This is a genomic window from Paraburkholderia xenovorans LB400 (assembly GCF_000013645.1).
In the GTDB taxonomy this organism is placed as follows: Bacteria; Pseudomonadota; Gammaproteobacteria; order Burkholderiales; family Burkholderiaceae; genus Paraburkholderia; species Paraburkholderia xenovorans.
In genome coordinates, this window is record NC_007951.1 from 3897569 (window position 1) to 4012911 (window position 115343).

A 115343-nucleotide genomic window follows, 5' to 3' on the forward strand; every position below is an offset into this window, starting at 1 on the left:
CGACCCGAATCCCCGGGTCGGCTGCGTACTCGTCAAGAATGGCGCGGTGATCGGCGAAGGCTTCACTCAGCCGGCCGGTCAGGATCACGCCGAGATCCGCGCCTTGAAAGATGCGCGCTCGCGCGGCCATGATCTGCGCGGCGCCACCGCCTACGTGACGCTGGAGCCATGCAGCCACTTCGGCCGCACGCCGCCGTGCGTCAACGCGCTCATCGAAGCCCAGGTCGCGCTCGTGGTCGCGGCGATGGAAGATCCCAATCCGCTCGTGTCCGGACGCGGTCTCGCCATACTGCGTGACGCGGGCATCGAGGTGCGCTGCGGACTGCTCGCCAACGAAGCGCACGAACTCAATATCGGCTTCGTCTCGCGCATGACCCGCGGCCGCCCGTGGGTACGCATGAAAGTCGCGGCCTCGCTGGATGGCCGCACCGGCTTGCCTTCAGGCGTCAGCCAATGGATTACCGGTGAAGCGGCGCGCGCCGACGGCCACGCCTGGCGCGCGCGCGCGTCGGCGATCCTGACCGGTATCGGCACCGTCAGGGAAGACGATCCGCGCATGACGGTGCGCGCCGTCGACACGCCGCGCCAGCCGCAACGCGTGCTGATCGACAGCCAGCTCGACGTGCCCCCGGAGGCGCAGATTCTGGCCGGCGCGCCCACGTTGATCTTCTGCGGCAATCTCGATCAGCGCCATACCGATCGCGCCAATGCGTTGCGCGATCGCGGCGCCGAGATCGTCCAACTGGCGAACCCGGCCGGCAAGGTCGATCTGCCCGCGGTACTGAAAGTGCTCGGCGAGCGCAACGTGAACGAACTGCATGTCGAGGCAGGCTACAAGCTGAATGGCTCGCTGCTGCGCGAAGGCTGTGTCGACGAACTGCTCGTGTATCTCGCGCCAAGCCTGCTCGGCATGGATTCGATGAGCATGTTCAGTCTGACCACCCCTGAGACGCTCGATGATCGCGTGAAACTGCACTTCCACGCAGTGGACCGGATCGGCGACGATCTGCGGATTCTCGCGCGCTTTATGGCGCCGCCCGCGCCTCAGGCCATCCCCGAACCCGGCGGCGAGCCCGCGCCCCAACCCGTTTCGAATTGATCAAGGATTAGCACCATGTTCACAGGAATCGTCGCGGCCGTGGGCCGCATTGAATCAGTCAAGCCGCTCGGCACGAACGGCGACGCGGGCGTGCGCCTGAACGTCGAAGCCGGTGGCCTCGATCTCGGCGACGTGCAGCTCGGCGACAGCATCACGATCCAGGGCGCCTGCATGACCGTGGTCGCCAGGACCGACCATTCGTTCGAAGTCGACGTGTCGCGCGAGAGCCTGAACTGCACGGCAGGCCTCGGCGAGATTGGCGAAGTCAACCTGGAGAAAGCGCTGCGCGCGCACGACCGGCTCGGCGGCCATATCGTTTCCGGTCACGTGGACGGCCTCGGCACGGTCACGCATTTCGCGCCGGTTGGTGAATCGCACGAACTGCGCGTGCTGGCGCCGCGCGAGATCGGCCGCTATCTGGCGTACAAAGGCTCTATCACTGTCAACGGCGTGAGCCTGACCGTCAACTCGGTTAAAGATCGCGACGATGGCTGCGAATTCTCGATCAACCTGATTCCGCACACGGTCGAAGTGACCTCGCTCAAACATCTGCGTGAAGGCACGCGGGTGAATCTGGAGATTGATCTGATTGCGCGGTATGTGGAGCGGATGCTGAACGCACCGAAATAACAGACCGCAACCCGGCCACGCATGCGCTGGCGGCGGCGCTCCGCCGCTTTCAGCCGGTTCATGCGTCCATCGTTTTCAACGAGCATAGCAACGGCGGACGGCTCATCGCCAGTCGGCCAAACGGCCTATGCCGTTCAGCGGAGGCGACTTGGGGACGCGCGTGGCGTAAAATACGCGCTTTCTTCGAAACTCTCGCCAACTCATGACGCTCGCCTCCACTCCAGAGATCATCGCCGAACTGAAAGCCGGCCGGATGGTGATCCTCGTCGACGAAGAAGACCGCGAAAACGAGGGCGACCTCGTGATCGCCGCCGAATTCGTCACGCCGGAAGCGATCAATTTCATGGCCCGCTACGGCCGTGGCCTGATCTGCCTGACGCTCACGCAGGAACGCTGCAAGCTGCTGAACCTGCCGCTCATGACCTATCGCAACGGCACCCAGTACGGCACGGCGTTCACCGTCAGTATCGAAGCGGCTGAAGGCGTCACCACCGGCATTTCGGCAGCCGACCGCGCCCGCACGATCGCCACCGCAGTCGCGCCGGACGCCAAGGCCGAGCACATCGTGCAGCCGGGCCACGTGTTCCCGATCATGGCCCAGCCCGGCGGCGTGCTGGTGCGCGCCGGCCACACCGAGGCGGGCTGCGACTTCACCGCGCTGGCAGGCCTCACGCCGGCCGCGGTGATCTGCGAAGTCATCAACGACGACGGCACGATGGCGCGCCTGCCGGACCTGATGGAATTCGCGAAGGAGCACGGCCTGAAAATCGGCACCATCGCGGATCTGATCCACTATCGCAGCCGCACGGAATCGATCGTCGAGCGCATTTGCGAGCGCACCATGCAGACGGCGCACGGTGCGTTTCGCGCGGTCATGTATCTCGACCAGCCGAGCGGCCAGCCGCACATCGCACTGGTGCGCGGCACGCCGTGCACGGATCAGGACACGCTGGTGCGCGTGCATGAGCCGCTATCGGTGCTGGATCTGCTCGAAGTGGGCGAATCCACCCACTCGTGGACGCTGGACGCGGCCATGAAAGAGATTGCGAGGCGCGACTGCGGCGTGATCGTGCTGCTGAACTGCGGCGACTCGAAAGACCATCTGATCGACGTCTTCAAGGCGTTCGACTCGAAGGAAAGAGCCGAGGCGCTCAAACGCCGGCCGGTCGACTTCAAGACGTACGGCATCGGCGCGCAGATCCTGCGTGAGCTCGGTGTCGGCAAGATGCAGGTGCTGTCGAACCCGCGCAAGCTGGGCAGCATGTCGGGCTACGGTCTCGAAGTCACGGGCTTCGTGCCGATGCCGGGCAGCACCGCGCAGGCTCCGCAACAAGGCTGATCCGACCATTCACGCGCTTGGCGCTCACTCAAAACACTACGGAATTCACATGGAAATCGGACAATATCAACCGAATCTCGACGGCGACGGACTGCGTATCGGCATCGTCCAGGCGCGCTTTAACGAACCCGTTTGCAATGGTCTCGCAGACTCCTGCATCGAAGAACTCGAACGCCTCGGCGTGACGGGTGAAGACGTGCTGCTCGTCACCGTGCCGGGCGCGCTGGAAATCCCGCTGGCGTTGCAAAAGCTCGCCGAAAGCGCGCAATTCGACGCACTGATCGCGCTCGGCGCGGTGATCCGCGGCGAAACGTACCACTTCGAACTGGTGTCGAACGAAAGCGGCGCGGGCATCACGCGTATCGGCCTCGACTTCGGCATTCCGGTCGCGAACGCGGTGCTGACTACCGAAAACGACGAGCAGGCCGTTGCACGCATGACCGAAAAGGGTCGCGACGCGGCGCGCGTGGCCGTCGAAATGGCGAATCTCGCGGTCGCACTGGAACAACTCGGCGGCGATGACGACGAGGAAGAAGACGAAGAGGAAGAGGCATGAAGAGCGCACGCCGACGCTCCCGCGAACTGGCCACGCAGGGGCTTTACCAGTGGCTGCTGTCGGGCTCGCCCGGTGGCGAAATCGACGCGCAACTGCGCGGCGCGCAAGGCTTCGACAAGGCAGACCACGAACATCTGGACGCCGTCCTGCACGGCGTGATCCGCGACTCGGAAGCACTGTCCGCGGCCATCGCTCCGTGTCTCGACCGGCCGATCGAGCAGCTCTCGCCGGTCGAACGCGCCGTGCTGCTGGTCGCCGCGTTCGAACTGAAGAATCACCTCGATATCCCTTATCGCGTGGTCATCAACGAAGCGGTTGAACTCGCCAAGACGTTCGGCGGCGCGGACGGCTACAAGTACGTGAACGGCGTGCTGGACAAGCTGTCGGCCCAGCTGCGGGAGGATGAAACGCAGGCGGCCCGCAAGCGTTGAGCGCGAGGCGCATGACCACGATGTGATTTCCGTCATGCGCCTTGCTGAATGCAGCGCAACGAAACCGCTTGCAAGGACAGCGCGCCGCGCACGCACGCGCAACGCGCCGTCCCGCTTTTGCTTCTGAACTGGATTTGACCGTATGAACTCCGTGACCGAACCCCTGGTGCGGCTTGCTGCCCGCGTGGATGCCATCCAGCCTTTCTACGTGATGGAGCTGGCCAAGGAAGCCGCGCTTCTCGAGCGCGACGGACGCGACATCATTCACATGGGAATCGGCGAACCCGATTTCACCGCACCCGAGCCGGTCATCGAGGCAGCCGCGAGCGCGCTGCGCCGCGGCGTCACGCAATATACCAACGCGCTTGGCCTGCATGCGCTGCGCGAAGCGATTTCGGCGCATTACGCCGACTTCTATGGTGTCAGCGTGGATCCGGCGCGAATCGTCGTCACCGCCGGTGCATCGGCGGCATTGCTGCTGGCGTGCGCGGCGCTGGTGGATCGCGACGACGAAGTGCTGATGCCCGACCCGTGCTATCCGTGCAACCGTCATTTCGTGATCGCCGCCGAAGGCAAGCCGGTCATGGTGCCGAGCGGCCCGGCTGAACGTTTCCAGCTGACCGCCGCCGACGTCGAGCGGCTCTGGAACGAGCGCACCCGCGGCGTGCTGCTCGCGTCGCCGTCGAATCCCACCGGCACGTCGATCGAACCGGCTGAGCTGGAGCGCATCGTCAAGGCCGTGCGGGCACGTGGTGGCTTCACCATCGTCGACGAAATCTACCAGGGTCTGAGCTACGACGCGAAGCCCATCTCGGCGCTCTCATTCGGCGACGACGTCATCACCGTCAACAGCTTCTCGAAGTACTTCAACATGACGGGCTGGCGTCTGGGCTGGCTGGTGGTCCCGCCCGGCATGGTCAGCGCGTTCGAAAAGCTCGCGCAGAATCTGTTCATCTGCGCCTCCGCGCTGGCCCAGCACGCGGCGCTCGCCTGCTTCGAACCGGACACGATCGCGATCTACGAAGCGCGGCGTCTGGAATTCAAGCGTCGCCGCGACTTCATCGCGCCAGCGCTGCAATCGCTCGGCTTCTCGGTGCCGCTCATGCCGGACGGCGCGTTCTATGTGTACGCGGATTGCCGTACGGTCGCACATCCGGCTGCGGGAGACAGCGCGGCGCTCACCAGGGCCATGCTGCACGACGCGGGCGTGGTACTGGTGCCGGGCATGGATTTCGGCACGCACGCGCCGAAGGACTACATCCGGCTGTCGTACGCCACTGCCTATCCGAAGCTGGAAGAAGCGGTCGGCCGCCTGGCGAAGCTCTTCGGGAAGGACTGAGCAAAGCAACGGCGCCCTCAACCCGCCTCAGCCGCATCCAACCACCAGACGAAAAAAAGGACGCTCATCAGAGTGTCCTTTTTTGTTGTTGCTCCCGCGGCGAGCGGCCAGCTCTACTACGCCGCGAACCTCAAGCGCCCAACTCCGAAGCCGATGCCACGTGCTTCGTGGCGTTCGAACTCGCGTCGTCCTGCTCGGAAACTGGCGTCTTCACCGAAGTCGACGCGCTCAACGGATGACCGCCGTCAAGCGTCATCTGCACGCGCTTGCCGTTGGCGGCAGGCGCAGCCGCGCTGCTGGTATTGGCCGACGCGGTCAGAACCGGCGCCTGCGGCGCGTTGATCGGCACCTTGCGGCCACGCGCCACGTCGCGCAAACGGCTGCGCTCAGCTATCACCTTGGCGCCGTAACCGCCGTCGTCCTGCGTTGACGAACCGACGTACAGGCGCAAGCCGCCCGGCAGCGAGCCGCCGCGTGCGATGCAATCCTTCAGCACCAGTGCGCCCACCTTGATGTTCGCGACCGGTTCGAGCGCCGCGCTCTGGCCGCCGAAATACTGGAACTTGTCCGAGTGCACTTTGGACATGACCTGCATCAGGCCTTGCGCGCCGACGCCGCTCTCAGCGTACGGGTTAAAACCGGATTCGATCGCCATCACGGACAGCAGCAGCAGCGGATCGAGACCGACTTCACGGCCGGTGTCGAACGCGGCCTTCACGAGCTCGCTGACCGGCTCCTGAGCGACGCGATAGCGCCGTGCCAGGTAGGACGCGACCAGATCCTGCTCGCGGGTCGAAACCAGCACGCGGTCGTCGCGCGCGTCGGCAGACACACGTTGCGACGGAATCAGCCGCGCCAGCGCGGTCACGCTTTGCATGGTGCGCGGGTCGAGGCCGTTGAGCGCCGCGACGCCCATGCCGGTCGAGCCGTTGGCGTCGAATGCGCCGTCAAAGCTGGTGTTGCTCGCGGTAACGCCGGCGTTGCCGTTGCTACCGTTGTTCGTGCCGCTCGCGGCATCGGATCCGTTAGAGCTGGCAGACAGCGAGTCGTCGGAAGACGCGCCGCCGGGTGGCCCGAAAGCCGGCAGCGGGTTGCCCTGCAACAGACGGGCAGGACCGGCTTGCACGGCAGCCGAGATGACCGGCATCAATCTGGCGGCGAGTGTGCCGCGCAGGGCCGGCATCAGCCACAGTGCGACTGTCAGCACGACCGCGATACCACCGACGATGCTGAACAGGTGATGACTCATTCGCGTCCCGCGACGCAGCACACCACGCACAACCTGCGCAATACGCTCATCGGGACGCCACGATAACCAGGCGTTCATTCAGATCTCCCATGTTGCATGATCCGCGAACTCCGCCGGATGAAGAGGCGGTAACGCACGTTCGCAGAGTCAAGACATCGCGTGCTCTGTCTGGTTAGGGCAGCAGCGACGTCGGGAAAACGGCAAATACCGTTTGTGGGGAGCCGTCCTGATAGAGGTCCGCGGCATGTCAAAAAAGCATGCGGGCGGTGGCTCCCACGCGAAAAACCAGCGTCAGTTGGCGCTGGCGAGGACTTCAATAAGGCCGTCAGATACCGTGCAGGGGTTCGGTAAATGGTGACGCGTTGCGTCTGATGGGACCGGGGGCGGTGGTAAAAAGGTTCACGCCCTGCAACCAATGTGGACGGATTCTATGCAGGGTTTTATAGATCGTCAACACTATAGATAGGCAAATGTATAACTAATTGTAATAAAGAACGGTGTTCAGTCGGTCAAGAACCGCGCGGCATGCGCCTTTTGAGCGATCTCGATTCCGCGGTCTCGCCTCGCCCGTTTGGCCAATCTACGTGCGCCTGCCAACACAGGTAAAATCGACAATCGTTCTGGCGCCGCGAAGCCCCGCGCGCCTCTCCTTCCCGCCGCTTGCGCGGCACTGAACCGCACCAGATGAAATACAAAGACCTGCGCGATTTCGTCGGCCGCCTCGAGACGATCGGTGAACTGCGCCGCATCTCACAAACCGTTTCACCTGTCCTGGAAATGACCGAGTTGTGCGACCGCGTGCTGCGCGCCGGCGGTCCCGCTCTGCTGTTTGAGAGCAAGGCGCAGCATGCGTTCCCCGTGCTCGGCAACCTGTTCGGCACGCCCCGGCGGGTCGCGCTGGGTATGGGGGTCGACGCGCAGGCAGGTGAAGGTGATGGCGCCGCGCTCGAATCGCTGCGTGACGTGGGCCGCCTGCTCTCCGCATTGAAGGAACCGGAGCCGCCGAAAGGGCTCAAGGACGCCGGCAAACTGCTCTCGCTCGCAAAGGCGGTTTGGGACATGGCGCCCAAAACCGTGAGCGCGCCGCCCTGCCAGGAAATCGTCTGGGAAGGCAACGATGTCGACCTCGCCAGGCTGCCCATTCAGACCTGCTGGCCGGGCGACGCCGGCCCTCTGATTACATGGGGCCTGACCGTGACAAAAGGTCCCAATAAGCCCCGACAAAACTTAGGCATATATCGCCAGCAACTGATCGGACGCAACAAATTGATCATGCGATGGCTCGCCCATCGCGGCGGCGCGCTCGATTTCCGCGAGTTCGCGCTGCAGAATCCAGGCAAGCCGTACCCGGTGGCCGTCGTGCTGGGCGCAGATCCGGCGACGATCCTCGGCGCGGTCACGCCGGTGCCCGACACGCTCTCCGAATACCAGTTCGCCGGCCTGCTGCGCGGCGGCCGCACGGAGCTCGCGAAGTGCCTCACGCCGGGCGTCGACGGCTTGCAGGTGCCCGCCCGCGCTGAAATCGTGCTTGAAGGCTTCATCTATCCGCAGGAGGGCGCGCCCTCGCCCGCTCCCGCAGGCGCGCCGCCGCGGCCGGTCAAAGGCGCTTCGGCGGCCTACGAACATGCGCTGGAAGGCCCGTACGGCGACCACACCGGCTACTACAACGAGCAGGAGTGGTTCCCCGTCTTCACGGTCGAGCGCATCACCATGCGGCGCGACGCGATCTATCACTCCACCTACACCGGCAAACCGCCCGACGAGCCCGCCGTACTCGGCGTCGCGCTCAACGAAGTGTTCGTGCCGCTGTTGCAGAAGCAGTTCACCGAGATCACGGACTTCTATCTGCCGCCCGAAGGCTGCAGCTACCGCATGGCCATCGTGCAGATGAAGAAGAGCTACCCGGGTCACGCCAAACGCGTGATGTTCGGCGTGTGGAGCTTCCTGCGGCAATTCATGTACACGAAGTTCATTGTCGTGGTCGACGAGGACGTGAACATCCGCGACTGGAAGGAGGTGATCTGGGCGATCACCACACGCATCGATCCGGCACGCGACACGGTGCTGGTGGACCGCACGCCGATCGACTACCTGGATTTCGCGTCGCCCGTGGCCGGACTCGGATCGAAAATGGGTCTCGACGCCACCAACAAATGGCCGGGCGAAACCGATCGCGAATGGGGCCGCCCAATCGTCATGGACGCCGCGGTCAAACAGCGCATCGATTCCTTGTGGAACGAGTTGGGCCTCTAAGGCAGGCCGTACAACCAGCATGAAATAACAGAACGAACGGAGCAGTTGCGCGGATGCATGCCTTTTCAATGATGTCGGATGGATTTTTTCTGTCGTTGTCGCTGTGTCTGGATATCGGTCTCGTGAACGTCGCGATGATTTCCCTGACGCTTTCGCATGGCTTCAAACCGGGCTTCTGGCTCGGCCTCGGCTCGTGTATCGGCGATCTGATCTACGCGGCGCTCGCGCTCGCGGGCATGGCTGCGTTACTGCAGTTCGAATCGGTGCGCTGGGTAGTGTGGATTGGTGGCGCGGCAATCCTGCTTTTCCTGACCTGGAAGATGGCGCGCGAAGCAATGTACCCGGCCACGGCGCCCGCGGTGGCCGGCGAGGCGGACGGTGAAGCGGACGGCAAGGCGCCGCATCTGTCCGCGTGGCGCGGGTTTTTGCGCGGCGTCTTGCTGGCGGTGTCGTCGCCTTCGGCGATTCTCTGGTTCGCGGCCGTAGGCGGCGCGCTGATCGCGAAAGCGGGTGCCACGAGCGTGACGACCGCACCGGTGTTTCTCGGTGGATTCTTTCTCGGCGGTCTGTGCTGGACGATCTTTATCTGCGGACTCGGCAGCCACGGACGCAAACGCGCGGGCACCGGTTTGCTGCGCGCCTGTCACGTGCTGTCGGCGCTGCTGTTCGCTTACTTCTCGTATAGCGTGATCGTCAACGGGTATCGCGATCTGATCGTGCAAACCGCGCACGCGGCAAGCTGATATAACAACGGCTCGCGCCGTTCGAGCCGTGTTCGATCAAGCGTCACATATCAGGTCATAGGGTCCCGCGAGCGCAACAACAGCCGCCCCGACGTATCAGGCGAGATACTGCGCGAGCTTTTCCAGATCGACGTTGCCGCCGCTGACCACCACGCCGACACGCTTGCCCTTCACCGGCACGATGCCGTTGAGCACCGCCGCCGCGGCGAGACAACCCGTCGGCTCGACCACGATCTTCATGCGCTGCGCGAAAAAGCGCATCGTGTCGATCAGTTGCCCGTCGCTGACCGTTTCGATCCGCGCAACCAGCTTGCGGATGATCGCAAACGTGTAGTCGCCCAGATGCGTGGAGGCGGCGCCGTCGGCGATCGTGCGCGGCGTGTCGATATGCACGATCTCGCCGCGCGCCAGCGACTGCTGGCCGTCGTTACCCGCCTCCGGCTCGACGCCGATCACCGTGCACGCCGGGCTCAACGCCGCGGCGGACAACGCGCTGCCGCTGATCAGCCCGCCGCCGCCGAGGCACACGAACAGCATGTCGAGCGGGCCGGTTTCCTCGATCAGTTCTTTCACCGCCGTGCCCTGCCCGGCGATCACATGTGGATGATCGTATGGTGGAATCAGCGTCATGCCACGCTCTCCGGCGAGACGCCGGCCGATCTCTTCGCGGTTCTCGGTGTAGCGGTCGTAGGTGATCACTTCGCCGCCGTAGCCTTTGGTTGCCGCGACTTTGGCGGCCGGTGCGTCGTGCGGCATGATGATCGTCGCGCGAATGCCGGCAAGCCGCGCCGACAATGCAATTGCCTGCGCGTGGTTACCCGACGAATACGTCAGCACGCCGGCTTTGCGTTGCTCCGCGTCGAAATGCGAGATCGCGTTATAGGCACCGCGAAACTTGAAGGCGCCCATGCGCTGAAAATTCTCGCACTTGAAGAACACCGACGCGCCCGTTCGTTCGTCAAACGTGCTCGAGGTCAGCACGGGAGTGCGGTGGGCGACGCCTTCAAGACGCGCAGCGGCGTCGAGTACGTCGTCGAAAGTGGGAGCGGGAAGCGCTTGCATCGGCGAAACTCTCCAGAGCGGTGGCGAAACAGCCATTCTCCCAGCTTCGACGAAGGTTTGGAACGTTGAACGCGCAGCAAAAATACAAACGGCGTAACCCGGCGATCAAGCCGGCGTTACGCCGTCAGCACAACCTTATGCCTGCAAAGAGCGATCAGCGGCGATAGTAGCCGTGGCCGTAGTAACCGCGGTAGTAGCCGTGATGATAATAAGGACGGCCATAGCCACCGTAGTATCCGCCCACCACCACCGCAGGCGGCGGAGCGTAGACGACCGGCGGCGCGTAGACCGGCGGAGGCGGCGCGTAATAGACCGGAGGCGGCGCGGCATACACCGGATAAGCCGGCGCGATCGGAACCCCGATGCCGATACCCACAGAAACGTGCGCCTCAGCGGCACTGGCAAGTCCCAAGCCGAGTGCTGCGGCAACGACAAACGGAACGATCTTTTTCACTTTTATTCTCCTAGCGCGGCCCACCAAGGTCGCCGACTTTGCATGCCCTGCATGCCATGAAATTAATGTATCGAAAAAGACCGGGCGTATCTGTTCGCATTTGTTGCAAATTGCAATTGCCCACAAAAGCTTGTAATTAGCGCTGAGGCAATGCGCCGCACACGCGCCTCGCAAAGCACTGAAAACTCAGGGATTGCGCCTGGAGGAACGGAGCCGGGCGGGGCGCGATACGCCCGGGCGGGCGCAACGCATTCGCGTCCAGTAATCTTTGATTACAAATTAGCTTCAATCCTGACGCCATTGATCGACGCGCCAAATGAAAAATGCCCGGCCAATGGACCGGGCATTTCTTATCCGCGAAAGACGCCGTTTCAGCCAACCTTCACATAGGCAAATTCGCGGGACACGCTCGGCGGGACGTAGGCGCCGCTGATCCGCACCCGTGGCGTCAGGCGCTTTTTCTGGTCCCACCAGCGACGGCGCTGTGCATGCGTCAGGAACCGCAAGTGCTTTCGGTAAGAAAAAATATTCATCGTGATACCTCCCGAATCTGACTGCGAGACGAAATACCCAGAACAGCAACTGCCAAACCGGCTAACAAAGCCAATGCGGCCATTGTGAGCAGTTTTCAAGCCCACGGGGCGCATGGCGCCACATGACCGGCTAAACGCGCCATATCGCGCGCGCACTGATCGGACCAAAGTCGCCGTCAGGCCGCGCCGCAGGCGTGACGGATGCGCGATACTTCTGCTTTCCCGGTCAAATATTCCGTCTGGAGCAGGCAACCATGTCCCAGTCCCCTCTGCCGCGCCTCGGTTTCATCGGCGCGGGCCGGCTCGCGCGTTGTCTGGCGCTGAGCTTTTCACGAGCCGGTTATCCGGTCACGGCAGTGGCGAGCCGCTCGGCGGTCTCGGCCGGCCGGCTCGCCGGTCAAATCGGGCATTGCGCGGTATTCGACGATCCTCAACAGGTGGTCGACGCCGCTGATATCGTCTTTTTAGCGGTTCCTGACGACAGCATCGGTACGTCAGCACACACACTCCGGTTCATTCCGGACCGCGCGGCTGGCCCGCGCGGCAAGGCGCTCGTGCATTGCAGCGGCGCCTCGCCGGTCGAATTGCTCGCCCCGGCGCGTGACCAGGGTGCCGCGATCGGCGGTTTTCATCCACTGTACCTGTTTAGCGGCGACCTCGCCGACCTCGAGCGCATCGCCGGCTGCTCGGTGACGATCGAAGCCGACGGCGTGCTCAAGGACGAATTGACGGCGCTGGCCGTCGCGCTGCGCTGCCATCCGCTGTCGATTCCACCGGGCGGCCGCATGCTTTATCACGCTGCCGCGCACTACGCCGCCAGCTTCGCGCTGTGCAGCCTCGCGGAATGCGTCGCGCTGTGGCGCACGCTCGGTTTTGCCGAAGACGACGCGCTGCGCGCCTTGCTGCCGATGCTCTCCGGCACCATCGAAACCGCTCGCGACAAAGGTCTGCCGAACGCACTCGCCGGCCCCGTGTCGCGAGGCGACACGGGCGTGGTGCGCAAGCAGCTGGCGTTGCTGGAAGGGCTCGGGGGCGACCATGCCGCACTCTACGGATTGCTGACGCGCCGCGCGGTGGAACTGGCTGAACGGCGCGCCACGCCGCCCGCCGCGATCGAAGCCATCGCCCAGACCGTGGAAGAATCGCTCAGCCGGTCGCTGAATCAGGCCGCAGCAGGTGCAAGCGTCAAGTAAGGCGTGATAATGTGACGTCCGGCGCCGCGCGCAATCCGCCAGCGCCGCGCATCGGGACCAACAGACGAGAACGCACAATGATCAAGGTCAGCATCCTTTATCCGTATCGGGAAAACGGCCACTTCGACGTGGACTATTACTGCGTCACGCATATGCCGCTCGCGGCGAAGCTGTTCGGGCCGTCCCTGAAAGGCTGGTCGGTCGACGTCGGCATCAACGCCGGGCCACCCGGAACGCCGCCGCCGTATGTCGCCGCGGGTCATTTCCTGTTCGACAGCACGGACGATTTCTATAAGGTCTCCAAGTCGGCTTCCGAACAACTGATGGCTGACATTCCGAACTACACCGACGCCGGCAACGGCACAACCCTGATCAGCGAGATCAGGATTTCCGTGTGATGCCCGGCGGACGCGGCACGAATGCGAGCCTGTAATACGTAATACCGATAGCCGTCGTCGAACGTGAACTGCAAGCCGTGGCATCGCGGCACCGCATGGCCGCTCGAGACGACGCATAACGCGCCCTGCCGCAGTGAGGGCGCGGGCAATCCAAATGAAACCGCCGGCGCGCCGATCGGAAAGCGCCGGCACCCTGCGGCCGGTCGGCGGCCGTCATCCGAAGGATAAGGACACGAGATGTTTGGCGATATCGCCCGTTTTCTGCTCAATACCGTCTTCACGCTGTTCGGCGCGGCGCTGTTGCTGCGCGCCTGGCTGCAGGTCGTGCGCATGCCGCCCTACAACCCTGTTACGAACGCCGTGCTCCAGGCTACCAACTGGATCGTTCTGCCGTTGCGGCATATCCTGCCGAGCACGCGCAAGATCGACTGGGCGAGCCTTGTCGCCGCCCTGATCGCGGCGATCGTCTATGTGGTGCTGATGGTGGTCCTGACCGGCGCCGATCCGCTCACGCTGCTGCCGACACTGCTGATCGTCGCGGTGCTCACGCTGATCAAATGGGCGCTGAATCTGATCATCTGGATGACGATCCTGATGGCGCTGCTGTCATGGCTCAATCCACGCTCGCCCGCCATGCCGATTCTGTACCAGCTGACAGCGCCGTTTCTGAATCCGCTGCGCCGCGTAGTGCCGCAACTCGGTGGCATCGACCTCTCGCCAATTCTGCTGTTCGTGATCGTGCAGGTGTTGCTGATGGTGGTCACCCGCGCGGCCGTGCAACTGACTTACTTCGTGATCTGACGCCTCCCGCTGCCAGCCGCATTCAGCCGCCGCCCTCACAGGCGGCGGCTTCGCTTCATGTTTCGCTTATTGCTTCGTCAACTGACCGTAGGCGACCGTCGTGTTGGTCGCTGTCTTGATCATGAAGAAAATCGTGCGGACGTACAGGTTGCTGCCCGTGATCGGCAGGAACGTAATCGCGGCATTGCCGGAGTAAGTCGCGCCGGATTTCAGCGTGCAGGACGCGGTCGTGCCGGTCACGCTCAACGTGTAAAGGTTCTTCGCCGACGACGGCGTGGCGAGCAACAGCGTTCCGGAGACCGGGCAATTGCTGAGGGTCCCGCTTAGCGTGCCGTCGCTTGCAATCGTCAGCGACGACCCGGTTTCCGCCCACGTGCCGGCCACGCTCGACTGCGTCACGGCGAGCGCATTCGCGGCGTCGTAGTTCCACGAGAGGTTCACCGTGTTGCCGTTCTCGACGTAGGTGCCGGTGAAGGTCTGCTTGTTGACGAAAGAACCTGAACCGGAGGTCGTCGGATAGTAGAAGTTCGAGATGAACGCGGTGCCCGAGGTGAGCGTCCAGTTCGGCGAAGTGGCCGCGATCAGGCCGAAGAACTGCGAGATGCCGAAACCGGCCACCGTATCCAGGTAAGAGACGTTGCCCTGCGGATCGATGAGCGCCGTGGTCTTGTCGACGCCGGACTGGGCGACCCAGATACCTTCCACACCGTTGCCCGTGGCGGCGGCCGAACCGCTCTGCGGGCTGGACAGACTCGGCAACGGCTCACCGTTGAGCGCCGCCGACGAAGCCGGCGCGCTTGCCGGAGCGGGAGCGCTCGCCACCGACGGCGACGAAGCGCTGCCGGCCGAAGGCGTCGGCGTCGGCGTCGGCGTCGCATTGCCCCCGTCGCCACCACCACCGCCGCAAGCTGCCAGAGCGAGCGAAGCGAGCAGAGATGACGTCAATTTAGCCTTGTTTTTCATATCCATTTTTGTTTTCTGGGGCGATTGCACAGGCGATCAGATTCGCTGTGTCGCGCCCGTTCGTAGTTAGTTAGTAATTTGATCTCGATGTTTGCTGTCAGCGCCAGTTCGATAAATCATTCCAGCAATCCGCTTGACAGAATCAAATCGCATTAATTGCTGTAACAACTGGAAAGGGCGCTAGGGGAGTAAACGGCGGGATTTCAACAAGCTTTAATATTTATTCGAATTTTTTGAAATCAGCCCTTTGATGCCAACGAATATGATGCAGAACGAATTAACATCGGATTTGGGCGGGTTGTTCTAATGAATTAGTTTCGTATTAATATGCGCTTCGACCTGCGTTCAATTTCCGCTAACTGATTGGCAATCGGCACATTTGTGTTGCGACTCGGTTTGCACGGCCATCGCGCCCGCGATGATGCGAGACGAAGGCCGGTTGCGATTGCCCGCATGGCAAGTCTGCGGCGCGTGGGAGATTTCGCAGAGACGACCGAGATCGCAGGAGACATTCACCACGCAGTGACGCGGAATACGCCGTTCCTCGCACAAGAATTTTCGCAACAGACAAGCTTTCCGATTGGGGCCAACCTCCGGACAACCGCCACGTTTGCCAAATCATGCGAAACGCGCGTAGAATGACGAGCTCTGCGGGCGTCGTATAATGGTAATACCCTAGCTTCCCAAGCTAGAGCCGTGGGTTCGATTCCCATCGCCCGCTCCAGGTGATTCTCCACACCCCCACGGGTGAATTTGGGAAGCCCCTAAGATCCTGATATTTAAGTGAATTTTTGGTCTTTGCTTCGCTGGCAATCAGTGAAATCTGCCCGCAGCTTACCCAAGCAAGTACATTTTTCGGTCGCAACAATGCGGTATCCGACGCACCGCATTGTTGCGACCTGAAGGTCGGCGCTGAAGCAGCCGCGACTCCTGTCCCATCTAATCTGGGAGTTTGGAGTATGACACTCACTGATCTGCATGCCCGCAACGCGAAAGCAACGGGCAAGAACTACACCTTGGGCGACTACGATGGCCTGTCGTTCTTCGTCCCGCGAAAGGGCAGCAAGGCGTGGCACTTCCGCTACCACTGGCTGGGAAAGCAGTCGCGGATGTCGCTGGGCATGTACCCCGAACTGGGCTTGCGCGATGCTCGGGCCATGCGGGATGAAGCGCGAACGCTGATTGACAAGGGCATCAACCCTAGAATCGCGCGTAAGCAGAAGCAGTAGGCTGCTCGACTGGCGGATGAGCACACCTTCATCGCGGTGTACGAAAAGTGGCTGGCCTACCGAGCGCTGGCCCTCGAGGAAGGACGACAGAGCACGCTGGCGCAGATCCGGCGGGCGTTCAAGAAGGACGTCATCCCGCCACTGCGTCAAATGACCATCCACGAGATCACGCGGCATCACCTATTGGAAGCGGTCGGGCGGATCGAAAGCGCGGGTCGTTGTCGGTGGCCGAGAAGGTTCGCACCTAGTTCCGGCAGTTGTTCGGATATGCCAATGTGATCGTACCGGGCATGGAGAACAACCCGGTACGGAATCTGCGTGTGGTCACGGTCCCCTTGCCGTCGGTTCAGCACAACCCGTTCTTGCGAATGGAGGAAATACCTTCGTTCTTGCGAGTCTTGCATACCTACCAGGGAAGCCAGGTGACGCAGTTGGCCGTCCGCCTGCTGCTGCTCACCGGCGTACGCACAGGCGAACTGCGGCTGGCCACACCGGCCCAGTTCGATCTGGAGCGAGGGCTATGGATCATCCCTGCAGCGTCGCTCAAACAGCGCATGACGCTGACCCGTAAACAGCGCAAGCGTGTGGATGACACCCCCTACATCGTGCCCTTGTCGAGCCACGCGCAAGAGATCGTCAAGCAACTGCTGAATGACTTCAAGCCTGCTCAAAAAGTATCTGTTCCCAAGCGCGCTGCGGCTGACGGACCGCATGAGCGAGAACACCGTCAACTTCGCCCTGAAACGAATGGGCTTCGACGGTCGGCTGACCGGGCATGGGTTGCGTGCAACGATGTCGACAGCCTTGAGCGAGATCGGCTATCCCAAGGCATGGGTAGATGCTCAACTGTCACATGCAGATCCGAATCGCATCAGAGCCACCTACAACCACGCGCAATATGTGGGACAGGTCAGACCACGACAAATACCACCAACGCGTGCTGCACGAGCGCAGTATCCTCACGAGCATCGCCCGCCGTGGTCACCCGCACGGCAGTGGCCTCGGGAAAGTCCGCTGGGTTGTCGAGCGTACACATGCCTGTTGCATCATTTCCGTCGTCTGCGTATTCGCTTTGAGCGTCGCGCTGACATTCACGAAGCGTTCCTCAAACTCGGCTGTTGCTTGATCTGCCGGAACATTCTTCAGCGCGTGCAGCAGTCTTTATGAAACCGCCTCTTAATGGAATCATTCAAAGCCCTGCGCCTAAATTGCCGCAGCTAAGTCGCTTCCAACCTTTGATTCCATGTCAATTTGACTCAGTGGGGCCTTCACTCCTCAGTTCAGCAAACTTGGCAGCCATGGTCGGGTTCCCGCGTGTCAGTTTCTTGACGGTGAGGTCTTCGGCCTTGTCGTTAGCCAGGCGCAGATTGTTGGCCGATTCGTAGAGCGCATCTTTGGTTTTTTCCAGATCCTTGATGGCTTCGTCGATGCGTTTGACAGCTTCCTCGAAACCGTCGGAGGCAAGACGCCAGTTGCGGCCAAACGAGGTCTTGAAGTCTTCCAGCTGATTCTCAAAGCGAGTGATATCCACGTTCTGCGCTTTCACCAAGGCCAGTTCGGACTTGTAGTGCAGCGAGTTCATGGCCGCATTGCGCAGCAGCGTGATCATAGGAATGAAGAACTGCGGCCGCACCACGTACATCTTTGGGTAGAGCGGTGCGAGACATCGACGATGCCGCTGTTGTAGAGCTCGTTATCAGGCTCCAACAGCGAAACCAGCACCGCGTATTCACAGCCTTTTTCGGGCCTGTCATTAATTTCGTGTTCAAGGCATATGATGCTCTCCAGGAAAAGATATGCCTCGCAAACCGAAAACCCCGCCAGCAGAGCTGCCGGTAATTCCCGCTGAACGGCTGGAGCAGTTCGGCAACGGCCCAATGACGGCCGAAGCCATCAACGCCGCCACGCTGGCTGGCCCTGAAGAAGGCCTTGATTGAGCGGGCGCTGGGCGGAGAAATGAATCACCACCTCGGCTATCCGTCCGGCGCGGCCTGGCCGGTGGCCGTGACCAACCAGCGCAATGGCAAGAGCGCCAAGATGGTTCTGACCGAGGATGGGCCGATCCGCATCGAGGTGCCGCGCGACCGCGACGGCAGCTTCGAACCGCTGCTGATTCCCAAACATGAACGACGCTTCACGGGCTTCGACGACAAGATCGTCGCCATGTATGCCTGGAGCACGACCGTGCGCGAGATTCAGGGCTTTGTGTTGGAACAGTACGGCACGGAGGTCTCGCCTGAGTTCATCAGTTCGGTTACCGACGAGGTGATGAGCGAAGTCACTGCATGGCAGGCCCGGCCCCTCGAACCGATGTACCCGGTTGTGTTCTTCGACGCGCTGCGCGTGAAGATCCGCGAGGATGCCGTTGTGCGCAACAAGGCCGTCTATCTGGCGCTGGGCATTCTGCCCAACGGTACAACGGTACGCGCGACATCCTGGGCCTGTGGATCGAGAAGGACGAGCTGACTTCTGCACAGCCAGCGCTGCCGGCACGCCTCGCCTGCCGCGTCGATGTGCTATTTTGCTCCGAGGCAAAGGGGGAGGAAATGGCAGATTCAGGGAGGATGCGGCAAGTCGACGCTTTCGGAACGGTAGCTAGTTCGCATGGTGAGCTTGTGATCAGACAAAAATCAAATTGACCATGAGCACACAGGACACATTCGCCTTGTATGAAGACTTGCGTGCTCGCAAGGAGGAGCCGGCTTGGCGTCTTCTGGCGACGCAACAGTCGCCGGCAATCTGCACATGCCTGCACGTGCTCTTCCTGTCCGAGCGTACCTTGCCGTCGTCGGCATTCCACGAGCGACTGCACCGGCAACTTGAAATCGTTCGGCGCGCCGGCGCCGACCTGCCCAAGCTGGCAGCCGACTACTCCAGCGACTGGATTGCGGAAGGTTGGTTGCGGCGGGATTTTCCTCATGGCGCGACTGAAGAGATGTTTGAGCTGACGGCGCCTGCCGTTGATGCCACCCGCTATCTCATGCGGCTGAGCCGCCCGCGTGCCACGGCCACCGAGAGCCGACTCGCCTCCGTCGTCCAACTGCTGCAGACGCTGGCTGAGGAGACGGATAACAACCCCGAGACCCGCCTAGCTGGCTTGCTGGCGGACCGCGACGCCTTGAACGCACAAATCCAGGCCGTGCGTTCTGGCAAAGTCACCCAGTTGCCACCCGAACGGGCAATTGAGCGCGCCCGTGAGGTGCTGACGCAGTCCAACGAGCTGCTAGAGGACTTCGTCCGAGTGCAGGAGTCGCTCGCTGCCATTAATCTGCAGTTGCGGCGTGAGCTAGTGGAAAACGACGGCGCGCGGGCCGATACGCTCGAGCGCATTTTCGACGGCATCGATGTCATCAAGCAGACCGAGGCTGGGCGCGCGTTCGACGCCTTTTGGCGGATGTTGGTCGACCCAGTAGCATCCACCAGATTCGAGGCGGCGCTGACCCAGGTCATCACCCGCTCGTTCCTGGGCTCCATGGATGCTACTGAGCGTCGCTCACTGACGAAGCTCAAAAGTCGGATGGTGGAGCGGGCGGCGGACGTGCACACAGTGCAGGCAACCTTCGCCTCAGGCCTGCAGTCGTTCGTCCGCAGCCGAGAATTTCGTGAGCAACGCCGCCTGGTCGCTCTTCTCCGCTCCGCAACGGTCGCAGCCATGGCCGCCGCAGAGGACATTCGGCCCACTCAGAAGGTCGATGCGTTCCTTTTCCGGACAAGCGCCGCCATACGGTCTGTGTCGCAGTGGATGCTCCACGACCCGACTGCGCATGTCGTGGATGCCACAATGACCGAAATCGAGAGCAGCGACGCCCGCCTTGAGGACATCGAGGAGCTGGTGCAGCGTTCGGAAATCGACATGCGCTCCTTGAAACGCAACCTCGTTGCGGCGCTCGGCTTGGCCGATGGCCCCATCAGCATTGCCCATGTCCTCGAGCGTTTCCCTGCTGAGCAAGGCCTGGGTTCGGTCGTCGGCTACATACACTTGGCAACTCGCCATGCCGAACCCACGGAGAGACGCGAACGCGTTCGCTGGGAAGGTGGCGACGGCATTTGGCGAAGCGCAGATGCACCGCTTTTCTACTTCTACAAGGAATGCATCGATGAGCTTCGAGAGTGAACAATCGGCGGCAAGTCGGCCACCATTTTTTCCTGGCTCATCCCGGAGCCCGGGATCGTCCGAAGAGATGCCTGCGAACCTGCCGTCGAATGTTGCCCACTGGCTGGATACGGCAGACAACGACGAGCCTGCGAAGCCCGCCGCCCCACCATCGACGCTGCTGTTCAACGGGGACACCGGCAATCTACGGCTGGACACGCGCCGGTGCCTGGTCAGTCTGCTGAACGGCCCCAGCGTAGATGGCCGACGGCAAGCCGGGTTGTGGTCAGTGCTGCTGCGAGACCGCGAGGTCATCCAGACCTACCTCCACAACATCTTCTTGGACCTAGTCGTCGACATCGCCCAGCAGGTCGCTTTTGTACGCCAGGTACCGGACGAGAGCGAGACGGACATCCCCATCTTGCTTCGCCGCCACCAACTGACGCTGGTTGAGTCGGCCCTGGTGCTGTTCCTACGCCAGCGCCTGACCGAGGCGGACTCAGCCAACGAACGCGCGGTGGTGTCCACCGAGGAGATGGTCGAGCACCTCTCGCTCTTCGACCAGGCTCGCAATACCGACCTCGCGCGCTTCGACCGACAGTGCGACGGCGCCATCAAAAAGTGCAAGGCGCTCAACCTCATCCGCCCCATTCGCTCAAGCGCCACGCGTTTCGAGGTCTCACCGACGCTAAAGCTGCTGTTCAATGCCGAGGACATCCAGGCCCTGACCGCCGCGTACGAGGCGCTCAAGAGCGCACCTGGTGGCACCAGTGAGTTGACCATGGACCAGGCCATCGCCGAAGGCGAGCGTGAGGCCGACGAAGACGAAGATGAGTGACCATGACGACAACTTCCAAAACGACACTGCTCCCTGACTTCGACCTGCCGCCTACGCCGCCAGACGGCCCGGACAATGTGCGCCTAAAGCGAGAGCGTGAGGAGCAGTTCCGGCTGGTTCGAATCCAGAGCTACAACTGGGGCACGTTCCACGGCCTGCTGAAGCTGGACGTCTCCGAGAAGGGGATGCTGTTCATCGGCCCGTCCGGCTCGGGCAAGTCGACCATCTTCGACTCACACGCAGCGCTGCTCACGCCTCCCCGCTGGGTGCACTTCAATGTCGCCGCGCGGGAAAGCGAATCGAAGCAAGACCGCTCTGACCTGACGTACCTGCGCGGTGTGTGGGGAGAGCAGACGGCCAACACTGGCGAGATAGCACAGCAGCAGTTGCGTCCCGGCCCAACCTGGTCGGCAATTTCCGAGGTCTACCGAAACGGACTGGGCCAGGTCATCACGCTCGTCCACGTGTACTGGATCAAGGGCACGTCCAACCAGCGAAAGGACGTGCACAAGCGCTTCATAGTCGCGGAGCGTCTGCTCGACCTCACAGAGCTCTTGTTCTTTCCCGACTCTGGCTTTAACGCACGGCGCTTCAAGTCTGACCTACCCGATGTCTGGGACACAGATTCCTTCCCGGAGTATCAGGAGCGCATGCGCTCCCGTCTGGGCATCGAGACCGAGAACGCACTGAAGCTCTTGCATAAGACGCAGTCTGCAAAGAACCTCGGCAGCCTGACCGACTTCCTGCGGGACTTCATGCTGGATGAGCCCAAGACTCAGGACATGGCTGACCAGTTGGTCACCCAGTTCGAGCGCCTGGAAAATGCACACAACGAGGTGGTGTCAGCAGCGCGGCAAATCGCCACGCTGTTGCCAGCTCGCGAGTTCAATCTGGAACGGCAGAAAAAGCTCTCAGACAAAGGTCGCTTGGATGAGGCCCGCATGGGCATCGACCACGTCGCCAAGGAGATGCTCCAATCGCTGCGTGTTGAGCGCAGGGACACCCTCGAAGCCAAGCTGGCAGGCGAACAGGCTCAGGAGCTGGCACTCGAACAAGCGCTCGCGGCCGTCAGGACGACAGTCCAGGGGTTGAAGCAGAGGCGTGATGGCTTGGGTGGCCAGCAGTTGGCGGCCCTCGAGGCATCCAAGGTCAGTGCCGAACGTGACGAAGGCGAGCGGAGCCAACGATATGGCAAGGTCGCTGAGGCCTGCAAGGCGCTGGGCTTTACCGTACCCGCCAAGGCAGAGGGATATGCCGAGCTGGTCACCCAAGGACGGCGAGAACTGCCCTCTGCCGCCTCTGGCGCGGGCGACACCGCGCAGAAGCAAGACGCGCTTGCTGTGCAGAAGCATGAGCTTGACAAGGAGCGCTCGACCATCCTCAGCGAACTGGCCGTCCTCGCACGGATGCCCGGCTCGAAGATGGGCGCAGACCTCATAACCATGCGAAAGCTCATCACGGACGGCCTCGGCTACGACGAGGGGGCGCTGCCGTTCGCCGGCGAGCTCATCGAGGTCGAGCCATCTGAGAAGGGTTGGACTGGCCCGGTCGAGCGAGTGCTCAGGAATTTCTCCCGGACGATGCTTGTACCCGACAACTTGCATGCCGCGGTTGCCAAGTTCATCAACAGCACGAACCTCCGAGGCCGACTGGTCTATCTGCGGGTGATGCGGCAGCCGCCAAGGACGCCTGCTCCCAAGCCGAACGGCGTCTATCGGAAGATCAAGGTCTCCGACGGCCCGTTCCAGGACTGGGTTGAGACGGAGTTGCTCCAAAGCTATGACGCCGAATGCGTCGAGACCGAACGCGACCTCGAAGATGTGGTCTTCGGCATCACGCGCGCTGGATTGCTCAAGACGGGTGGTCGCAGGCACGAGAAAGACGACCGCTCGGATATCAACAACACCCGCAACTGGGTGCTCGGCGGCGATACCCGTTCGAAGGCCTTGGGGCTGCAAGACCGTGAACGCGAGCTGACCGACGCCATCGACGGTGTTGAGGCTCAGCTCGAGCAGCTCCGCAAGAAGGAGCTGGCACGCCTGAACCGCGCGCTGCACTGGCAGACCCTGGTCAATTTCAGCTGGAATGAGATCGACCATCGTGGAGCGGCGCTTCTTGTGGCCCAGTTCGACACACAGATTCAAGAGCTGCGCGCGACGACGCCCGATCTGGACATCCTCGAGGTCAAGATTGTGGTCGCGGCAGAGAGCGAGGCAACGGCCGAGAAGAAGTACAAGGCCCAGTCGCAGGCGTCCATGGCGGTCCAAATCAAGTTGAACGAGCTGCGAGAGGAACTGGAGAACGTTTCCAAGCTAGCTCTTACGTCTCCCACCCCCTTGCAACGCGAGACGTTTCTCCAGAAGCTCGATGGAGCCGGACGCAAGCCGACCATCGAGTCGATGCCTGATGACGTCCGGTTCGTGGACCGCGAAATTGGCAAGGACATCGGCACCCTGGAGAGCGAGGCCGCCAGGCTGCTGACCCGCATTGAAGCCAAGTTCGCGGACTACGCACGCACTTGGGAAGCGGAGTCGGACGGGCTGGACTCGACGATGGCCAGCTACGACGAGTTTGACGCCAAGCTCACGCGGCTTCAGGTCGACGACTTGCCACGATTTGAGAAGAAGTTCAAGGACTTACTCAATGAGCAGAGCAATCAGCACATCGCATTGCTCTCAGACCGGTTGGAGCAGGAGCGCCGGGACATTTCGGACCGGATGGACACTGTCAACGAGAGCCTCAGGCAGGCCGAGTACAACGAGGGCACGCATCTGGTCATCGAGGTCGAAGAGACCACCCCGCCCGAGGCGCAAGAACTGAAATCGGAGCTCCGTGCCGCCTTGAGTCACTCCTTGAGCATGGACGACAAGGTGGCCGAGGCACGCTTCCAGAGCATGAAACGCCTCATCAAGCGACTGGCCAGCCAAGAGCCGCAGCATGTAAACTGGAAGAAGCTAGCGCTCGATGTTCGACTCCATGTCGAGTTCGTAGCTCGAGAGCTCGATGAGGAAGGCCGCGAAGTACAAACTCACCGCAGCGGTGCAGGCAAGTCAGGTGGCCAACGGCAGAAGCTGACGGCGACCTGCTTGGCCGCGGCACTGCGATATCAGCTCGGCGGCCCAGGCCGGGTGCTCCCCACCTTCAGCACAGTGTTCCTCGACGAGGCCTTTGACAAGGCAGACGCGGACTTCACTGATGCGGCAATGAAGATTTTCAAGTCGTTCGGCTTCCAACTCATCATCGCTACGCCCATCAAGTCGGTCATGACCATCGAACCCTACGTGGGGGGAGCCGTCTACATCCATATCAAGGACCGCATGCATTCGCGTGCGCTCGTGCTGCCCTACGACGACGAGACGCAGAGCATCGACTACAGGCAGATTGACGGCTCGAGCGCCAACGATGAAAAGTCCTGAGGAGGTCACCAAGTGGGTCAGGCAGCGCTACCAGCGCCAACGTTGGGCCTGGCTTGACGGGGGCGGCGCCTGGCCGCTCCAAGTGAGTCTTGACCTTCCGACCCAGAAGGTCGCGCTTGCCGACCCTAGCGCTGTCCGCACATGGTCGTCTTCCTGGGCGGACTGGCTCGCTGTCCACCCTGCCGATGCGTCTCGACCACTGCCAGAGCTTTTGACGGCCACGGTCGCCTGGCGCAACATGGGCGAACAGACTCTGCCCGGCGCCTTGGCCTTCTCTTCTCCGGAGTGTGTGGCCGACTACTGCGGAGACGGCAAGGTCTGGCGCCGCATCGTCTCCCGACGGGCCACGATGCTGGCCCGGTGGCCCGCACTGCATGCTTCAGGGTTTGGGTCCAACTACACCGCTCTGGGCGAATTCAAGGACGAGGACTTCGAGCGACTGCTTGCCGTGCTGGAGTGGCTGGTCGCTAACCCGAAGTCAGGCATCTACTTGCGCCAACTGCCGGTCCCCAACATCGACACCAAGTGGATTGACCTCCAACGACGAGGTGTGGTCGCCGACCTGTTCAGCCGCATCATCAAGCCGCAAGCCGCCCTCCAGGCTGTCCAGTCGTTCGTGGAGGGTGAAGGCGCAGAAATCGACGCCACCGGCCAGGCATACTCCATTGAAAAGGAAAGTTCGAACTTCTACGACACCTGCGGGTTGCTACGTCCTCCCGTAAAACTTCGCATCCTGATCTTGTGCCCAAAGTTGAGAACGCAAGTCGGGGGCCTGCGAGACATCGAGGCGACCATCGAGGACTGGGCACAATTGCAGCTCAAACCGCGCCAGCTTCTGGTCGTCGAGAACAAGGACACATGCCTGGCTATGCCAGACGTCGACGGTGTCGTCGCGGTCATCAAGCTTGGGAACGCCGTCGCATTGGTGACCAGAATCGCCTGGCTCGTGCGTGTGCCGGTACTGTATTGGGGCGACATCGACACCTACGGATATTCAATACTGGTTCAGGCTCGCAAGAAGTTGCATGACGTGCGCTCTGTGCTCATGGACCGCAGCACCGTCGAAACCCACCTTGACCGCCTCGTCGAAGAAGGACAGCAAACGAAGTCCATCGACCGGTCGCTCCTGACTGCGGCCGAACTCGATGTCTACGACGCGCTTCTCGCGCACGACTGGGGTACATCAAGGCGCCTCGAGCAGGAACGCCTAGAGTGGCCGAGTGCGCTTCGCACTGTCTTGTCCGCTCTCCACCAACGCGAATCGAAAAGTGCATGAACCGTGCATCTAAATCAACATCGGTCCGTGAAGGTCACGTTCATGCGGTCGCGTCTGAAACCGCCTGCGGCAGGCACAGGCAATCCCAATTCCTCACAAAGCGAAGGGAGCATCGCGTGCGTGCCAGCGTCTTTCAGTGCCGTGACGAGCGGCTCCAGCAAGCCGCGAAGTTGCGCGTAGTCCACGGGTGACTCACCCCCGCAGCGCCATAGCGCGTAGCAGCGCGTCGATCTGTCCAAACGCGTCCTGCTGCCACTGATCGGGCGTGCGATCGCCCAGTGCCTGCGTGTCTTCGACGAAGCGTCTCACGCACGTGGGACCGTACCCATCGAAGGCGTCGAACTTGTCGGCAATGTGCAGAAAGCCGCGCTCGCCGCTGGCATGTCCCAGCAGTGGGCGACATTCCTGCGCCAGCGCCTCGATGCCAGCGGGATAGTTCCGCACGCAATAATAGATGTCGTAGGCGTCCTTCTGCTTGTAGCGGCCTGCCAGCGCATGGCCCTTCATTGCCAGTAGAGCGGGGATGGAGCACACCGCGATCTCTACGCGGTTCGTCCCTCCGTCCGGCATCGATCCGGCCACGGCCACCAGTTGATAGAACCGCATCGCCAGATCGGCACCATCCGCCCGTTGCACGGCAAAGTCGCTAATCAGGGGAGGATTGTTCCTGACGATCTCTGCGTCACGCGGCATCAAGAAATCGACCACAACGTCGATCGCTTCTCCGCCATCTCGCGCGGGAACCTGGCGAACCAGCTGGAAGCGCCGTAACCCTTCACGCTGGGCGTATCCATGCCCCTGCAGCGCGCCGACCAAGGTTGCGTACTCACCGTCGCCGAGCGCTTCCGCATCCAGCCCGACGTCCACATCGAGTGTACCCACGTGGGGCATGTCCTCATTGGCCAGCAGCAGCCAGGGAACCGCGCCGCCGATAATGGCAAACTTTCCCTTGAAGCTACCAAGGATCTGACCGATCTCGATCAGCACGGATTTCACAGCCGCGGTCGTCCGGTCGTCGTATTCGGCGGCGGACTGCGGTTCCTGGGATGGCGTCATCTGGGCCATGAGAGCCTTTCCTGGCGTAAGTGGTCGGCGGCCTCGGCACCGCGTTCGCCCGCAATGGAGAGGTCAAGATAAGTCTGAACCGGGCTGGTGCAGATCGCCCCCGGCGCAGGCTCAACTGTGTCGGCGAGCAGTCCCAGGTCCTTCGGCACGGTGACGATCACATTCTCGCCTTTCAAGGCGGGCGCGAGCTTCAGCGCTGCCTGGAGCTTACGCAGACCGTCCTCGTCAGCAAAGAAGTAGTGCGTGCCGGTGCGCCCATAGGGAGCAAGCCACTGTGCCGCCGAAAACGATGCAAAGGCTGCGCGCCCGCGCGTGTCTTCAACGCGCAGAACACTGCGGGCCGCATCTTCGAGTGCACTGCCGTGCAACGGCGTGTAGAAGCTCGACCGTTCGCCCGCCGGCGCAGCATAGCTGTCCCGCCATGCGTCCAACAGTGCGTCAGGCTCAGAAAGGATAAGGCCATCGTCCGAGGCACGAGCCCATTCCCGATCAATCAGGCCGGTGCGAACGTTGCTGACGTGTCCGAGGCTGACCCCGGAGATTTCCGACAACTCGGTGACACGCCATGCACGGCCAGGGTCGCGCAGCATTGCGCGTAGCACCTGGGCGGATTTTGGCCTGAACAGCGACCTGAGTTCGCGTTGTTCGACCACAGGCTTGTCCGTCACCATGCGCTCGATAAACACGCCACCGAATGCGATCCGGGCGTTTCCCTCCAGGTCGAGATAACCGACGCCCTTCTCTTCGCACATCTTCCTCACTACCGGCGAAATATAGGGCGCAATGAAGACGGGCGTGGCCTCGGGAGCCCGCTGTGCAACATAGTTCCGCAGTTCCAACAGTGCGGATCGGGCAAACCGCGGTTGCCCGCTCGACTTGTATTCGCAGATAAGCAGATGCCGTTTACCGTCCACGACCAGCCGGGCAATCAAGTCTGGCACCCAGTCACCGGACACGGCTTCAGCGTCGATGCCTTCGACATGAAGGATCGGGATATTCTCGAGCAACCTGCGGAGGGCCTCTGCGGCACGAGCTTCTGTCTCTTTCATCAAATAGCATCCTTTCAACCTATGTTGAAAGTATCATATTTTTTGAAAAAAGACAGAATTTCATTCGGATAACCCGTTTCAGCACATTCTGAAATGAGGTCCTACGCTGAAATAGCTTGGAAGATCGCAGCTCACGGCCATAGAAAGGTTTTTATCCCACCGATGCGTCAGCGCCATTCCGTTGACCTGCACAATCAGTCCCCTGCCCGCAGCCTCCACCTCACCCTGCTCCAGCAGGTCCACGCGATCCGCCCAGTCCTGCATCATCACCCTTCTCTGGTCCACATACTGCGCATGGTTATACGTCGCACTGATCCGGTTCGGATCCGTATGCGATAGCTGCGCGTCCACCTATATCCGCGGATAGCCGATCTCGTTCAATGCCGTCGACATCGTGGCACACAGTCCATGCCCGGTCAGCAACCCGTCGTATCCCATACGCTTCAGCGCGAAGTTGACCGTGTCCTCGCTCATGCGGTCCGTCAGCCGCGTAGCCGAAGCGAACAGATATTTCTGCGCCGGCTTGAATTCCTTGAGCATGGAGCGAACGATTGTCTGTGCCTGGGTGGAGAGCGGCACGATGTACGGAGGAATGTCCTCAATGCGCTTGCGCCGTCCTCGAATTAACATTGCTCGCTGCTTGAGACATGACAGGGATGATCCAAAGCCCGCCCTCAAGATCGAACTGATCCGGTGTCGCCAGCCGCAGTTCCCCTGTATGCACTCCGGTCAACAGTAGCAGGCGGACAGCCTGCTGCGTCGTCAGGCGTCCCTGGTAGGTACGCAACGTTCGCAGAAGTGAAGGCAGTTCCGCCATTCGCAAGAACGGGTTGTGCTGCACCGGTGGCAAGGGTGCCGCGACAACATGCAGGTCCGTCGCAGGATTTCGTTCCATTTCAGGAACGGCCACGAGGGCATACTCGAACAACTGCCGGATCTAGGTCCGCACCTTTTCCGCCACCGACAGCGAGCCCCGCTTTTCGATCCGCCCGATCACCTCCAGCAGATGGTGCCGCGTGATCTCGTGAACGGTCATTCTCCGGAGTGCCGGAAGAACATCCTTCCTGAACGCCCGCCGGATCTGCTCCAGCGTGCTCTGCCGCCCTTCTTCCAGCACCAGTTCCCGACGCGCAAGCCACTGCTCGTACACCACCGTGAACGTGTACTCGCCCGCCAGCCTCACCGCCAGCCGCTTCTGCTGACGATGCATCTTCGGATTAACACCCCTGGCGACCAGCCCCCGCGCTTCTTCCCGCAAGACCCGCGCATCACGCAAACCTACTTCGGGGTACGAGCCCAAGGATATCCGCAGTTGCTTGCCTAGCCAGGAGTACCGAAAGTGCCATGCCTTGCTGCCCGTGGCTGATACGAACAACGACAACCCGTCGTAATCACTCAGCGTATAGATCTTTCCTGTTGCCTTTGCGGTCCGGACGCGCAAGTCGGTGAGGGCCATGCTCCAACTCCAAATCTCCAATTAGACGAGACGGAGCCGCTACATCCAGCGTGCTGAAGGTCGCATTGGCAACCTTCCGGTGCGGATCGGCCGCCGCAGCTCAGACAGATCCTGGCACGGCATTCAGTCGCCGATGTCAGCGGCTCTGATAACGACTTGAATCTCGAAGGACAGGCCGCTGATGCGCTATTCAAGCGTATCGCAGGCTAAACGGGCGTTGCCCCGGCAGGACATCCGGCCACCCTGCCAGTTTCGCGAGCGTGCCCCCCGGCAGCCGGCCGCTTAGCAGTGGTACAATATGGTGGGCATTTTCGGCGGGCGAACGGAAAAATGTTTCGTTTAAACAATGAGTTAGATGCAGCTTTGTGTTCCCATCGCCCGCTCCAGATACTTTCCGAACGTCCATCAGCAAGTGGGCAACGTCGCAAAAGGATCTGACGCTACCGCGCTTCCCATCCGTCCCAGTCAACAAGCCTTTTCTTCATCATCAATTTCAGCAATTGATTCGCCTGCCAAACCGGCCGGGCAGACGCGGCGTTGCTATAGCGGTCGGGAAATAGCAAACGATACCTTGGCATGTCCCCACCACATTTCCGAATGTACGCCGATTTGAACCGGCGCCGCCTTTTCCATCAGCATCGTATAACGACGTGCCGTCACAGCTTAGCCACGCGAACACAAGCTGATGATTGGTATTGACCGGGATAATCATCTCCGATCAAATACCTTACAAATTCATTAACCCAACCAAACACACATCTGGTTATTTAAACGCAATAGCACCGCCGCCTCCCCCCTGCTCGCCACCGCCCGCACTCCGTCTGGACGCACCCTTTTCGGGTGTGCTACCTTACGCGCACTTGCAACGCCCGCTCCACCTTCCTGCTGATGCCTTCAGCAGAATCCAGCACGAGCCGCCTCCATGAAGGCGGCTTTTTTGTCCTGGCGGCAGCCCGGCGCCGCAGTCCGTAAGCGAGGCGCCTGCCCGCACCTCGCGTGCGGCTCGCGGCCCTGCATACGGCGCCGGCGCGAGCACGGACATGCGCCGCGCGGCACGCCGCGAAGCCCTTACCCTTGTAGCAGCATCGACGATGATCCACGATCCAAACGACGCCGGCCTGCCGGACCAACTCCCGACGCCCTCCTCCGAAGCCGAAAACTCGCCCGCCGGCGACACCACGCCGCCGGAAGAAGCGCTGCATCGGCGCCGTATCCGCAGCTTTGTCACGCGCGCGGGCCGCGTCTCGACCGGCCAGCGCCGCGCAATGGACGAACTCGGCCCACGCTTCGTGGTGCCCTTCGCGCCGCAACAGCCCGACTGGAACAGCGTGTTCGGCCGTGAAGCGCCGCGCGTGCTGGAAATCGGCTTCGGCATGGGTGCGACCACGGCGGAGATCGCCTCGCATCGTCCGGACGAAGATTTCCTCGGCGTCGAAGTGCACGAGCCGGGCGTGGGCGCGCTGCTGAAACTGATGGGCGAGCAGAACCTGTCGAACATCCGCATCATTCAGCATGACGCGGTCGAAGTGCTCGAACAGATGATCGCGCCCGACAGCCTCGACGGCGTGCATATCTTCTTTCCGGACCCGTGGCACAAGGCGCGCCACCACAAGCGCCGGCTGATCCAGCCGAAGTTTGTCGCGCTGCTCGTATCGCGTCTGAAGCCGGGCGCCTACCTGCATTGCGCGACCGACTGGCAGAACTACGCTGAGCAGATGCTCGAAGTCCTGGGCGCCGAGCCGTCGCTGAAGAACACCGCCGACGGCTATGCGCCACGTCCGGAGTACCGTCCGGTGACGAAGTTCGAGCGCCGTGGATTACGGCTCGGGCACGGCGTGTGGGATCTGGTCTTCCGCAAACGTGGCGCTGGGTAAGACCGCGCGCAGAAACTCATACGGCAATGAGACAAAGGTCCGCGAATGCGGACCTTTTGTCATGCCGTCATGACTCGAAAAAAACGAACGTACTCACTCCGTCCAGTTCAACGCCCCGCTATAGCCGACCAGCAGGATCAGCAATCCGAAACCGATCCGATACCACGCGAACGCGGTGAAGTCGTGCGCGGCGATATAGCGCAACAACCAGCGCACGCAGGCAAACGCACTGACGAAGGCCGCCACGAAGCCGAGCGCGAAAGTACCGAGCGCATCGACGGAAAGGAGATGCCAGTCTTTATGCAGTTCGTAAGCGGTCGCGCCGAAAATGATCGGAATCGCGAGGAAAAAGGAAAACTCCGTGGCGACGCGCCTATCGAGGCCGAACAGCATCCCGCCGATGATCGTCGAGCCCGAGCGCGACATACCCGGAATCAGCGCGAAACATTGCGCGAGCCCCACTTTTAGCGCGTCCAGCGCGCCCAGGTCGTCCACGTTCTGCACGCGCGCCACCGTTTCGCCGCGGGTGCGCTGACGCGACTCCGCCCATAGAATCACCACGCCGCCCGCCACCAGCGCGAACGCAACCGGCACCGGCGAGAATAGCGCTGCCTTGATGGTCTTTTCGAATAGCAGGCCGAGTACGATCGCGGGAATCGTGGCAATGATCACGTTCAGCGTGAAGCGGCGCGCGTCCGGCCGGCTGGGCAAACCGGACACCACACTGCCGATGCGGCGGCGGTATTCCCAGCACACGGCGAGAATCGCACCGAGCTGGATCACGACATCGAAGGTTTTCGCGTGCTCGTCGGTAAAGTTCAGCAGACTGCCCGCGACGATCAGATGCCCGGTACTCGACACGGGCAAAAACTCCGTCAACCCTTCGACGACGCCCAGAATCAGCGCCTTGCAAGCCAATAGCCAGTCCATCCGTGCCCCTCATCGCTATAGATAGTCGGAACGAACAGGGCCGGCGTGGAATCGCGCGGCCCTGCCGGCCGCGCGGCACGTCATTTTTCGACGATTTGCACGCGTATGCCGTTTGTAAGGATGGTGATTGTACCGGGTTCGTAATTCACACCGGCAAATTGCAGTTGTTCGGGCTTGAAGGTGTAGATCGGATAGTTGGTCAGCAACTGCGTGGCGAGCAGCCCCGCCGCGGCGTTGATCTGCTGCGTGTAGGCCTGCGCCTGCCCGCTCACGCTGACATTGTCGACATTCGGTGATCTGAGCACGACGGATTTGCTGGCGGCGTCGTAGGCCAGTTCGCTCGACAGCATGAACACGCCGTCCACCGGCTGCGGCATGAAGGGACTCGCGAAGCGGGCGTCGAGCTTCACCGAGACGCGGTTCGTATCCGGCAGGAAGCCGACCACGGGGTTGGTCAGCGCGATATCGAACACCTGCGAGACCGTGCGCTGATACGGGAACTTGCGCTGCACCGCGTCCTGCACCTGCTGCTGCGAGAACGTGTAGTGCGAAGGGATGAACGGAAACGTCGGTGTTGCGCAGGCCGCGAGCGAAACGGTGATGCCGAGCGCGCCAGAACCGGTCAGCGCGGCGAGCAGAAAGCGGCGCCGGGCCGGCGCAGCGGGTCGAGTCATGCGAAATCTCCTGTGGAAACCTGTTCGGGCCTGCAGTTGCGTCGTTCGTTTGCGGCTTGCGGCGTTTTGGCCATACGTGCGCTCGTGCGCTCATGCGCGTTTGTCAGCGGCGTCAGCGGCCACTCGGCAGCGCGCGCGGTTGAGTCTGAGCTTCGAGTTGCGTGAGCCACGCGAGTGCTTCGCCGCGATTCGTGCCGCACATTTCCAATTGCGGTTGCAAACCGGAACAGCAGGCCGGCCGCTCAGGCTGGCCGAAGATCGCGCAGCGCAGATCGTCGCCGAGCTGCACGCAGCGCACGCCCGCCGGCTTGCCGTTCGGCATGCCCGGAATGGCACTCGAAATCGACGGCGCAATACAGCACGCGCCGCAATCGGGGCGGCACGCATGACCGGCCACATGGAACACAGGCCCGTCCTTCACGACGCTCTCCGACACTTCAGACACTTCGCTCACTCCATTCTTCCCGAACCCGAAAGCGGGCAATGCATTATCAGACCCGCATTGTGCCACCGCATTGCATGCGACCTTTTTACGCAATCAGGCGAATGCGCGCTCAAGTACACTCGAAGGATCCGAAAGGCCATGCTCAAGAAGCGTCTGCGCTGTTCGATCCGGTTTCGCGACTCACCGCCGGTTGCGCCTCTTCCTCGATGGCCGCCAGCCCTCGAGCCTCTCATGTCCAACGACAACTCGCTGTTTCGCCCCGACCTGCTCGCCAAATACAGTGCAAACGGCCCACGGTATACGTCCTATCCGACCGCCCTGCAGTTCCGCGACGATTTCGATCCCGGCGACTATTTACGCGCCGCCGCGGACCCGGGCGCCTCCTCCACGGATCTCTCGCTGTACTTCCACATTCCGTTTTGCGACACCGTGTGTTTCTACTGCGGTTGCAACAAGATCGCCACGAAAAACCGCGCGCATGCGCGTCCGTACCTCGACCAGCTGAAGCGCGAAATAGCGTTGCAGGCGGTGTGTTTCGATACGCGGCGTCCGGTCTCTCAATTGCATTGGGGTGGCGGCACGCCGACCTTTCTGTCGCACGACGAAACGGCCGAGCTGATGGCGGCCACGCGTGAACACTTCACGCTGCTGCCCGATGCCGAAGCCGAATATTCGATCGAAGTCGATCCGCGCGAAGCGTCGCCCGAGACGATCGCGCATTTGCGCAAGCTGGGCTTCAACCGGCTGAGCCTCGGCGTGCAGGACTTCGATCCGGTCGTGCAGCAGGCGATCAATCGCATTCAACCGCTGGAAATGACTGCGTCGGTCATGCAGGCCGCGCGCGACACAGGCTTTCATTCGATCGGGGTCGATCTGATTTATGGGCTGCCGCATCAAACGGTCGAGAGCTTCAGCCGTACGCTCGACACGATGATCGAGCTCGCGCCCGATCGTCTCTCGGTATTCGCATATGCCCACATGCCGCAACTCTTCAAGATGCAACGGCAGATGGACCCCGCCACGCTGCCCTCGCCGGATGTCCGGCTCGCAATCCTGCAGCGCGTGGTCGAACGTCTGACGGGCGCGGGCTATGTGTACATCGGCATGGATCACTTCGCGCTGCCCACCGACGAACTGGCGCGCGCGCAGGCGCAGCGAACCTTGCATCGCAATTTCCAGGGCTACAGCACGCGGGCCGAATGCGATCTGATCGGTTTCGGCGCATCGTCGATCGGCAAGGTCGGCGACGTGTACGCACAGAATGCCAAGGATCTGCCGGGCTACGCCGCGGCCATCGATTCAGGCAAGCTCGCCATCACGCGTGGCGTGCGCCTTACCGCCGACGACCGTCTGCGCCGCGACGTGATCACGCAATTGATGTGCAACCTGGAATTGCGCTTCGATGAATTCGAAGCGGCTTATGGCATCCGCTTCGCCGAGACGTTCGAGCCGGAGCTGGAGCGTTTGCGCGGCTTCGAGCAGGACGGACTGGTGTCGCTCGGCGCGGACAAGCTCGAAGTGCGAATGGCCGGCCGCATGCTCGTGCGCAACATCGCTATGGTGTTCGACCGTTACCTCGGCCAGCAGACACTCGAACGGTTTTCCCGCACGGTGTGAAGGCCGCAACGCGGATAAAGGTAACCGGCTTGCCCGTCGTTCGATTTTCGGCCATAATCTGCGTCTTCGCTGCGTGCCAGCTTCTGGTGCGTACGCTGCAAGGCCTGCCCAGGTGGTGAAATTGGTAGACGCAGGGGACTCAAAATCCCCCGCCGCAAGGCGTGCCGGTTCGATTCCGGCCCTGGGCACCAAAGAATATTCCGGCAAGCGCCGCCGCATTCCGGGAAACCCCGTGAGATCAACGTCTCACGGGGTTTTTTTATTCCCTGTCAATTTCCCTGACAATCCGCGCGCTGACTCGTCGACAGCCGGAAGTATCTGATGGTATCCGCCTCGTTGCCGGGTTTTCCCGGCGGGAGAGGTCGCCTGTCGACACCAAACGCCGCCGACCCGGCGCTCTTCGTTCAATTCCCTTCGCGCATCTTCCGCAGCACGTTCGCATACTGGCCACGTTCGGGACATGATTTGTCGCAATCCCGCTTCATGATGACCCAGGCGCATACGGCGGCGTAAATATTTTTAAGCAAACACCCTAAATGCAGCGTCTTTGCGGTCGATAAACCGGGCACGGTCTGCGTGTGAAGCCTCATCCTCACCCAGGGTCATCCAGACCTCCGGTCGAAGCCGTCGCCTGGTGAACAAGAACAACGTCGCTACCCGGGGCATTCAATGAATAAGCCTGAAGTCAATATACAAGCTGGATATAAACATGAATGAATCCCGCGATCGCGACGGGACTTCGGCCACATCGTCGTTTGAATTGCGCACGCCCCGCATGACGCTGGACAACGATGTCGTACTCGCACCGCAAACGCGGCGCATGTTCGAAGAAGCCATCGGCGCCATGCGCCATCACAAGACCATTTACAACGACTGGGGCTTCGGCGCGGTCGATCCCACCGGCCGCAACATGGTCGTCAACTTCTACGGGCCGCCGGGCACCGGCAAAACGCTGGCCGCCGAAGCGCTCGCAGGCACCCTCAAGCGCCCCTTCCTGCATATCGGCATTTCCGAACTCGAAAGCAAATATGTCGGCGAAACGGCGAAAAACATCACACAGGCTTTTCGCGAAGCCGACGCCGAAGGCGCACTGTTGTTCTTCGATGAAGCCGACACGCTGCTTGGCGCACGCCTTTCCTCGGTCACGCAGGGCATTGACAACGAAATTAACGCGATGCGCTCGACGCTGCTGATCGAACTGGAGCGCTGCGAAGGCGTGGTGGTGTTTGCCACCAACTTTGCAAAAAATTACGACAACGCGTTTGTGAGCCGCATCCGCTATCACATCGAATTCGCACTGCCGGACTTCGACGGGCGCAAGCAACTCTGGGAGCGTTTGCTCGTGCCCGGTGTTCCGCTTGGCGAGCCGCGCGCCGACATCATCGAGCGCTGTGCGGCAGCGTCGGAAGGCTTGAGCGGGCGCGAGATTCGCACTGCGCTGCGCACGGCGTTTCCGCGCGCAATCCTTAGCGATCCAGCCGCGCCAACCGTTCGCTGGCCGCATATCGTAACCGCGATCGACGACATTCGGGCTGCGCATCGCAATGTCGGCAAGCACCGTCCGGCGCCGTTATCGGGCGAGGCCAGCGCGGACGCGGGGCGGCAATTGCTCGGGCTCGCGGACTAGATTCATCACTATTTCAACAAAGTCAAGTTCCATACGTACGGGGAGTGAGCAAGTGGGATTCTGGAGTCGGGTAGGTAGCTTTATCGGCGAGGCCGCCAGCACTGTCAAACGTGCTGCGAATGCGGCGTGGGAAACGGCAAAAGACGTCGCGAGCCGGGCCGTGGGCTGGATGGCGGAAGAAGCCGAGAAGTTCGTCGAAGACGTGAAGCACACATGGCAGATCGTCAAGCCCTACGTGGAGCATATTCGCGCGGGTTTGCGCACCGCGGCGGCGCTCACCGCGGAGATACCTTTTCTTAGCGCCGCGTTGCTGGCGCTCGATAAAGGCCTGGGCGCGCTGACCGCGTTCGAGAACTCCCCCATCGCGAAGAAGGTGAACGAAGCCATTGCATGGGCGATCAAACTCGCGCAGCGTTGGAAGAAGTCCACCCAGGGCGAACAGGAGAGCGAGCGTCTCTCCGCAGAAGAACTCAGGACCGCGAAGCGGCACCAGGACGATCTGCGCGCGGCGGAACGCGAAGTCGATTCCGAACCGCTGCGTCATCAGATGGAACTCGCGTCTGTCATCAACGACTTCGAAATTGCCAGGACCGATCTGGCCAATGCGATCGATGCGGCGCCGGCCAATTTCGAACACTATCTGCGCCTGCGCGCCACGCAAAAGCTGCTGGGCATGGCGGACAGGACATTGCGCGCCGCGCAGACGATTGACGACATCAGTGTCGACGACATCTTCCTCGTACGCATTGCGTCCGACCTCATCAAGTCCAACCCCGAGCTTGGCAAGGAAGCGGCGCTGCGCCTCGATCGTCTGCTGCAGCAGCGCTACGGCAAGAAACTGACGCCGTTCGTTTTCGAAGAACTGATTGCGTCATGGGCCATGCGTGCCGAACAACTCGGCAAGCGCTGGGACGAAGCGAATCGCAGCTTTTCGAAGGACAAAATCCTGCTCAAGCGCCTGACGATCGCGCGTGACATTCAGGATGAGTTGTCGGAGGAAGAAACGCTCGAACTGGCGAACCTCGAAAAGAACGTGCCGCTGCTCAAACAGCAACTGGACGACGTGGCCCGGCAGCAGCGCGATATCGAGCGCTACACCGGCGCGGCCGAAGGCTTCCTGCAACTCCTCGAAAAGACGCCCGAGCAGATCGAGCAGGAAGACCGTGAATATCTGATCGAAGACGGCGCGCTAGTCGGCAAGATTCTGATCGACTGCGCGCAAAACAATGTTCCGTTCAACGAACTCGACAACGAACAGCAAGCGCTCGTCAACGACTACGCCAATATCTTCAAGCGCGAATCGCAAGCGCGCACTGAGCTTCTTCTGAAGGCTGCAGCATGAAGACGCAGGAAGTTATCGATTTTCTGACGCCCGATCTGTCCGACCGGCTTCAGGTGGGCTTTCTCACGATCATCGTCGCGCTGGTGCTCGGCACCGCGATTTGCACTCACATCACCGCGAAAGCCCGCTCGTGGGAACGCAAATGGAATCGCGGCACGCCCGACGACCCGAGCGACGACCTCGATATCGAGCACGGCAGCGTCACCGATCTCTGGCAGGCCGTTTCCACGACGCCGGAGAAGCTTGCGGAAGTCATGCCGAGCCTGCTCCTCGTGATCGGCTTGCTGGGCACGTTCCTTGGCCTCGGCATTGCATTGAACCATGCGTCGAGCATCCTGAATCAGCCCGACGCGCTGAGCGCCAACGGTGCCGCCAAAAGCATGAACGATCTGGTGGGCCTGCTTCAAGGGCTCGGCACCAAGTTCAAGACCTCGACCTGGGGTATTACCGGTTTTGTGCTGCTCAAGTTCTGGAGCGAATGCACCCGTTTTCCGGAAAAACGGCTCACCTGGGTGATTGGCAAGGTCAAGACCGAACTCGAACGCCGCAAGCAGGCCGAAGCCGCCGCGGCTGACGCCAAACAGGGCGCCTTGTTCGAGCAGATCCGGAGCGCGGCGGCCGCTATCGCGGCGGGCGTCAACGAGCAGACCGCGCAGCTGGTGCGCGCGGAGACGGTTGCGCGCGAACATGCCCAAACGCGTCTGGATGCGCACATCGCGCTGATTTGCGAAGGGCTCGAACGCACGCACACCGAAAGCCGCGCGACCAACGAGACGATGAAGCAGTTCACGAACGGCGTCGAAGGCGTCATCCGGAACATGAGCGAGGCTGCGCAGCGCATGGCCGCCGGAGCCGACAAGGTGGGCGAGTCCGCCGGCGGATTGACGCAAACCGTGGCCGACTTCAAGCAACAGTTCACCGCTGCACTGCATCGCGTGGGTGAAGACCTGGGCAATGCGATCGGCAACATGAGCGCTCAGGCCTCTCAAACGTTCGACCGCGGCAGCCGCCAGATGGAGAACGCCACCAACGAGATTTCGAAGGCGCTCGAAGGGCTGTCCAAGGATGTCAAGCAAACCATGAGCGCGGTGCAGGAATCGATCGGCAGTGCGCTCGAGGTTCAGAAAAGAGCTTCGATCGAGTTCACGGCCTCGACCAAGGGACTCGACGAGAATCTGAGCCTGTCCACCGAACGGTTCGAGAAGCTGAGCACGGGTCTCGACGAAAGACTGCAATCGGTTGCCGATGTGAGTCGACATATCAACAGCATGGGCCGCAGTCTGGACAGGACGCTGAACGGCTTTGATGAAGTTATCGGAAAGATCGCCGCTCTGCCGGACACGCTGGAACCGCTCGCCGAACAGGGTGCGAAGCAGCAACGCCTGCTCGAACCCCTCAGCGCATTGCCTGCCCACCAGCAGGCCATCCTGCACGAACTTCAGGGCTTGCGCAAAATCGCCGCCCTTATGGCGGCGACGGAGCGCACGCGCACCGATATGTCCAATGTCGAATAAGCCCAGGTCATGAAAGACAAACCGAGCGAGTGGATCGCCATCTCCGACCTGATGGCCGGCGTCATGGCCGTGGTGATGCTATTGCTGGTCGTTGCCGTCGTGCAGAAAAGCACCAGCGACCTGCGCTATCAGCAGGAACTGGCCAATGCAAAGGCCAGCAAAGGCGATTCAGTCGCCAGGATGATGCAGACGCTGGGCGCGAAACTAGGGAACGGCGAGGCGTCCGGCCTCATGACGCTCGATCGCAGCACCAACAGGCTGACGCTGCGTGACGGTGTGTTCGAGCGTGGCAGTGCCTGCCTCACGCCGGAAGCGCGCGCCGCGATCGGCGCGGTGCAAGGCGAACTGGCGCACTTCATCGCCGACAATCCCAAAGCACGTATGCTCGTCGAGGGCTATACGGACAACCTGCCTGTCACGCGGCCCGTTATCGACTATCAGCGCTTCTGCACCGTGTACGACGACAACTTCACGTTGTCCGCCGCCCGCGCACGCGAAGCGCGCCGCGCGCTGCTCGGCACTATCAGCGACGACGCGGCCAAGCGCATCGTCGTGGCGGGCTATGGCGAATCGCGGCCTCTGCCGGGCGTGGATGCGGCCGATCCAAGGAATCGGCGCGTCGAAGTGCAGTTCCTCGTGGATCAATAAGTGGGCGTGCCGGTTGTCCCGTTCCGGTGGATCCATGAGGCGCCGACGCTGTGTCTGACTGGGCGCGGAAATACCCAACCAGGCGCTCAAGCAGTTCGGCGGCGACGAAGTCATGCGTTTCGTTTGCACCTATCCAAAAGTGAACGCCCTTCGCCAGCGAGCTTTCATATTGGAACGGAGCGCTGCTGCTCAATGTGTGAATGGTAACTGGCATATCTTCGTGATTTTCCTTCGATCCAAGTCCCGTCGCGCGCGCGATGTTCTGCGCGAACAAACGGGCTGTCGGCAATATTCAGCGTCTCCTGGGACCAAGCGAAATGCGCCAGCGCCCGACAGAGGCCACTGCATCTTCCTCGCTCAGGTTCTGCTCGAGACAGGATAGAAGGTCCTCCTGACGCGGCTGCGCGAACACCAGGCGATATAGTGCGAGACTGCGTTTCAACCGCCGGTAGCGGAACTCGTCGCGGCTGAGCGGCAGCGTCATCACCGTTCGCTCGATAGACGCGCCGTCTTCGTCTTCGTAGATCCAGTACGGAATCAGATCATTGGCGTCTGGCGCGCGGCTTTGCACGGCGAGGTCGAACAGCGTATTCCAGAGATCGCCGCGGGTCTCCTGCAGCGCCGCGATGCCATGCCTGCGCGCGACGTTCTTGCGCACCGCATAGCCCTTGTAGCGATGCACGCGTCCTTCTCGCTGCTCCATATCCACGGGATTGGACGGCAGGTTCCAGTGCACGACTGAATGGCACCAGTTGTGGAAGTCGAGCCCTTCCTGACCGACGGACGTCGACGCCAGCACGAACGGCCAGAACGGCGAGTTGAACGCTGCCTGTACTACCTTCCGGCGGGCGACCGCGCCGTCTTCTCCGCGCTGGTTGCCGAACCGCAACGCGAAGTGCGTGCGCACTCGCGTCTCGAACGGTTTGATGCTCAACTGTTCGTCCCGAATCTGCAGCTCATCGGGCTGCAACGGCGCGCTGCGCAAAGACATCGCTTCGTACATCGCATCGGCGAGTGTCTCGCAACCGTCCTGCGCGGCGTGGTCGGCAAGTCCGTTCGACTCGAAGAGGATGTGCGCGTACTCGTCGAGCAGCGCCTGCAGATTGCCATCGGCAGCATATTGCAGCACGCTCTGCCAGTACGAATCCTCGTCCTCGACGGTCTTCAGCATGACGACCGCGCACGGCGAGTTGAACTGACTGCGCAAGCCTTCCGCGACGCGCGCGGCGGCATCGAGCATCGCGTCGGGCGCCATCTCGTGCGGCCAGATCTTCAGCAAGGTGCGCAGCGCACAGGTGGCCGGCCCGCACAGCGCGACGCTCGCGAGCACGGACACAATGTCATTGGGCACGCGACCGAGCCCGATGACATTGCCATCCCAGGCATCCAGCCACAAATTGACGTGCGCATCAAATGCGCTGACCGGATCTTCCTGTTCGTCGCCACGCCCGCTGCGCGCCTCTGCCCAGCGAAGCGCACACCAGTCGCGCGCCGCCGGACGAAGCTGCGCCTCGAGGCGGGCCAGCGCAACCCAATACCAGCGCCGGTCGAACGGACCTTCCTTCACACTGCGATCGAGCAGCGGCTCGAGCGCCGACGCCATCACAGTCATGGCGCGCTCGCGCAGGTCCGCATAACCTGGCATCGCGTCCACGCTCGCGAGGGCGCGCAGCGTGAGGGGATCCACCAGTTGCGCCAGCGCTTGCGAAGGAAACGCGAGCAGCAGCGCAGACATGCCGGTGGGCCCGCTGCCGCGCTTGATCGAGAAGCGCAGTTGCTGCGCAAAGCGATCCGGCATCTTTGCGTATGCCACGCTGCGCTTCGCGCGCTGGATGAGCCGTCGCTCCGCTTCAAAAGACAGCAACGCGGCCAGCGCGTCGGGCACCACGTTCCAGGCCGAGAACACGAGCTGCTTGCTGACCGTGCCGACCTCCGCGTACTCGCCCGCGGCCTGCCAGTAGTTCAGCGACGGTGGCATCCACAGGAGCTTCCACAGGCCGTCGGCATCGATGCGCTCGATCAGCGCACGAAGCCGCGCGTTGCCGGGATCGATCTGCCGATAGCCCGCAATATCTTTCTGGCTGAGGAGCGCGAGCGCGTGCCGCAGCAACACCGCATGGATCGGCGATGAAGTCTGCTCCGCCTGTTCGCGCACCGTCTCCTTGAACTTGTAGCCATCCATGAAATTGAGCAGGTAGGGGCTCGATTTCCAGTACTCGATTGTCTCCGGCTCCTTGAGGGCCTGCGCGAGCGACTCCAACGCGCGGAAGTCGGCCAGGTCGCGAGGATGCAAACGCGGCACCAGCAGCTTTTCCCTGATCATCGAGTCCGCGCGCCGCGTCGCCTCGACACGCTCGGTACGACACATGACATGCCGCAGCGTGCGCTCGATCCGCTCCTTGACCTGTTCGAGCGCCGCGAAGTCCGCCGCGCCACGCGCACCCAGCAGGCCCGTGCGCATCGCACTGATGTCGATCTTGAGCGCATCGACTTTCGCCTGATCGCCGGGATAGAGAAATTTCAGTGTGTGCAGGAAGTCGGCGTAATGATCTTCGTCTTCGTCATCGCGGGCGTACATCTTGTACGGCGTCGCGGACAGCAGCAGCACACGCGTGCGCGCTTCGTAGTTGAACAACTGATGCGCAAGCTCCGCGGCCGGATTCTCACTCTCGGCGGGATCCTCGAAGAGATCGTTGAAGCGCTGGAACTCGTCGAGAATCACGAGCGCTGGCTTGAGCGCGACAAGGCAGGTGCGGGCAAGCAGCGTCCGAAGCTCTCCCGTGAGCATCGCCCGCCGTTCTTTGTCCGTGTCGCTCACTGTTTTGCGGCCGTCGTCGTGAATATTGGCGATCTCGCGCAGTTCGCGATAAAGCACCCTGTCGTTTTTTATCGCCTGTCGATAGGCTTTCGCGATGGCCTTGTCGTAATCGAGCGGCTTCTGTGCGTCCCTTTTCCAATCTTTGCCAGCCGTGGCTTTTAACGCGCGGCTCAGGCCGCGCTCCGACACACCCGGCAGGTCACGCAACATCTGATAGATCAGATGGCGCTCTTCCTTACGCCCGGTGCGCCGCCCTGCGCCGTTGTTCGATGGAAGTGCCGTGCCCGGCGTGAAGCCGATCAGGTTCACCGCATTCCGCGCAAGCTCCCGGGTGTACAGCGGCAACAGCGTCAGCCGATTGGCCTTCGACATGTCCGGCTGACCCGGCAGCCGCAGTCGCCTGATGTTCTGCGCCGCGATTTCGATGCTCGAACAGACATAGACGATATCGATGCGCTCATTCGTATGCGTGTACCGATCGATGGTCTTCGCGACCACGCCCTTCGCGATCATGGTCTTGCCGAGACCCACTTCGTCGGCCACGAGAAAGCGCGTGGCTGGCTGCGTTTCGTCGAACATGCGCTCGAATACGTATTCGACGGTGTCTCGCTGAAAGTCCTTCAGTCCTCTCAGCACCGTGCTGGCCGCAACGTTGCGCGTCATTGGTTCTCTCCTTCCGCCAGCGCTGATTCGAAGACCGACCAGAGCTCCATCAGGTCAGCCGTAAGGATGGGTTCGCTCTCGTGCCCGTTGGCATCGGGACGGCGCAGACGTTCCACGAGATCGCGAATCTGCGCCAGCCGCTCCGGTTCGCGCGCATAGGCACGGGCAAGCATCTCGAACAGAGGCGTGTCGTCGAATGAGCCGCGCGGCTCGTCACCGGACGCTACTCCATCGCCTTGACCATTGCCATCGTCGGCCGTCCAGTCGCCGAGCAGCAGCATCAGATAGCGGATAAAGCCGTCGCGATTCCGGATGGCCGCGCGCAGGATTTCCAGGTCCCGCTCCTCAGGTCCACCGAAAAGTGGCAGCTTCAGGGCGAAACTCAACGCCGCCTCACCCCGCGTGAGCGAGAACGCGGTGAACGACGTGATCTGCTGGGGCGCGAATTCGCCGATTAAAAGGCCTTGCCGCAGCACACCCTGGATGGCATTCGTGTGCCTGGGATCAATCGCAACGGCGCGCGCCTCGTCCGATGACACGAGCCATGCGCGCGCCGCCGCACCGTTCCAGTCGATGCCGTCGAGCCCACGAAGAACGACACGCCAGCCTTGCTCCGCTTCTTCGCAATACAGTGCCAGCGGCGCACGAGCGAGCGCGTCACGCACCTGTTCCAGAGCGCGTTCGTCCTTCACGTCCTGCTCGTCGATCGATGCGGAGCGAACATAGCGCTCCAGCAACGGCCCGAGCCCGTTGCCGCCAACCCAGTCGGAAGGGCCGCCGACCTTGCTGGTGCGGCCAACCAGTTCGACCACGAACTCGACATTGCGGCCATCCACCAGCGCGGCGCCCGTTGCGTTCGCCGATCCGATGAACAGGTGGGTATCCCGCGCCCGCTTGCCGATGTAGACCTTCGCATGCAGCCCGCGTTGCCGGTGTACCACATCGTCTTCTGTGTCGCCGCTGGTCGCGTGGTCGCTCAACACGCGCACATCCGAAAAGCGCCCATGCGACGCGCACCTGTCGAGTTCCTCGGCGCGCGACACCAGGAAAAGCAACTCTCCGGCGCGCGACGACAGCTCATCCAACGCGTTGGCGCAGACGAACGGCGAGATCACACCAAGCTGGTCCCACGGCATGCCGCTCGCGTGTTGCGGGAACCATTGCGCCGCTTTTGTGCCGATGCCGAGCGCATGAAAGTGCACCTCGCTGAATTTGCCGGGAGCCGTCCATTGGGTATGCCTCGCGTCGAGGGCAAGCAGGTCGAGTTGCTCGCGGCGCGCGGCGCCCAACGTTTCGCTGCCCGTGCGGGTCAGCCACTCAACGAAAGTGGCGAGCGGCTTGCTGGTGCCGACGAGCTTATTACCCCGCTCGCCTTCCAGCCACAGCGAGAGATCCCAGGAACGGTCGTCGGTGATATTGCGGGTGAGCACGAGTAGCCGCAGGAGCACCGGCGCTTTGTCGTCCGGATCGTGCGGAACGAAACGCAGTAGCCACACTTTCGGGTGGAAGACGCCCTCAAAGGGTGCCTGCGTTTCATGGACCATATCCTCGAGCAATCCTAGCAACGCATTGGATTTGCGCGGAATCTGCAAGCGTCCGCGCTGACAGAAAACCGTCAGCCGGTCGCCCATGCGTCTGAGCGCATCCAGCACCGGCAGCGGGTCAGGCCGGTCCGGCGAGGTGTCTTCGGTATCACGGCGCGCGAGGTGGAGCGGTAAGCTCAGCAGCGTGATCAGGTCGAGCGAATAGGTCGTCGCGACGCCGCATTCGTAACGATAGCGGTCTGGTGGCGTAAGTGCGTCGGTAAGCAGACTGCGTTGATCGGGATTAATCATGCGGCTCTCCAGCCGGCGTACCATTCGCGCAGGAAATCGCGCGCCACCGGCCAGCGATAGCTGAGCGGGACGAGGCCGGCCTTGCCGCTCCATTGGGCACGCGCAGCCTGGTTCTCGAAGCGCGAGCGGTTGCCCCCGGTCTTGAGGTTTGATTCGCGGATCCGGATGAGCTGACAGCAGTCGCGCGATTCGGCCACACCCTTTTGTTCGCGCAACGCAAGATCGAGCCAGTTGCGCACGAAATCCCGGGTTGGCGCGCTTATCGTGTGACCCTTGCCTACGACGCGCGTCCAGAACGAATCGAGGTCCCAGCCGGCGCAAAGCGGCAAATCCTGCTCAGCCCAAACTGCGAGTTCCGGCTCCCGATCGGCGACAATGTTGTCGCAACGCGGCGCGAGCTTCGCAAGTTCGAGGTTGTAAAGAAGCGCCGCGCCCCGAATCAGAATCGTCAGGCGCTGCGCATCGGCAATCAGTAGGCGGATTTCCTGTGGGAACTGCTCCTTGCGTGGATGCAACCAGATCTGCTCAGCGTCGGCTAGTGGATCGCCTTTTGCGAGGTCGTGCGCGAGCCGGGTCAGCAGCGAATTCCGGTGATTGAGCGTCCAGCGGTCGAGAAGAAATTCAGCTTCATGGCGCGTGAGTTGCAACTGTGCCGCGGCCGGAAAGCCCTCGGGGCGCAGCGCAATCAGCTTCTCGTCCCACACGCGGCCGGTCTGCTCGCCATCGTAGCTTTCATTGTCGTCGCGCTTGCGCTGCGCGCGGCGTTGCGCGGATCGCCGGTCGGCGAGGCCGAAATACTGCTGCAGCGAAACGCGCGAGCGCCGCATGCCCCAGCTGCCTAATGCCGCCCAGTAGACCGAGCTCGGCAAGCGTTTTAATTCCCCGCGCGCGTCCCGGCCAATGATGCCGGGCTCGTTCGGCGGCGCGTGAGCAATCAGTTGCTCGAGCAGCTTGAACTCCGCCGCGCGTGACGCGCCAGCAAACGCCGAAGACGACGTGTTGCGTGACTCCAGCTGTTCGAGCAACCAGGGCACGAAGAATACATAGCGCAGACGAGTCTGAATGGTCGATGTGCCGGGAAACAGCTGGTCCGCGATCGAATCGCGAATACCGCCGATGCCCAGCTCGTCGCGCGCATCAGGCTCGTTGAACAGGGAGAGTATCTGAAGGCTGCGTTGTGCGGCGGCCGCGTCGTGATCGAGCCAGGAAAGTTGCGATGCCATAGATCGTTGTTGCTGGTTTTCTCGTGGTTCGAAACCGGCGTCAGGCCGCCAGCTGTCCCGGGCACCCGGCTATTTTCGGACCAGACTCAATTCGCCCTCGATCTCCGTTCCGTCTGCGTTTTTAAACTTTGCACTACCCTTGATCTCGTAATTGCTATAGATAGCGTAGAGAATCGTTGCACTTAGGCCGAGCACAACGATCGCGGCGATCAAGGTGGCGTCGATGGCGCCGGCGGCTCCGGCCGCAGTCAATCCCATAGTGACCACTCCCGCCGTCGCACCGCCCGCCCAGCCCGCCGGATTCCAGAAATTCGTTGCGGCAACCCCCGTCCCAAGCGCCGCGGCGATGGCGGCTGCAAGCACCCACTTTGACGATGATTTGATGACACGGATATGCCTGGCCAAAGCAGGATCAGTGATAACAATCTGTTCGATCTTATCGTTGATAGCCTGTTTCAATTCACCTTTGGACGAAACGAGCACTGTACTTGTCATGACAGTTTTCCTATAGAGAATCTTTTCGTCGTGGTTCGCATGCGGGATTGCTCGATGCATTACGCAGGACCACTCCGTGTTTATCGTCAGATATTGACGGGTCTTTAGTCCAGCTCATCATCAGAAGTTGCGCGTAGCCCGGAAAATGACTCTGCCCAGGGACCGACCGAATCATAACAAGCGATCTGGACAATCTGTGTCCCGACTCGCGACGCGATACAGGGCCACGTGAGTCGCGAGCTGCCGCGCATGATCGCGCCGCCGCACGATACCGGACAGGCCCCTACCGCATGCGCTACGACAATCGCCGAATCAGTTGCGCCTCCGCGCGTTCGGACATCACGACGATCAGCTTCATCGTCGCACGCGTGGCACCGACGAACAGACGCCGGAACACCGCGTCGTCGAACTGTTCGAAGTCGACCTCGGTCAGGATCACGCAAGGCGCGCTCTGCCCTTTGAAGCGATAGACAGTTTCTGCCGTGATGTCGCCGTCGCGATAGCGTGGCGACCCTTGTCCGTCATACGCGCCGGAGAAACTGCGCAACCGATGACGGCCGAGCCGGTCGAGCGCCAGCAACAGCGACTTGTCACGGCCGCTGAACGTCAGCAGCGCGATGTCCGATGGCGAAAAGCCGGCCGACATCGCTTCGTCGAGCGCTTCCAGGGTGGCCTGCGTCGCATTGCTGCCCGCGTAGGTCATCGTGCGGAGATCCGATCGGGTGAACGGTCCGGCCACCTCGATCTTCATGGGCGCGTCCGAGAGCATGTCGATAAACTGCACGACGTCATGCGGGCTACGGTGATTGGCCATTGCACGCACTTCGACCCAACCCGGCAGTTCGACGCTCTTGCGCAAGTACAGATTCTGCATCGGATCTTCCAGCCACCAGAAGCGGCCGTCCTGGCGCAACAATCGTTCGATCGGCGCCACCCACGCCTGGCGGAAGTCCTGCCCTTCGTCGACGATCACCGTATCGAAACGCTCGGATTCGTCGAAATGCATGTCGAGGAGTGCCCGCTCGAGCAACCCGAACACACCGGCGTCGCCAAAGTCGATTGCATGCCCTTGGCGCGCGGCCGCCAGTTGGCAAAGCTGGTGGTACGTGAGAACGGTTGCGCCCTCGGACGCGATACGCCGGAGATGATCGGCAAGCGGCCGGTTGAAGCACAGGTAGAGCGCGCGCCGGCCTGCCTTGACAGCGTCGTCGAGCACCCGCACCGCGAGTTGCGTCTTGCCCGAGCCCGCGGTGCCGATCACGCGCAGCCTGAAAGGCTCGAATTCGATCGAACGCGCCCAGGTGGCCAGGCCGCCAGACACGCGCGTAACGTGCCTGTTGATCTCGCCAATCATCGAGCGGACATCCGGTGTCAGCGAGAGTTCGTCGGCAAGAAACGCATGCAGGCGTGGCAGGCAAGGCTGCGCCGGCTCGTCGGCAGGCAGAATGCGTTCGACGATCTGCGCGAGTTGATCGCTGCGCGTCGCGTCGACGATCCGCTCGGGATTGACACCGGAGATTGCCGGATCGTTCACCCGATAGTCCGGGCAGTACAGCATTTCTTCGAGCTTATAGTTCCGTGCGCCGAACGCGCTGGAAAAGCGCTTGTGCATACCACCGATGGTGCGCGCAATCTGCGAATGCACGCTCTTGCCCCTGCCGGCATAAAGCTTCACGAGACCGTCCGGCGTCTCTTCGAGGGCCCCCGACTTCTGCTCGATCACGAGCACACGCCCAGCCGGGCTGACCACGACGAAGTCGGCCTCGCCGAAAATGGAAAAGCCTTTGTTCAGCTGCGTCCAGTGCACGCCATGATAGACGGCGTAAGTGTCGGGCAGGTCGCGATGAAGAACGCCGAGCGTTTCGATCTCGCGCTTCGCTGCGCCGCTCACGATCGCATCACGCCAGCCGGCCGGGTAAATCTGCGCCATATGTCGCTGTCTCCCGCTGACCGTTATTTACTGTAGATGTTCGCGCTGTCGGGCCTGAGCACCGGATAGTGCAGCGCGAGACCACCTCTTTCGACAGCGATCTTGCTGGCCCGGCGCGAATACTTGTGCTCAGTTTCGCTGTTGGTCCTCATTAGCCGCGTCCCGGCGACCTCCAATAGCGGCGTCAGCGACTCGGCCACCAGCTCCGGAATCTGTCGCGACGAAAGACGTTTGAGCGTTTGCGGCGCCAATGTCTCGTCGAGATCGATCATTGCGCCAGCCGTGGCCGCGCCGGGAAGGACACGCATGATTTCGCGTTCGATGTCGGGCATTGAGCGATAGAGTCGCGTGCATGGATGGTCCCGGGTTTATCGGCACTTTTGCAGTTTTCTTTAGCCTGCGCTTTAACGCGAGCTTCATGCGAGCGCGGCCCCGATTGCCGGCAGCACGTTCAGCGCGCCGCCCTGAAACATCGGCACGTCGGGCCGAGCGAGCCCGTCCATGTGGTTTTTATGCAGGTGTCGCCACGCCGCTAACGCCGCATGCGCGAACGGCCGGTGACGCGGTCCAGCAGCCACGTCGCCAGCGCACCCGGGCCGTCGAGCGGCAGCGCGGGCCTGATCTCGAGGTCGGTTCCCGCACACGACTCGCATGCGCTGGGCAAGATCAAAGCGTCGCTGCGCTGCGGATAGACGCGATGCCGGCCGCAACCGCGGCACGTCAGCTTCATCGGCGATACAGGAACCGGCATGGTGCGCACCCGTGCTGAAGTGGCAATGTGGACATTAGTGTACTGGCCGCTCACGCTGCGCCAGACGCTGCATTCTGCGCGTCGCGCCGCACCTTCTCAATGTACTTGCCGAGCGCGATGGTTGAAAGGATGCCGGTGGCGAAGACGATCGCGAATGCCGCGAGGCTTTCGAGGGGCGAATTGTGGTTCAGCATTTTGAGTCCTCTCAGGTGAGTGCAGCGAGTTCGTATTGCCAATGTCGCGATGCCTGCTTGAATTCACGCCGTCAGTTTGCAACGCGCTTCGGACAAACGATGTCCCGATGCGCAGGTGGTCTCCATCAATACGCCATTGACCCGGAGTGCCAGCCGTTGCAGCCCGTTTTCGGCAAAAACCATTGGCACAGGCGCATGCGCGAGGCCGGCCTCACAGCCACCATCACAGCATCACTACCCTTACCGCCCCACCACCCGCGCCCCGCCCTGCACGGCCGCGCGCCGGCGCTTGAACACATAGCCGGCCCACATCACCACCAGCCACGCCGGCACCAGCCACACTGAAACGGACAGACCGGGCGTCATTGCCAGAATCACGAGGATCAATGCCATGAACGCGAGGCAGATCCAGTTGCTGACCGGGAACCAGAACGACTTGAACACGAGCGTCTCGCCTGCCGCGACCATCGCCTTGCGCGACTTGAGATGCGTGATGCTGATCAGCGCCCAGTTGAGCACGAGCGCCGCCACCACCAGCGCCATCAGCAAGCCGAGCGCTTCGGCCGGAATCAGGTAGTTGACGATCACGCACGTGAACGTGGCGAGCGCCGACAAACCGATCGCCATATACGGCACGCCGCGCCGGTCGACCTTCATCAGCGCGCGCGGGGCGTTACCCTGCTCCGCGAGACCGTAGAGCATGCGGCTGTTCGCATAGACGCCGCTGTTGTACACCGACAGCGCCGCGGTCAACACCACCACGTTGAGGACGTTCGCGGTCAGCGTCGAACCAATCTGCGAAAAGATCATCACGAACGGACTGCCGCCGGCCGCGACCTCGTTCCACGGGTACAACGACAGCAGCACCGTCAGCGAGCAGATGTAGAAAATCAGAATCCGGTAGATCACCTGATTCACGGCCTTCGGAATGCTCTTCTGCGGCTCGTCGGCCTCCGCCGCCGTAATACCGATCAACTCCAGCCCGCCGAACGAGAACATGATGACCGCGAGCATCATGAACAGACCATGAAACCCGTGCGGGAAAAAACCGCCGTGAGCCCAGAGGTTGGAGATCGACGCTTGCGGGCCGCCGTGGCCGCTAATCAGCAGATAGCCGCCGAACACGATCATGCCGATCACCGCCGCAACCTTGATGATCGCGAACCAGAACTCCGTTTCGCCATAGGCCTTGACGTTGGCGAGATTGATCGCGTTGATGGCGGCAAAGCACACCAGCGCCGACACCCACGTCGGCACGCCGGGCCACCAGTAATGAACATACGTGCCGACAGCAGTCAGCTCGGCCATGCTCACGAGCACATACAGCACCCAGTAATTCCAGCCCGACAGAAAGCCCGGAAAGTCGCCCCAATACTTGTACGCGAAGTGGCTGAACGAACCGGCCACCGGCTCCTGCGCCACCATTTCGCCCAACTGCCGCATGATCATGAAGGCGATGACGCCGCCGATCGCGTAGCCGAGAATCATCGACGGGCCGGCTGCCTGCAACACGCTGGCGGAGCCGAGAAAGAGCCCCGTGCCGATCGCGCCGCCCAGCGCGATGAGCTGGATGTGGCGATTCTTGAGCCCCCGCTTCAGGCCGTCTTGCTGCTGTGCACTATTCAAATTGCGCCCCAGTGTATGGATATCGATCACCCGATCGGACTTATGGTCCGGGCCGGCCGAACCTGAAATTTTACCGTGGCCGATATTACCTAAATACTGGGAGCAACCCGCGCTTGGTTCTGCGCCGCACTTAACCGCAAGGATAGTGATTGTCACTGGCACAAGGCTTCTGTATGTTGCCCTAGTCGAGCTTTCAGCCCCGGAGATTCAACATGTCGCCCAAACGCCTGCTTTGCGCCGCTGCTTTGTGTCTCTGCTTGCCGGGGGCCGCCGCTCTCGCCCAAACCGCCGCGCCGGCCACGCCGCCCGCCGCTGCGCCTGCCGTGGAACCCGCTGCCGAGCCGTCCATCGAGCCGGGTATGGAGACGAGCGCACCCGAAGCTCCCGCTCCGGCACCCGTGGCACCCGCCGCGCCGCCCGCGAAGGCCGCCGCCGCGCCGCCTCCCGCCGCGCCCATGACCGGACCGGTGCGCAACGTCGTGCTGGTTCACGGCGCGTTCGTCGACGGCTCGAGCTGGAACGGCGTGGTCGCCAAACTGCAGCAGAAGGGTTATCACGTGAGTTCGGTACAGAACCCGCTCACCTCGCTCGCCGACGATGTCGCCGCGACCCGCCGCGTCCTCGCGCGCCAGGACGGTCCGACCATGCTGGTGGGGCACTCCTGGGGCGGCGTCGTCATCACCGAAGCGGGCGCGAACGCGCCGAACGTCGCCGGCCTCGTCTATATCGCGGCGATTGCGCCGGACCTGCACGAGTCGACCGTGGATCTGATGAAGCGCGCCGCGCCAATGCCCGCGGGCGCGAGCATCATCAAGGACCCGAGCGGCTTCCTCTGGCTCGATCGCACGAAATACCACGCCGATTTCGCCGCGGACGTCCCCGAGAATCTGACGCGCGTGCTCGCCACCGCGCAGGTGCCGATTGCCGCAACGGCCTTCAGTGAAACGGTCAGTCAGGTCGCCTGGAGGGAAAAGCCGTCGTGGTACGTGATCACGACGCGCGACCGGGCTGTGTCGCCGGAAGTGGAAAGATTCATGGCCGACCGCATGGGCGCGAAAGTCGTGCCGATGGCATCGAGCCACCTGGCTCCGGTATCGCACGCCGGTGCGATTGCCGACGTGATCGATCGCGCGGCGCGTGAGTTGAGCCGCCAGCAGTAGTCCCGTTCAGGCGCATTCGCGAGTGTCCTTCGCGCAATACCGGTTCGATGCTCCGACAGAGCGATTCGATTTGGACACCATAGGTTTCCGAGCCTCCGTCGATCAGCGCAACATGAACGACATCGCCGACAGACAGTTCAGCATGCGCACCACATGTTCCGCCGACGCCGCGCCGAATCGCAGCGTGACCGCATCGACGCGCGTCAGCGTCGGCCATTGACAGAACAGATCGGCAAGCGCGCTGGTTTGCACGCGCAGTTCGCATTCCACCGGCTTCGCTTCGGCGCGTGTGGATTCCCGCGCATACCCGTTGGCAAGATGCTGCTGAACCACTTCGCGCGCGGCGCTTCCGATCGCCGCGCGCGCGTTTGCCGGCGACTGCGTGACGCCGCTCGCATGCCCGGTCGCGCTCTTGGTGACGACGAAACGCGCGCCTGGGAAACGCAGCGCGGTTTCTTCGGCGAAAACGTCGTCGCCGGATAAAAGCGCGACCCGTGCGCCATATTCTTCCGCCAGCGCGCCGTACACACCCGCCTCGCCGACCTCGGCGCCGTTCAGCGAAACCCGTGCGAACGCGAAACTGTTGATCGTATGGGCGAGGATGCCGCGCGTTTGCGACATGGCGTGATAGCCGATCATGAAAACCAGCGCCGCGCCGTATTCGAGCCCGGCCATCATGCCGAGCGTGCGCGGTTTGCCGAGCACCACCTGAGCGCGCGCGTCGAGCAGGTCGGGCAGCAGATTGCGAAAACCGCCGTGGGAATCGTTGACCCATACTTGCGTCGCACCGCCGGCGAATGCGCCTTCGATCGCGGCGTTGGCTTCGAGCGTCATCCAGCGGCGCGCCGCTTCGTATTCGCTATTGCCCGCGCGCGTTTGCTCGGGATGAAACACGCCGGCAATGCCTTCTATGTCGGCGGAAATGAGGACTTTCATCAGGGAGTGGGCTTGAGTAGTTGGGCGAGATCGGGGACGCTGTCATGCAGCGACAGACGCCGGCGGCCGGCGCGCCCGGTCACGGACGCAGCACGCCACAAGGCGTCGAGAATCGCCTGTTCGACGCTGTCCGCGCAGGCGCGAAAGAGCGGGTCGAGGCGCTCGTCGGCGACGAGCGGCGGCAGCGTGACGAAGTCGGCCCCGTGCGGCACGGTATAAGCCGTCGAAAACGCCAGCGCGATATCGCCGCTACCGTGGCCATATACCGAACCGGTGCGCGCGAGGCCTGCTGCCGCGCGCAATGAGAGTCGCCTGAGCTGGCGCGCGTCGAGCGGCGCGTCGGTGGCGACGATCATGATGATCGAGCCTTGCTCGGGTTGTGTCGCCGGCGTGGCTGACAGCAATGCCGCCGCTTCCGCGTTGTCCGCGCGTTCGGCCAGCGCGCGGCCGAGCGGCATACCGTCGATGGTTAGCATCGGCAGGCGGCCAAAGTTCGCCAGCACGAGTGCGCCAACCGTATAGCTGCGGCCAGCAGCGCTCACCACGCGCGATGCATTGCCTATGCCGCCCTTCAGATCGAAGCACGACATGCCCCGGCCCGCGCCGACCGATCCGCCAGCGACATCCGGGCCGGCTGCGGCATAAGCGTCGTCGAAATGCCGCGCGGTGACGGCCAGTGCCTGGATATCGTTCAGATAGCCGTCATTGCATTCGAACACCAAAGGATTGACCGTCGGCCACTCGCGTCCGATCTGCGGATTGGCGCGCACCGCCGCCCGAATCTGCGCCTGCGCGGCGGCGGCGACGCTGAATGTATTGGTCAACGCGATCGGCGTTTCCAGCGTGCCGAGTTCTTCGACCTGCACGAGCCCGATGCTCTTCCCGAATCCATTGATCACCGACGCCGCCGCCGGCACCTTGTCGAGAAACGGGTCGCCGTCATGCGGACGAATCACGGTCACGCCGGTTTGCACGGCGCCTTCATCGAGCGTGCAATGTCCGACTGTCACGCCGTGTACATCGGCAATCGTGCCGCGCGGACCTGCCGGCAATGTGCCGATATGCGGCGCGCGGCGCATCTCTGGCGAATTCATGGCCGGTCGAGCTTCGGATCGAGCGCATCGCGCAAACCGTCGCCGAGCAGGTTGAACGCCAGCACCGTCAGGAAAATCGCCAGACTCGGAAACAGCGCGATATGCGGCGCAGTCACCATGTCGGCGCGCGCTTCGTTGAGCATCGCGCCCCACTCGGGCGTCGGCGGCTGCGCGCCGAGGCCGAGAAACGACAGGCTTGCCGCCGTGATGATCGACGTACCGATACGCATCGTGAAGTACACCACCACCGAAGAGATCGCTCCCGGCAGAATGTGCCGCACGATGATGGTCCAATCCGACGCGCCGATGCTGCGTGCCGCTTCGATATACGTGAGCTGCTTGAGCATCAGCGTATTGCCGCGCACGAGCCGCGCGAACGCCGGAATGCTGAAGATCGCCACCGCGCAGATCACGTTGATCATGCCGTTGCCGAGAATCGCCACCACGCCGATGGCCAGCAGAATGCCGGGAAAGGCGAACAGCACGTCGGCGACGCGCATCGTGATGCGATCCCACCAGCCTTCGTAATAGCCGGCCAGCAAGCCGAAGAACGTGCCGATCACCGCGCCGATCGCAACGGACAGAAAGCCCGCTTCGAGCGAAATACGCGAGCCCGCCAGAATACGGCTGAAAATATCGCGGCCCAGCGAGTCCACGCCGAACCAGTGCGCGGCGGACGGCCCCGCGTTCAACGCGTCGTAGTCGAAGAAATTCTCCGGGTCGTACGGCACGATATGCGGTGCCGCAATTGCAAGCGCGATCAGCAGCAGCACGAAAATGCCGGCGGCAAGCGCCACATGCTGCTTGCGGAATTTGCGCCAGAACTCGCTCCACGGTGTGCGGATCGCGGATTCGGCTTTCACGGTGCTGGCCGCATTCGGCTCGGTGGCGGTCGTGCTCATGCGGGCCTCACTTGAAACGGATGGTCGGGTTGATCACGGCGTACAGCACGTCCACGACCAGGTTGATGATGATGAATTCCAGCGAGAACAGCAGCACTTCGGCCTGGATCACCGGATAGTCGCGCATCGACACGGCGTCCACCAGCAGGCGCCCGAGGCCCGGCCAGTTGAACACCACTTCGACCACGATCGAGCCGCCCAGCAGAAAACCGAATTGCAGGCCCATCATCGTGATGACGGGAATCATCGCGTTGCGCAGGCAGTGTTTGACGATCACGAGAGGTTCGGGCACGCCCTTCGCGCGCGCGGTGCGCACGAAGTCTTCGTTCATCACTTCGACGAACGACGCGCGGGTGAAGCGCGCCATCACCGCAGCGACAGCCGCGCCGAGCGTGAGCGACGGCAGCACGTAGCTCTGCCACGAGCCATCGCCGACAATCGGCAGCCAGCCGAGCTTCACCGAAAATATCTCCATCAGCAGCATGCCGAGCGCGAACGCGGGAAACGAAATACCCGATACCGCGAGCGTCATGCCGAGCCGGTCGGGCCAGCGGTTGCGCCACACGGCCGAGACGATGCCGATGCCCATGCCCAGCACGACCGCCCACACCATGCTGGCAAGCGTGAGCAGCAGCGTCGGCATGAAGCGCTCGCCGATTTCCTGGCTGACCGGGCGCTTGCTGCGCGTGGAGATGCCGAAGTCGCCATGCGCGATCTTCACGAAGAAGCTCGCGAACTGCTGCGGCATCGGTTGGTTCAGGCCGAGGTCGGCGCGCACCAGCGCAACCGTCGCCTCGTCCGCTTCGGGACCGGCGGCGAGCCGCGCCGGATCGCCCGGCAACAGATGCACGAACAGGAACACCAGCACGGCGACGATGAAAAGCGTCGGCAGCAGGCCAAAGAGACGTTTGACGAGGAAGGTCAGCATGGAACCCAATCCGGCAATGATGCGGGTAACGAAAGATCTTGTGCGGCGCGTAGTGGAGCAAAACAGTGACCGCGGTGCGCGCGGCATACGATGAAACGGCATGCCGGCGCGCACGGTCAGCTCATCACTTGATCGCGATCTCGTCGAAATTGAACGAACCGTCCGGCGCCACGTATGCACCCGACAGACGCTTGCTGCGCGCGTACACCACCTTCTCCTTGACGAGGAAGATCCACGGCGCGTCGGCCCAGATGCGTTTTTGCGCGTCGGTGTAGAGTTCGGCTTTCTTCGTGCGGTCGGTGGTTTCGAGCGCCTGCTTCAGATCGCTGTCGACGGCGTCGTTCTTGTAGTACGCCGTATTGACCATCTTCGGCGGGAACGACACGGATGCGAGCAGCGGCGTGATCGCCCAATCGGCTTCACCCGTCGACGACGACCAGCCCGCGTAGTACATGCGTACCGGCGCGGTCGCGGCATCCTGCGCGCTCTCCACCTTGGCGACGCGCTGACCTGCTTCGAGCGCTTCCACCTGCGCCTTGATGCCCACTTGCGCGAGCTGCTGCTGCACGAACTGGATCACCTTCTGCGCGGTCGAGTAGTTATACGCGGACCACAGCGTGGTTTCGAAACCGTTCGGATAGCCCGCTTCCTTCAGCAGCGCGCGCGCCTTGGCCGGATCGTACGGCCACGGGCCCAGCTTCACCGCGTAGTCGACGCCTTGCGGCACCACGCCGTCGGCCGGCGTCGCATAACCGGCGAACGCGACCTTGGTGAGCGCGTCCTTGTTGACCGCATAGTTCAGCGCCTCACGCACCTTCGGATTGTCGAACGGCTTCTGGTTCACGTTCAGGCTGATATAGCGCTGAATGATCGACGGCGACGCGATCAGATCGACCTTCGGGCTCGACTGCAATTGCGCGGCCTGCTCGAACGGCACCTGGAACGCGAAATCCGCTTCGCCGGTGCGCATCAGCGCGGCGCGCGTGTTGTTGTCGACCACCGGTTTCCAGTCGATCGCATCGACCTTCGGGTAGCCCTTCTTCCAGTAGCCGGCAAACTTCTTCACCGTCAGGTCGCCCGCCGGGTCCCACTTCACCAGTTCGAACGGGCCGGTGCCGACCGGGTGGAACGCGATGTCCTTGCCGTACTTCTTCAGCGCGTCCGGAGAAATCATCACCGCCGACGGATGCGCGAGCACATTGATGAACGCCGAGAACGGCGCTTTCAGCGTGATCTTCACCGTGTACGGATCGACCACCTCGGTCTTCTCGATGCGGTTGAACATGTTGTAGCGCTTGAGCTTGTTCGCCGGATCGGTCACGCGGTCGAAGTTCGCTTTCACCGCTGCGGCGTTGAAGTCGGTGCCGTCCTGGAACTTCACGCCGTGGCGCAGCTTGAACGTGTAGACCTTCGCATCCGGGCTGGCTTCGTAGCTGTCGGCCAGCACGTTGACCAGCTTCATGTCCTTGTCGAAGCCGAACAGCCCCTGATAGAACGACTTGGCGACGGCTTGCGAGAGCGTGTCGTTGGCATCGTACGGATCGAGCGTCGTGAAGGTGGAGGCGACGGCCATCACGGCCGTGGTGTCGGCGTGCGCCGCATTGCCCGCGAGCATCGCGAACACCACCGCGCCGCCGCTGATCAGCGCGCGCAAACGAAACGGAGAGGACGGGACCAGCAGGTTCATGAGGTTGGCTCCAGGCTGCGAAATGAAAACAGGTTGTGTTACTGCGAGAGGAAGCGTGTGACTTGGGTTCCTGGTACCGCTCTTTGGTCAGGCTCTTCAGTCAGGCTCTTTGACACGCGCTTTAATACACACCGCCCACGTGATGCCGGGCGACGAAATGATCCGGTCCGACCGCGACGAGCGGCGCTACGTCCGGTTCATCGTCCAGCGCGCGGATCGGGCTCGGAATCTCGTCGGCGGCGAGCATGCGTTTCGCGTGACGGCGCGCCGGATCGGCAACCGGCACCGCGCCCATCAGCTTGCGCGTGTACGGATGCTGCGGTGCTTCGAACACCGCGCGGCGCGGACCGATTTCGACGATCTGGCCGAGATACATCACCGCGACGCGATGACTGACGCGTTCCACGACCGCCATATCGTGAGAGATGAACAGATACGCGACGCCGAGTTCGCGCTGCAGATCGAGCATCAGGTTGACGATCTGCGCCTGCACCGAGACGTCGAGCGCGGAAACGGATTCGTCGGCGATCACGACTTTCGGATTCAACGCGAGCGCGCGTGCAATCGCGATCCGCTGCCGTTGACCGCCGGAGAATTCGTGCGGATAACGCCGCGCGGCTTCGGGCGGCAAGCCGACTTTTTCGAGCAGCCATGCAACACGCGCCTGCGCTTCTGCACCTTGTGCGACGCCGTGCACGAGCAACGGCTCCATGATCGAGAAGCCGACCGTCAAACGCGGATTCAGCGAGGCGAACGGGTCCTGGAAAATAAACTGGATATCGCGGCGCAGCGCCTGCAACGCGGGACCGGTCAACGAACTGATTTCCTTGCCGTCGAATTCGATCGACCCGCTCTGACTTTCGACGAGGCGCAGCAGCGAGCGGCCCGTGGTCGATTTGCCGCAACCCGATTCGCCCACCAGTGCCAGCGTTTCGCCGGGCCGCAAGTCGAAGCTGACTTTTTCCACCGCATGCACGCGGCCCGTCACACGGCCGAAGAGGCCGCTCCTGACCGGAAAGCGCGTGACCAGATCATGCACGCGCAGAATCGGCGGCGTGGTTTGCAACACCAGCGGCTGCGCCTGTTCGGCGACGGCGGCTGCGGGACGCACGGCTGCGTCGCTGCCGCTCAGGCTCGCCTGTTCGACGGTCAGGATCGGGAACCTCGCCGGTCGATCCGTGCCTTGCATCGCGCCGAGCCGCGGCACGGCGGCAAGCAGCGCCTTTGTATAAGGATGCGACGGCGCGGCGAACAACGCGTCTGACGCGCCCTCTTCCACCTTCTCGCCGCGATACATCACCAGCACGCGGTCCGCCACTTCGGCGACCACGCCCATGTCGTGGGTGATGAAGATCACGCCCATGTTCATCTCGTCCTGCAAGCCGCGGATCAATTGCAGGATCTGCGCCTGGATCGTCACGTCGAGCGCGGTGGTGGGTTCGTCGGCGATCAGCAGCGCGGGCTTGCACGAGAGCGCCATCGCGATCATCACGCGCTGGCGCATGCCGCCCGACAGTTGATGCGGAAACCGCGCGGTCACGCGCCGCGCTTCCGGAATACGCACGAGTTCGAGCAGGCGCAGCGTTTCCGCCTGCGCGGCCGTGCGGCTCTTGCCCTGATGCAACGCGATCGCCTCGCTGATCTGATCGCCCACCGTGAAGACCGGATTGAGCGAAGTCATCGGCTCCTGAAAGATCATCGCGATGTCGGCGCCCCGGATCGAACGCATGGTGCCGGACGACGCCTTCGCGAGGTCGAGCACGCTGCCGTCGCGGCGCCGGAAAGCGATGCTGCCGCCGGCAAGGCGCCCACCGCCGTGCTCGATCAGCCGCATCAACGCGAGCGAGGTCACCGATTTGCCCGAGCCCGATTCGCCGACGATCGCCAGCGTCTCGCCGCGCTCGACCGTCAGCGACAGATTGCGCACCGCGTTGAAGGTGGAGTCACCGCGGCGGAATGCGACCGACAGATCGTCGACCGCGAGCACGCGTTGCGGCGGCAAGGTTTCGATAAGCGGACGGGCGGTGTGCGATGGAGTCGGCACGGTGGTTCCTTTGAATTCGAACGCGGCTAACTGAAATTCAGGCGAGTTTGAAACGAAGATTCACGCTATCGGCGAGCAGAACGACTAGCGGTAAATCGCCGTCACCGGCGTTTCACCGAGCCGCGCAAAACCGCGATACATGCCTTCGGTATTGAACGGCAGCGCGACGTTGCCGCGCGCATCGACGGCGATCAGGCCGCCGCGGCCGTCGATCTTCGGAAGGCGGTTCATCACCACGTCGTCGGCCGCTTCCTGCAGCGACACGTTGCGGTAGGCCATTTGCGCGGCGACGTCGTAGGCCGCCACCATGCGCATGAACATCTCGCCCGAACCGGTCGTCGAGACGGCGCAGGTCGCGTCGTCCGCATAGCAGCCGGCGCCGATCAGCGGCGCATCGCCGACCCGGCCGACCTGCTTGTTGGTGACGCCGCCCGTCGAGGTCGCCGCCGCCACGTGGCCGTGCCGATCGAGCGCGACCGCGCCGACCGTGCCGAACTTGCGGTTCGGATCGATTGGTTCATGCGGCGTGGGATCGTCGTCGTTCGAAGCCGGCGCGGCGGCGAGCGTGGCGCCGTCGTGATCGAGCATGGCGCGCTGCTGATCGCGCGCGAGCAGCCATTGACGATGGCGCGCTTCGGTATGGAAATACTCAGGCTCGACCAATTCGAGCCCTTGCGCGGCGGCGAACGCTTCCGCACCTTCGCCCGTGAACAGCACATGCTCGCTGCCTTCGAGCACGCGGCGCGCGGCCAGAACCGGATTGCGCACGCGCTTCACGCAGCAGATCGCGCCGGCTTCGAGCGTACGGCCGTCCATGATCGCGGCGTCGAGTTCGTGCGTGCCCGCCGCCGTAAAAACCGCGCCGCGGCCCGCGTTGAAGAGCGGGCAGTCTTCGAGCAGGCGCACGGCCTCGCTGACGGCGTCGAGTGCGCTGCCGCCCTCGGCAAGCACGCGCTGGCCGGCGCTCAGCACCGCATGCAAGGCGGCGTGATAGTCGGCTTCGGCGCTGGCCGACATCGACGCGCGCAGGATCGTCCCTGCTCCGCCATGAATGGCAATGACTGCGTTGGAGTTCATCGTTTGGATTGGCTAGTGCGAGTGGTTCGGGCAGTACGGGTGGTTCGGGTCGCGTTGCGCGCGGGCCGCGCGCTCGTGCCGGCGGCTCCCGCTTGCAGATCGACGAGCCACGGCAGCAGGAATTCGCTGACCTCGGCGGCGGCCTTCGCCGAACGCTTCGTCCGGTACGCCACCGCGTCGCACAGCGCTTCGATCACGGCGAGCACGGCCGAATCGGCATTCGCCGCGAGTCGCCGATCGGCACGGATGTAAAGCGGGAGATCGGCGAATTGCGCGAGCGGCGAACGCGGACTGTCGGTGAGCGCGAGCACGCGAGCACCACGGCTTGCAGCGCGATGCGCGAGCTCGATCGTGTCTTCGACATAACGCGGAAACGCGATACCGATCACCAGATCGCCCTCGTTGCAGGCGAACAGACGGCGCGCGGCGTGCGACGGGCCGCCCATCAGCGCGAGCGACTGCACGTTGTCGTGATATGGCATCAGGCCGTGCTCCATCAGCCCGGCGAGAAACGCGCTGGCGCCGTAGCCGAGCACGAACACGCGGCGTGCGGCGATGATCGCTTCGACGGCGGCTTCGGCCGCGGCACGGTCGATCGCCGCGCGAGTGGCATGCAGATTGTTGGCCGCCTGTTCGAGCGACGCGTCCACCACATCGTCACCGGCTGCGAGCGACTCCTGCGCGCTGCGCAAGCGCTCGACCGGCGCGAGCGTCGCCTCGAAACCGCGCACCAGCGCTTCACGAAACTGCGGATAGCCGTCGAACCCGAGCGCGCGCGCAAAGCGGTTCGCCGTCGCCACCGAAGCGCCGACTACGCTCGCCAGTTCGTCGATCCGCATGGTCGCCGCGCGAAACAGATTGGCCAGCACGTATTCGCCCATGCGCCGATGAATCGGCGTGAGGGTCGGCATGGCGGCTGCGATATGCGCGGCGATGGCCTGCTCGGCGGGATTGGCGGCAACGGACGGTTGATGAATCATGCGAACGAGGCGGTGTGGTGTCGCACGAGGGATTCTCCACGGCGTAATGAAAATGAATGAAAGTATATTTACATAAAACTTCCATCAGAAAAAATTCATTTTCATTTTTGAGGGTTTTCACGGAGACGCAATGGATGAACGGATCGCAGTGGTCCGACTCGCGCGCGCGGGGCGCGCTCCGCTTCCTGCGGTGTTATTCTTCGCTCGCCATGAATCTCGAAAGCATTCTCTTCACTCAAGGTTTCGGCTCGCGCCGTCAATGCCGCGCGCTGATCGCCGACGCGCGCGTGAGCATCGGCGGCGCTGTCTGCACCGATGCCGACGCCGATTTCCCCACCGGCGACACCACGTTCTCCTTCACCGTGGACGGTGTCGACTGGCCGTATCGCGAACACGCCTATCTGCTTCTGAACAAGCCGGCGGGCTACGAATGTTCGCGCGATCCGCAGCATCATCTGAGCGTGTTCAGCCTGTTGCCGCCGCAGTTCGCCGGGCGCGGCGTGCAATGCGTGGGCCGGCTGGATCAGGACACGACCGGCCTGCTGCTGCTCTCTGACGACGGCAAGTTCGTTCACCTGTTCACCTCGCCAAAACGCAAGGTGCCCAAGGTGTATGTCGCCACCACGCGCCATCCGATCGACGACGCGCAATTGAGCGCACTGCGCGACGGCGTGTTGCTGAATGGCGAGGCCAGACCGATTGCCGCAGTCGACGTGGAGGCGCGCGGCGACCACACGCTCGCGCTCACCGTGATGGAAGGCAAGTATCACCAGGTCAAGCGGATGATCGCGGCAGCCGGCAATCGCTGCGAAGCGCTGCATCGCGAGCGGATAGGCGGGCTCGCTTTACCCGAAGCACTTGCGCGAGGCGCGTGGCAATGGCTCGACGAAACCGACCTCGGATCTCTACGGAGCGGGTAAACCGGTAGTGCCCCTTTAAGGCCTTGATGCAGCAGGAAAACGCATGCGCGGCTGCGCACACAGCGCGCATGGCCGCTGTGTGGGCGCTGCGTCGCAGCATGATCTTCCTTACACGTCGCCCTATACTCGCTTAAACAAAGACTACAAAGGGTTCAAGGAGGGGCGCCATGATCATCCACGACAGTTTCCGGATTTCGTCCGTGATGGTTGTTTTTCTGTGCCTGGGGCTGGTTCTGATCGGCGGATTGCTGGTCGTGATGCGGCTGCGGCATAACTATCAACCGAACCTGATCGGGGCGTTGATCGGCGCAATGCTGTGCTTCGTGCTGCTGGAAGCATTGCCCGCGCTGACATAGACCTCGCGAAGCCGCGCGACGCCGATGCAGTGGAGCGACGCGCGGGCGGGATTGTCCCGGCGACGCCTTGGGCGATGACGTTTTGCCGCGCTTTTCTTCTCTCTCACGCTTTCACGCTTTCACGCAGAAAATCTTCGACGCTCGGGTAGCGCAAGCGCACGCTCAACTCCTGTTTGAGGCGCCGGTTCAAAAGCCGTCTCGATTCGCGCATGAAAGACAGCAGGGTCGGCTCGATCTGCCGCTCGGCTTCAACCCGCGTAATGCGCGGCGCGCGCGGGAGTCCGAACGCATCGGCCACCTCGTCGAAGTACTCGCCCATTTTCAGCGCCGAATCGTCGGACGCGTGGACCACGCGCCCCGGCCGCCCGTGCGTGGCGAGGCGCACGAGGATCGCGGCCAGATCGTCGGCGTGAATGTGGTTGGTGTAGACGTCGTCGGCATCGGTCAGGGCCGGGGTGCCTTTTTCGAGCCGCGCGAGCGGCAGGCGGTTGCCCGCATAGATGCCCGGAATTCGCGCGATGCTTGCCGCCACACTGCCGCGCGCCGTCGCGCGCCGCAATTGCCGCTCGGCTGAGGCACGGCGCCTCGCGCGCGCGTTGGCCGGCTGCGTCACGCGTGTCTCGTCGATCCACGCGCCGCCGCAGTCGCCATAGACGCCCGTCGTGCTCGCGTATACGAGGCGCACGGATGCGCGCGAACCGGCGGTCCGGCGCACCCCGTCGGGTACAATACCGGCTGTTTCAGATTCCGCCCACGAGGCACGAACGCGGCGCAATCGCCCCACCGCCGCCACGGTGCCATGCGCGGCACGCAGCGCTGAAGCGCGGCGCGTGCCCAGCGTAGCGAGCAAGGCACGGGTACGGCGGTCGTCGTCGCCGGTTTTTTGCGGCGGCGCGAGGTGCAGCACCGTCGGCGCGAGGCCTGCGAGTCGTTTCAGGCTGCGGCGCACATCGAGATCGCCGACCAGCGGCGTGACGCCCGCAGCGCGCAATCCGGCGCTGCGCCCGGCATGACTGGTCAGCGCAAAGACATGCGCGCGTGGTTGCAGCAAGGGCACGCAGCGCATGCCGACGTCGCCGCAACCTACGATTAACACGCGCGGCCGGCGGAAGTTTCGTGTCGCTTTCATGGTGGACGCATTGTAGCCCTCAGGCGCGGCAGGTACCGCGCGGTGGGTACGGCGAGTCCGATAACGATTACCGACTTTTCGATTTCGAACACTCTATGGCATTTAACGTCACGCTCCGGCAAAGCGGCCGGCAGTTTCAGGTGGAACAGGACGAACCGGTGCTGAGCGCCGCCTTGCGCCAGGGCATCGGTCTGCCGTACGGCTGCAAGAACGGCGCCTGCGGCTCATGCAAGGGCACGGTGATCAGCGGCGAAATCGAGCAGCGCGCACATTCGTCGTCGGCTTTGTCGAACGAGGAAAAAACGCGCGGCATGGCGCTCTTCTGCTGTGCGACCGCCTGCACCGATCTCGAAGTGGACATTCGCGAAGTGGCCGGGGTCGGCGACGTGCAGGTCAAGAAACTGCCGTGCCGGGTGAACGCGATCGAGCGCAAGGCCGACGACGTCATCGTGCTGAAGCTGCAATTGCCCGCCAACGAGCGTCTGCAATATCTCGCCGGCCAGTACCTCGAATTCATTCTGAAAGATGGCAAGCGCCGCAGCTATTCCATGGCGAATGCGCCGCACACGGAAGGCCCGATCGAATTGCATATCCGTCACATGCCCGGTGGTGCCTTTACCGATCATGTGTTCAACACCATGAAAGAGCGCGACATCCTGCGCTTCGAAGCGCCGCTCGGCACGTTCTTCCTGCGCGAAGATTCGGACAAGCCGATCGTGCTGCTCGCGTCGGGTACGGGCTTCGCGCCGTTGAAGGCGATCATCGAGCACGCCGTGTTCAAGAACCTGAACCGGCCGATGACGCTGTACTGGGGCGCACGCCGCAAGAAAGATCTGTATCTGCTCGAACTGGCCGAGCAATGGGCGCGCGAGATTCCAAACTTCAAGTTCGTGCCGGTGCTGTCCGAACCGGATGCGGGCGACGCATGGACAGGTCGCGTCGGCTTCGTGCATCGCGCGGTGATCGAGGACCTGCCGGATCTGTCGGCGTACCAGGTGTACGCATGCGGCGCGCCGGTGATGGTGGAGTCGGCGCAGCGCGATTTCACGCAGCATCATGGACTGCCGGAAGACGAGTTCTACGCGGATTCGTTCACGAGCGCAGCGGATCTGGCGAACGCGGTTTGATGTGAGAGGGAGCGCCCCCGGCTTCCTGATTCAGAATGGGCGCCCGGTTGAGCGCCCATTTGCATTTCGAGCGGCCGTTCTTCGTGCCCTGCCCCGCCCGCCGGACAAACAATTTGAACCACCGCCGTCACATTTTAGTCAGCCGGACATCTCATAATCGGTAAGCAACATGGCTTTGCGCGACGGAAAAAATATCTCTCCAACGCAAATTCATGGTTTACACCGGCGCTTTCCTTGTCGTATTCTTTCGCGCATGAACCGCATCCAGTCCGAACTTCGACGTCGCCGCTCGCCGCTTCCCTAGGGACGCCGCTGGCTTCGTCACGGATTCGCGCCACACAAAGGCGCAAGCTGTTCGAATCATGAAAGCCACGGCACGCCGTGGCTTTTCTGTTTTTTCGGCTCTTATTTTGTAGTTGGCCAAACTTCATCCACCCTTCACCCCCGTTGTCTGGAGCCTGCCGTCATGAATTTCAATGAATATCCGATCGAGTCGCTGATGTACATCACGAACCGGCCCGAAATCGTTTTCACGCACGGCAAAGGCTCGTGGCTCTACGACAACAACGGCAAGCGATATCTGGACTTCATCCAGGGCTGGGCGGTCAACAGCCTCGGTCATTGCAACGACGGCATGATCGAAGCGCTGAACAAACAGGCGCAATTGCTGATCAACCCGTCGCCGGCCTTCTACAACGAGCCGATGGCGAAACTCGCCGGCCTGCTCACGCAACACAGCTGTTTCGACAAGGTGTTCTTCGCGAACAGCGGCGCCGAAGCCAACGAAGGCGCGATCAAGCTCGCGCGCAAGTGGGGCAAGAAGTTCAAGGACGGCGCATTCGAGATCATCACGTTCGATCACAGCTTCCACGGCCGCACGCTGGCCACCATGTCGGCCAGCGGCAAGCCGGGTTGGGACACGATCTACGCACCGCAAGTGCCGGGCTTTCCGAAGGCGGACCTGAACGATATCGCGTCGGTGGAAAAACTCATCAATGCGAAGACCGTGGCCGTGATGCTCGAACCGATCCAGGGCGAAGGCGGCGTGATTCCCGCCACGCGCGAGTTCATGCAGCAACTGCGCGCGCTGACGAACAAGCACAACCTGCTGCTGATCGTCGACGAAGTGCAAAGCGGCTGCGGCCGCGCGGGCACGCTGTTCGCGTACGAGTTATCGGGTATCGAACCGGACATCATGACGCTCGGCAAGGGCATCGGCGGTGGCGTGCCGCTCGCGGCACTGCTCTCGAAAGCGGACGTCGCCGTGTTCGAAGCGGGCGACCAGGGCGGCACCTACAACGGTAATCCGCTGATGACGGCGGTCGGCTACTCGGTGATCTCGCAACTCACCGCGCCGGGCTTCCTCGAAAGCGTGCGGGCGCGCGGCGAGTATCTGCGCTCGAAACTGCTGGAGTTGTCGGAAGAGCGCGGCTTCGTGGGCGAACGCGGTGAAGGCCTGTTGCGCGCACTGCTGCTCGGCAAGGACATCGGCAACCAGATCGTCGAGAAGGCGCGCGACATGCAGCCTGATGGCCTGCTGCTGAACGCGGCGCGTCCGAACCTGCTGCGCTTCATGCCGGCGCTGAACGTGAGCAACGAAGAAATCGACCAGATGATGGCGATGCTGCGTTCGATTCTCGACACGCTGTAACCGGACAGGACCGCGTGTATGACGTCGAGCGTAACGCTGTCGATCCGATGCTTCGAAGTGAGCGACACCGATGCCGTGGTCGCGCTGTGGCAGCAAGCCTTTCCGGAGTATCGGGACGTCACGCGGCCGCAGCGCAATCCGCATCTGTCGATCGCCAACAAGCTCGCGACACAACCAGAACTGTTCTTTGTCGCGGTGCTCGGCGAGCGGATCGTCGGCACGGTGATGGGCGGCTACGACGGCCATCGCGGCTGGCTGTATTCGCTCGCGGTGGATGAGTCGCTGCGTCGACATGGAATCGGCACGCGCCTCGTCGCGCATGTCGAAAGCGCGCTGACGGAGCGTGGCTGCCCGAAGCTGAATCTGCAGGTATTGTCCGCGAAGGCCGACGTGCGCGCGTTTTACGAGGCGCTCGGTTATCGCGCGGACGCGGTGATCAGTCTCGGCAAGCGTCTGGGTAAATTGGCGGACCCGGTGGGCGTCACCAGCTAGATTCGCGCCAGCCCCAATAAAAAAGGTCGCATGCGTTTTCGCATGCGACTTTTTTTATACGTACAGCAAACTAACCTGGTTACTCACCCAGATACGCCGCCCGCACCTTCGGATCATCCAGCATCTGCTTCGCGTCACCCGACATCGTGACCAGACCCGAGTCCATCACGTAGCCGCGATTGGCCGCCTGCAACGCGAGCCGCGCATTCTGCTCGACCAGCAGCACGGTCATGCCTTCAGCCGAAATCGCCCGCACCACTTCGAAGATCTTCTCGACCATGATCGGCGACAGACCCATCGACGGTTCGTCCAGCAGCAACAGCTTGGGACGCGAGATGATCGCGCGCGCCATTGCCAGCATCTGCTGTTCGCCGCCCGAGAGCGTGCCCGCGTATTGCGTCGCGCGCTCTTTCAGTCGCGGGAAGAAGCCGAACATGCGATCCACGTCCGCCTTGATGCCATCCGTGTCGGTACGCAGATAAGCGCCCATCTGCATGTTCTCGACGATCGACATGCGCGCAAAAATGCCGCGGCCTTCCGGCACCATCGCGAGTCCGCGCTTGAGCAGCAGGTGTGGCGGAATGCCCTTGATCGACTCGCCCATGTACTCGATGTCGCCGATCGTGTACGGCTTCAGACCCGTGATCGCCTTCATCGTGGTGGTCTTGCCCGCGCCGTTCGCGCCGATCAGCGTGACCAGTTCGCCCTGCGCGACTTCGAGATCGATGCCCTTGACTGCCTGAATGCCGCCGTAATTGACCTGCAGGCCCTTGATTTTCAACATTGCCGTTGCCATTAGTGGACCCCCGCACCCAGATAAGCTTCGATCACCTTCGGATCCTTCTGCACGTCCTGCGGCAGACCCTGCGCGATCACCTTGCCGTAGTCGAGCACCGTCATCTGGTTGCACAAACCCATCACGAGTTTCACGTCGTGTTCGATCAGCAGGATCGTCTTGCCGTCAGCGCGGATCTTGTCGAGCAGCTTGGTCAGCTCGACTTTTTCCGTCGCGTTCATGCCGGCAGCCGGTTCGTCCAGCGCGAGCAGCTTCGGATCCGTTGCCAAAGCACGCGCAATTTCCAGCCGGCGCTGGTGACCGTACGACAGATTGCGCGACGTGTAGTCCGCATACTGCGCAATGCCGACGTATTCCAGCAGTTCGATCGCGCGTTCCTTGATCTCGCGCTCTTCCTTGCGCTCGGCCGGCGTCTGGAACACCGCGCCGATCAGGCCGTGTTTGGTGCGCACGTGACGGCCAACCATCACGTTTTCCAGCGCGGTCATGCCGCCGAACAGACGGATGTTCTGGAACGTGCGCGCAATGCCCGCCTTCGCCACCTGATAAACCGCGGTCGGCGTGTACGGCGTACCGTCGAGCTTGAATTCGCCCGAATCCGGCGTGTACAGGCCCGTGATCACGTTGAAGAAGGTGGTCTTGCCGGCGCCGTTCGGGCCGATCAGACCGTAAATCTGCCCGGCCTTGATCTCAAGACCGACATCGGACAGCGCCTGCAAACCGCCGAAGCGTTTGTTCACGCCTTTGACGGACAGTCGAATGTTATCGCTCATATTTATTCTCCATGTCCGTTAGACCCGCACCGGCTTCTTGCCGTTGCGCTTCGACAGTTTCGCAATCTTGTCTTCATGCTTGGGCGACGGCCACAAGCCTTCCGAGCGGTACAGCATGATCAGCACCATCGCGAGTGCATAGACCAGCTGACGGATCACTTCCGTATCGACGATTTCATGGCCGAAGATCATGTTCTGCAGCGGGCCCATCGTCGAGCGCAGGAATTCCGGCAGCACGGCGAGCAGCACCGCGCCGAGAATCACGCCCGGAATATGGCCCATGCCGCCCAGCACCACGCACGCCAGCACCACGATCGATTCCGGCAGCGTGAACGATTCCGGCGACACGAAGCCCTGGAACGAGCCGAACATCGCGCCCGACAGACCGCCGAACGAAGCGCCCATCGCGAACGCCAGCAATTTCACGTTGCGGGTGTTGATGCCCATTGCCTTGGCGGCGATTTCGTCCTCGCGGATCGCGGCCCATGCACGGCCGATACGCGAGTGCTGCAAACGCGTACACACCCAGATCACGACCAGGGCGGCGATCACGAACAGGTAGTAGTACGAGTAGACCGACGGGAACTGCAACCCGAACAGCGAGTGCGTCTGCGCGAGGCTGAAGTCGCCGAAATGCACCGGGTCGATCGCCGTGATCCCCTTCGGGCCGTTGGTGATGTTCACCGGACGGTCGAGGTTGTTCATGAAGATCCGCACGATTTCCCCGAAGCCCAACGTCACGATGGCGAGGTAATCGCCACGCAGACGCAGCGTCGGTGCGCCGAGCAGCACGCCGAACAGCGCGGCGAGAGCCATCGCGCACGGCACGATGATCAGGAACGGCACGTGCAGCCCGTTCGGCGCGAGATGCGCGATCCACTCGAACTGCGTGGACAGGTGCGGCGAACTCAGCAGCGCCGCAACGTAGGCGCCGACCGCGTAAAACGCGATGTAGCCCAGGTCGAGCAGGCCGGCGAAGCCGACCACCACGTTCAGGCCGAGCGCGAGCATCACGTAGAGCATCGCGAAGTCGAGCACGCGGACCCAGTAGTTGCCGCCTGCCGCGCCGATGATCATCGGCGCCGCGATCACGAAGATCGCGGTGATGATGCCGACCATCAGCGTCCTGGTCAGGTTCTTTTCAGGGATGAGCGTCGTGGACGGTTCGATCGGTTGAATTGAGGTCATGTTTGCTTTCTCCCAGGATCAGGCGCGATCCGCCACGCGTTCGCCGAGCAGACCCGACGGACGGAACACCAGCACGATGATCAGCACGATAAAGGCGAACACGTCCTGATAGTTGCTACCGAACACACCGCCGGTGAGGTTGCCGATATAGCCGGCGCCCAACTGTTCGATCAGGCCGAGCAGCACGCCGCCCACCATCGCGCCGCCGAGGTTGCCGATACCGCCGAGCACGGCCGCGGTAAAGGCCTTCAGGCCGGGGATGAAGCCCATATAGAAGTGCGCGTTGCCGTATTCCGACGCGATCATCACGCCGGCCAGTGCGGCGAGCGCCGAGCCGATCATGAAGGTGGCCGAGATCACGAAGTTCGGGTTCACGCCCATCAGGCTGGCGTTACCCGGATTCTCGGCGATGGCGCGCATCGCGCGGCCGAGTTTGGTTTTGTGCACGAGCAGCAGCAGGCCGCCCATCACGAGGAACGCCACCACGATGATCACGATTTCGGTCATCGAGATCACGGCGCCCGGCGTCGTGTCCGTGGCCTTGATCACATTGAGCGGGTCGGTGGGCAACAGCTGCGGGAACGGCAGCGGGTTGCGCGACCAGATCATCATGGCCAGCGTCTGCAGCAGGATCGACACGCCGATCGCGGTGATCAGCGGGGCGAGACGCGGTGCTTTACGCAACGGCCGGTAGGCTACGCGCTCGATCGTATAACCGACGACCGCGCACACAACGGCCGCGATGATCAGTGCGATGACGAGCGTCGGCACATTGCCGAGGCCGGGGAAGTGGTTCTGCAGCACGCCTATGGCTGAGAGCGCAACCATCGCGCCCACCATCAACACATCGCCGTGAGCGAAGTTGATGATGCCCAGAATGCCGTAAACCATCGTATAGCCCAGTGCGATGATGGCGTAAACGCTGCCAAGCACCAGCCCGTTGAGAACCTGCTGGATGAAAATATCCATTTAATGCTCCTTAGCCCGTGCGACTGGATTCGCGTTCTTCATCAGCCGGTGGGCGGTGATGCGGTACGCCAATCTCAACGGCACTGCGGGTACTGATGTAAAAGACCGGTAAGGGTTATCCGCTGCCGGTTCGCCTTGGCGACTGGATGACAGTCGCGGGCTCGCCTTGGGCGGATGCAAAAACGGCACCGTTGGGTGGTTTCGGTGCCGTCAGGCTGAACGTCCCGTCATCACATCTTTACGACGTCGAGGACCGCTTTCTTGCCGTCCTTGAAGTCGTAAAGCGTAATGGCGCCCTCTTTCAAATCACCCTTGTCGTCGAACGCGATGTGACCGATTACCCCGTTGTAATCGGTCGACGGCATCGCAGCCAGCACCTTGGGCGCCTCGATCGAATTAGCGCGCTTCATTGCATCGACAATCACGTACACAGCGTCATACGTGAACGGCGCGTAAATCTGCACCGGTGTGTGGAAGCGGTCCACGTACTTCTTTTCGAAGTCCGCTCCCTTGTCCATTTTCGAAAGCGCGAGTCCCGCCTCCGAACAGACCAGGTTTTGCACGGCGGTTCCTGCCAGCTCACCCACCTTGTCGGTACACACACCGTCGCCGCCAAGGATTTTTGCCCTGATACCGAGCGCCGCCGCCTGTTTGGTAAACGGCCCGCCCGTCGCGTCCATGCCGCCGAACATGATCACGTCCGGCTGAACACTCTTGATCTTCGTGAGGATGGCCCGGAAATCCGTGGCCCTGTCGTTCGTCGCTTCCCGCGCGACGATCTTCGCTCCGCTCGCCTGTACGGTCTTCGCGAATTCGTCCGCGAGCCCCTTACCGTAGGCGGTTGCATCGTCCACTATGGCGATGCGTTTGGCGCCCAACGCCTTCGTGGCGTAATCGGCGAGCGCCGGACCTTGTTGCGCGTCGGTGGCGACGACCCGGTAGGTCGTCTTGAAACCCTGCAGCGTGTACGCCGGATTCGTCGACGACGGCGAGATCTGCACGATGCTCGCATCGCTATAGATCTTCGAAGCCGGAATCGACACGCCCGAATTCAGGTGCCCCACCACCGCCACCACATGATCGTCGACCAGCTTCTGCGCGACCGCCGTGCCCGTTTTCGGGTCCGCTGCGTCGTCTTGCGCATCCAGCTCCAACTGGATCTTGTGACCGTCGATGGTCAAACCCTGCGTATTGATTTCCTCGACCGCCAGACGCGCGCCGTTTTCGTTGTCCTTGCCCAGATGCGCTATGCCGCCCGTCAAAGGGGCCGCATGACCGATCTTCACGATAGTCGCTTCACTCGCCGGTGCCGCTGCGGCCACAGCCGCGGATGCACCCGCTCCCGCCTCGCCATCCTGTTTCTTGCCGCACGCGGTCAGCATCGCAACCGCGGCCGCGATGGACACGGCGTAAGCAAACTTGACTCGCATTAAATAGGTCTCCTGCGCCTTGCAAAATCTATTGTTCGGAGACCCTGAGGCCTTGAGAACGCGCGCATTGTAACTCCAATTTTGCGACGGGCAATATTGTTGAGCCGCTGGGGTTTTCCTGCATTGCAACCTTATTTTGAGAGCGAAGGCGCTTAAAAGGCGCAACCGGGTTGCGACAGTTTTTCGTGCATCAGTTGCACCACCGTTGAACCCAATGGCATCAAGTGTTGCGGCGAATTTCCCGCACGCCCGATTGCAGCGGGGCTGGCGTTACATATTACGTTTCTGCTGTTATCGAGATATACGCACTATCTTAGTGCGTCAAAAAAACGCGCAACCTGTTTAGCTTTCATAAAACGGGGCCGCATCACGTTTAAATCTATAAAAACCCGCATCACAATTCAAAGAAATTTGTGCGGGAGGACATCGAAATTGCTTGCACATGATGATCTGGCACTTTATTTTAGCCGCAGTTGCTGGACGCCAGATATGAAAAAAGCGCGCCCTCGGGCGCGCTTTTCTTTCAGCAGTCAGCAAATTGTCAGGCGGGCAGACCCAAACCGCGCGGTAGCGGAAACGCAATGTTTTCCTCGATGCCGTCGAGCGCGCGCACATTGCGCACGCCGAGCTCACGCAGGCGGGCGATCACCGCCTGCGCCAGCACTTCCGGCGCCGAGGCGCCGGCCGTTACGCCGATGCGGCGTTTGCCTTCGACCCAGACCGGATCGATCTGATCGGGCGAGTCCACCATATAGGCAGGCACGCCGAGCTTCTCGGCCAGCTCGCGCAGCCGGTTGGAGTTCGAGCTGTTCGGGCTGCCGACCACGATCACGACGTCGCATTGCGGCGCCATGAACTTCACCGCGTCCTGGCGGTTTTGCGTGGCGTAGCAGATATCCTGCTTTTTCGGCTCGCGGATGGACGGATATTTGGCCTTCAGAGCGGCAATGATCTGGGCTGCGTCGTCGACCGACAGGGTGGTTTGCGTGACGAATGCAATCCGCTCGGGATCGGCCAGTTGCAAGGCCTGTACGTCTTCGATGTCTTCCACCAGATGCATGCCCTCGCCCGCCTGGCCCATCGTGCCTTCGACTTCGGGATGGCCCTTGTGGCCGATCATGACGATGTCGAAGCCGTCCTGGCGCATCTTCGCGACCTCGATATGCACCTTGGTCACGAGCGGGCACGTGGCGTCGTACACCCGCAGCCCGCGAATCTCGGCCTCGGAACGCACTGCCTTCGACACGCCGTGCGCGCTGAAAATAACCGTGTTGCCGGGCGGCACTTCTTCGAGCCGCTCGATGAAGATCGCACCCTTCTTGCGCAGATCCTCGACCACGTACGCGTTATGGACGATTTCGTGACGCACGTAGATCGGCGAGCCGTGCAGCTTGATGGCCCGCTCTACGATCTCGATCGCCCGGTCGACACCGGCACAGAACCCGCGCGGCTGCGCTAGCAGGATCTCGGTTTCAGCAAGAGTCGTATCCGTCATGCTCATGTTTACAGAATCCCAATGATTTTCACTTCAAACGCCAGCGCCTGGCCGGCAAGCGGGTGGTTGAAGTCGAACAGGGCCGACGTTTCACCGACTTCTTTCAGAACGCCGGCGTAGCGGCCGCCACCCGGCGCGTTGAATTCGACCAGGTCGCCCGGAGAAAAATCCTCGCCGATCATGCTGTTTTCGCGCAGCGTGGCGAGCGATACGCGCTGGATCAATTCCGGATTGCGGGGACCGAACGCCTGGCCCGGCGCTAGCTGAAAGGTCGAATGGTGGCCGACCTTCAAACCCAGCAGAATATCTTCCAGCGGCGGCGCCAGCTGACCGGCGCCGAGCAGCAGCGTGGCCGGCTTGTCGCTAAAGGTATTGATGACTTCGGCGCCATCGGCAAGGGAAAGCCGGTAGTGAAGCGTCACGTGTGAACCCGGTTTCACTTCGGAAATGTCGATGATGCTCATGCAATGCTCGCTCAGTCGAAGCGCGCTGCACGCGTGCGCCGCTGGCGCAGTCGACGCGTGTGGCAAACCGTCGGGGTGCCGTGCGCAAAGCGCCTATTGTAAGCCACATAGCGGGCGGCGGCTGCGTCGGTCGCGCGCATCGCCGCGCGGCCGCTGCAGCCGCCGCCCCACTCATCCGAAGCGGAGGACACTGTACATATGGCAGATCACGCCACCCTGATTGACGAAGCAAACCTTGAAACCGCCGCCCCCGGTCCCGCGGCACTGGAGACAGCGTCCGCGCCGCTGGTGCGCGGCAAATGGCTCAAAAACGACATGCCGCGCGAGCGGCTGATCGAACAGGGCGCCAGCGTGCTGTCGGATACCGAACTGATCGTGCTGATTCTTGGCTCGGGTCTGCCGGGCCATGACGTCTTCGATGTGGCGCGCACGTTGCTCGACCGCTTCGGCTCGCTGCGCGCGATGCTCGACGCGACCTACACGGATTTCGCCGACCTACGCGGCATTGGCCCCGCGAAAAAGACGCAACTGCTCGCCATTATGGAAATGGCGCGGCGCTCGCTAGTCGATAAAATGCGCATGCGCTCGCTGATCAATTCGCCCGAGGCCGTGGAAAATTACCTTCGCCTGCGGATCGGCGGGCGTCCGCAGGAAATTTTCGTGTCGCTTTTCCTCGACGCCCGGCATCGGCTGATACGTTGCGAAGAAAGTGCACAGGGCACGCTCACGCGCATGGCGGTATATCCGCGCGAGATCGTGCGGCGCGCGCTGAGTCTGAACGCGGCCAGTCTGATCGTCGCGCACAATCACCCGTCCGGCGCCGTCCAGCCGAGCGCGAGCGATTGCCGCTTGACTCATACGCTGCGCGACGCCCTCACGCTGATCGACGTGCAACTGGTCGATCACCTGGTGATCGGCACCGATAGCGTCTACTCCTTCGCCCGCGCCGGCTGGCCGTGACACGGCGTGAACACGGGCCGCGCAGACGTTGCGTCGTGCCCGGCATCGCAAATAAGGTTTGATTTTGCGGCTTTTTTTCTGCTAGAATTCCGGTTTGCCTATTTCCAACCCCCTGTTCCGAAGCCACCAAGGCGTTCCGGAAAGGAAACGTGCCTGGAGTTGTGTCAACAGCTCCGCGCGGCTCTTTTCGGGAAACTTTCACGGCGTTCGAACTCAGAATTAGCGTATTAGGAGTGCTCTCATGGCACGCGTATGCCAAGTAACTGGGAAAGCGCCGATGAGCGGCAACAACGTTTCCCACGCGAACAACAAAACCAAGCGCCGGTTCCTGCCGAACCTGCAAAACCGCCGCATTTGGGTGGAAAGCGAAAACCGTTGGGTGCGTCTGCGCGTTTCGAACGCCGGCCTGCGCCTGATCGACAAGAACGGTATCGACGCTGTGCTCGCAGATCTGCGCGCACGCGGTGAAGCCTAAGGAGTAAATCATGGCGAAAGGCGCACGCGACAAGATCAAGCTGGAATCGACCGCAGGCACGGGTCACTTCTACACGACGACGAAGAACAAACGCAACATGCCGGAAAAGATGCTGATCAAGAAATTTGATCCGGTCGTCCGCAAGCACGTTGAGTACAAGGAAACCAAGATCAAGTAAGTCCTGGCTCCTGCCTGACGAAGGCAAAGACATGCAAAAAAGCCTCGCATTCGTGCGGGGCTTTTTGTTTTTGGTGCGCCCTTCTCTGTCTCTGCGTCGTTGCTTGTCCATGACTCAACAGTCCGAATAGTCTTATGCCGTTCGACCAGCTTTCCCTCATCCGTCGCGGCGCGTATCCTTTCTCGTTTTAGCGGCGAGCGAATCGCACGCCGTCACTGCAAAACGAAACGACGGAGATGTACGCAATGGAATTCGATGTGGCGATTGTCGGTAGCGGTCTGGCCGGTTTGAGCGTTGCGCTCAATCTGGCGGAGACCCGGCGGGTTGCGGTGGTCGCCAAGCGATCGATGACCGAAGGCGCGAGCGACTGGGCACAAGGCGGCATCGCCGCAGTACTGGATTCGGCGGACAGCATTGAAAATCACGTCCGCGATACGCTGATTGCCGGCGGTGGCCTGTGCGACGAAGCGGCGACGCGCTTCATCGTCGAACATGGGCGAGCCGCAATCGAATGGTTGATCGCGCAAGGCGTGCCGTTCACCAAAGACGACGCCGCCGAACTCGGCTTCCACCTGACGCGCGAAGGCGGCCATAGCCACCGGCGCATCATCCATGCGGCAGATGCAACAGGCCACGCCGTGGTGGCCACGCTCAGCGAGCGGGTGCGCCGTCACCCGAACATCACGCTGCTCGAAGATCACTACGCAATCGACCTGATCACGTCCGACCGCCTCGGCTTGCCAGGACGGCGTTGTCACGGCCTGTATGCACTCGACCTGCAAAGCGGCCGCACCGTCACGATCGAGGCGCCGCATACCGTGCTCGCCACCGGCGGCGCCGGCAAGGTTTATCTCTACACCACGAATCCCGACACCGCGACCGGCGACGGCATTGCGATGGCGTGGCGGGCCGGCTGCCGCGTATCCAATATGGAATTCATCCAGTTCCATCCCACCTGCCTGTTCCACCCGTATGCAAAGTCGTTTCTGATTTCGGAAGCGGTGCGCGGCGAAGGCGGTATTCTCAAACTGCCGGACGGCACGCGTTTCATGCCGAACCACGACGAACGCGCCGAGCTCGCGCCGCGCGATATCGTCGCGCGTGCGATCGACTTCGAAATCAAGAAGCGTGGCATCGATTGCGTGTATCTGGACATCAGCCATCAACCGCCCGAATTCCTGCGTGAGCACTTCCCGACGATTCTGGCGCGCTGTCTGGAGTTCGGCATCGACATCACCAAGGAAGCGATTCCGGTCGTGCCGGCCGCGCACTACACCTGCGGCGGCGTCGTGACCGATCTGGCGGGACGAACAGACCTGGCAGGCCTCTACGCGGTCGGTGAGACGTCATGCACGGGTCTGCACGGCGCGAACCGGCTCGCCAGCAACTCCCTGCTCGAATGCATCGTTATCGGACGCTCCGCGGCGCAAGCGATCGAAGAAGAAGGTTTTAGCGCCGCTGTCCATGCCCCGCTGCCGGATTGGGACGAAAGCCGCGTGTCGGATCCGGACGAAGAAGTCGTGGTCGCGCACAACTGGGACGAACTGCGCCGGCTGATGTGGAATTACGTCGGTATCGTACGAACGGACAAGCGGCTCGCACGAGCGAAGCATCGGCTTGCCCTGCTGCGCGATGAAATTCACGAGTATTACGCCAACTTCAAGGTGAGCCGCGACCTGCTCGAATTGCGCAATCTGGTCGATGTGGCGTCGTTGATCGTCGAAGGCGCGCGGTCGCGGCGTGAGAGCCGTGGCTTGCACTTCAGCCGTGACTGGCCGGCCACTTTGCCCAAGGCGCTGCCCACAGTGCTCTCACCGGAGCATGTGCGCAACCGCAACGTGTGATCGGGACGAGCTGAAACGAAAAGGGCCATCGCCGGATCATCCCGGCGACAGCCCTTTTCCTATCGACCGCGACCGGTTGCGCTCGAACGTCAGACGATCCGCATCGAGTAATCTGTTGCGCGCACGTCTTTGGTCAGCGCGCCGATCGACACACGATCGACGCCGGTTTCGGCGATCGTGCGCACCGTATCGAAGTTCACACCGCCCGACACCTCCAGCACCGCCCGCCCCGCTGTGATGCGCACCGCTTCGCGCATGGCCTCGAACGAAAAATTGTCGAGCAGAACGGATTGCGCGCGATGAGCCAGCGCAATTTCCAGTTCCTCGAGCGTCTCGACTTCGACCTGGATCGGCACGCCCGCATTCAGCGCCAGCGCCGCGTTCATAGCCGCGCCCACCCCGCCAGCCGCGGCGATGTGGTTTTCCTTGATGAGAATACCGTCGTACAGCGCGAGACGCTGGTTCGCCCCACCGCCCACGCGCACCGCGTACTTCTGCGCGAGCCGCAGACCTGGCAAGGTTTTGCGCGTATCGAGAATGCGCGTTCGCGTATGAGCGACGGCATCGACATAATGGCGCGTCGCGCTCGCCACGCCCGACAGCAATTGCAGGAAGTTCAGCGCGTTGCGTTCCGCCGTCAACAAGGCGCGCACCGGTCCGCGCAGTTCGCAGACCGTTGTGTCGGCCTTCATCCGGTCGCCTTCACGATAGCGCCACTGGACCTCGATACGCGGATCGACCTGGCGCATCACCGCGTTGAACCACGGCACCCCGCACAGCACCGCATCCTCACGCACGATGATGCGCGCGCCGCGTACGTCATCCGCTGGAACCAGGCGGCCCGTCTGGTCACCGGTGCCGACGTCTTCGGCCAGTGCGTCGGCGACGTTGCGCGCCAACGCGGCTTCGAATGCCGCGCCGTACTGTGCCTGAATTTCAGCGAACAGCGGCGACACCGCCTCGACCTGACTGCGCTCAACCGCCCCCATCACGCTGCTCCCACGTTCGAATACAGTTGCGCGTCGCGCGCCAGATCGCCGCTCGCCTGCACGCGCTTCTTGTGACGCGCCGCGAAATCCAGCATCCGGTCGATCGGCAGACGCGCGCGCTCGCCGATCGCACGATCGACGAAGATTTCGTTGTGGCCACGCTCGAGCACATCGGCCAGATTGGCGAGGCCGTTCATCGCCATCCACGGGCAGTGCGCGCAACTCTTGCAGGTCGCGCTGTTGCCGGCCGTCGGCGCGGCAATCAAGGTCTTGCCGGGTGCGGCGAGCTGCATCTTGTGCAGTATGCCGAGATCCGTCGCCACGATGAAATGCGTCGCGTCCAGCTTTTGCGCCGCATCGATCAACTGCGTGGTCGAGCCCACCACGTCCGCCTGTGCGACCACGTTGGCCGGCGACTCGGGGTGCACCAACACCTTCGCGCCCGGATATTCGGCGCGCAGCAGATCGAGTTCGATGCCTTTGAATTCGTCGTGAACCAGACACGAACCCTGCCACAGCAGCATGTCCGCGCCGGTCTTGTTCTGGATATAACTGCCGAGGTGGCGGTCGGGCGCCCAGATGATCTTTTCGCCACGGGCGTGCAGATCGGCAACGATTTCCAACCCGATCGACGACGTCACCATCCAGTCCGCGCGCGCCTTCACGGCCGCGCTCGTGTTCGCATACACCACCACCGTGCGATCGGGGTACGCGTCGCAGAAAGCCGAGAATTCATCGGCCGGGCAGCCAAGATCGAGCGAACAGGTTGCGTCGAGATCCGGCATCAGAATGCGCTTGTCCGGACTCAGAATCTTCGCCGTCTCGCCCATGAAGCGCACGCCGGCAACGACCAGCGTTTGCGCGGCGTGATCGCGCCCGAAGCGCGCCATCTCCAGTGAATCGGCCACGCAGCCGCCAGTCTCGTCGGCGAGCTCCTGCAATTCCGCGTCGACGTAATAATGCGCGACAAGCACCGCTTTCTCGCGTTCGAGCAATTTGCGGATGCGTGCCTTCAGCGCCAGCTTCTCTTCGGCCGACGGCATGTCGGGCACCTTCGCCCACGCCTGCCCGATCCCGCAGGTCGTACCCTGCGCTTGTGGCCGGTCGTATTCGACGGTCCTGATAGCCTGCTGATCCATGATCTCCTCTGCCTTCGCTCTGCCGCCGCGGACTCTCAATCGCGTGTCGTTGCAGTTTCCGCGGCCCAAAAAGCAAAACCCCGCCAACGCGGGGTTTTGTGACGTACTGAGATTTTAATGGATTTCGCTATCAGGCATAACGGCGCAATCGCATCGCAAAGTCTTGCAGCGTTTTGATGCCACTTTGTTCAGCGCGATGACACCAGTCCTGCAACTGAACCAGCAACTGATCACGCGAAGCATTGGAGCGCTCCCACATGGCCGCCAGTTCGTTGCGCATGTCGATATACGTCTTGAGCTTCTGGCTGCTCGCGAAAATTTGCGGCAACTGACGCTTCTGAGGTTCGTCGAGACCTGCTTCTTCCTTGTGGAACCAGCTGCGTGCACCGCGCATGAGCTGATACTTCTCGCGCGCGCCGACTTCCTTCAGATGCGCCAGTTCCTGACGATAGGCGCGCTTGAGCGCCTTGCCGTAACGCGCCATCACTTCGTAGCGATTGGCCAGCACGGCTTGCAGCGTGTCCTGATCGAGCACCAGCTTGCCGGTGGTCAGACGCGGCGTAGGCGCTACCTTCTTCACCTTGGCGAGGCGGAACGCCGACATGATACGGATGTACATCCAGCCGATATCGAACTCGTACCACTTGTTCGACAGCTTGGCGGACGTCGCATACGTGTGGTGATTGTTATGCAGCTCTTCACCGCCGATGATGATGCCCCACGGGAAAATGTTGGTGCTGGCATCCGCCGAGTTGAAGTTGCGATAGCCCCAGAAGTGCGCGAGACCGTTCACCACACCAGCGGCCCAGAACGGAATCCATACCATTTGCACGGCCCAGATGGTCAGGCCGACGACGCCGAACAGCGCGACGTTCAGCACCATCATCAGGCTCACGCCGAGGATCGGGTATTTGGTGTAGACGTTGCGTTCCATCCAGTCGTTCGGCGTGCCGTGACTGAACTTGCGCATCGTTTCTTCGTTTTTTGCTTCGGTGCGGTACAGTTCCGCGCCTTCGAGCAGCACCTTCCAGATGCCGCGCGTTTGCGGGCTGTGCGGATCTTCTTCAGTCTCGCACTTGGCGTGGTGCTTACGGTGAATCGCAGCCCATTGGCCGGTCAGCATGCCGGTGGTCATCCACAGCCAGAACCGGAAAAAATGACTGACGACCGGATGCAGCTCCAGCGCGCGGTGCGCCTGGCAGCGATGCAGATAGACTGTCACGCCGATGATCGTGATGTGCGTCACGATCGCCGTGTACAGCACGAGTTGCCACCACGAGAAGTGCAGCAGACCGTGGGCAAGAAAATCGAGCAAAGAATTCAACAAGGCAATTTACCTGTGGAACGAGAGGTCCGAGATACACGCAGATTGCGCGTGTCAAGAAAGTGAAAGCATACAGCGGGATTGGACGACATTCTACTTGAACCGTTCCAAGTGTTTGTAACAAATAGGGATTTTTTGTGCCGCATCAACGGAAAGGAACGCGCCGAAGCTCTATATAAGACTCGCCGGCGCGCCAGAAGTGCCCGTCAATGCGCGCTGTCCGCCTGATCGGCCGAGGATCCGGTCATTATTACCGGTTGCGGTACACCGACGCCAACGTTGCCGACGATTCGCACTTCGCGTTGCGCGAACGGAATCGAGATGTCGTGCTCCGAGAACAGACGCCAGATATTGCGGTTGACGGCCGAGCGCACGCCCGCGGTGCCGGCGGCCGCGTCCTCGATCCAGAAGCCGAGTTCGAGGTTGATGCCGTCCGCACCGAAACTGGCCAGATAAGATGTCGGCGCCGGTTCCTGCAGCACGCGCGGCACGTCTGCGGCGGCCTGCACCAGCAGCGCCATTGCCTGCTCGACGTTGGACGTGTACGCGACCTGCACGGCCACTTTCGCATGGCCGCGCGTCAGGTACGACGACTGGTTCTGGACCACGTCCGTGATCAGCTTTTCGTTCGGAATCAGCGTCTCGATGCCGTCCAGTCCACGCACCACGGTATAGCGCGTGCGGATCTGCGTGACCATGCCCTGCAGGCCGCTCACGTTGATCGTGTCGCCAATGCGCAGCGACCGGTCGATCAGGATGATGAATCCCGACACGTAGTTGCTGGCGATCTTCTGCAGACCGAACCCCAGCCCCACGCCCAGCGCGCCGCCGAACACACCCAGCACGGTGATGTCGATGCCGACCAGCGACAGGCTGATCAGCACCGCCGCCAGCACGAACGCCGCCCGGCCGACCCGCGCCACCACCACCTTCAGGTTGGCATCGAGCGTTTTCGAACGCATCAGACGGTCTTCGAACGTGGAGCCGAGCCACATCGCGACGATCATCGTCACGCACACCCACAGCAGCCCCGAGATGAGCGAGAGCAGCGTCATGTGCGCGTTGGCGACACGGAACTGGACGCTCGCCATCCACGTGATCACGTCGTCCTGAATGCCCATGACCGTGAGCACCATGCCGACCCAGACGACCAGCGAGACGATCTTTTCGACGAGGAACAGCCACGGATGCGTCGCGCCGTCGTGGCTGAAAACCCGCCGCGCAAAGAAAAACACAATGTAAATCAAGCCGATGCCGAATAACGGCACCAGCGCCAGATCGAGCAGCGCGGTGTGCATGAACTGGCCGGTGACCGACCGCGCGAGCCACACGAGGGTCGCGCCGATCAGCGGAAAGAACGCGCGGTTCAGGCTTTCCGCGCCGAAGCGCAGAGTCTGGTAACGCGTCTGGCGACGCAGATCCAGTGCCCGGCGCAACAGGCGCGCGAGCAGCCACGCGATCGCGAGCGTCCCGAGCAGGACGCCGACTTGCCACAGCATCACCGGCTGACCGAAGTCGCGCGCGAGGTCGCTGAACATATGAGGGAAAAGACGGTTTTGCATGATGTCGCGGAAGTCGCCGGCGCCCAGCCGGGTTCAGGAATCGAACCCGCGCGCGCCGGCAGAAGCCTGTTACGCCTGCGCCTAGCTCTGGCGTTCCAGCACGGCGGCGAAGAAGCCGTCCGTTGCGTGGCGGTGCGGCCACAGCGAAAGATAATCGCCCATTTCCAGATCGATGCGCTGCTCGGCCAGCACGTCGCGCGCGGGCACCAGAGCGAAATCGGGATGGCCGGCGAGGAACTGCTCCACCACCGCCTCGTTTTCGGCTTCCAGAATCGAGCAGGTGGCATAGACCAGACGTCCGCCCTTCTTTACCAGACGCGCGGCGCTCGCCAGAATCGACGCCTGCTTCGGCGCCAGTTCGGCCACCGATTCCGGCGACTGGCGCCACTTCAGATCCGGGTTGCGACGCAGCGTGCCCAGGCCGCTGCACGGTGCATCGACCAGCACGCGGTCGATCTTGCCCGCGAGGCGCTTGATCTTGGAATCGTGTTCACTATCGATCAGCACCGGATTCACATTTGACAGGCCGCTGCGCGCAAGGCGCGGCTTGAGCTTGGCGAGACGCCGCTCGGAGACGTCGAAGGCATAGAGCCGGCCGGTCGAGCGCATTGCCGCGCCCAGCGCCAGCGTCTTGCCGCCCGCGCCCGCACAGAAGTCGACGATCATTTCGCCGCGCTTGGGCGCGACCAGCGAACACAGCAACTGGCTGCCTTCGTCCTGCACTTCGACCCAGCCATGCTGGAACGCGTCGAGTTTGGTGAGCGGCGGCTTGCCGACCACCCGCACGCCGAACGGTGCGAACGGCGTGGCGCCGGCCTCGATGCCAGCTTTCGACAGTGCGTTCAGCACGTCGTCGCGGCTCGCCTTGATCGGGTTGGTGCGCAGATCCAGCGGCGCCGGGTAGTTCAGCGCCGCGGCCAGCTGCGCCAGTTCGTCGGGTTCGAAACGCTTGCTGAGCGCCTGATAGATCCAGTCGGGCAGATTCAGGCGAATCCGCAGCGGCAGGCTTTCCGGGTCGATCTTCGAGACGTGTTCGAGCCAGCTCAGTTCCTGTTCCGACACAAACGGCTTGAGCGCGTTACGTCCCGCCGTCTGCATCAGGCCGAGCAGCGCCATGCGGCGTGCCGGGCTGCCGGCGCCGCCCTCCGCCAGATGGGCGAATTCCATCCGGCGGCGCAGCACCGCGAAAACCGCCTCGGCGATGACCCCGCGCTCGCCGTGCCCGAGCTTCGGGTGCGCGCGGAAGAAACGGCTCGTGGTGGCGTCGGCCGGGCCGTTGAGTTTTAGGACTTCAGCCAACAAAGTCTCAGTTTGTCCAATCAGAAAACCATGCAATCTCATGCGCCCTCTCCGGCGGTGTGACCGGCAAAGAGCCATTGCGGCTCCGGCGGCGTAAGCGTGACACGCAGGCCTTCGAGAGCAAGGCGCCCTTCGACGAACCAGCGCACCGCGCGTGGATAAATGATGTGTTCGGTTGCCAGCACGCGTTCGGCGAGCGTGGCGGGAGTGTCGCCCGTTTCAACGGGAACCGCCGACTGTACGACGATCGGCCCGTGATCCAGCTGCGAGGTGACAAAATGCACGGACGCGCCGTGCAGCCGCACGCCCGCGTCGAGCGCCTGCTGATGGGTTTTCAGGCCCGGAAAGCTCGGCAGCAGCGACGGATGCACATTCAGCATGCGGCCGGCGTAGTGATCGACGAAACCGGCCGTGAGCACCCGCATGAAGCCGGCGAGCACCACCAGATCGGGCGCGAAACTGTCGATTTTTTGAGCGAGCGCGGCGTCGAAGCTGTCGCGGCCGGAAAACTGGCGGTGGTCGACCACCGCCGTGGCAATGCCGTGCGACGCCGCGAACGCAAGGCCCGCGGCATCAGGACGGTTGGCAATCACGGCCGCGACTTGCGCGGGCCAGGCTTCGTCCGAGCGGGCTCGAACAATGGCTTCCATGTTGCTTCCCCGTCCGGAAATCAGGATGACGAGTTTTTTCATCCGCGGATTTTATCATTCGGGGACACTGAAACCGCGACGCTCCGCCGTCCATTGCGCTGAACGTTTATAATCGTTTGTTTTGCGGCACCCCGGCCGCTCTACCTCAAACCCGCTATCGTGAGAGTCTTCCGCGGTCTTCCCAATGCTGAAAGCCGTGCGCCCTGCGCACTGACCATCGGCAACTTCGACGGTGTCCACCGCGGCCACCAGGCTCTGCTCGCCCACGTGCGGGCCGCGGCCGATGCACGCGGCCTGCCCGTCTGCGTGATGACCTTCGAGCCGCACCCCCGCGAATTCTTCAACCCGGCGGGCGCGCCGCCGCGCATCGCCATGCTGCGCGACAAGCTCGAGGCGCTGCGCACCAACGGCGTCGACCGGGTGGTCGTCGAGCACTTCAATCAGACGTTCGCGAGCCAGTCGCCGGACGCGTTCGTCGAACGGATCATCGTCAACGGGCTGCATGCGCGCTGGGTCATGATCGGCGACGACTTCCGCTACGGTGCAAAACGCGCGGGCGACTTCGCGTCGCTCAAGGCCGCGGGGCAGCAACACGGTTTCGAAGTCGAACAGATGGCCACGGTGGCCGATCCGTCGGGCGCGCGCATTTCCAGCTCGGGCGTGCGCGCGGCGCTGGTGGCGGGCGACCTCGACTCGGCACGCGCCGCGCTGGGCCGCGACTACGTGATCAGCGGCCACGTCGTGCACGGCATGAAGCTCGGCCGCGACCTCGGCTTCCCCACGCTGAACCTGCCGATCGCCCACAAGCGCCCGGCGCTCGCGGGCATTTTCGTGGTGCGCGTGCACGGCGTGGCGGATGAACCGCTGCCCGGCGTCGCGAGCCTCGGCCTGCGCCCCACGGTAGACGATTCCGGCCGCGTGCTGCTCGAAGTCCATCTGCTCGACTGGCATGGCGACGCATATGGCAAACTCGTGCGCGTCGAATTCCTGAAGAAGCTGCGCGACGAGGAAAAGTACGTCGATCTCGAAACGCTGACCGCCGCCATTGCGCGCGACGTCGCCAACGCGCGCGCATGGTTCGCGGCCGTCGGCGCCGGCACGCCGGGCAGCCGCTCCACCGGCTTCGCCACCTCGGCCACCGACCGAATTAGATAACCGCCGTGGTCCACGCAAGCGCTTAAGCGCCGCATGTGGACCTTCGCCGCGCGCATCGAAGGGCGTCCGTGAATCACGCGACATGCCTGCCGGGCGCGCCCAACGCCTCTCGCGCATCGTGCGCATTCCGCAGCCCTGCTGCGCATAGAAAGAATTCACCGCGACCTCATCATGAGCAACAAGAAAGCCGATTCGAAACCGCAGTCACGCTACCCGGTCAACCTGCTCGACACGCCGTTCCCGATGCGCGGCGATTTGCCCAAACGCGAGCCGCAATGGGTCAAGGAATGGCAGGAACGCAAGGTCTACGAGACGATCCGCGCCGCCAGCAAGGGCCGCAAGAAGTTCATCCTGCACGACGGCCCGCCGTATGCGAACGGCGACATCCACCTCGGCCACGCGGTGAACAAGATCCTGAAGGACATGATCGTCAAGGCGCGCAATCTGGCGGGCTTCGACGCGGTCTACGTGCCGGGCTGGGATTGCCACGGCATGCCGATCGAAATCCAGATCGAAAAGCAGTTCGGCAAATCGCTGCCGGCCGCCGAAGTCATGCAGAAGGCGCGCGCCTACGCGACCGAGCAGATCGAAAAGCAGAAGGTCGGCTTCCGGCGTCTGGGCGTGCTCGGCGACTGGGACAATCCGTACAAGACCATGAACTTCACCAACGAGGCCGGCGAAATCCGCGCGCTCGCGAAGATCATGGAAAAAGGCTACGTGTTCCGCGGCCTCAAGCCGGTGAACTGGTGTTTCGACTGCGGCTCGGCGCTCGCCGAAGCGGAAGTCGAGTACAAGGACAAGACCGATCCGACCATCGACGTGCTGTTCAGCTTCGCCGAGCCGGAAAAGACCGCGCAGGCGTTCGGCTTGAATGCACTGCCGCGCAACGAAGGCGGCATCGTGATCTGGACCACCACGCCGTGGACCATCCCCGCCAACCAGGCGCTGAACCTGCACCCGGAAATCGTCTACGCGCTGGTCGATACGTCGCGCGGCCTGCTGATCCTCGCGCAAGAGCGCGTTGAAGCATGCCTGAAACAATACGGTCTGGAAGGCACGATCGTCGCCACCACGCCGGGCGCGAAGCTCGTCAATCTGCGTTTCAACCACCCGCTTGCGTCCGCGCATCCGAGCTACAAGCGCACCTCGCCGGTCTATCTCGGCGACTACGTGACTACCGAATCGGGCACGGGCGTCGTGCACTCGTCGCCGGCGTATGGCGTGGAAGACTTCGTGTCGTGCAAGGCGCACGGCATGTCCGACTCGGACATCATCAATCCGGTGATGGGCGACGGCCGCTATATCGAATCGCTCGCGCTGTTCGGCGGCCTGTCGATCTGGGCGGCCAATCCGCAGATCGTCGAGGCGCTGCAAGGCGCCGGCACGCTGATGCGCACCGAGAACTACACGCACAGCTACATGCACTGCTGGCGCCACAAGACGCCGATCATCTACCGTGCCACGTCGCAATGGTTCGCCGGCATGGACGTGAAGCCGAACGACACCGACAGGACGCTGCGCGAAACCGCGCTCGAAGGCATCGAGAACACCGCGTTCTATCCGGCGTGGGGCAAGCAGCGCCTCTTCAGCATGATCGCGAACCGCCCGGACTGGACGCTGTCGCGCCAACGCCAATGGGGCGTGCCGATGGCGTTCTTCGTGCACAAGGAAACCGGCGAGCTGCATCCGCGTACCCTGGAATTGCTCGAAGAAGTCGCGCAACGCGTCGAGAAGGCCGGCATCGAAGCCTGGCAGTCGCTCGACCCGCGCGAACTGCTCGGCGACGAGGCCAACATGTACGAGAAGAACCGCGACACGCTGGACGTGTGGTTCGATTCGGGCACCACGCACTGGCACGTGCTGCGCGGCTCGCACAAAGACGAACTGCAATTCCCCGCCGACCTGTATCTGGAAGGCTCGGACCAGCACCGCGGCTGGTTCCACTCGTCGCTCCTGACCGCTTCGATGCTCGACGGCCGCCCGCCGTATAACGCGCTGCTCACGCACGGTTTCACCGTGGACGGCGAAGGCCGCAAGATGAGCAAGTCGCTCGGCAACGGTATCGATCCGCATGAAGTGGCGAACCGCCTCGGCGCGGAAATCATCCGCCTGTGGATCGCCTCGACCGATTACTCGGGCGAACTGGCGATCTCGGAAGAAATCCTGAAGCGCGTCACGGAAGGTTATCGCCGTATCCGCAACACGCTGCGCTTCCTGCTCGCGAACCTGTCGGACTTCGACTTCGCGCAACACGCGCGTCCGGTCGAAGACTGGCTCGAGATCGACCGCTATGCGGTGGCGCTGTCGGCGAATCTGCAAAACGACATCCTCTCGCATTACGAGAAGTACGAGTTCCACCCGGTGGTCGCCAAGCTGCAGACGTTCTGCTCGGAAGACCTCGGCGGCTTCTATCTGGACGTGCTGAAAGACCGTCTGTACACGACCGCCGCGGACTCCGTCGCGCGCCGTGCGGCGCAAACCGCGCTGTATCACATCGCGCACGGCCTGCTGCGTCTGATGGCGCCGTTCCTGTCGTTCACCGCGGAAGAAGCGTGGAAGATCTTCGAGCCGAACAGCGAGACGATCTTCACCGAGACGTATCACGCGTTCCCGGCCGTGCCGGAAGCCGGCGCGCTGCTCGACAAATGGACGCTCCTGCGCGCCGCGCGCAGCGACGTGACCAAGGCGCTGGAGGAAGCACGCGTCGCAAACCTGATCGGCTCGTCGTTGCAGGCGGAAGTGGAAATCCGCGCAAGCGGCGCACGCTACGACGCGCTCACGAGTCTCGGCGACGACCTGAAGTTCGTGCTGATCACGTCGGCGGCGAGCGTGGTGAAGGTGGACAGCGAAGCGGAAGAAGGCGTCGAAGTGATCGCCTCGAAGTATCTGAAATGCGAACGCTGCTGGCACTATCGCGCGGACGTCGGCGCGAACGCCGAACACCCCACGCTGTGCGGCCGCTGCTTCAGCAATCTGTTCGGCAACGGTGAAACCAGGAGCGCGGCATAATGGCGAGAACCATGTCGAAAACCGCGTCGAAAACATCTGCTGCAAACGGTTCGCTGGCGCCCTGGCTCGGGGTCGCGCTGATCGTCATCCTGTTCGACCAGCTGACGAAAATCGCGGTCCAGAAAGTGTTCGCCTACGGCGTCGCGCATGAGGTCACGTCGTTTTTCAACCTGATCCTCGTGTACAACCGCGGCGCGGCATTCAGCTTCCTCGCGATGGCGGGCGGCTGGCAACGCTGGGCGTTCACCGCGCTCGGCGTGGTGGCCGCGCTGGTGATCTGCTATCTGCTCAAGCGCCACGGCGGCCAGAAAATGTTCTGCACGGCGCTCGCGCTGATTCTCGGCGGCGCGCTCGGCAACGTGATCGACCGGCTCGCGTATGGCCACGTGATCGATTTCCTCGATTTCCATGTGCGCACGTGGCATTGGCCGGCATTCAATCTCGCCGACAGCGCGATCACCGTCGGCGCGGTCCTGCTCGTGCTCGACGAGTTGCGGCGCGTGCGCGGCGCACGCTAACGCCGCGCAGGTTCACCACGCTCAAGACTCGCGCAGCCGTACGGTTCGAAAGGCGCGGTGGCGGGGAGGCAACGCCCCGCGCCGCTGAGCGCCACCACGCTTTGTCGGAGGCTTTCGTTGGCAACCGCAGAACTCGCAGGAAAACACCTCGTCCTCGGCATGACGGGCGGCATTGCCTGCTACAAGATCGCCGAACTCACGCGTCTGTTGACCAAGGCCGGCGCGACCGTGCAGGTCGTCATGACCGAAGCGGCCACGCAGTTCATCACTCCCGTCACCATGCAGGCGCTGTCCGGCCGTCCGGTCTACACGAGCCAGTGGGACGGGCGTGTGCCGAACAATATGGCCCATATCGATCTGTCGCGTGAAGCGGATGCGATCGTGATCGCGCCCGCCTCCACCGATTTCCTCGCCAAACTCGCGCACGGCATGGCCGACGACCTGCTGTCCACATTGTGCGTCGCCCGCGATTGTCCGCTGCTGGTGGTGCCGGCCATGAACCGGCAGATGTGGCAGAACGCCGCCACGCAACGCAACGTCGCGCAATTGCGCGCGGACGGCGTCGAAGTGCTCGGCCCCGATTCCGGCCCGCAAGCGTGCGGCGAAGTCGGCGACGGCCGCATGCTCGAAGCCGCCGCCACGTACGAAGCCATCGCCTCGTTCTTCACGCCGAAAATCCTCAGCGGCCGGCGCGTGCTGCTGACCGCCGGGCCGACCTTCGAACCGCTCGATCCGGTGCGCGGCATCACCAACCGCTCCAGCGGCAAGATGGGTTTTGCGCTGGCGCGCGCCGCGCAACAGGCGGGCGCCGAGGTGCATCTGGTGGCCGGCCCGGTCGCGCTGGAAACGCCTTGGGGCGTGTTCCGCCAGGACGTGCAAACCGCCCAGCAGATGCACGACGCGGTGATGCACTCCGTCGCGGACGCCGACATCTTCATCGGCGTGGCCGCGGTGGCAGACTGGCGCGTCGATCACGCCAGCGAGCACAAGATCAAGAAGACCGCGGATCGTGCGCTGCCGAGCTTCACCTTTGTCGAAAATCCGGACATTCTGGCCTCGGTGGCAAAACTGCCGCATCCGCCGTTCACGGTCGGCTTCGCCGCGGAAAGCGGCGACCTCGAAATCCACGGCGAAGAAAAGCGCGTGCGCAAAAATGTGCCGCTGCTGATCGGCAATCTCGGCCCGCAGACTTTTGGCCTCGACGACAACGAAGTGATCCTGTTCGAAGCAGGCGGCGCGACCAGGCTGCCACGCGCCGACAAGCAGACGCTCGCGCGCGCGCTGATCGCGGAAATCGCGAGGCGTCTGCCCGACACAAGTCTGATTCGCTGAGCCGTCACGGCGGCACGTGCCTCAATGCGGCCGCCGTGAGTCGCGCCAGCGAACTGGAATCATCTGGAGCGGTACTGACATGACGCGACTATCCGTACTCGATCAAACGCCGGTGATTGCCGGGCACTCGGTGGCGGACGCGATTGCCGCCACGGTTGAACTCGCGCAACTCGCCGACGACCTCGGCTACACGCGTTACTGGTGCGCCGAGCATCATGGCCTGCGTGGCGTGTCGAATCCCTGCCCCGAGGTGATGCTGGCGCGCCTCGGCAGCGTGACGGACCACATCCGGCTGGGCTCCGGCGGCGTGATGCTGCCGTACTACAGCCCGTTCAAGGTCGCCGAGCAATTCATGATGCTCGAGGCGCTGTTTCCCAATCGTATCGATCTGGGCGTGGGACGCGCGCCGGGCGGCGACATGCGCACCGCGCAAGCGGTCGCCGCCGGCGACTATAATCGCGGCGACATTTTCCCGCAGCAGGTGGCCGATCTGCTCGGCCTGATGCACGGCACGTTGCCCGCCGATCACATTGCGGGCGGCGTGCTGCTGCAGCCGCAAATCGATACGCGCCCGCAAGTATGGATGCTGGGGTCGAGTGAATTCGGCGGATTGCTGGCCGCGCAACTCGGCATTCCGTTTGCATTTGCGCACTTCATCAACGCGCATTTCGGGCATCAGGTCGCGCATGCGTATCGTGAGCGCTTCAAGGCCGGCCAGGACATACAGCAAGCGTATCTGGCCGCCGCCGTGTTCGTGATCTGCGCGGACACCGAACAGGACGCCGCTGATCTGGAAAAAGCCGTCGACCTGCGCCGCGTGCAGATGGCCTATGGTTTGAACGAACCGATTCCGTCCATCGAACAGGGCATTGCGCAGGAGTACGGCGAGCGCGAGCAACTCGTGATCTCGCGCGAAAAGCCGCGCAGTATCATCGGCACGCCCGCAACCGTCACTGAACGGCTTCATGTGTTGCAGGAGCAGTTCGAGGCGGACGAGCTGATCGTGCTCACGGTTGCGGGCAGCTATCGCGCCCGGTTGCGCTCCTATGAACTTCTTGCCGAGGCGTTCCAGCTCGAACGCCCGGCGTCCACTCCTTAACCTTCCAACCTGCATGAAACTCGACCTGAAGATCCTCGATGCGCGCATGCGCGATCAGCTCCCGGCTTACGCCACCACCGGCAGCGCGGGCCTCGACCTGCGCGCGTGCCTCGACGAACCGTTGACGCTGAAGCCCGGCGAAACCGCGCTAGTGCCGACGGGCCTCGCAATTCACGTCGGCGATCCGGGCTATGCCGCATTGATTCTGCCGCGCTCGGGATTGGGGCATAAACACGGAATCGTGCTCGGCAACCTGGTCGGCCTGATCGATTCGGATTACCAGGGTCAGCTAATGATCTCGACGTGGAATCGCGGCGAAACCACCTTCGTGCTGAACCCAATGGAGCGCCTGGCGCAACTGGTTATCGTGCCGGTCGTGCAGGCGGAGTTCAATATCGTCGACGACTTCGAAACCAGCGAGCGTGGTGCGGGTGGTTTCGGCAGCACGGGCAAGCATTAAGACAGATTTTCCCCAAAGCCGTGCTGGCTGAGCCCAATCCGGCACGGCTTTCTCCCTCGCTTCGCGCCCTCCTCGCGACTTTCTCCGGCGAACCAAATTCGGAATTATCCGATTTGGACCTTCAATTCTCCCACCTATAAATCAACCACCAGCTTCGCCGATCTATCCGGCCACACCTGCTGATTGATTGCCGGCCATCTCACGTTCCCGTTTTCCAGTTCCCGCTTCTCGCTTCTCGTTTCTGAGTTCCGTCAAAGCCAGACAAAGGAGGCTCGTATCGCCATCACGACCGTCAAGCCGTAGATTTACTTAGTGATCCATACCATAGCGAATCTGGTACGGATGCATTGCCCTCCGGACAGAACTTTTTCTTCGCCCATCCGGGCAAGCAACCCGAGTTCACCGGACTAACCTGAATGGAGCCAACATGAAGATCGAATATGATGCAATCGTCGGCCCGGGTGCCAATGAATGGTATGGCACGATCATCGTCTCCAACCTGCGCTATGAAGACGGCAGCGCTGTCAACGTCAGCGAATTCCTCGCATTCAACTTCCATTCGCCGGCCAATCTGGACGCCACGGCCGTCCAGCCGCAGTTCGTCAGCTGGGTCGTCGGCGAGACTTCCGTGCAGGCATCGCAAATCGGCGACGGCAACTACGACGTCACCGTGACGATACCGTTCACCACGCCTTATACGATGCAGCCGCCCGATCAGATCACGATCGGCATCAACGGCAATCTGGTCGCCGATCCGGATACCTGGCTCGACTCATTCGTGTTCGCAGCCGATCACGAACCGACCATCTTCGGCACGGTGTCCGCCGCGTGCGAGGCGGTGCCGGACCCGTCGCTGGCGAGCGTGACGCCCGTTCTCACGCTCGCCCAGGGCAGCATGGTCACCACCTTGCCACTCAGCTACGGCGAGAGCGTCACCGTAAGTCTCGAACAGGGCGGCTATACCGTGAGCGGCGACAGCGTTGCCACTGCCGATGAGACCGTTGTTGCGCCGCTCGTCATCAATCCCACCTCGGTGGACGTCACCGCAGGCAATACCTCGACGATCAGAGTGACATTCGGGCCAGTGGAGCGATATTGCGCGCTCGATATTTCGATCGGGTCGCTCACTGGTCTGTCGAAGCAAACGCTCAGCGTTACGTTGACCGACAGCAAGACCGGCAACACGCTCTCTGCATTCGACGCAACCACGAACAGCGTGACATCGCTGCGCAAACTGCCGCCGTCGGGCACTGCGCGTGTATCGATACAAAACGTCGCGCTGAACGATGTCAACTACACGTTCGAGGTGCCGGACATCAAGCTGACAAACGCGCTGCAGAAGGTGACTATCGACAACTCGATGATGGCGAGCACGCCCGTCAACACGTCGGGATACGTCAAGGTGCCGATCAATGTCACCGCCGAACAGGCGCTCGATCGGCAGATCGACGTGCGCCTGATCGGCGACGACATGAGTTATCTGCAGACGGTCGCCGTCAAATCGCAGCAGACCGTTTTCGCGGCGCTGGTCAAGCCTGGCCAGTATGCAGTGGAGGCCGGCGACTTCCTGTCGGCGGCCGTCGTATATGCGGTCGACACGCCGGCGCAATTGAGCGTGAGCGGCGACGGCCACGTCGAACTCGACGTCACCGTCGGTGCATCCGCCAATCTCCACGTGCGGGGCTTCCCCGAGTATCTGTGCTTCGGCGGCTGCGCCGATCTGCAGCCGAGCAATCTGGCGGACTTCGCCGCGGCGCGCGCGACGTCGGTCTTCGATTACGCCGGCACTGACGGCGCCGGCGACTCGAACGTGTTCCTCACCGACGACGTCCAGACCAGAACGACGATCACGCTCGCCCGCAATGTCGAAACGCAACTGGGCAACCTGCAGCCCGTGCTGCCCGTGATGGTCTCGTACACCTGCAACCTGTCGCTCGGCGACACGCCGACGATCCTCGCCAACGCCGACGCTCACGCACACAGCTTCGCGAACTACATCCTCGCGCTCAACATCGCCACCGAGGCGATCGACAACGCTCACCCGGTGCCGGCGGGCTTCATCGTGAACCCCGACTTTCTCGGCGCGTGCGAGCAGGCCAACTTCAGCGCGACCTACGCGATGCCGGTGCGCGGGCCGCTGCAAACCGCGCTCGACCATTGGTCGCTCTCCGTGGCGATTCCCAGCAACATCACCGAGGACATTGCGGGCTACGTCCTCGCCGTCAACTGGTTGACTCGCACCGTGGCGCCGGCCGTGACTTTCGGCTGGCAGATCAATCTATGGGGCGTCGGCTACTCGGAGTGGATTTATGAGGACACCGACAAAACGGCGCAAATGGCGCAGCAGACGGCGGACTATATTGCGAGCCTCGGCGTGTACGACGGCCCGTACGCGCCCGACTTCCTCGCGATCGACCGCTACGAAGCGGACGACTTCACGCAGCGCGCGTACGTGAACGGCTACTGCTATGGTCCTCGCGAATGGAAACGCTACTTCGATTTTTGCAGAACGGTGAGCCGCGCACTCAAGTTACCGGTCATGCCGTGGCAGGTTCCCGCGAGCCGCATTCCGAATACGACCGACCCGGTCGCGAAGGACTTCGACTCCCAACACTGGGGAACCGGTGGCAGTTGCCTGCTGGGCGATCCGGCAATCGGCTCCGACTACCGCAACGTGCATCCGACCATTCTGGCGCTGCAATTCCCGTCAGTATTCCAGCAATACATGGGTGTCACGGCGGAGGACATGTTCCTGCGTTCCGAACCGTTCGACATTTCGAATCCGATGTACGGCGACTTCCCGTTGCGCGGTATCTTCAGCGTCCTGCTGGGCGGTGGAGCGACAACCGGCATCGTCTCGGCGATCGGCAACCCCGAGGCGTGGACTAGAGAAAAGCTGAATGCCTACATGAACGATCCGATCAGGTTCGATCAATAACACCAGCCCTAAAGAAAAACGGCGTGGACCTGAGTCCACGCCGTTTTTTCAGTGCTACCGTTTGCGCTTATTCGACTTCCACTGCTTCCGGATTCGGATTGCGCGGCGCCGGATGCTCGTCGAACGTCAGTTGCACCTTGTCTTCCGCATCCACGTCGACCGTCACGCGACCGCCGTTCATCAGCTTGCCGAACAGTAGTTCGTCGGCCAGTGCACGACGGATCGTGTCCTGAATCAGACGCTGCATCGGCCGCGCGCCCATGAGCGGATCGAAACCGTGCTTGGCGAGATGCTTGCGCAACGCGTCGGTGAAGAGCGCATCGACCTTCTTCTCGTGCAACTGATCTTCCAGCTGCATCAGGAACTTGTCGACCACGCGCATGATGATTTCTTCGTCGAGCGAGCGGAAGCTGATCACCGCATCCAGACGGTTACGGAACTCAGGCGTGAACATGCGCTTGATGTCGACCATCTCGTCGCCGGTTTCCCGACGATTCGTGAAGCCGATCACCGACTTGCCCATTGCCTCGGCGCCCGCGTTCGTCGTCATGATGATGATGACGTTGCGGAAATCCGCCTTGCGGCCGTTGTTGTCCGTCAGCGTGCCGTGGTCCATCACCTGCAGCAGCACGTTGTAGATGTCCGGATGCGCCTTCTCGATTTCGTCGAGCAGCAGCACGCAATGCGGCTTCTTCGTGACAGCCTCGGTCAGCAGACCGCCCTGGTCGAAACCGACATAGCCCGGCGGCGCGCCGATCAACCGGCTGACCGCATGACGCTCCATGTATTCCGACATGTCGAAGCGGATCAGCTCGATGCCCAGCGTGAACGCCAGCTGCTTTGCCACTTCCGTCTTGCCGACGCCCGTGGGGCCGGAGAACAGGAATGCGCCGATCGGCTTGTCCAGCTTGCCGAGACCCGCACGCGCCATCTTGATCGCGGCCGACAGCGCGTCGATGGCCGGGTCTTGCCCGAACACCACGCTCTTCAGATCGCGATCCAGCGTTTGCAGCTTGCTGCGATCGTCTTGCGACACGCTTTGTGGCGGGACGCGGGCGATCTTCGAGATGATTTCCTCGATCTCGTTCTTGCCAATGGTCTTCTTCTGTTTCGACTTCGGCAGGATGCGTTGCGCCGCGCCCGCTTCGTCGATCACGTCGATTGCCTTGTCCGGCAGATGACGATCCGTGATGAAGCGTGCCGACAACTCAGCCGCCGCCGACAGCGCGCCCGACGAATACTTCACGCCGTGGTGCTCTTCGAACCGCGACTTCAGGCCACGCAGGATCGCCACCGTTTGTTCGACGGTCGGCTCGGTCACGTCGACCTTCTGGAAACGCCGCGACAAGGCTGCGTCTTTTTCGAAGATGCCGCGATATTCCGTGAACGTGGTCGCGCCGATGCACTTCAGCGTGCCCGACGACAACGCCGGCTTGAGCAGGTTCGACGCGTCCAGCGTGCCGCCCGACGCAGCGCCCGCGCCGATCAGCGTATGAATTTCGTCGATGAACAGGATAGCGTGCGGACGTTCCTTCAATTCCTTGAGGACCGTCTTCAGGCGCTGTTCGAAGTCGCCGCGATACTTGGTGCCGGCGAGCAGCGCGCCCATGTCGAGCGAATACACCTGCGCATCCGCCAGAATGTCCGGCACTTCGCCGCGCGTAATGCGCCACGCCAGACCCTCGGCGATCGCGGTCTTGCCGACGCCCGCCTCACCGACCAGCAGCGGATTGTTCTTGCGGCGGCGGCACAGCACCTGCACCACACGCTCGACTTCCGACTCGCGCCCGATCAGCGGATCGATGCGGCCGTCTTTCGCCATCTGGTTCAGGTTCTGGGTGAACTGCGCGAGCGGGGTTTCTTTCTGCGCGGCGGCTTCGTCGGACTCGGCATTCGCGTCGCTCGCTTTCGCGGCGTCGGTGCTGCTCGTCTTGGCGATGCCGTGCGAGATGAAATTGACCACGTCCAGACGCGTCACGCCCTGCTGCTGCAGGTAGTACACCGCGTGCGAGTCCTTCTCGCCGAAGATCGCGACCAGCACGTTGGCGCCAGTCACTTCCTTCTTGCCATTCGAGGTGGACTGAACATGCATGATCGCGCGCTGGATCACACGCTGGAAACCCAGCGTGGGCTGCGTGTCGACGTCGTCCGTGCCAGGCACGGTCGGCGTGTTGTCATGAATGAAGTTGCGCAGGTTCTGGCGCAGATCCTCGATATTGGCCGCGCATGCACGCAACACCTCCGCTGCTGTCGGATTGTCCAACAGTGCCAGCAAAAGATGTTCGACCGTTATGAACTCGTGCCGCGCCTGGCGTGCTTCCATGAACGCCATGTGCAGGCTGACTTCCAGTTCCTGGGCAATCATGCTTCCTCCATCACACACTGCAGCGGATGCCCGGCCTGCCGTGCGTGGGTAACGACTTGCTCGACTTTGGTCGACGCGATGTCCCGCGTATAGACCCCACAAACTCCCCTGCCCTCGCGATGCACCTTCAACATTACCTGTGTTGCGGTTTCTCGATCTTTATTGAAGTATTCCTGCACGATCATCACGACAAATTCCATTGGCGTGAAGTCGTCATTCAGCAGCACCACCTTGTACATGGATGGCGGCTTGAGCTTTTTCTCCTGCCGCTCCAGTACGGTGCCGTCCTGCTTGTCCGGGATAATCGCCATACACCCATTCTAAACAACTAGGACAGGCCCGCAATCCTGTCAAAACCCGGCCAACCGGCCAGTAAGCCCGTTCGCGACCGCCTGATGGGTGATTCCCCGCCACGCGTGCGTTAAATCGACGAGCCGATTTGCGGAGCCGGCCCCTATCCTGTGATGCTTGCGGCCGTGCTGCGCCGCAGTCGGATCGAGTATCGCACAACCTGCCGTAGCTGGCTGACGGGTCGCCCGGCCCAGTCTTCGCCGAGGCGACCCGCTGAACAGCAGGTGAGTCGATTATGCGACTTTTCAAGACGGCCCGCTTGCGCAACCGCACATAACGAAAGCGGGAAAAACCCTGGAAAGTGCCTGTTTGCAACGCGGCAACGGCATCTCAAAATTTTCTTGACACCCGAATAAAGAGCCTCAACAATCAAGCTGGCACTTTTTTCACCAAGCCATAATTTCGAAAAAATGCCGATGGTGAGCTTGTGAGGAGGGAGCGGCTGCATCGCGCGGTCGTCGAGCTTTTCGAGGGCTCGTGGTAGTGACATGAGTTACAGGGGAAGTTGGAATGGCAACTGGTACGGTCAAATGGTTCAATGACGCAAAAGGTTTCGGATTCATCACGCCTGACGAAGGTGGCGAGGATCTGTTTGCACACTTCTCGGCCATCCAGATGAATGGGTTCAAGACCCTCAAGGAAGGCCAAAAGGTAACCTTCGAGGTCGTGCAAGGCCCGAAAGGCAAACAGGCATCGAACATTCAGGCGCCCGCCTGAAGCTGCTCGATACCCGTCCTTTGAAACCCGGCTCCGTGCCGGGTTTCTTTTTTGGGGCGTCGCCCTCCAGTTAGTTGGTCTGAGGGTTGTCCTGGTTGCACCCGGCGCGCACGTCCCATATATCGGGCAATTTCTTCGGTCTGCTGTTGACCGTGAGGTTTTGCGCTTCACATCGCGCGTTGCGTGAACATCGCGTGAAGCCAGAAACAAAAAACCCCGGCCGCCTCGCGGCGCCGGGGTTACACATGCGAACCGGTCAGCCCAACGCGAGCCGCTTACAGATTTTCGATCAGCACCTGACCAAATCCGGAACACGACACCTGAGTCGCGCCTTCCATCAAGCGCGCGAAATCGTATGTGACGCGTTTTTGCAGAATCGATTTTTCCATCGACTTGATGATCAGATCCGCCGCCTCGGTCCAGCCGAGATGGCGCAGCATCATTTCTGCCGAGAGAATTTCCGAGCCCGGATTCACGTAGTCCTTGCCGGCGTATTTCGGCGCGGTGCCGTGCGTGGCTTCGAACATCGCGACTGAATCCGACATATTCGCGCCCGGTGCGATACCAATACCGCCGACCTGCGCGGCCAACGCATCCGATACGTAGTCGCCATTCAGGTTCAGCGTGGCGATCACGTCGTATTCAGCCGGACGCAGCAGGATCTGCTGCAGGAACGCGTCGGCGATCACGTCCTTGAGGACGACGTCGCCGCCCGTTTTCGGATTCTTGATCTTCATCCACGGGCCGCCGTCGATCAGTTCCGCGGCGAATTCCTTTTGCGCCAGCGCGTAACCGTAGTCGCGGAACGCGCCTTCGGTGAACTTCATGATGTTGCCCTTGTGCACCAGCGTGACCGAACGGCGATCGTGGTCGATCGCGTACTGGATCGCCTTGCGCACCAGACGCTCCGTTCCTTCACGCGACACCGGCTTGATGCCGATCCCCGACGTTTCCGGGAAACGGATCTTCTTCACGCCCATTTCTTCGCGCAGGAACCTGATGATTTTTTTCGCCTGCTCCGATTCGGCCGGCCACTCGATACCCGCGTAGATGTCTTCCGAGTTCTCGCGGAAGATCACCATGTTGGTTTTCTCCGGCTCGCGCACCGGCGAAGGCACGCCCTTGAAATACTGCACCGGCCGCAAGCACACATACAGATCCAGTTCCTGGCGCAACGCGACGTTCAGCGAACGGATGCCGCCGCCCACCGGCGTGGTGAGCGGGCCCTTGATCGAGACGACATATTCCTTGAGCACCTGCAGCGTCTCTTCGGGCAGCCACACATCCGGGCCGTACACCTTGGTGGATTTCTCGCCGGCGTAGATTTCCATCCAGTGGATTTTTCGCTTGCCTGCATACGCTTTTTCCACAGCGGCATCCACGACCTTGATCATGACCGGCGTGATGTCGATGCCGGTGCCGTCGCCTTCGATGTACGGAATGATCGGCTGGTCCGACACGTTGAGCGAGAAATCGGGATTGACGGTGATCTTGTCACCACCGGTCGGAACCTTGATGTGCTGATACGGCATGGTCGGACTCCAGTGAAGGCTGTGCTGAAAGCTGATGGGAGACTGCGAAAACGGGGGCGCTCCTCGCTACGCGCAATGCCGCACGCCGGCAAGCGGCCTGGCCGCTATTCTAGCCCACGCGAACGCTGCGCCGAGGCCGCGGCGGCTCGGGGTTTTCCAACATGGACGAAGGCAATCCAGCGAGGCGCGACTCTTATATCTTATATAAGACAACGAGCTTATCGCCGCGCATTATGCTTTATTATCCCGCCATTTACTATTGGCCCGGCGCCTTCCGGGGCTGCGCGGCAAACGCCGCCGCAACGGCGTGTCGCGGCTCCTATTTGATCCACTATGCGCCTTCTCGCTCTGAACAAACCGTTCGGCACTATCTGTCAGTTCTCGCCGCACGAAACGCGCGCGTCGCTGGCCGACTGGGTCAAGGTGCCCAACGTCTATCCGGCGGGCCGGCTCGACTCCGATAGCGAGGGCCTGCTGCTGCTCACCGACGACGGCGCACTGCAAGCGCGCATTGCCGAACCGCGTCACAAACTCGTCAAGCGTTATTGGGCGCAAGTGGAAGGCGCGGTCGATGCGGCCACACTCAGGAAGCTCGCCCGCGGTGTCGATCTCGGCGACTACGTGACGCGACCCTGTCGCGCCGAATACGTGGAACCGACCGACACACTGTGGTCACGCACGCCGCCGATCCGCTATCGCGCCGCGATACCGACCACGTGGATCGAACTGTCGATCACCGAAGGCAAGAACCGCCAGGTGCGTCGCATGACTGCCGCGGTGGGGTTTCCGACATTGCGCCTGGTGCGCGTGGGCATCGGCGCACTCGACGTCTTTTCGCTCGGGCTGCAACCGGGAGAGAGCGTCGATTTGCCGCCGGACGCGCCGTGGAAAGGCACGATGTGATCATGCGCCCACGCATGACCGCGTGCTCATCGAATCTGCGCAACGCCTCCACTTCACATCGCGACGCAATATCTAACTCGTTGTATCCGCAAACAAAAAAGCGCGTGAAACCGCTGCGAAAAACGCGTGAAACAATGACGCCCATGACAACGTCGCGGCACGTGATGTGAATCAATCCATCGGCTTATAAGTTTTCCACAAATTTCGCGTCAACCGCTGCGCGAGCTCAGGCGTTATTCGACGCAGATGCCGCCCGAAGCTATCCGGCATTCAGCCTTAAGGGCCTTTGTGCAAGCCGCTCTCGCGGCAAGTGCGGGGAGTCTGAGCGCTAACGCAGACGTGTCGAAAATTTGTTCGATGCGGCTGTCAACCGAAAGGTGGATGGCACGTTTACCGACATGACTCCATATATAACCGGGTCATTTGGTTAATTAACTAAAGCTGAGGATTCACAAAATGAACAAACTGATCGCCGCTCTGGTCGCTGGTCTCTTCGCAACGGCAGCATTCGCACAAGCTTCGGCACCGGCAGCAGCTTCGGCAGCTCCGGCAGCAGCAGCTTCGTCGGCAAAGAAGACCACGAAGCACGCTCACAAGAAGTCGCACAAGAAGGCAGCAGCAGCTGCTGCAGCTTCGGGCGCTTCGGAGTAAGTTTGTTGTAAAAACGCAGTCAAGAACTAGCTTCATTGCCGTTCTTACGGCGTTGAAAGGCAGATCACCGCAAGGCGATCTGCCTTTTTGTTTTTGACGCGCTCGCGTAACATTCGCGGGTTAATTTCCAGCAAGGAGTCATGCCGTGCGATTTCCCATGCGCTCGTTGATTGCGCGTTTCGCCGTTGCCGTTGCATTGCCGCTCGCCGCGTTGACGTTCACCGCCACCACCATCGCGCCTGCTCATGCGCAGCAGATGCCGGCCGGCGCTAAACAGCCCAGCGAATTTCCGCGCGCGAAACTGACCGCGGGCATGTTCGTGATCGACGCCGCTGTCGCTGCGAACGACGCCGACCGCGAGCAAGGCCTCATGTATCGCACGAACCTCGCGCCGAATGAGGGCATGCTGTTCGTCTTCAACGAAAACGCGGTGCATTGCTTCTGGATGAAGAACACGTTGATTCCGTTGTCGATCGCGTTCATGCGCGCCGACGGCACGGTCACCGACATCGACGAGATGCAGGCTGAGACCACCAACAATCACTGCCCGAAGAACAACGGCGTGTATGCGTTGGAGATGAGCAAAGGCTGGTTCACGTCGAAAGGCATCAAACCGGGGATGAAGATCCAGGGCTTGCCCGCCGCGCAATAAACCGCGGCGGCCGCGCGAGCGCGCCGCCGCTCGCCTGCCACATTGCTTCACCGCTTTGCTTCACCGCTTTGCCCAAGCCGGTGCCTCGTCGACATGAGGCGCCGGCTTTTTTATTTGCGCGCCGCGGCATAGACAGGCGCCCGATTGCGCCCATTAAAGCGGATCGCGCCGCACCAGAGCGCGCGGCACCCGCAGCCGAAGCCTTGCCAGCACCCGTTCGCGGCCGACCGGGAAGATTCCTGCAAAAGACGGGCCGACGCGCTATCCTAGTAATCTTAGTAAAGCAGCACCCAGGCTCCCCGGACAGCACAGACTGCTGCCCGGCAAGCGTTTCAGGCGCGCCATTCCAAGGAGGTTCACGTGCCCCGCAAGACTCCCATCGAGCGCTACCGGAATATCGGCATCAGCGCTCACATCGATGCCGGCAAAACCACCACCACTGAACGCATCCTGTTCTACACCGGCGTGACCCACAAGATCGGCGAGGTTCACGACGGTGCGGCGACGATGGACTGGATGGAACAGGAGCAGGAGCGCGGCATCACCATCACGTCGGCGGCCACCACTGCTTTCTGGAAGGGCATGGCCGGCAACTATCCGGAACATCGGATCAACATCATCGACACCCCGGGCCACGTCGACTTCACGATCGAAGTGGAGCGCTCCATGCGCGTGCTCGACGGCGCCTGCATGGTGTACGACTCGGTCGGCGGCGTGCAGCCGCAGTCCGAAACCGTGTGGCGTCAGGCGAACAAGTACAAGGTGCCGCGCATTGCGTTCGTCAACAAGATGGACCGCGTGGGCGCGGACTTCTTCCGTGTGCAGCGGCAGATCGGCGACCGCCTGAAAGGCGTCGCGGTGCCGATCCAGATTCCGGTCGGCGCGGAAGAACACTTCCAGGGCGTGGTCGATCTCGTCAAGATGAAAGCCATCTTCTGGGACGAAGAGAACCAGGGCATCAAGTTCGAGTACCGCGATATTCCGCCGGAGCTAGCGGCGACCGCGAAGGAATGGCACGACAAGATGGTCGAGGCCGCGGCCGAAGCGAATGAAGAACTGCTCGACAAATACCTCGGCGGCGAGACGCTGACCGAAGAGGAAATCAAGCACGGCATTCGCGTGCGCACCATCGCCAATGAAATCGTGCCGATGCTGTGCGGCAGCGCGTTCAAGAACAAGGGCGTGCAGGCCATGCTCGACGCGGTGATCGACTATCTGCCCTCGCCGCTCGACGTGCCCGCCATTACCGGCCACGACGAACACGACAACGAAATCGAGCGTCATCCGAACGACAACGATCCGTTCTCGGCACTCGCCTTCAAGATCATGACCGACCCGTTCGTCGGCCAGCTGATTTTCTTCCGCGTCTATTCCGGCGTGGTGAATTCGGGCGACACGGTCTACAACGCGATCAAGGAAAAGAAGGAACGCCTTGGCCGCATCCTGCAGATGCACGCCAACGAGCGCAAGGAAATCAAGGAAGTCTACGCGGGCGACATCGCCGCGGCCGTCGGCCTGAAGGAAGCGACCACGGGCGACACGCTGTGCGATCCGAACCACGTGATCATCCTCGAAAAGATGATCTTCCCGGAGCCGGTGATCTCGCAGGCCGTCGAGCCGAAGACCAAGGTCGACCAGGAAAAGATGGGCATTGCGCTGAACCGTCTTGCCCAGGAAGATCCGTCGTTCCGCGTGCAGACCGATGAAGAATCCGGCCAGACCATCATCTCGGGCATGGGCGAGCTGCACCTGGAAATTCTGGTCGACCGCATGAAGCGCGAGTTCGGCGTCGAGGCGACTGTCGGCAAGCCGCAGGTTGCGTATCGCGAGACGGTGCGCAACAAGGTCGAAGACGTCGAAGGCAAGTTCGTCAAGCAGTCGGGCGGCCGCGGTCAATACGGCCACGCGGTGATTACGCTGGAGCCGGCGCCGCAAGGCAAGGGCTACGAATTCGTCGACGCGATCAAGGGCGGTGTGATTCCGCGTGAATATATTCCGGCCGTCGACAAGGGCATCCAGGAAACGCTGAAGGCCGGCGTGCTCGCGGGCTATCCGGTGGTGGACGTGAAGGTGACGCTCACCTTCGGTTCGTACCACGACGTGGACTCGAACGAAAACGCGTTCCGCATGGCCGGCTCGATGGCGTTCAAGGAAGCGATGCGCAAGGCCAGGCCCGTGCTGCTCGAACCGATGATGGCCGTCGAGGTGGAAACGCCGGAAGACTTCATGGGCAACGTGATGGGCGACCTGTCGAGCCGCCGCGGACTCGTGCAAGGCATGGAAGACATCGCCGGCGGCGGCGGCAAGCTGGTGCGCGCCGAAGTGCCGCTCGCGGAGATGTTCGGCTACTCCACGTCGCTGCGCTCCGCGACACAAGGCCGCGCGACCTACACGATGGAGTTCAAGCACTATGCGGAAACGCCGAACAACGTCGCTGAAGCCGTGATCAACGCGAAGCACAAGTAAGCACTACGCCAACGGCATTCATGCCAACGGCTCGAAGCCCGTCCCTTGTGGACGGGTTTTTTTTCGTCCGCCGCGCCGCGCCCAGGGCTTCTTCACACGCACGTTTATGAACGTGCAAAAATGCCGGAAGGCGCCGTGCCGAACGCAGGGACTCACGCCCACGAGGAGACACATCATGAGCCAGGATCACGAACACCCGCATTACAACGACGTGCCGTCCACCGCGCCCGACTGGCGCGAGCATGGCGTGAAGGTCATCAAGGGCGATCAGCTCGACAGCAACACGGCGCAAACGCCGGGCATGAATCGCGCGGCGGCGATCAATGCCGCGCGCGTGGGCGCGCAGAAGATCTGGGCCGGCACCGTAACGATCCATCCGAATGCGAAGACCGGCGCGCATCATCATGGCGCGCTCGAAAGCGTGATCTATGTGGTACGCGGCCAGGCGCGCATGCGCTGGGGCGAGCATCTGGAGTTCACCGCCGAAGCCGGTCCAGGCGACTTCATTTTCGTGCCGCCGTACGTGCCGCATCAGGAGATCAACGCGAGTACCGACGACCCGCTCGAATGCGTGCTGGTGCGCAGCGACAACGAAGCGGTAGTGGTCAATCTGAACATCGACGCGGTAGAGCAACCCGAGACGGTGTTCTGGGTCGATCCGATTCACAAGCACCCGCACGATCATTAACTTCCGCCCATGCAACTCATGACGCCGACCGCTTCGCTGCGCCCTCGCCTTTTCACGCTGTACGCCGTGCTGATCGCCGCCAACCTCGGTGCATGGGCGTGGGCGCTGCTCGCGTTTCGCGACTACCCGCTGCTGCTCGGCACCGCGCTGCTCGCGTACGGCTTCGGCCTGCGTCATGCGGTCGACGCCGATCACATCGCGGCGATCGACGCCGTCACGCGCAAGCTCATGCAAACCGGCAAGCGGCCGCTCGGCGTCGGGCTGGCGTTTTCGCTGGGGCATTCGACCATCGTGATCCTCGCGACGATCGGCATAGCGTGGACCGCGCATTCGCTGCATGGCCGCTTCGAGACCTTCAAGGCCGTGGGCGGCACCATCGGCACGCTCGTCTCCGCGAGCTTCCTGCTGGTGCTGGCGGCCGTCAATCTCGTGATTCTGCGTGACGTGTGGCGCCGGTATCGCCACGTCCGGCAAAGCGGCGAATTGCCTGCTGGAACGCCGGATCCGCTTGCACCGGCCGGTCTGCTGTCGCGCGCGCTGCAACCGCTCTTCAGGCTCGTGACGAAAAGCTGGCACATGTACCCGGTCGGCGTGCTGTTCGGCCTCGGCTTCGATACTGCGACCGAAATCGGTCTGCTGGCGATTGCCGCTTCCGAAGCCGGCAAAGGTCTGCCGCTCTATTCGATTCTCGTGTTCCCCGCACTCTTCACCGCCGGCATGACGCTGGTCGATTCGACCGATAACGTGCTGATGGTGCATGCGTACGGCTGGGCTATGGACGACCCGAAACGCAAGCTCTACTACAACGCGAGCATCACGTTCGTTTCGGCGGTGGTGGCGATCGTGATCGGCGGCGTTGAAGCGTTGGGACTGCTGTCGGACAAGCTCGGTCTGAACGGCGGCGTATGGGATGCGATCGCCAGCGTGAACGAACGCTTCGGCGTGCTGGGTTACGGCATCGTCGCGCTGTTCATGGCGTGCTGGATCGGCTCGGTGCTGTTCCATCGCTGGCGCCGGGCGTTGTGACGACGATACACACCGGTCCTTTTATCCGCCAATCGGCAACCCGGTAACGCCGCAAGCACGCCGAACCCACGGGCAATCGCTTACACTGAACCCGCTTCGCTCGCCGCTTTCGTCATTGCAATACCGTCGCCGGGCCGCGCGCATCCCGCACGGCCTTTCAGAACCGGCAACAGAACGGACTGGACACTCCATCGATGAAGATTCCCGCGAACCGGTTTCCCGCACTCGGCGCAGCCCGCCTCATCGCCGACGCCTACGGCAACCACGCCATCGACGAATTCGTCGCCGGCCGCATCACGCGCCGCGATCTGCTGCGCTATGCAAGCGTGATCGGTTTGTCGCTGGCCGGCGCCAGCGTGCTGAATGCGCCGCAAGCGCGTGCGCAAGGCACCGCGGCCGCGTCGAATCAGACCATCCGCGTGGCTCACCTGACACCGGCCGGCGCGGTCGATCCGCTCACCGTGACGGACGCCGCCAGCCTCGCGCTGCTGAACCAGACCGGCGAATTCCTGATCGACGACGACGGCGAAAAGCTCGTGCTCAAGCCGGCACTCGCGTTGTCGTGGAAACCGAACGACAAAGGCGACGTGTGGACCTTCAAGCTGCGTCCGAACGTCAAGTTTCACGACGGCCAGCTGTTCAGCGCCAAAGACGTGGTCGCCACCTTCGACCGCCTCGCCGATCCGGCGAGCGGTTCGGCGGCACTTTCCGTGCTCAAGGGCGTTCTTTCGAAAGGCGGCGCCAGGGTGGTCGACGACCACACGGTCGCGTTTCATCTGGACGCGCCGAACGGCAACTTCCCGTATTACGTTTCCTCGGACAATTACAACGCCGTGATCCTGCCCGCGAACTACGCGGGCGGTTATGAAAAGAGCTTCATCGGCACGGGTCCGTTCAAGCTCGAAAAGTATCAGGCCAAGGTGGGCGCCTCGTTCGTACGCAATCCCGACTACTGGGGCGAAAAAGCGTTACCGCAACGCGTACAGTTCTCGTTCTACGCCGACGAACAGGCACAATTGCTCGCGCTGCAAGGCCATCAGGCCGACGTGATGGGCACCTTCACCGTGCAGGGCGGCGCCGGCATTCTGAACAATCCGGATTACAAGGCCGTGGGCGTGAAGTCGAGCGCGCACCGGCAGATTCACATGCGCAACGACAATCCGCTGTTCAAGGACAAGCGCGTGCGCCAGGCGCTGGCGTTGTCGATCGATCGCGACGTGCTGGTGCGCGGCCTGTTCAAGGGGCGCGCGCAACTCGGCAACGACAGTCCGTTCGCGCCGGTGTTTCCGTCTTCGGATGCGGGTGTTCCGCAACGCAGGATCGACGTCGCCAAAGCGAAGCAACTGCTTGCGCAAGCCGGCGTGCCGAACGGTTTCGACGTGACGCTGACCACCGAAAAATACATGGAGATTCCCGATCTCGCGGTGGTCGTGCAGAACGCGGCGAAGGCCATTGGCGTGCGCATCAATCTGAAGATCGAAAGCCAGTCGCTGTATTACGGCGCGGGCACGCCGGGCAAGTCGGACTGGCTGGACTCGCCGCTCGGCATTACCGACTACGGTCATCGCGGCGTGCCGAACGTTTTTCTGAATGCACCGCTCACCAGCACCGGCACATGGAACGCCGCGCACTTCAGGAATCCGCAATACGATCAACTGGTCGCACAATTCGTCGCGGCCATCGATCTCGGCTCGCAGCGGAAAATCGCCGGGCAGATCCAGACGCTGCTGCTCGATGAAACGCCCATCATCATTCCGTTCTTCTACGATCAGCTGATCGCCATGCGCAAGGGTGTGAACGGCGTGCGCTTCACCGCGCTCGCGCAGCTCTACTTCGACCGCGCGGTGTTGAGCGCGTAATGCCGGACGCCCGAGGTTGAGCGCCCGAGCGCCAGCGCGTTCTGCGCAGGAGAGCATGATGTCGAGCACGGTGACCCCTTCCACTTCCTCCGTGTCGCGCGGCAACGCGGGCCGCGTCGTGCGTTTTCTGGCTACGCGTGTCGGCTTGTCGCTGATCACGCTGTGGCTGCTCTCGGTGATCGTCTTCGCCGGCGGACAACTGCTGCCCGGCGATATCGGCCGCGCGGTGCTCGGCCCGCTCGCCGATGCGCGCGCGGTCGCCGCGCTCAATCATCAGCTCGGCGCCGACCGTCCGCTGCTGACGCAATACGTCGACTGGATTGCGCATTTCGTGCGCGGCGACATGGGGCTGTCCTATGCGTATCGCGAGCCGGTCGGGCCGTTTATCGCCAACGCGCTCGCGCATTCCGCGAAGCTCGGCTTGCTCGCGTTCATCGTCGTCGTGCCGCTCGGCATTGCGGGCGGCGTGTGGTCGGCCATGCACGCGGGGCGCTGGCTCGATCGCACGATCAGCATCGTGGGCTTGTCGGCCACGGTAGTGCCGGAATTCGTTTCGTCGATCGTGCTGATTCTGGTGTTCGGCGTGTGGCTGCGCTGGCTGCCGATCGAAGCGTCGTATCCGCCCGAAGCGAGCGCACTCGAACAGTTGCGTCATCTGGTGCTGCCGGTGCTGCCGCTCGTGCTGGTGTTCTTCGGCTACATCGCGAGAATGGCGCGCGCCGGCACCGTCGAGGCGCTCGACGCGGACTATACGCGCACCGCGATTCTCAAGGGCCTGCCGCGCCGCATCGTGATCTGGCGGCACGTCTTGCGCAACGCGTTGCTGCCCACCATCACGGTCGCCGCCACGCAGCTCGGCTATATGATCGGCGGGCTCGTGGTGGTCGAGACGCTGTTCCACTATCAGGGCATCGGCTCGCTGATCTACAACGCCGCCAAGGCCAAGGACTTTCCCATGCTCGAAGCAGGCGTACTGACGATCGGCGTGGTCTACACCGTCGCCAATCTCGTCGCCGACGCGCTGCACGTCCTGCTCAATCCACGCTTGCGAGTGAGGAGCGCCGAATGAGCACGATCGTTCCGCCAGCCGCGCCGCCCACTGCGCGTCCGGTTACCGAGCCGCGTTTCGACCAGTTGCGCGTGCTGCTGCGCTCGCCCACCTTCGTGGTGGGCGTGGTGATCGTCGCGTGGTGGATCGTCTGCGCGATCGCCGGGCAATGGATCGTGCGCATCGACCCTTACGCGTCCGATCCGCTCAACTCGCTGATGCCGCCGGATCGCACGCACTGGTTCGGCACCGATCAACTCGGGCGCGACGTGTTCTCGCGCGTGATCGTCGGCGCGCGCGACATTCTCACCATCGCGCCGCTCGCCACCCTGCTCGGCACGGCGGCGGGCACCACGTTGGGGTTGATCGTCGGCTACTTCGAAGGCTGGGTCGACAACGTGGCCGGACGCGCCATCGACGCCGTGCTCGCGCTGCCGCTCGTGATCGTCGCGCTGCTCGCGCTGGCCGCGGTGGGCGCGTCGAACTTCACCGTGATCCTCGTGATCGGCATCACCTTCACGCCGATCACCGCGCGCACCGTGCGCGCCGCCGTGTTCGCCGAACGGCATCTGGACTACGTCGCGGCGGCGCAACTGCGCGGCGAGCGCGCGCCCTACATCATGTTCGCCGAGATTCTGCCGAACGTGCTGCCGCCCGTGATCGTCGAGGCGACGGTGCGGCTCGGTTACGCGATCTTCGCGGTCGCCACGCTGTCGTTCCTCGGCTTTGGCATCCAGCCGCCGTCGGCCGACTGGGGTCTCGCGCTGTCCGAGTCATACACGCTGATGGCGGGCGGCGCATGGTGGACCGTGGTGTTCGCGGCCGGCGCGATTGCGAGCCTCGTGGTCGGGGTGAATCTGATCGCCGACAGCGTGCAAGGCGTGCTCGACCGATGAACGGCCCGCCGCCCTCCTCGTTCCCCGCCTTCGACGTCTCGAAGAGCGACCGCACGGACGCGCTGACCGTGATCGGTCTGACGGTCACGTACCGCGTGCGCGGACGCGATCGCGAGGTGCTGCAGGACATTTCGTTCCGCGTGCGGCGCGGCGAAGCGTATGGTCTCGTCGGCGAGTCCGGCTGCGGCAAGTCGACCGTCGCGATGGCGGCGCTGCGCTATCTGCCGCGCAACGGCAAAGTGAAGGCCGGCAAGATCGTCGTCACCGGCGAGGACGTGCAGAAGCTCGATGCCGACGCGTTGCGCACCATGCGCGCCCGGACGATTTCAATGGTCTACCAGGACCCGGGGCGCGCGCTGAATCCGTCGCTGACGATTGCGCGGCAAGTCTCCGAAGCGTTCGAAGCAGCCGGCGTCGCGCGCCACGAAGCCTTGCGGCGCACGCTGGAGATGTTGCAGCGCGTGCGCATCGCCGCGCCCGAGCGGGTGATGGATAGTTATCCGCATCAATTGTCGGGCGGCATGCAGCAGCGCGTGGTGATCGCGATGGCGCTCGCCTCGAACCCCGCGCTGCTGATTCTCGACGAACCGACTACCGGGCTCGATGCTACCGTCGAGGCCGAAGTGCTCGACCTCGTCGCGCAGTTGCGCGAGGAACTCGGCACGGCTGTGCTGTTCATCAGCCACAACCTCGCGGTGATCGGGCGGATGTGCGAACGCGTCGGCGTGCTTTACGCGGGCAAACTGGTCGAGGAGGGCGCGACGCAAGACGTCTTCACGCGGCCGCGCCATCCCTATACGGTCGGACTGTTGCGCTGTCTGCCCACGGCCGGGCGCAGCAAGGACAGCGAGCGGCTCGATACGATCGCCGGCAGCCTGCCGTCGATGGGTATGGCGGCGCAGGGCTGCATCTACGCGGAGCGCTGCCGCCTCGCCGACGACCGCTGCCGCCGCGAAGCGCCGCCGCCGTATCGCGTGAGCGCCGCGCACGGCGATCAGATGTCGCGCTGCCATTACCACGAACGCGCGATCGAATTGCCGCGTGCGAGCGCGCAAGCCTTGGCGGAGCGCAACGGCGCGCCGCTCGACGGCAAGCCGCCTGCTCTCGTGCTGCGCGCGGAAAAACTGTCGAAGACGTTTCACGTGTCCGGCGCGCCGCTGCGCGCGGTGGACGACGTCTCAATCGATCTCGCCAGCGGTGAGACGCTCGGGCTCGTCGGCGAATCGGGCAGCGGCAAGACGACGCTCGCGAGGCTGATGCTCGGCCTGCTCACGCCGGATGCCGGCAGCGTGCTCGAACTGGATGGCGAGCCGCTCGCGGCACGCGTCACACGACGCAGCGACGATCAGATCAAGTCGCTGCAGATCGTTTTCCAGAATCCGGACTCGGCGCTCAACCGCGCGCATTCGGTGAAACGGCTGATCGGCCGCGCGCTGTCGCGCCTCACCACATTGCGCGGACCCGCGATCGACGAACGGCTTGCCGCGTTGACCGCCGCAGTGCGCCTGCCGCAGCGCTATCTCGACTCGCGCACGCGGCAACTGTCCGGCGGACTCAAACAGCGCGTGGCGATTGCCCGTGCGTTTGCCGGCGAGCCGCGCGTGGTGGTGTGCGACGAACCCACTTCCGCGCTCGACGTTTCCGTGCAGGCCGCGATCCTGAATCTGCTCGCCGATCTGCAGCGCGAACGTGGCGTGAGTTACGTTTTCATCTCGCACGACCTGCACGTGGTGCGCTATCTGTCGGACCGCATCGCCGTGCTGTATCTGGGCAGGCTGCTGGAAATCGGCCCGGCGGCGGCTGTGTTCTGCGGCCCGCATCATCCTTATACCGAAGCGCTGCTGTCTTCGGTACCGACGCTCGATGGCCGCGGCGGCGCAACCCGCATCCGGCTATCCGGCGATCTGCCGAGCGCGGTATCGCCGCCATCGGGCTGCGTGTTCCACACGCGCTGCCCGCGTAAGCTCGGCGCGATCTGCGAACAGCAGGACCCGCCGTTCCTCGACGCCGGCGCCGCGGCAGGGCCAGCCGCGCATCGGATCCGCTGCCACATTCCCGTCGACGAATTGCGCGCGCTGCAAGCCGCTTCACGCGATGCCGCGGACAACGTCGCGAGGAAGATCCCGGGCACCGGCTCCGAAAACGCGCCAGAAAATGCCGGGCGCGACGAATAGCGTGGCGTGATGCGGCCGCGCGTTTCATCGCCGAAACGTTTTCGCGTGTTTTTTCCGCCTGCGCAACGCACATCCTTATCCGCTACCCGCTGCCGCAACGCTTTGCGGTCAATGGCATGGATATCGCTAAGTACCGGCCAGACATTCGCAGCCGGCGAGAGGCGCAGCAGCGGCGCGACGCTGGACGACGGGCGGCAGAACGGTACCGGGAAAAAAGCGATGGGCGATTGACCGGCAGCGGCAAAGCACACTCGGGGGCGACGAGGCCAGCGTGCAGACCGACCCGGCGTCGCCGACTCAGCGTGAGAGATGGCGGCAACGAGGTGCCGTCGTTCCCTCGGGAGAGACGTGATGAAGACCACGAGATTCAATCAGTACTACTGCGGGGTGATACGGAGCACTGCGATCGTAGCAGGTGTAGTTGCGATAGCGACTCAGGTCGCGTATCCGGCCTCGACGGATGTGATCCCGCAGTGGATCGTGCTCGCCGATGCTGCGCTGCCAGCCAGCGCCGTGCATGGCGCGGCGCAGCTCGCGCAGGACGACGGCGCCGCGGCGGGCAGCTCGACTACCGGCACGTCGAGCACGGGCATCGCGGCCGGCGAGCCGACCGCCGCCGATGATGCCGCGCTGGTGTTTCGGCCGCACGACTGCAGCAGCGCCAACGTCAGTGGATGCGCGCCCCGTGGTGGCGGCAGCGGCAGCAACGGGGCGGCGGGTTCGGGCAACAGCGGCGCCGGCGGCGCAGCCGGGGCGGCGGGTTCGGGCAGTGGCAGCGCCGGTGCAAGCGGGGGCGGCAAGGGGAACGGCAACGGAAGTGGTAATGGAAGCAGTGGCGGCGGAAGCAGTGGCGGCGGGAGCAGCGGCGGCGGGAGCAGCGGCGGCGGAAGCAGCGGCGGCGGAAGCAGCGGCGGCGGAAGCAGCGGCGGCGGAAGCAGCGGCGGCGGAAGCAGCGGCGGCGGAAGCAGCGGCGGCGGAAGCAGCGGTGGCGGAAGCAGCGGCGGCGGAAGCAGCGGCGGCGGAAGCAGCGGCGGCGGAAGCAGCGGCGGCGGAAGCAGCGGCGGCGGAAGCAGCGGCGGCGGAAGCAGCGGCGGCGGAAGCAGCGGTGGCGGAAGCAGCGGCGGCGGAAGCAGTGGCGGCTGCGGTTGCGGAGGCTCCAGCGGCGGCGCCGGTGCAGGCGCCGGTGCAGGCGGCGGTAAAGGCGGTGGCTTTGGCGGCGGTTTCGGCGGTGGCAAAGGTGGTGGTTTTGGCGGCGGCTTCGGTGGCGGTTTCGGCGGCGGCTTTGGCGGAGGCTCCGGCGGCGGTCACGGGGGCAAGGGTAGCGGAGGGAACGGTGGTGGCAATGGCGGAGGAAACGGGCACTAGCAATCGCCCGGTCCAGGAGCAGGGAGCCCCCGTGCCCTGCTCCCGCCAACGACATTCTCCGGCACACCGTTCGCTGTCCGCCGGCGTCGGCGGTGATGACCCGATCCCCCGGTCGGGCGTCACCGCCCGAGGCCGGTCCGTTCGGACGTTCCACGTAAGCGGGCCGGCAAGCCGCCGTGAAGCCGGTCCACATCATGCGAACATGCACATGGAGCGCGCCGGCAAAGCGGCTACACATCAAACAATCGGTCGCTCATGGGTGCATGACCGGAACCAAACCGGGGCGATTGCCTCATATCAGATTCAACGTTCGATATGAGGGCACCACAACATGCAACGAAACGTCCCACCCTCCGCGGCACACGCGGTCACCGGCCTGTTGATGGCCGCCGCGCTCAGCCTCGCATCGCTCGCTCATGCGCAAACGCCAGCGCAAACACCCGCCCAAAC

The 115343-nt window shown here is 62.6% G+C and carries 97 protein-coding genes, 2 tRNA genes and 5 pseudogenes (2 of these 104 running past the window's edge); 58 read left to right on the forward strand and 46 right to left on the reverse strand.

Annotation, left to right across the window (positions count from 1 at the left end):
• The 6 genes from ribD to BXE_RS17505 all read left to right on the forward strand — a co-directional run.
• On the forward strand, positions 1–1099 hold the 3' portion of the coding sequence (ribD, locus tag BXE_RS17480; protein WP_011489557.1) for a bifunctional diaminohydroxyphosphoribosylaminopyrimidine deaminase/5-amino-6-(5-phosphoribosylamino)uracil reductase RibD. Its footprint begins 71 nt before the window's first position; the window shows 1099 of its 1170 coding nt (coding positions 72–1170); its start codon lies off the left edge, out of view; it ends in the stop codon at positions 1097–1099.
• Between the two features lie 15 nt (positions 1100–1114).
• Positions 1115–1729: a riboflavin synthase gene (locus BXE_RS17485; RefSeq protein WP_011489558.1), complete on the forward strand. Its 615-nt coding sequence runs from the start codon at positions 1115–1117 to the stop codon at positions 1727–1729.
• Between the two features lie 202 nt (positions 1730–1931).
• Complete coding sequence (ribBA, locus tag BXE_RS17490; protein ID WP_011489559.1) at positions 1932–3068, forward strand: bifunctional 3,4-dihydroxy-2-butanone-4-phosphate synthase/GTP cyclohydrolase II; 1137 nt, start codon at positions 1932–1934, stop codon at positions 3066–3068.
• 49 nt (positions 3069–3117) lie between these two features.
• Positions 3118–3624 carry a 6,7-dimethyl-8-ribityllumazine synthase gene (ribH, locus tag BXE_RS17495; RefSeq protein ID WP_011489560.1) on the forward strand — a complete coding sequence of 169 codons (507 nt, stop codon included), beginning with the start codon at positions 3118–3120 and terminating at the stop codon, positions 3622–3624.
• Positions 3621–4055, forward strand: a complete 435-nt coding sequence (nusB, locus tag BXE_RS17500; RefSeq protein ID WP_011489561.1) for a transcription antitermination factor NusB — start codon at positions 3621–3623, stop codon at positions 4053–4055. Before ribH ends, nusB begins: the two co-directional genes overlap by 4 nt.
• A gap of 142 nt (positions 4056–4197) precedes the next feature.
• Positions 4198–5394 (forward strand): pyridoxal phosphate-dependent aminotransferase, encoded by a 1197-nt coding sequence (locus BXE_RS17505; protein ID WP_011489562.1) that lies wholly within the window; start codon positions 4198–4200, stop codon positions 5392–5394.
• Positions 5395–5524: 130 nt separating this feature from the next.
• Here the strand turns inward: BXE_RS17505 and BXE_RS17510 are convergent, their stop codons facing one another.
• The gene (locus BXE_RS17510) at positions 5525–6721 is read right to left on the reverse strand and encodes a transglycosylase SLT domain-containing protein (RefSeq protein ID WP_011489563.1); all 1197 of its coding nucleotides are present in this window, start codon (positions 6719–6721) and stop codon (positions 5525–5527) included.
• Positions 6722–7327: 606 nt separating this feature from the next.
• Between BXE_RS17510 and BXE_RS17515 the strand changes: the two genes are divergently transcribed.
• Positions 7328–8896 carry a UbiD family decarboxylase gene (locus tag BXE_RS17515; protein WP_011489564.1) on the forward strand — a complete coding sequence of 523 codons (1569 nt, stop codon included), beginning with the start codon at positions 7328–7330 and terminating at the stop codon, positions 8894–8896.
• A 53-nt stretch (positions 8897–8949) separates the two neighbouring features.
• Positions 8950–9639 carry a LysE family translocator gene (locus tag BXE_RS17520; RefSeq protein ID WP_011489565.1) on the forward strand — a complete coding sequence of 230 codons (690 nt, stop codon included), beginning with the start codon at positions 8950–8952 and terminating at the stop codon, positions 9637–9639.
• Positions 9640–9735: 96 nt separating this feature from the next.
• Here BXE_RS17520 and BXE_RS17525 read toward each other — a convergent pair whose 3' ends face one another.
• From BXE_RS17525 to BXE_RS46585, 3 genes are all read right to left on the reverse strand, one after another.
• Positions 9736–10701 (reverse strand): threo-3-hydroxy-L-aspartate ammonia-lyase, encoded by a 966-nt coding sequence (locus BXE_RS17525; RefSeq protein WP_011489566.1) that lies wholly within the window; start codon positions 10699–10701, stop codon positions 9736–9738.
• Between the two features lie 154 nt (positions 10702–10855).
• The gene (locus BXE_RS17530) at positions 10856–11155 is read right to left on the reverse strand and encodes a hypothetical protein (protein WP_011489567.1); all 300 of its coding nucleotides are present in this window, start codon (positions 11153–11155) and stop codon (positions 10856–10858) included.
• Positions 11156–11526: 371 nt separating this feature from the next.
• The gene (locus BXE_RS46585) at positions 11527–11688 is read right to left on the reverse strand and encodes a hypothetical protein (protein WP_007180743.1); all 162 of its coding nucleotides are present in this window, start codon (positions 11686–11688) and stop codon (positions 11527–11529) included.
• Between the two features lie 254 nt (positions 11689–11942).
• Between BXE_RS46585 and BXE_RS17535 the strand changes: the two genes are divergently transcribed.
• From BXE_RS17535 to BXE_RS17545, 3 genes are all read left to right on the forward strand, one after another.
• Positions 11943–12881 carry a Rossmann-like and DUF2520 domain-containing protein gene (locus tag BXE_RS17535; protein WP_011489570.1) on the forward strand — a complete coding sequence of 313 codons (939 nt, stop codon included), beginning with the start codon at positions 11943–11945 and terminating at the stop codon, positions 12879–12881.
• 77 nt (positions 12882–12958) lie between these two features.
• Positions 12959–13279 (forward strand): EthD family reductase, encoded by a 321-nt coding sequence (locus BXE_RS17540; protein WP_011489571.1) that lies wholly within the window; start codon positions 12959–12961, stop codon positions 13277–13279.
• A gap of 237 nt (positions 13280–13516) precedes the next feature.
• Positions 13517–14080: a YggT family protein gene (locus BXE_RS17545; protein WP_007180740.1), complete on the forward strand. Its 564-nt coding sequence runs from the start codon at positions 13517–13519 to the stop codon at positions 14078–14080.
• Between the two features lie 66 nt (positions 14081–14146).
• Here the strand turns inward: BXE_RS17545 and BXE_RS17550 are convergent, their stop codons facing one another.
• Complete coding sequence (locus tag BXE_RS17550) at positions 14147–15049, reverse strand: hypothetical protein (protein ID WP_011489572.1); 903 nt, start codon at positions 15047–15049, stop codon at positions 14147–14149.
• 644 nt (positions 15050–15693) lie between these two features.
• On the opposite strand from BXE_RS17550, the gene BXE_RS17555 reads away from it, so the two are divergent.
• The 5 genes and pseudogenes from BXE_RS17555 to BXE_RS45450 form a co-directional block, all read left to right on the forward strand.
• Positions 15694–15767 (forward strand) — tRNA-Gly (locus BXE_RS17555).
• A gap of 235 nt (positions 15768–16002) precedes the next feature.
• Positions 16003–16272, forward strand: a complete 270-nt coding sequence (locus BXE_RS48195) for an Arm DNA-binding domain-containing protein (RefSeq protein WP_049782197.1) — start codon at positions 16003–16005, stop codon at positions 16270–16272.
• A gap of 36 nt (positions 16273–16308) precedes the next feature.
• Positions 16309–16551 carry a phage integrase central domain-containing protein gene (locus BXE_RS48200; RefSeq protein WP_407668609.1) on the forward strand — a complete coding sequence of 81 codons (243 nt, stop codon included), beginning with the start codon at positions 16309–16311 and terminating at the stop codon, positions 16549–16551.
• Between the two features lie 372 nt (positions 16552–16923).
• Positions 16924–17160, forward strand: a pseudogene (locus BXE_RS48205) (tyrosine-type recombinase/integrase); the annotation flags it as partial.
• Between the two features lie 40 nt (positions 17161–17200).
• A pseudogene (locus BXE_RS45450) lies at positions 17201–17439 on the forward strand (transposase); the annotation flags it as partial.
• A 79-nt stretch (positions 17440–17518) separates the two neighbouring features.
• Here BXE_RS45450 and BXE_RS17565 read toward each other — a convergent pair.
• A pseudogene (locus tag BXE_RS17565) lies at positions 17519–18024 on the reverse strand (DUF2130 domain-containing protein); the annotation flags it as partial.
• 44 nt (positions 18025–18068) lie between these two features.
• Here BXE_RS17565 and BXE_RS17570 point away from each other — a divergent pair.
• The 5 genes and pseudogenes from BXE_RS17570 to BXE_RS17590 form a co-directional block, all read left to right on the forward strand.
• Positions 18069–18734: pseudogene (locus tag BXE_RS17570) on the forward strand (transposase); the annotation flags it as partial.
• A 179-nt stretch (positions 18735–18913) separates the two neighbouring features.
• On the forward strand, positions 18914–20386 hold the full coding sequence (locus BXE_RS17575; RefSeq protein ID WP_011489574.1) for a DUF3375 domain-containing protein: 1473 nt from the start codon (positions 18914–18916) through the stop codon (positions 20384–20386).
• Complete coding sequence (locus BXE_RS17580; RefSeq protein WP_233518767.1) at positions 20370–21203, forward strand: DUF4194 domain-containing protein; 834 nt, start codon at positions 20370–20372, stop codon at positions 21201–21203. The genes BXE_RS17575 and BXE_RS17580 overlap by 17 nt, the downstream gene beginning before the upstream one ends.
• 2 nt (positions 21204–21205) lie before the next feature.
• Positions 21206–24619, forward strand: a complete 3414-nt coding sequence (locus BXE_RS17585) for an ATP-binding protein (protein ID WP_011489576.1) — start codon at positions 21206–21208, stop codon at positions 24617–24619.
• Complete coding sequence (locus BXE_RS17590) at positions 24606–25895, forward strand: Wadjet anti-phage system protein JetD domain-containing protein (protein ID WP_011489577.1); 1290 nt, start codon at positions 24606–24608, stop codon at positions 25893–25895. Before BXE_RS17585 ends, BXE_RS17590 begins: the two co-directional genes overlap by 14 nt.
• Before the next feature lie 192 nt (positions 25896–26087).
• Here BXE_RS17590 and BXE_RS17595 read toward each other — a convergent pair whose 3' ends face one another.
• The 3 genes and pseudogenes from BXE_RS17595 to BXE_RS44385 all read right to left on the reverse strand — a co-directional run.
• A complete protein-coding gene (locus BXE_RS17595) occupies positions 26088–26960 on the reverse strand; it encodes a hypothetical protein (RefSeq protein WP_011489578.1) in 873 nt (290 codons plus the stop codon).
• Positions 26948–28009: a hypothetical protein gene (locus tag BXE_RS17600; RefSeq protein ID WP_011489579.1), complete on the reverse strand. Its 1062-nt coding sequence runs from the start codon at positions 28007–28009 to the stop codon at positions 26948–26950. The genes BXE_RS17595 and BXE_RS17600 overlap by 13 nt, the downstream gene beginning before the upstream one ends.
• A gap of 174 nt (positions 28010–28183) precedes the next feature.
• A pseudogene (locus BXE_RS44385) lies at positions 28184–29465 on the reverse strand (tyrosine-type recombinase/integrase); the annotation flags it as partial.
• Positions 29466–30556: 1091 nt separating this feature from the next.
• Between BXE_RS44385 and trmB the strand changes: the two are divergent.
• Positions 30557–31339 carry a tRNA (guanosine(46)-N7)-methyltransferase TrmB gene (gene trmB, locus BXE_RS17610; protein WP_038457415.1) on the forward strand — a complete coding sequence of 261 codons (783 nt, stop codon included), beginning with the start codon at positions 30557–30559 and terminating at the stop codon, positions 31337–31339.
• A 93-nt stretch (positions 31340–31432) separates the two neighbouring features.
• Here trmB and BXE_RS17615 read toward each other — a convergent pair whose 3' ends face one another.
• The 3 genes from BXE_RS17615 to BXE_RS17625 all read right to left on the reverse strand — a co-directional run bounded on the left by BXE_RS17615 (position 31433) and on the right by BXE_RS17625 (position 33388).
• Positions 31433–32269, reverse strand: coding sequence for an undecaprenyl-diphosphate phosphatase (locus BXE_RS17615; protein WP_011489582.1), 837 nt, complete (start codon positions 32267–32269; stop codon positions 31433–31435).
• An 80-nt stretch (positions 32270–32349) separates the two neighbouring features.
• Positions 32350–32943: a DUF1439 domain-containing protein gene (locus BXE_RS17620; RefSeq protein ID WP_011489583.1), complete on the reverse strand. Its 594-nt coding sequence runs from the start codon at positions 32941–32943 to the stop codon at positions 32350–32352.
• Between the two features lie 112 nt (positions 32944–33055).
• Entirely contained in the window at positions 33056–33388 is a 333-nt protein-coding gene (locus BXE_RS17625) for a YkgJ family cysteine cluster protein (RefSeq protein ID WP_081435539.1), read from the reverse strand.
• A 231-nt stretch (positions 33389–33619) separates the two neighbouring features.
• On the opposite strand from BXE_RS17625, the gene hemN reads away from it, so the two are divergent.
• The 6 genes from hemN (at position 33620) to BXE_RS17655 (ending at position 40136) form a co-directional block, all read left to right on the forward strand.
• Positions 33620–35005: an oxygen-independent coproporphyrinogen III oxidase gene (gene hemN, locus BXE_RS17630; protein WP_011489585.1), complete on the forward strand. Its 1386-nt coding sequence runs from the start codon at positions 33620–33622 to the stop codon at positions 35003–35005.
• A gap of 106 nt (positions 35006–35111) precedes the next feature.
• Positions 35112–35196 (forward strand) — tRNA-Leu (locus tag BXE_RS17635).
• 518 nt (positions 35197–35714) lie between these two features.
• The gene (locus BXE_RS17640) at positions 35715–36632 is read left to right on the forward strand and encodes an ATP-binding protein (protein ID WP_011489587.1); all 918 of its coding nucleotides are present in this window, start codon (positions 35715–35717) and stop codon (positions 36630–36632) included.
• 52 nt (positions 36633–36684) lie between these two features.
• Complete coding sequence (locus tag BXE_RS17645; protein WP_011489588.1) at positions 36685–37974, forward strand: hypothetical protein; 1290 nt, start codon at positions 36685–36687, stop codon at positions 37972–37974.
• Complete coding sequence (locus BXE_RS43395; RefSeq protein ID WP_011489589.1) at positions 37971–39488, forward strand: hypothetical protein; 1518 nt, start codon at positions 37971–37973, stop codon at positions 39486–39488. The genes BXE_RS17645 and BXE_RS43395 overlap by 4 nt, the downstream gene beginning before the upstream one ends.
• A gap of 9 nt (positions 39489–39497) precedes the next feature.
• A complete protein-coding gene (locus tag BXE_RS17655; RefSeq protein ID WP_011489590.1) occupies positions 39498–40136 on the forward strand; it encodes an OmpA/MotB family protein in 639 nt (212 codons plus the stop codon).
• A gap of 292 nt (positions 40137–40428) precedes the next feature.
• On the opposite strand, the gene BXE_RS17660 is transcribed toward BXE_RS17655, so the two are convergent.
• The 9 genes from BXE_RS17660 to BXE_RS17695 form a co-directional block, all read right to left on the reverse strand.
• Positions 40429–43617 carry a helicase-related protein gene (locus tag BXE_RS17660; protein ID WP_011489591.1) on the reverse strand — a complete coding sequence of 1063 codons (3189 nt, stop codon included), beginning with the start codon at positions 43615–43617 and terminating at the stop codon, positions 40429–40431.
• Positions 43614–45452, reverse strand: coding sequence for a phospholipase D family protein (locus BXE_RS17665; RefSeq protein ID WP_011489592.1), 1839 nt, complete (start codon positions 45450–45452; stop codon positions 43614–43616). Before BXE_RS17665 ends, BXE_RS17660 begins: the two co-directional genes overlap by 4 nt.
• On the reverse strand, positions 45449–46675 hold the full coding sequence (locus BXE_RS17670; RefSeq protein WP_011489593.1) for a DUF6361 family protein: 1227 nt from the start codon (positions 46673–46675) through the stop codon (positions 45449–45451). The genes BXE_RS17665 and BXE_RS17670 overlap by 4 nt, the downstream gene beginning before the upstream one ends.
• Before the next feature lie 69 nt (positions 46676–46744).
• Positions 46745–47170, reverse strand: coding sequence for a hypothetical protein (locus BXE_RS17675; protein WP_041743887.1), 426 nt, complete (start codon positions 47168–47170; stop codon positions 46745–46747).
• A gap of 295 nt (positions 47171–47465) precedes the next feature.
• Positions 47466–49100 carry an ATP-binding domain-containing protein gene (locus tag BXE_RS17680; protein WP_011489595.1) on the reverse strand — a complete coding sequence of 545 codons (1635 nt, stop codon included), beginning with the start codon at positions 49098–49100 and terminating at the stop codon, positions 47466–47468.
• Positions 49101–49123: 23 nt separating this feature from the next.
• On the reverse strand, positions 49124–49408 hold the full coding sequence (locus BXE_RS17685; RefSeq protein ID WP_233518766.1) for a hypothetical protein: 285 nt from the start codon (positions 49406–49408) through the stop codon (positions 49124–49126).
• Positions 49409–49632: 224 nt separating this feature from the next.
• Positions 49633–49851, reverse strand: a complete 219-nt coding sequence (locus BXE_RS17690) for a hypothetical protein (protein WP_041743889.1) — start codon at positions 49849–49851, stop codon at positions 49633–49635.
• Positions 49852–49901: 50 nt separating this feature from the next.
• Positions 49902–50045 carry a hypothetical protein gene (locus tag BXE_RS46590; protein ID WP_167540878.1) on the reverse strand — a complete coding sequence of 48 codons (144 nt, stop codon included), beginning with the start codon at positions 50043–50045 and terminating at the stop codon, positions 49902–49904.
• 240 nt (positions 50046–50285) lie between these two features.
• On the reverse strand, positions 50286–51671 hold the full coding sequence (locus tag BXE_RS17695) for an amino acid permease (protein WP_011489598.1): 1386 nt from the start codon (positions 51669–51671) through the stop codon (positions 50286–50288).
• Positions 51672–51883: 212 nt separating this feature from the next.
• On the opposite strand from BXE_RS17695, the gene BXE_RS17700 reads away from it, so the two are divergent.
• Positions 51884–52831: an alpha/beta fold hydrolase gene (locus BXE_RS17700; RefSeq protein WP_038457406.1), complete on the forward strand. Its 948-nt coding sequence runs from the start codon at positions 51884–51886 to the stop codon at positions 52829–52831.
• Between the two features lie 102 nt (positions 52832–52933).
• Here BXE_RS17700 and BXE_RS17705 read toward each other — a convergent pair whose 3' ends face one another.
• The 8 genes from BXE_RS17705 to BXE_RS17740 all read right to left on the reverse strand — a co-directional run bounded on the left by BXE_RS17705 (position 52934) and on the right by BXE_RS17740 (position 62479).
• On the reverse strand, positions 52934–53767 hold the full coding sequence (locus tag BXE_RS17705; protein ID WP_011489600.1) for a M55 family metallopeptidase: 834 nt from the start codon (positions 53765–53767) through the stop codon (positions 52934–52936).
• Positions 53767–54861 (reverse strand): P1 family peptidase, encoded by a 1095-nt coding sequence (locus tag BXE_RS17710; RefSeq protein WP_011489601.1) that lies wholly within the window; start codon positions 54859–54861, stop codon positions 53767–53769. Before BXE_RS17710 ends, BXE_RS17705 begins: the two co-directional genes overlap by 1 nt.
• Positions 54858–55763 (reverse strand): glutathione ABC transporter permease GsiD, encoded by a 906-nt coding sequence (gene gsiD, locus BXE_RS17715; protein WP_011489602.1) that lies wholly within the window; start codon positions 55761–55763, stop codon positions 54858–54860. Before gsiD ends, BXE_RS17710 begins: the two co-directional genes overlap by 4 nt.
• Before the next feature lie 7 nt (positions 55764–55770).
• Positions 55771–56691 carry a glutathione ABC transporter permease GsiC gene (gsiC, locus tag BXE_RS17720; RefSeq protein ID WP_011489603.1) on the reverse strand — a complete coding sequence of 307 codons (921 nt, stop codon included), beginning with the start codon at positions 56689–56691 and terminating at the stop codon, positions 55771–55773.
• 124 nt (positions 56692–56815) lie between these two features.
• Entirely contained in the window at positions 56816–58378 is a 1563-nt protein-coding gene (gsiB, locus tag BXE_RS17725) for a glutathione ABC transporter substrate-binding protein GsiB (protein WP_011489604.1), read from the reverse strand.
• A 121-nt stretch (positions 58379–58499) separates the two neighbouring features.
• Positions 58500–60422, reverse strand: a complete 1923-nt coding sequence (locus tag BXE_RS17730; RefSeq protein WP_011489605.1) for a dipeptide ABC transporter ATP-binding protein — start codon at positions 60420–60422, stop codon at positions 58500–58502.
• Between the two features lie 84 nt (positions 60423–60506).
• Positions 60507–61499, reverse strand: a complete 993-nt coding sequence (locus tag BXE_RS17735; RefSeq protein ID WP_011489606.1) for an isoaspartyl peptidase/L-asparaginase family protein — start codon at positions 61497–61499, stop codon at positions 60507–60509.
• Positions 61496–62479 carry a MurR/RpiR family transcriptional regulator gene (locus tag BXE_RS17740; protein ID WP_011489607.1) on the reverse strand — a complete coding sequence of 328 codons (984 nt, stop codon included), beginning with the start codon at positions 62477–62479 and terminating at the stop codon, positions 61496–61498. Before BXE_RS17740 ends, BXE_RS17735 begins: the two co-directional genes overlap by 4 nt.
• A gap of 209 nt (positions 62480–62688) precedes the next feature.
• Here BXE_RS17740 and BXE_RS17745 point away from each other — a divergent pair, with 209 nt between their 5' ends.
• Together BXE_RS17745 and BXE_RS17750 are read left to right on the forward strand one after the other, a co-directional pair.
• Positions 62689–63399 carry a pseudouridine synthase gene (locus tag BXE_RS17745; RefSeq protein ID WP_038458554.1) on the forward strand — a complete coding sequence of 237 codons (711 nt, stop codon included), beginning with the start codon at positions 62689–62691 and terminating at the stop codon, positions 63397–63399.
• Positions 63400–63566: 167 nt separating this feature from the next.
• Positions 63567–63755, forward strand: coding sequence for a hypothetical protein (locus tag BXE_RS17750; RefSeq protein WP_011489609.1), 189 nt, complete (start codon positions 63567–63569; stop codon positions 63753–63755).
• A 103-nt stretch (positions 63756–63858) separates the two neighbouring features.
• Here BXE_RS17750 and BXE_RS17755 read toward each other — a convergent pair whose 3' ends face one another.
• Positions 63859–64884, reverse strand: coding sequence for an NAD-dependent epimerase/dehydratase family protein (locus BXE_RS17755; protein ID WP_011489610.1), 1026 nt, complete (start codon positions 64882–64884; stop codon positions 63859–63861).
• 95 nt (positions 64885–64979) lie between these two features.
• Here BXE_RS17755 and BXE_RS17760 point away from each other — a divergent pair, with 95 nt between their 5' ends.
• From BXE_RS17760 to BXE_RS17770, 3 genes are all read left to right on the forward strand, one after another.
• Positions 64980–66011, forward strand: a complete 1032-nt coding sequence (locus BXE_RS17760) for a CDP-6-deoxy-delta-3,4-glucoseen reductase (protein ID WP_011489611.1) — start codon at positions 64980–64982, stop codon at positions 66009–66011.
• Between the two features lie 466 nt (positions 66012–66477).
• The gene (locus tag BXE_RS17765; RefSeq protein WP_011489613.1) at positions 66478–67662 is read left to right on the forward strand and encodes an acetylornithine transaminase; all 1185 of its coding nucleotides are present in this window, start codon (positions 66478–66480) and stop codon (positions 67660–67662) included.
• Positions 67663–67680: 18 nt separating this feature from the next.
• Positions 67681–68154 (forward strand): GNAT family acetyltransferase, encoded by a 474-nt coding sequence (locus BXE_RS17770; protein ID WP_011489614.1) that lies wholly within the window; start codon positions 67681–67683, stop codon positions 68152–68154.
• Positions 68155–68233: 79 nt separating this feature from the next.
• Here the strand turns inward: BXE_RS17770 and BXE_RS17775 are convergent, their stop codons facing one another.
• The 7 genes from BXE_RS17775 to BXE_RS17805 all read right to left on the reverse strand — a co-directional run bounded on the left by BXE_RS17775 (position 68234) and on the right by BXE_RS17805 (position 75269).
• A complete protein-coding gene (locus BXE_RS17775; protein ID WP_011489615.1) occupies positions 68234–68950 on the reverse strand; it encodes an ABC transporter ATP-binding protein in 717 nt (238 codons plus the stop codon).
• A complete protein-coding gene (locus BXE_RS17780) occupies positions 68950–69723 on the reverse strand; it encodes an ABC transporter ATP-binding protein (RefSeq protein ID WP_011489616.1) in 774 nt (257 codons plus the stop codon). Before BXE_RS17780 ends, BXE_RS17775 begins: the two co-directional genes overlap by 1 nt.
• Before the next feature lie 18 nt (positions 69724–69741).
• Positions 69742–70911: a branched-chain amino acid ABC transporter permease gene (locus BXE_RS17785; protein ID WP_011489617.1), complete on the reverse strand. Its 1170-nt coding sequence runs from the start codon at positions 70909–70911 to the stop codon at positions 69742–69744.
• Positions 70912–70929: 18 nt separating this feature from the next.
• The gene (locus tag BXE_RS17790; RefSeq protein WP_011489618.1) at positions 70930–71880 is read right to left on the reverse strand and encodes a branched-chain amino acid ABC transporter permease; all 951 of its coding nucleotides are present in this window, start codon (positions 71878–71880) and stop codon (positions 70930–70932) included.
• A gap of 230 nt (positions 71881–72110) precedes the next feature.
• Complete coding sequence (locus BXE_RS17795) at positions 72111–73310, reverse strand: branched-chain amino acid ABC transporter substrate-binding protein (protein WP_011489619.1); 1200 nt, start codon at positions 73308–73310, stop codon at positions 72111–72113.
• 541 nt (positions 73311–73851) lie between these two features.
• Positions 73852–74811, reverse strand: coding sequence for a 4-hydroxy-3-methylbut-2-enyl diphosphate reductase (ispH, locus tag BXE_RS17800; protein ID WP_011489620.1), 960 nt, complete (start codon positions 74809–74811; stop codon positions 73852–73854).
• Positions 74812–74813: 2 nt separating this feature from the next.
• Entirely contained in the window at positions 74814–75269 is a 456-nt protein-coding gene (locus BXE_RS17805; RefSeq protein WP_011489621.1) for an FKBP-type peptidyl-prolyl cis-trans isomerase, read from the reverse strand.
• Between the two features lie 198 nt (positions 75270–75467).
• On the opposite strand from BXE_RS17805, the gene radC reads away from it, so the two are divergent.
• From radC to nadB, 4 genes are all read left to right on the forward strand, one after another.
• The gene (gene radC, locus BXE_RS17810; protein WP_011489622.1) at positions 75468–76229 is read left to right on the forward strand and encodes a RadC family protein; all 762 of its coding nucleotides are present in this window, start codon (positions 75468–75470) and stop codon (positions 76227–76229) included.
• 241 nt (positions 76230–76470) lie between these two features.
• Positions 76471–76704 (forward strand): 50S ribosomal protein L28, encoded by a 234-nt coding sequence (gene rpmB, locus BXE_RS17815; protein ID WP_007180631.1) that lies wholly within the window; start codon positions 76471–76473, stop codon positions 76702–76704.
• Between the two features lie 10 nt (positions 76705–76714).
• On the forward strand, positions 76715–76882 hold the full coding sequence (gene rpmG, locus BXE_RS17820) for a 50S ribosomal protein L33 (protein WP_007180630.1): 168 nt from the start codon (positions 76715–76717) through the stop codon (positions 76880–76882).
• 245 nt (positions 76883–77127) lie between these two features.
• The gene (gene nadB, locus BXE_RS17825; RefSeq protein WP_011489623.1) at positions 77128–78726 is read left to right on the forward strand and encodes an L-aspartate oxidase; all 1599 of its coding nucleotides are present in this window, start codon (positions 77128–77130) and stop codon (positions 78724–78726) included.
• An 89-nt stretch (positions 78727–78815) separates the two neighbouring features.
• Here nadB and nadC read toward each other — a convergent pair whose 3' ends face one another.
• The 6 genes from nadC to purN form a co-directional block, all read right to left on the reverse strand.
• Positions 78816–79715, reverse strand: a complete 900-nt coding sequence (nadC, locus tag BXE_RS17830; protein ID WP_011489624.1) for a carboxylating nicotinate-nucleotide diphosphorylase — start codon at positions 79713–79715, stop codon at positions 78816–78818.
• Positions 79715–80854 carry a quinolinate synthase NadA gene (gene nadA / locus BXE_RS17835; protein ID WP_011489625.1) on the reverse strand — a complete coding sequence of 380 codons (1140 nt, stop codon included), beginning with the start codon at positions 80852–80854 and terminating at the stop codon, positions 79715–79717. Before nadA ends, nadC begins: the two co-directional genes overlap by 1 nt.
• A gap of 130 nt (positions 80855–80984) precedes the next feature.
• The gene (locus BXE_RS17840; protein ID WP_011489626.1) at positions 80985–82181 is read right to left on the reverse strand and encodes a DesA family fatty acid desaturase; all 1197 of its coding nucleotides are present in this window, start codon (positions 82179–82181) and stop codon (positions 80985–80987) included.
• Positions 82182–82384: 203 nt separating this feature from the next.
• The gene (locus tag BXE_RS17845; RefSeq protein WP_011489627.1) at positions 82385–83740 is read right to left on the reverse strand and encodes a mechanosensitive ion channel family protein; all 1356 of its coding nucleotides are present in this window, start codon (positions 83738–83740) and stop codon (positions 82385–82387) included.
• An 81-nt stretch (positions 83741–83821) separates the two neighbouring features.
• Positions 83822–85081, reverse strand: a complete 1260-nt coding sequence (locus BXE_RS17850) for an RsmB/NOP family class I SAM-dependent RNA methyltransferase (protein ID WP_011489628.1) — start codon at positions 85079–85081, stop codon at positions 83822–83824.
• Positions 85078–85731, reverse strand: coding sequence for a phosphoribosylglycinamide formyltransferase (gene purN, locus BXE_RS17855; RefSeq protein ID WP_038457398.1), 654 nt, complete (start codon positions 85729–85731; stop codon positions 85078–85080). The genes BXE_RS17850 and purN overlap by 4 nt, the downstream gene beginning before the upstream one ends.
• A gap of 117 nt (positions 85732–85848) precedes the next feature.
• Here purN and BXE_RS17860 point away from each other — a divergent pair, with 117 nt between their 5' ends.
• From BXE_RS17860 to BXE_RS17890, 7 genes are all read left to right on the forward strand, one after another.
• The gene (locus tag BXE_RS17860; RefSeq protein WP_011489630.1) at positions 85849–86844 is read left to right on the forward strand and encodes a bifunctional riboflavin kinase/FAD synthetase; all 996 of its coding nucleotides are present in this window, start codon (positions 85849–85851) and stop codon (positions 86842–86844) included.
• Positions 86845–87015: 171 nt separating this feature from the next.
• The gene (gene ileS / locus BXE_RS17865) at positions 87016–89853 is read left to right on the forward strand and encodes an isoleucine--tRNA ligase (protein ID WP_011489631.1); all 2838 of its coding nucleotides are present in this window, start codon (positions 87016–87018) and stop codon (positions 89851–89853) included.
• Positions 89854–89864: 11 nt separating this feature from the next.
• Positions 89865–90371 (forward strand): signal peptidase II, encoded by a 507-nt coding sequence (gene lspA, locus BXE_RS17870; protein ID WP_038458551.1) that lies wholly within the window; start codon positions 89865–89867, stop codon positions 90369–90371.
• Between the two features lie 117 nt (positions 90372–90488).
• On the forward strand, positions 90489–91703 hold the full coding sequence (coaBC, locus tag BXE_RS17875) for a bifunctional phosphopantothenoylcysteine decarboxylase/phosphopantothenate--cysteine ligase CoaBC (protein WP_011489633.1): 1215 nt from the start codon (positions 90489–90491) through the stop codon (positions 91701–91703).
• Between the two features lie 79 nt (positions 91704–91782).
• Positions 91783–92802, forward strand: a complete 1020-nt coding sequence (locus BXE_RS17880) for an LLM class flavin-dependent oxidoreductase (RefSeq protein WP_011489634.1) — start codon at positions 91783–91785, stop codon at positions 92800–92802.
• Positions 92803–92815: 13 nt separating this feature from the next.
• Positions 92816–93262 (forward strand): dUTP diphosphatase, encoded by a 447-nt coding sequence (gene dut, locus BXE_RS17885; protein WP_007180617.1) that lies wholly within the window; start codon positions 92816–92818, stop codon positions 93260–93262.
• Between the two features lie 427 nt (positions 93263–93689).
• Positions 93690–96200 (forward strand): hypothetical protein, encoded by a 2511-nt coding sequence (locus BXE_RS17890; protein ID WP_011489635.1) that lies wholly within the window; start codon positions 93690–93692, stop codon positions 96198–96200.
• A gap of 67 nt (positions 96201–96267) precedes the next feature.
• Here BXE_RS17890 and clpA read toward each other — a convergent pair whose 3' ends face one another.
• Both clpA and clpS read right to left on the reverse strand, forming a co-directional pair.
• Positions 96268–98565 (reverse strand): ATP-dependent Clp protease ATP-binding subunit ClpA, encoded by a 2298-nt coding sequence (gene clpA / locus BXE_RS17895; protein ID WP_011489636.1) that lies wholly within the window; start codon positions 98563–98565, stop codon positions 96268–96270.
• Positions 98562–98876: an ATP-dependent Clp protease adapter ClpS gene (clpS, locus tag BXE_RS17900; RefSeq protein WP_006050100.1), complete on the reverse strand. Its 315-nt coding sequence runs from the start codon at positions 98874–98876 to the stop codon at positions 98562–98564. Before clpS ends, clpA begins: the two co-directional genes overlap by 4 nt.
• A 550-nt stretch (positions 98877–99426) precedes the next feature.
• On the opposite strand from clpS, the gene BXE_RS17905 reads away from it, so the two are divergent.
• The gene (locus BXE_RS17905) at positions 99427–99633 is read left to right on the forward strand and encodes a cold-shock protein (protein WP_007180614.1); all 207 of its coding nucleotides are present in this window, start codon (positions 99427–99429) and stop codon (positions 99631–99633) included.
• Positions 99634–99908: 275 nt separating this feature from the next.
• Here BXE_RS17905 and icd read toward each other — a convergent pair whose 3' ends face one another.
• On the reverse strand, positions 99909–101165 hold the full coding sequence (gene icd, locus BXE_RS17910) for an NADP-dependent isocitrate dehydrogenase (RefSeq protein WP_011489638.1): 1257 nt from the start codon (positions 101163–101165) through the stop codon (positions 99909–99911).
• A 333-nt stretch (positions 101166–101498) separates the two neighbouring features.
• Here icd and BXE_RS17915 point away from each other — a divergent pair, with 333 nt between their 5' ends.
• The 12 genes from BXE_RS17915 to BXE_RS17975 all read left to right on the forward strand — a co-directional run.
• Positions 101499–102068 (forward strand): pseudouridine synthase, encoded by a 570-nt coding sequence (locus BXE_RS17915; protein ID WP_011489639.1) that lies wholly within the window; start codon positions 101499–101501, stop codon positions 102066–102068.
• 456 nt (positions 102069–102524) lie between these two features.
• A complete protein-coding gene (locus tag BXE_RS17920) occupies positions 102525–102719 on the forward strand; it encodes a hypothetical protein (RefSeq protein WP_011489640.1) in 195 nt (64 codons plus the stop codon).
• 145 nt (positions 102720–102864) lie between these two features.
• Entirely contained in the window at positions 102865–103371 is a 507-nt protein-coding gene (locus BXE_RS17925) for a DUF192 domain-containing protein (protein ID WP_011489641.1), read from the forward strand.
• Positions 103372–103731: 360 nt separating this feature from the next.
• Entirely contained in the window at positions 103732–105837 is a 2106-nt protein-coding gene (gene fusA, locus BXE_RS17930; protein ID WP_011489642.1) for an elongation factor G, read from the forward strand.
• Between the two features lie 175 nt (positions 105838–106012).
• Positions 106013–106525: a cupin domain-containing protein gene (locus BXE_RS17935; protein ID WP_011489643.1), complete on the forward strand. Its 513-nt coding sequence runs from the start codon at positions 106013–106015 to the stop codon at positions 106523–106525.
• A gap of 18 nt (positions 106526–106543) precedes the next feature.
• Entirely contained in the window at positions 106544–107551 is a 1008-nt protein-coding gene (locus tag BXE_RS17940) for a HoxN/HupN/NixA family nickel/cobalt transporter (protein ID WP_038458548.1), read from the forward strand.
• A gap of 194 nt (positions 107552–107745) precedes the next feature.
• Positions 107746–109410: an ABC transporter substrate-binding protein gene (locus BXE_RS17945; RefSeq protein WP_011489645.1), complete on the forward strand. Its 1665-nt coding sequence runs from the start codon at positions 107746–107748 to the stop codon at positions 109408–109410.
• 58 nt (positions 109411–109468) lie between these two features.
• Positions 109469–110479 (forward strand): ABC transporter permease, encoded by a 1011-nt coding sequence (locus BXE_RS17950; protein WP_011489646.1) that lies wholly within the window; start codon positions 109469–109471, stop codon positions 110477–110479.
• Complete coding sequence (locus tag BXE_RS17955) at positions 110476–111354, forward strand: ABC transporter permease (protein ID WP_011489647.1); 879 nt, start codon at positions 110476–110478, stop codon at positions 111352–111354. Before BXE_RS17950 ends, BXE_RS17955 begins: the two co-directional genes overlap by 4 nt.
• Positions 111351–113528 carry an ABC transporter ATP-binding protein gene (locus tag BXE_RS17960; RefSeq protein WP_011489648.1) on the forward strand — a complete coding sequence of 726 codons (2178 nt, stop codon included), beginning with the start codon at positions 111351–111353 and terminating at the stop codon, positions 113526–113528. Before BXE_RS17955 ends, BXE_RS17960 begins: the two co-directional genes overlap by 4 nt.
• A 351-nt stretch (positions 113529–113879) precedes the next feature.
• Positions 113880–114893 carry a hypothetical protein gene (locus BXE_RS46595; RefSeq protein ID WP_167540879.1) on the forward strand — a complete coding sequence of 338 codons (1014 nt, stop codon included), beginning with the start codon at positions 113880–113882 and terminating at the stop codon, positions 114891–114893.
• A 331-nt stretch (positions 114894–115224) separates the two neighbouring features.
• Positions 115225–115343, forward strand: partial view of a Rap1a/Tai family immunity protein gene (locus BXE_RS17975; protein WP_011489650.1) — the 5' end (the start) only. The gene runs 367 nt beyond the window's last position; the window shows 119 of its 486 coding nt (coding positions 1–119); the start codon lies at positions 115225–115227; its stop codon lies off the right edge, out of view.

What these genes read in the sequence shown, in the direction of transcription:
- BXE_RS17525 (WP_011489566.1), bottom strand. Translation starts at nt 10,701, where the DNA reads ATGCAAGCGCTTCCCGCTCCCACTTTCGACGACGTACTCGACGCCGCT.
- rpmG (WP_007180630.1), top strand. Translation starts at nt 76,715, where the DNA reads ATGGCGAAAGGCGCACGCGACAAGATCAAGCTGGAATCGACCGCAGGC.
- BXE_RS17745 (WP_038458554.1), top strand. Translation starts at nt 62,689, where the DNA reads ATGAATCTCGAAAGCATTCTCTTCACTCAAGGTTTCGGCTCGCGCCGT.
- ribBA (WP_011489559.1), top strand. Translation starts at nt 1,932, where the DNA reads ATGACGCTCGCCTCCACTCCAGAGATCATCGCCGAACTGAAAGCCGGC.
- BXE_RS17805 (WP_011489621.1), bottom strand. Translation starts at nt 75,269, where the DNA reads ATGAGCATCATCGACATTTCCGAAGTGAAACCGGGTTCACACGTGACG.
- purN (WP_038457398.1), bottom strand. Translation starts at nt 85,731, where the DNA reads ATGAAAAAACTCGTCATCCTGATTTCCGGACGGGGAAGCAACATGGAA.
- BXE_RS17540 (WP_011489571.1), top strand. Translation starts at nt 12,959, where the DNA reads ATGATCAAGGTCAGCATCCTTTATCCGTATCGGGAAAACGGCCACTTC.
- BXE_RS17675 (WP_041743887.1), bottom strand. Translation starts at nt 47,170, where the DNA reads ATGACAAGTACAGTGCTCGTTTCGTCCAAAGGTGAATTGAAACAGGCT.
- BXE_RS17960 (WP_011489648.1), top strand. Translation starts at nt 111,351, where the DNA reads ATGAACGGCCCGCCGCCCTCCTCGTTCCCCGCCTTCGACGTCTCGAAG.
- BXE_RS17790 (WP_011489618.1), bottom strand. Translation starts at nt 71,880, where the DNA reads ATGGATATTTTCATCCAGCAGGTTCTCAACGGGCTGGTGCTTGGCAGC.
- dut (WP_007180617.1), top strand. Translation starts at nt 92,816, where the DNA reads ATGAAACTCGACCTGAAGATCCTCGATGCGCGCATGCGCGATCAGCTC.
- BXE_RS17735 (WP_011489606.1), bottom strand. Translation starts at nt 61,499, where the DNA reads ATGAACTCCAACGCAGTCATTGCCATTCATGGCGGAGCAGGGACGATC.
- BXE_RS17750 (WP_011489609.1), top strand. Translation starts at nt 63,567, where the DNA reads ATGATCATCCACGACAGTTTCCGGATTTCGTCCGTGATGGTTGTTTTT.
- ileS (WP_011489631.1), top strand. Translation starts at nt 87,016, where the DNA reads ATGAGCAACAAGAAAGCCGATTCGAAACCGCAGTCACGCTACCCGGTC.
- gsiD (WP_011489602.1), bottom strand. Translation starts at nt 55,763, where the DNA reads ATGAGCACGACCGCCACCGAGCCGAATGCGGCCAGCACCGTGAAAGCC.
- BXE_RS17670 (WP_011489593.1), bottom strand. Translation starts at nt 46,675, where the DNA reads ATGGCATCGCAACTTTCCTGGCTCGATCACGACGCGGCCGCCGCACAA.
- hemN (WP_011489585.1), top strand. Translation starts at nt 33,620, where the DNA reads ATGTCCAACGACAACTCGCTGTTTCGCCCCGACCTGCTCGCCAAATAC.
- BXE_RS48195 (WP_049782197.1), top strand. Translation starts at nt 16,003, where the DNA reads ATGACACTCACTGATCTGCATGCCCGCAACGCGAAAGCAACGGGCAAG.
- BXE_RS17920 (WP_011489640.1), top strand. Translation starts at nt 102,525, where the DNA reads ATGAACAAACTGATCGCCGCTCTGGTCGCTGGTCTCTTCGCAACGGCA.
- BXE_RS17690 (WP_041743889.1), bottom strand. Translation starts at nt 49,851, where the DNA reads ATGCCGGTTCCTGTATCGCCGATGAAGCTGACGTGCCGCGGTTGCGGC.
- BXE_RS17915 (WP_011489639.1), top strand. Translation starts at nt 101,499, where the DNA reads ATGCGCCTTCTCGCTCTGAACAAACCGTTCGGCACTATCTGTCAGTTC.
- BXE_RS17955 (WP_011489647.1), top strand. Translation starts at nt 110,476, where the DNA reads ATGAGCACGATCGTTCCGCCAGCCGCGCCGCCCACTGCGCGTCCGGTT.
- BXE_RS17520 (WP_011489565.1), top strand. Translation starts at nt 8,950, where the DNA reads ATGCATGCCTTTTCAATGATGTCGGATGGATTTTTTCTGTCGTTGTCG.
- BXE_RS17510 (WP_011489563.1), bottom strand. Translation starts at nt 6,721, where the DNA reads ATGAACGCCTGGTTATCGTGGCGTCCCGATGAGCGTATTGCGCAGGTT.
- ribH (WP_011489560.1), top strand. Translation starts at nt 3,118, where the DNA reads ATGGAAATCGGACAATATCAACCGAATCTCGACGGCGACGGACTGCGT.
- BXE_RS17850 (WP_011489628.1), bottom strand. Translation starts at nt 85,081, where the DNA reads ATGAGATTGCATGGTTTTCTGATTGGACAAACTGAGACTTTGTTGGCT.
- nadC (WP_011489624.1), bottom strand. Translation starts at nt 79,715, where the DNA reads ATGGGGGCGGTTGAGCGCAGTCAGGTCGAGGCGGTGTCGCCGCTGTTC.
- BXE_RS17740 (WP_011489607.1), bottom strand. Translation starts at nt 62,479, where the DNA reads ATGATTCATCAACCGTCCGTTGCCGCCAATCCCGCCGAGCAGGCCATC.
- BXE_RS17640 (WP_011489587.1), top strand. Translation starts at nt 35,715, where the DNA reads ATGAATGAATCCCGCGATCGCGACGGGACTTCGGCCACATCGTCGTTT.
- BXE_RS17795 (WP_011489619.1), bottom strand. Translation starts at nt 73,310, where the DNA reads ATGCGAGTCAAGTTTGCTTACGCCGTGTCCATCGCGGCCGCGGTTGCG.
- BXE_RS17685 (WP_233518766.1), bottom strand. Translation starts at nt 49,408, where the DNA reads ATGCGTGTCCTTCCCGGCGCGGCCACGGCTGGCGCAATGATCGATCTC.
- BXE_RS17775 (WP_011489615.1), bottom strand. Translation starts at nt 68,950, where the DNA reads ATGGCAACGGCAATGTTGAAAATCAAGGGCCTGCAGGTCAATTACGGC.
- BXE_RS17765 (WP_011489613.1), top strand. Translation starts at nt 66,478, where the DNA reads ATGAATTTCAATGAATATCCGATCGAGTCGCTGATGTACATCACGAAC.
- BXE_RS17890 (WP_011489635.1), top strand. Translation starts at nt 93,690, where the DNA reads ATGAAGATCGAATATGATGCAATCGTCGGCCCGGGTGCCAATGAATGG.
- BXE_RS17620 (WP_011489583.1), bottom strand. Translation starts at nt 32,943, where the DNA reads ATGACTCGACCCGCTGCGCCGGCCCGGCGCCGCTTTCTGCTCGCCGCG.
- BXE_RS17585 (WP_011489576.1), top strand. Translation starts at nt 21,206, where the DNA reads ATGACGACAACTTCCAAAACGACACTGCTCCCTGACTTCGACCTGCCG.
- BXE_RS17680 (WP_011489595.1), bottom strand. Translation starts at nt 49,100, where the DNA reads ATGGCGCAGATTTACCCGGCCGGCTGGCGTGATGCGATCGTGAGCGGC.
- clpA (WP_011489636.1), bottom strand. Translation starts at nt 98,565, where the DNA reads ATGATTGCCCAGGAACTGGAAGTCAGCCTGCACATGGCGTTCATGGAA.
- ispH (WP_011489620.1), bottom strand. Translation starts at nt 74,811, where the DNA reads ATGAGCATGACGGATACGACTCTTGCTGAAACCGAGATCCTGCTAGCG.
- BXE_RS17535 (WP_011489570.1), top strand. Translation starts at nt 11,943, where the DNA reads ATGTCCCAGTCCCCTCTGCCGCGCCTCGGTTTCATCGGCGCGGGCCGG.
- BXE_RS17950 (WP_011489646.1), top strand. Translation starts at nt 109,469, where the DNA reads ATGTCGAGCACGGTGACCCCTTCCACTTCCTCCGTGTCGCGCGGCAAC.
- BXE_RS46595 (WP_167540879.1), top strand. Translation starts at nt 113,880, where the DNA reads ATGAAGACCACGAGATTCAATCAGTACTACTGCGGGGTGATACGGAGC.
- BXE_RS43395 (WP_011489589.1), top strand. Translation starts at nt 37,971, where the DNA reads ATGAAGACGCAGGAAGTTATCGATTTTCTGACGCCCGATCTGTCCGAC.
- BXE_RS17660 (WP_011489591.1), bottom strand. Translation starts at nt 43,617, where the DNA reads ATGACGCGCAACGTTGCGGCCAGCACGGTGCTGAGAGGACTGAAGGAC.
- nadB (WP_011489623.1), top strand. Translation starts at nt 77,128, where the DNA reads ATGGAATTCGATGTGGCGATTGTCGGTAGCGGTCTGGCCGGTTTGAGC.
- BXE_RS17935 (WP_011489643.1), top strand. Translation starts at nt 106,013, where the DNA reads ATGAGCCAGGATCACGAACACCCGCATTACAACGACGTGCCGTCCACC.
- gsiB (WP_011489604.1), bottom strand. Translation starts at nt 58,378, where the DNA reads ATGAACCTGCTGGTCCCGTCCTCTCCGTTTCGTTTGCGCGCGCTGATC.
- BXE_RS17575 (WP_011489574.1), top strand. Translation starts at nt 18,914, where the DNA reads ATGAGCACACAGGACACATTCGCCTTGTATGAAGACTTGCGTGCTCGC.
- BXE_RS17845 (WP_011489627.1), bottom strand. Translation starts at nt 83,740, where the DNA reads ATGCAAAACCGTCTTTTCCCTCATATGTTCAGCGACCTCGCGCGCGAC.
- BXE_RS17665 (WP_011489592.1), bottom strand. Translation starts at nt 45,452, where the DNA reads ATGATTAATCCCGATCAACGCAGTCTGCTTACCGACGCACTTACGCCA.
- BXE_RS17700 (WP_038457406.1), top strand. Translation starts at nt 51,884, where the DNA reads ATGTCGCCCAAACGCCTGCTTTGCGCCGCTGCTTTGTGTCTCTGCTTG.
- gsiC (WP_011489603.1), bottom strand. Translation starts at nt 56,691, where the DNA reads ATGCTGACCTTCCTCGTCAAACGTCTCTTTGGCCTGCTGCCGACGCTT.
- BXE_RS17880 (WP_011489634.1), top strand. Translation starts at nt 91,783, where the DNA reads ATGACGCGACTATCCGTACTCGATCAAACGCCGGTGATTGCCGGGCAC.
- nusB (WP_011489561.1), top strand. Translation starts at nt 3,621, where the DNA reads ATGAAGAGCGCACGCCGACGCTCCCGCGAACTGGCCACGCAGGGGCTT.
- BXE_RS17655 (WP_011489590.1), top strand. Translation starts at nt 39,498, where the DNA reads ATGAAAGACAAACCGAGCGAGTGGATCGCCATCTCCGACCTGATGGCC.
- BXE_RS17600 (WP_011489579.1), bottom strand. Translation starts at nt 28,009, where the DNA reads ATGAAAGAGACAGAAGCTCGTGCCGCAGAGGCCCTCCGCAGGTTGCTC.
- radC (WP_011489622.1), top strand. Translation starts at nt 75,468, where the DNA reads ATGGCAGATCACGCCACCCTGATTGACGAAGCAAACCTTGAAACCGCC.
- BXE_RS17590 (WP_011489577.1), top strand. Translation starts at nt 24,606, where the DNA reads ATGAAAAGTCCTGAGGAGGTCACCAAGTGGGTCAGGCAGCGCTACCAG.
- BXE_RS17505 (WP_011489562.1), top strand. Translation starts at nt 4,198, where the DNA reads ATGAACTCCGTGACCGAACCCCTGGTGCGGCTTGCTGCCCGCGTGGAT.
- BXE_RS17905 (WP_007180614.1), top strand. Translation starts at nt 99,427, where the DNA reads ATGGCAACTGGTACGGTCAAATGGTTCAATGACGCAAAAGGTTTCGGA.
- BXE_RS17615 (WP_011489582.1), bottom strand. Translation starts at nt 32,269, where the DNA reads ATGGACTGGCTATTGGCTTGCAAGGCGCTGATTCTGGGCGTCGTCGAA.
- BXE_RS17780 (WP_011489616.1), bottom strand. Translation starts at nt 69,723, where the DNA reads ATGAGCGATAACATTCGACTGTCCGTCAAAGGCGTGAACAAACGCTTC.
- BXE_RS17705 (WP_011489600.1), bottom strand. Translation starts at nt 53,767, where the DNA reads ATGAAAGTCCTCATTTCCGCCGACATAGAAGGCATTGCCGGCGTGTTT.
- BXE_RS17550 (WP_011489572.1), bottom strand. Translation starts at nt 15,049, where the DNA reads ATGGATATGAAAAACAAGGCTAAATTGACGTCATCTCTGCTCGCTTCG.
- BXE_RS17940 (WP_038458548.1), top strand. Translation starts at nt 106,544, where the DNA reads ATGACGCCGACCGCTTCGCTGCGCCCTCGCCTTTTCACGCTGTACGCC.
- BXE_RS46590 (WP_167540878.1), bottom strand. Translation starts at nt 50,045, where the DNA reads ATGCTGAACCACAATTCGCCCCTCGAAAGCCTCGCGGCATTCGCGATC.
- rpmB (WP_007180631.1), top strand. Translation starts at nt 76,471, where the DNA reads ATGGCACGCGTATGCCAAGTAACTGGGAAAGCGCCGATGAGCGGCAAC.
- BXE_RS17760 (WP_011489611.1), top strand. Translation starts at nt 64,980, where the DNA reads ATGGCATTTAACGTCACGCTCCGGCAAAGCGGCCGGCAGTTTCAGGTG.
- lspA (WP_038458551.1), top strand. Translation starts at nt 89,865, where the DNA reads ATGTCGAAAACCGCGTCGAAAACATCTGCTGCAAACGGTTCGCTGGCG.
- BXE_RS17770 (WP_011489614.1), top strand. Translation starts at nt 67,681, where the DNA reads ATGACGTCGAGCGTAACGCTGTCGATCCGATGCTTCGAAGTGAGCGAC.
- BXE_RS17595 (WP_011489578.1), bottom strand. Translation starts at nt 26,960, where the DNA reads ATGGCCCAGATGACGCCATCCCAGGAACCGCAGTCCGCCGCCGAATAC.
- BXE_RS46585 (WP_007180743.1), bottom strand. Translation starts at nt 11,688, where the DNA reads ATGAATATTTTTTCTTACCGAAAGCACTTGCGGTTCCTGACGCATGCA.
- icd (WP_011489638.1), bottom strand. Translation starts at nt 101,165, where the DNA reads ATGCCGTATCAGCACATCAAGGTTCCGACCGGTGGTGACAAGATCACC.
- BXE_RS17710 (WP_011489601.1), bottom strand. Translation starts at nt 54,861, where the DNA reads ATGAATTCGCCAGAGATGCGCCGCGCGCCGCATATCGGCACATTGCCG.
- trmB (WP_038457415.1), top strand. Translation starts at nt 30,557, where the DNA reads ATGATCCACGATCCAAACGACGCCGGCCTGCCGGACCAACTCCCGACG.
- BXE_RS17785 (WP_011489617.1), bottom strand. Translation starts at nt 70,911, where the DNA reads ATGACCTCAATTCAACCGATCGAACCGTCCACGACGCTCATCCCTGAA.
- clpS (WP_006050100.1), bottom strand. Translation starts at nt 98,876, where the DNA reads ATGGCGATTATCCCGGACAAGCAGGACGGCACCGTACTGGAGCGGCAG.
- nadA (WP_011489625.1), bottom strand. Translation starts at nt 80,854, where the DNA reads ATGGATCAGCAGGCTATCAGGACCGTCGAATACGACCGGCCACAAGCG.
- BXE_RS17755 (WP_011489610.1), bottom strand. Translation starts at nt 64,884, where the DNA reads ATGAAAGCGACACGAAACTTCCGCCGGCCGCGCGTGTTAATCGTAGGT.
- BXE_RS17485 (WP_011489558.1), top strand. Translation starts at nt 1,115, where the DNA reads ATGTTCACAGGAATCGTCGCGGCCGTGGGCCGCATTGAATCAGTCAAG.
- BXE_RS17515 (WP_011489564.1), top strand. Translation starts at nt 7,328, where the DNA reads ATGAAATACAAAGACCTGCGCGATTTCGTCGGCCGCCTCGAGACGATC.
- BXE_RS17580 (WP_233518767.1), top strand. Translation starts at nt 20,370, where the DNA reads ATGAGCTTCGAGAGTGAACAATCGGCGGCAAGTCGGCCACCATTTTTT.
- BXE_RS17945 (WP_011489645.1), top strand. Translation starts at nt 107,746, where the DNA reads ATGAAGATTCCCGCGAACCGGTTTCCCGCACTCGGCGCAGCCCGCCTC.
- BXE_RS17545 (WP_007180740.1), top strand. Translation starts at nt 13,517, where the DNA reads ATGTTTGGCGATATCGCCCGTTTTCTGCTCAATACCGTCTTCACGCTG.